Annotated in this window: 95 protein-coding genes (1 of these 95 running past the window's edge); 40 read left to right on the top strand and 55 right to left on the bottom strand. The window is 64.0% G+C overall.

Features of this window, described 5'->3' with window-relative positions:
- The 7 genes from AC0L2F_RS22645 to AC0L2F_RS22615 form a co-directional block, all read left to right on the top strand.
- Nucleotides 1-300, top strand: the end of a protein-coding gene (locus AC0L2F_RS22645; protein WP_473249904.1) for an iron-containing alcohol dehydrogenase. The gene continues 855 nt to the left of window position 1, outside the view; the window shows 300 of its 1,155 coding nt (coding positions 856-1,155); its start codon lies beyond the left edge, outside the window; its stop codon occupies nucleotides 298-300.
- An 18-nt stretch (nucleotides 301-318) separates the two neighbouring features.
- The gene (locus AC0L2F_RS22640) at nucleotides 319-1,866 is read left to right on the top strand and encodes an AMP-binding protein (RefSeq protein ID WP_473249903.1); all 1,548 of its coding nucleotides are present in this window, start codon (nucleotides 319-321) and stop codon (nucleotides 1,864-1,866) included.
- 294 nt (nucleotides 1,867-2,160) lie between these two features.
- Complete coding sequence (locus AC0L2F_RS22635; RefSeq protein WP_473249902.1) at nucleotides 2,161-3,759, top strand: ABC transporter substrate-binding protein; 1,599 nt, start codon at nucleotides 2,161-2,163, stop codon at nucleotides 3,757-3,759.
- 42 nt (nucleotides 3,760-3,801) lie between these two features.
- On the top strand, nucleotides 3,802-4,749 hold the full coding sequence (locus tag AC0L2F_RS22630; RefSeq protein WP_473249901.1) for an ABC transporter permease: 948 nt from the start codon (nucleotides 3,802-3,804) through the stop codon (nucleotides 4,747-4,749).
- A 9-nt stretch (nucleotides 4,750-4,758) separates the two neighbouring features.
- Entirely contained in the window at nucleotides 4,759-5,652 is an 894-nt protein-coding gene (locus AC0L2F_RS22625) for an ABC transporter permease (RefSeq protein WP_063996437.1), read from the top strand.
- The gene (locus AC0L2F_RS22620; RefSeq protein ID WP_473249900.1) at nucleotides 5,652-6,659 is read left to right on the top strand and encodes an ABC transporter ATP-binding protein; all 1,008 of its coding nucleotides are present in this window, start codon (nucleotides 5,652-5,654) and stop codon (nucleotides 6,657-6,659) included. Before AC0L2F_RS22625 ends, AC0L2F_RS22620 begins: the two co-directional genes overlap by 1 nt.
- Entirely contained in the window at nucleotides 6,656-7,642 is a 987-nt protein-coding gene (locus tag AC0L2F_RS22615; RefSeq protein WP_473249899.1) for an ABC transporter ATP-binding protein, read from the top strand. Before AC0L2F_RS22620 ends, AC0L2F_RS22615 begins: the two co-directional genes overlap by 4 nt.
- Before the next feature lie 155 nt (nucleotides 7,643-7,797).
- Here the strand turns inward: AC0L2F_RS22615 and AC0L2F_RS22610 are convergent, their stop codons facing one another.
- From AC0L2F_RS22610 to AC0L2F_RS22580, 7 genes are all read right to left on the bottom strand, one after another.
- Nucleotides 7,798-9,771, bottom strand: a complete 1,974-nt coding sequence (locus AC0L2F_RS22610) for an acetyl/propionyl/methylcrotonyl-CoA carboxylase subunit alpha (RefSeq protein ID WP_473249898.1) — start codon at nucleotides 9,769-9,771, stop codon at nucleotides 7,798-7,800.
- Nucleotides 9,768-11,384, bottom strand: coding sequence for an acyl-CoA carboxylase subunit beta (locus AC0L2F_RS22605; protein WP_473249897.1), 1,617 nt, complete (start codon nucleotides 11,382-11,384; stop codon nucleotides 9,768-9,770). Before AC0L2F_RS22605 ends, AC0L2F_RS22610 begins: the two co-directional genes overlap by 4 nt.
- A 114-nt stretch (nucleotides 11,385-11,498) precedes the next feature.
- On the bottom strand, nucleotides 11,499-12,365 hold the full coding sequence (locus AC0L2F_RS22600) for a beta-keto acid cleavage family enzyme (RefSeq protein ID WP_473249896.1): 867 nt from the start codon (nucleotides 12,363-12,365) through the stop codon (nucleotides 11,499-11,501).
- 215 nt (nucleotides 12,366-12,580) lie between these two features.
- Nucleotides 12,581-13,381, bottom strand: coding sequence for a helix-turn-helix domain-containing protein (locus tag AC0L2F_RS22595; protein ID WP_063996442.1), 801 nt, complete (start codon nucleotides 13,379-13,381; stop codon nucleotides 12,581-12,583).
- A 182-nt stretch (nucleotides 13,382-13,563) separates the two neighbouring features.
- Nucleotides 13,564-14,220, bottom strand: a complete 657-nt coding sequence (locus AC0L2F_RS22590; RefSeq protein WP_473249895.1) for a glutathione S-transferase family protein — start codon at nucleotides 14,218-14,220, stop codon at nucleotides 13,564-13,566.
- Nucleotides 14,220-15,383 carry an acyl-CoA dehydrogenase family protein gene (locus AC0L2F_RS22585; RefSeq protein WP_007615900.1) on the bottom strand — a complete coding sequence of 388 codons (1,164 nt, stop codon included), beginning with the start codon at nucleotides 15,381-15,383 and terminating at the stop codon, nucleotides 14,220-14,222. The genes AC0L2F_RS22590 and AC0L2F_RS22585 overlap by 1 nt, the downstream gene beginning before the upstream one ends.
- Before the next feature lie 123 nt (nucleotides 15,384-15,506).
- Nucleotides 15,507-16,643, bottom strand: a complete 1,137-nt coding sequence (locus AC0L2F_RS22580) for an acyl-CoA dehydrogenase family protein (RefSeq protein WP_473249894.1) — start codon at nucleotides 16,641-16,643, stop codon at nucleotides 15,507-15,509.
- A 262-nt stretch (nucleotides 16,644-16,905) separates the two neighbouring features.
- Between AC0L2F_RS22580 and AC0L2F_RS22575 the strand changes: the two genes are divergently transcribed.
- On the top strand, nucleotides 16,906-18,456 hold the full coding sequence (locus AC0L2F_RS22575) for an acyl-CoA synthetase (RefSeq protein ID WP_473249893.1): 1,551 nt from the start codon (nucleotides 16,906-16,908) through the stop codon (nucleotides 18,454-18,456).
- 95 nt (nucleotides 18,457-18,551) lie between these two features.
- On the opposite strand, the gene AC0L2F_RS22570 is transcribed toward AC0L2F_RS22575, so the two are convergent.
- Nucleotides 18,552-20,075: a glycosyltransferase family 2 protein gene (locus AC0L2F_RS22570; RefSeq protein WP_473249892.1), complete on the bottom strand. Its 1,524-nt coding sequence runs from the start codon at nucleotides 20,073-20,075 to the stop codon at nucleotides 18,552-18,554.
- 48 nt (nucleotides 20,076-20,123) lie between these two features.
- A complete protein-coding gene (locus tag AC0L2F_RS22565) occupies nucleotides 20,124-20,894 on the bottom strand; it encodes a helix-turn-helix transcriptional regulator (protein WP_473249891.1) in 771 nt (256 codons plus the stop codon).
- 183 nt (nucleotides 20,895-21,077) lie between these two features.
- On the opposite strand from AC0L2F_RS22565, the gene AC0L2F_RS22560 reads away from it, so the two are divergent.
- From AC0L2F_RS22560 to AC0L2F_RS22540, 5 genes are all read left to right on the top strand, one after another.
- Nucleotides 21,078-23,339 (top strand): marine proteobacterial sortase target protein, encoded by a 2,262-nt coding sequence (locus AC0L2F_RS22560; protein ID WP_473249890.1) that lies wholly within the window; start codon nucleotides 21,078-21,080, stop codon nucleotides 23,337-23,339.
- 193 nt (nucleotides 23,340-23,532) lie between these two features.
- Nucleotides 23,533-24,102, top strand: a complete 570-nt coding sequence (locus AC0L2F_RS22555) for a class GN sortase (protein WP_473249889.1) — start codon at nucleotides 23,533-23,535, stop codon at nucleotides 24,100-24,102.
- 152 nt (nucleotides 24,103-24,254) lie between these two features.
- Nucleotides 24,255-25,235 (top strand): glycosyltransferase family 2 protein, encoded by a 981-nt coding sequence (locus AC0L2F_RS22550; protein WP_473249888.1) that lies wholly within the window; start codon nucleotides 24,255-24,257, stop codon nucleotides 25,233-25,235.
- Between the two features lie 155 nt (nucleotides 25,236-25,390).
- The gene (locus AC0L2F_RS22545) at nucleotides 25,391-27,610 is read left to right on the top strand and encodes an acetate--CoA ligase family protein (RefSeq protein WP_473249887.1); all 2,220 of its coding nucleotides are present in this window, start codon (nucleotides 25,391-25,393) and stop codon (nucleotides 27,608-27,610) included.
- Nucleotides 27,611-27,757: 147 nt separating this feature from the next.
- Nucleotides 27,758-28,588 carry an MlaD family protein gene (locus AC0L2F_RS22540; protein ID WP_007615910.1) on the top strand — a complete coding sequence of 277 codons (831 nt, stop codon included), beginning with the start codon at nucleotides 27,758-27,760 and terminating at the stop codon, nucleotides 28,586-28,588.
- A gap of 67 nt (nucleotides 28,589-28,655) precedes the next feature.
- Here the strand turns inward: AC0L2F_RS22540 and AC0L2F_RS22535 are convergent, their stop codons facing one another.
- From AC0L2F_RS22535 to urtA, 8 genes are all read right to left on the bottom strand, one after another.
- Nucleotides 28,656-29,696 (bottom strand): aliphatic amidase, encoded by a 1,041-nt coding sequence (locus AC0L2F_RS22535; RefSeq protein WP_473249886.1) that lies wholly within the window; start codon nucleotides 29,694-29,696, stop codon nucleotides 28,656-28,658.
- A gap of 46 nt (nucleotides 29,697-29,742) precedes the next feature.
- Nucleotides 29,743-30,105, bottom strand: coding sequence for an FmdB family zinc ribbon protein (locus AC0L2F_RS22530; protein WP_007615914.1), 363 nt, complete (start codon nucleotides 30,103-30,105; stop codon nucleotides 29,743-29,745).
- A 90-nt stretch (nucleotides 30,106-30,195) separates the two neighbouring features.
- Entirely contained in the window at nucleotides 30,196-31,425 is a 1,230-nt protein-coding gene (gene fmdA / locus AC0L2F_RS22525) for a formamidase (protein ID WP_007615916.1), read from the bottom strand.
- Between the two features lie 27 nt (nucleotides 31,426-31,452).
- Complete coding sequence (urtE, locus tag AC0L2F_RS22520) at nucleotides 31,453-32,142, bottom strand: urea ABC transporter ATP-binding subunit UrtE (RefSeq protein ID WP_007615918.1); 690 nt, start codon at nucleotides 32,140-32,142, stop codon at nucleotides 31,453-31,455.
- An 11-nt stretch (nucleotides 32,143-32,153) separates the two neighbouring features.
- Nucleotides 32,154-32,909, bottom strand: a complete 756-nt coding sequence (gene urtD / locus AC0L2F_RS22515) for an urea ABC transporter ATP-binding protein UrtD (protein ID WP_007615920.1) — start codon at nucleotides 32,907-32,909, stop codon at nucleotides 32,154-32,156.
- 64 nt (nucleotides 32,910-32,973) lie between these two features.
- Nucleotides 32,974-34,116, bottom strand: a complete 1,143-nt coding sequence (gene urtC, locus AC0L2F_RS22510; protein WP_473249885.1) for an urea ABC transporter permease subunit UrtC — start codon at nucleotides 34,114-34,116, stop codon at nucleotides 32,974-32,976.
- A gap of 18 nt (nucleotides 34,117-34,134) precedes the next feature.
- Nucleotides 34,135-35,061 carry an urea ABC transporter permease subunit UrtB gene (gene urtB, locus AC0L2F_RS22505; protein ID WP_063996453.1) on the bottom strand — a complete coding sequence of 309 codons (927 nt, stop codon included), beginning with the start codon at nucleotides 35,059-35,061 and terminating at the stop codon, nucleotides 34,135-34,137.
- A gap of 147 nt (nucleotides 35,062-35,208) precedes the next feature.
- Nucleotides 35,209-36,468, bottom strand: a complete 1,260-nt coding sequence (gene urtA / locus AC0L2F_RS22500; RefSeq protein ID WP_007615926.1) for an urea ABC transporter substrate-binding protein — start codon at nucleotides 36,466-36,468, stop codon at nucleotides 35,209-35,211.
- A gap of 166 nt (nucleotides 36,469-36,634) precedes the next feature.
- On the opposite strand from urtA, the gene AC0L2F_RS22495 reads away from it, so the two are divergent.
- Together AC0L2F_RS22495 and AC0L2F_RS22490 are read left to right on the top strand one after the other, a co-directional pair.
- Nucleotides 36,635-40,006, top strand: a complete 3,372-nt coding sequence (locus AC0L2F_RS22495) for a hybrid sensor histidine kinase/response regulator (protein ID WP_063996454.1) — start codon at nucleotides 36,635-36,637, stop codon at nucleotides 40,004-40,006.
- Nucleotides 39,990-40,919, top strand: a complete 930-nt coding sequence (locus tag AC0L2F_RS22490) for a response regulator (RefSeq protein WP_473249884.1) — start codon at nucleotides 39,990-39,992, stop codon at nucleotides 40,917-40,919. The genes AC0L2F_RS22495 and AC0L2F_RS22490 overlap by 17 nt, the downstream gene beginning before the upstream one ends.
- A gap of 225 nt (nucleotides 40,920-41,144) precedes the next feature.
- Here the strand turns inward: AC0L2F_RS22490 and AC0L2F_RS22485 are convergent, their stop codons facing one another.
- Both AC0L2F_RS22485 and AC0L2F_RS22480 read right to left on the bottom strand, forming a co-directional pair.
- Nucleotides 41,145-42,647 (bottom strand): flavin-containing monooxygenase, encoded by a 1,503-nt coding sequence (locus AC0L2F_RS22485; RefSeq protein ID WP_473249883.1) that lies wholly within the window; start codon nucleotides 42,645-42,647, stop codon nucleotides 41,145-41,147.
- Nucleotides 42,648-42,772: 125 nt separating this feature from the next.
- Nucleotides 42,773-43,531, bottom strand: a complete 759-nt coding sequence (locus AC0L2F_RS22480; protein ID WP_473249882.1) for a S1 family peptidase — start codon at nucleotides 43,529-43,531, stop codon at nucleotides 42,773-42,775.
- A 110-nt stretch (nucleotides 43,532-43,641) separates the two neighbouring features.
- On the opposite strand from AC0L2F_RS22480, the gene AC0L2F_RS22475 reads away from it, so the two are divergent.
- The gene (locus AC0L2F_RS22475) at nucleotides 43,642-44,277 is read left to right on the top strand and encodes an HAD-IA family hydrolase (protein ID WP_473249881.1); all 636 of its coding nucleotides are present in this window, start codon (nucleotides 43,642-43,644) and stop codon (nucleotides 44,275-44,277) included.
- Between the two features lie 131 nt (nucleotides 44,278-44,408).
- Here the strand turns inward: AC0L2F_RS22475 and mtnA are convergent, their stop codons facing one another.
- The 3 genes from mtnA to AC0L2F_RS22460 form a co-directional block, all read right to left on the bottom strand.
- Nucleotides 44,409-45,518 carry an S-methyl-5-thioribose-1-phosphate isomerase gene (gene mtnA / locus AC0L2F_RS22470; RefSeq protein WP_473249880.1) on the bottom strand — a complete coding sequence of 370 codons (1,110 nt, stop codon included), beginning with the start codon at nucleotides 45,516-45,518 and terminating at the stop codon, nucleotides 44,409-44,411.
- A gap of 18 nt (nucleotides 45,519-45,536) precedes the next feature.
- Entirely contained in the window at nucleotides 45,537-46,412 is an 876-nt protein-coding gene (locus AC0L2F_RS22465; RefSeq protein ID WP_007615935.1) for an S-methyl-5'-thioadenosine phosphorylase, read from the bottom strand.
- Between the two features lie 184 nt (nucleotides 46,413-46,596).
- The gene (locus tag AC0L2F_RS22460) at nucleotides 46,597-46,869 is read right to left on the bottom strand and encodes a phosphopantetheine-binding protein (RefSeq protein WP_007615936.1); all 273 of its coding nucleotides are present in this window, start codon (nucleotides 46,867-46,869) and stop codon (nucleotides 46,597-46,599) included.
- A gap of 357 nt (nucleotides 46,870-47,226) precedes the next feature.
- Between AC0L2F_RS22460 and AC0L2F_RS22455 the strand changes: the two genes are divergently transcribed.
- The 4 genes from AC0L2F_RS22455 to AC0L2F_RS22440 all read left to right on the top strand — a co-directional run bounded on the left by AC0L2F_RS22455 (nucleotide 47,227) and on the right by AC0L2F_RS22440 (nucleotide 53,424).
- The gene (locus AC0L2F_RS22455) at nucleotides 47,227-48,444 is read left to right on the top strand and encodes an acyl-CoA dehydrogenase family protein (protein ID WP_473249879.1); all 1,218 of its coding nucleotides are present in this window, start codon (nucleotides 47,227-47,229) and stop codon (nucleotides 48,442-48,444) included.
- A 64-nt stretch (nucleotides 48,445-48,508) separates the two neighbouring features.
- Nucleotides 48,509-49,489 (top strand): amino acid--[acyl-carrier-protein] ligase, encoded by a 981-nt coding sequence (locus AC0L2F_RS22450; RefSeq protein ID WP_007615940.1) that lies wholly within the window; start codon nucleotides 48,509-48,511, stop codon nucleotides 49,487-49,489.
- Nucleotides 49,490-49,524: 35 nt separating this feature from the next.
- Nucleotides 49,525-50,400 carry a hypothetical protein gene (locus tag AC0L2F_RS22445; protein ID WP_007615942.1) on the top strand — a complete coding sequence of 292 codons (876 nt, stop codon included), beginning with the start codon at nucleotides 49,525-49,527 and terminating at the stop codon, nucleotides 50,398-50,400.
- Nucleotides 50,401-50,556: 156 nt separating this feature from the next.
- On the top strand, nucleotides 50,557-53,424 hold the full coding sequence (locus tag AC0L2F_RS22440; RefSeq protein ID WP_473249878.1) for a PAS-domain containing protein: 2,868 nt from the start codon (nucleotides 50,557-50,559) through the stop codon (nucleotides 53,422-53,424).
- Between the two features lie 21 nt (nucleotides 53,425-53,445).
- On the opposite strand, the gene AC0L2F_RS22435 is transcribed toward AC0L2F_RS22440, so the two are convergent.
- Entirely contained in the window at nucleotides 53,446-55,143 is a 1,698-nt protein-coding gene (locus AC0L2F_RS22435) for a bifunctional diguanylate cyclase/phosphodiesterase (protein ID WP_063996462.1), read from the bottom strand.
- Nucleotides 55,144-55,364: 221 nt separating this feature from the next.
- On the opposite strand from AC0L2F_RS22435, the gene AC0L2F_RS22430 reads away from it, so the two are divergent.
- Complete coding sequence (locus AC0L2F_RS22430) at nucleotides 55,365-55,625, top strand: hypothetical protein (protein ID WP_007615945.1); 261 nt, start codon at nucleotides 55,365-55,367, stop codon at nucleotides 55,623-55,625.
- Here AC0L2F_RS22430 and AC0L2F_RS22425 read toward each other — a convergent pair whose 3' ends face one another.
- The 3 genes from AC0L2F_RS22425 to mtgA all read right to left on the bottom strand — a co-directional run bounded on the left by AC0L2F_RS22425 (nucleotide 55,626) and on the right by mtgA (nucleotide 57,443).
- A complete protein-coding gene (locus AC0L2F_RS22425) occupies nucleotides 55,626-56,273 on the bottom strand; it encodes a hypothetical protein (RefSeq protein WP_063996463.1) in 648 nt (215 codons plus the stop codon).
- Nucleotides 56,274-56,416: 143 nt separating this feature from the next.
- Nucleotides 56,417-56,599 (bottom strand): 50S ribosomal protein L32, encoded by a 183-nt coding sequence (gene rpmF, locus AC0L2F_RS22420; protein WP_007598106.1) that lies wholly within the window; start codon nucleotides 56,597-56,599, stop codon nucleotides 56,417-56,419.
- Between the two features lie 169 nt (nucleotides 56,600-56,768).
- Nucleotides 56,769-57,443 (bottom strand): monofunctional biosynthetic peptidoglycan transglycosylase, encoded by a 675-nt coding sequence (gene mtgA / locus AC0L2F_RS22415; RefSeq protein WP_063996464.1) that lies wholly within the window; start codon nucleotides 57,441-57,443, stop codon nucleotides 56,769-56,771.
- Nucleotides 57,444-57,603: 160 nt separating this feature from the next.
- Here mtgA and AC0L2F_RS22410 point away from each other — a divergent pair, with 160 nt between their 5' ends.
- Together AC0L2F_RS22410 and AC0L2F_RS22405 are read left to right on the top strand one after the other, a co-directional pair.
- Nucleotides 57,604-58,527 carry a polyprenyl synthetase family protein gene (locus AC0L2F_RS22410; protein ID WP_007615948.1) on the top strand — a complete coding sequence of 308 codons (924 nt, stop codon included), beginning with the start codon at nucleotides 57,604-57,606 and terminating at the stop codon, nucleotides 58,525-58,527.
- A 7-nt stretch (nucleotides 58,528-58,534) separates the two neighbouring features.
- Entirely contained in the window at nucleotides 58,535-59,227 is a 693-nt protein-coding gene (locus tag AC0L2F_RS22405) for a DUF1345 domain-containing protein (RefSeq protein WP_473249877.1), read from the top strand.
- 53 nt (nucleotides 59,228-59,280) lie between these two features.
- Here AC0L2F_RS22405 and AC0L2F_RS22400 read toward each other — a convergent pair whose 3' ends face one another.
- Nucleotides 59,281-61,071, bottom strand: a complete 1,791-nt coding sequence (locus AC0L2F_RS22400; RefSeq protein ID WP_473249876.1) for a caspase family protein — start codon at nucleotides 61,069-61,071, stop codon at nucleotides 59,281-59,283.
- A 180-nt stretch (nucleotides 61,072-61,251) separates the two neighbouring features.
- On the bottom strand, nucleotides 61,252-61,680 hold the full coding sequence (locus AC0L2F_RS22395; RefSeq protein ID WP_473249875.1) for a GFA family protein: 429 nt from the start codon (nucleotides 61,678-61,680) through the stop codon (nucleotides 61,252-61,254).
- Nucleotides 61,681-61,770: 90 nt separating this feature from the next.
- Between AC0L2F_RS22395 and AC0L2F_RS22390 the strand changes: the two genes are divergently transcribed.
- From AC0L2F_RS22390 to AC0L2F_RS22380, 3 genes are all read left to right on the top strand, one after another.
- Complete coding sequence (locus AC0L2F_RS22390) at nucleotides 61,771-62,145, top strand: nuclear transport factor 2 family protein (protein ID WP_473249874.1); 375 nt, start codon at nucleotides 61,771-61,773, stop codon at nucleotides 62,143-62,145.
- A 192-nt stretch (nucleotides 62,146-62,337) separates the two neighbouring features.
- Nucleotides 62,338-63,207 carry a class A beta-lactamase gene (gene bla / locus AC0L2F_RS22385; protein ID WP_473249873.1) on the top strand — a complete coding sequence of 290 codons (870 nt, stop codon included), beginning with the start codon at nucleotides 62,338-62,340 and terminating at the stop codon, nucleotides 63,205-63,207.
- Nucleotides 63,208-63,255: 48 nt separating this feature from the next.
- Nucleotides 63,256-64,863: a Na+/H+ antiporter gene (locus AC0L2F_RS22380; RefSeq protein ID WP_063996467.1), complete on the top strand. Its 1,608-nt coding sequence runs from the start codon at nucleotides 63,256-63,258 to the stop codon at nucleotides 64,861-64,863.
- A gap of 26 nt (nucleotides 64,864-64,889) precedes the next feature.
- Here AC0L2F_RS22380 and AC0L2F_RS22375 read toward each other — a convergent pair whose 3' ends face one another.
- The 6 genes from AC0L2F_RS22375 to AC0L2F_RS22350 all read right to left on the bottom strand — a co-directional run bounded on the left by AC0L2F_RS22375 (nucleotide 64,890) and on the right by AC0L2F_RS22350 (nucleotide 70,958).
- Nucleotides 64,890-65,711 (bottom strand): N-acetylmuramoyl-L-alanine amidase, encoded by an 822-nt coding sequence (locus AC0L2F_RS22375; RefSeq protein ID WP_473249872.1) that lies wholly within the window; start codon nucleotides 65,709-65,711, stop codon nucleotides 64,890-64,892.
- Nucleotides 65,712-65,714: 3 nt separating this feature from the next.
- Nucleotides 65,715-67,052, bottom strand: a complete 1,338-nt coding sequence (locus AC0L2F_RS22370; protein ID WP_473249871.1) for a Rieske 2Fe-2S domain-containing protein — start codon at nucleotides 67,050-67,052, stop codon at nucleotides 65,715-65,717.
- Between the two features lie 86 nt (nucleotides 67,053-67,138).
- The gene (locus AC0L2F_RS22365) at nucleotides 67,139-68,035 is read right to left on the bottom strand and encodes a TauD/TfdA dioxygenase family protein (protein ID WP_473249870.1); all 897 of its coding nucleotides are present in this window, start codon (nucleotides 68,033-68,035) and stop codon (nucleotides 67,139-67,141) included.
- 142 nt (nucleotides 68,036-68,177) lie between these two features.
- Nucleotides 68,178-69,461, bottom strand: coding sequence for a flavodoxin-dependent (E)-4-hydroxy-3-methylbut-2-enyl-diphosphate synthase (gene ispG / locus AC0L2F_RS22360; RefSeq protein WP_007615960.1), 1,284 nt, complete (start codon nucleotides 69,459-69,461; stop codon nucleotides 68,178-68,180).
- A 12-nt stretch (nucleotides 69,462-69,473) separates the two neighbouring features.
- Nucleotides 69,474-70,427: a DMT family transporter gene (locus AC0L2F_RS22355; RefSeq protein ID WP_007615962.1), complete on the bottom strand. Its 954-nt coding sequence runs from the start codon at nucleotides 70,425-70,427 to the stop codon at nucleotides 69,474-69,476.
- Between the two features lie 36 nt (nucleotides 70,428-70,463).
- Nucleotides 70,464-70,958: a Fur family transcriptional regulator gene (locus AC0L2F_RS22350; protein ID WP_007615963.1), complete on the bottom strand. Its 495-nt coding sequence runs from the start codon at nucleotides 70,956-70,958 to the stop codon at nucleotides 70,464-70,466.
- 156 nt (nucleotides 70,959-71,114) lie between these two features.
- Between AC0L2F_RS22350 and AC0L2F_RS22345 the strand changes: the two genes are divergently transcribed.
- From AC0L2F_RS22345 to AC0L2F_RS22335, 3 genes are read left to right on the top strand one after another with little or no spacing between them, the layout of a single operon-like run.
- Nucleotides 71,115-71,597 (top strand): MarR family winged helix-turn-helix transcriptional regulator, encoded by a 483-nt coding sequence (locus AC0L2F_RS22345; protein WP_007615964.1) that lies wholly within the window; start codon nucleotides 71,115-71,117, stop codon nucleotides 71,595-71,597.
- Nucleotides 71,590-72,765: an HlyD family secretion protein gene (locus tag AC0L2F_RS22340; protein WP_473249869.1), complete on the top strand. Its 1,176-nt coding sequence runs from the start codon at nucleotides 71,590-71,592 to the stop codon at nucleotides 72,763-72,765. Before AC0L2F_RS22345 ends, AC0L2F_RS22340 begins: the two co-directional genes overlap by 8 nt.
- A gap of 4 nt (nucleotides 72,766-72,769) precedes the next feature.
- Entirely contained in the window at nucleotides 72,770-74,326 is a 1,557-nt protein-coding gene (locus AC0L2F_RS22335; protein WP_007615966.1) for an MDR family MFS transporter, read from the top strand.
- 172 nt (nucleotides 74,327-74,498) lie between these two features.
- On the opposite strand, the gene AC0L2F_RS22330 is transcribed toward AC0L2F_RS22335, so the two are convergent.
- From AC0L2F_RS22330 to pcaF, 6 genes are all read right to left on the bottom strand, one after another.
- Nucleotides 74,499-75,563, bottom strand: a complete 1,065-nt coding sequence (locus AC0L2F_RS22330; protein ID WP_473249868.1) for a phosphotransferase — start codon at nucleotides 75,561-75,563, stop codon at nucleotides 74,499-74,501.
- Between the two features lie 75 nt (nucleotides 75,564-75,638).
- Entirely contained in the window at nucleotides 75,639-77,330 is a 1,692-nt protein-coding gene (locus tag AC0L2F_RS22325) for a methyl-accepting chemotaxis protein (protein WP_473249867.1), read from the bottom strand.
- 208 nt (nucleotides 77,331-77,538) lie between these two features.
- Entirely contained in the window at nucleotides 77,539-78,129 is a 591-nt protein-coding gene (gene pcaG / locus AC0L2F_RS22320; protein WP_007598143.1) for a protocatechuate 3,4-dioxygenase subunit alpha, read from the bottom strand.
- A complete protein-coding gene (pcaH, locus tag AC0L2F_RS22315; protein WP_473249866.1) occupies nucleotides 78,130-78,831 on the bottom strand; it encodes a protocatechuate 3,4-dioxygenase subunit beta in 702 nt (233 codons plus the stop codon).
- Nucleotides 78,832-78,922: 91 nt separating this feature from the next.
- Nucleotides 78,923-79,816: a dioxygenase family protein gene (locus tag AC0L2F_RS22310; protein WP_473249865.1), complete on the bottom strand. Its 894-nt coding sequence runs from the start codon at nucleotides 79,814-79,816 to the stop codon at nucleotides 78,923-78,925.
- A gap of 138 nt (nucleotides 79,817-79,954) precedes the next feature.
- Nucleotides 79,955-81,163 carry a 3-oxoadipyl-CoA thiolase gene (gene pcaF, locus AC0L2F_RS22305; protein ID WP_473249864.1) on the bottom strand — a complete coding sequence of 403 codons (1,209 nt, stop codon included), beginning with the start codon at nucleotides 81,161-81,163 and terminating at the stop codon, nucleotides 79,955-79,957.
- A 216-nt stretch (nucleotides 81,164-81,379) separates the two neighbouring features.
- Here pcaF and mutS point away from each other — a divergent pair, with 216 nt between their 5' ends.
- Nucleotides 81,380-84,118, top strand: coding sequence for a DNA mismatch repair protein MutS (gene mutS, locus AC0L2F_RS22300; protein WP_473249863.1), 2,739 nt, complete (start codon nucleotides 81,380-81,382; stop codon nucleotides 84,116-84,118).
- A 52-nt stretch (nucleotides 84,119-84,170) separates the two neighbouring features.
- Here the strand turns inward: mutS and AC0L2F_RS22295 are convergent, their stop codons facing one another.
- From AC0L2F_RS22295 to AC0L2F_RS22270, 6 genes are all read right to left on the bottom strand, one after another.
- Nucleotides 84,171-85,847, bottom strand: a complete 1,677-nt coding sequence (locus tag AC0L2F_RS22295) for a methyl-accepting chemotaxis protein (protein WP_473249862.1) — start codon at nucleotides 85,845-85,847, stop codon at nucleotides 84,171-84,173.
- A 359-nt stretch (nucleotides 85,848-86,206) separates the two neighbouring features.
- Nucleotides 86,207-87,016, bottom strand: coding sequence for a hypothetical protein (locus AC0L2F_RS22290; RefSeq protein ID WP_473249861.1), 810 nt, complete (start codon nucleotides 87,014-87,016; stop codon nucleotides 86,207-86,209).
- Between the two features lie 195 nt (nucleotides 87,017-87,211).
- Nucleotides 87,212-87,721, bottom strand: a complete 510-nt coding sequence (locus tag AC0L2F_RS22285) for an OsmC family protein (protein ID WP_007615985.1) — start codon at nucleotides 87,719-87,721, stop codon at nucleotides 87,212-87,214.
- Nucleotides 87,722-87,790: 69 nt separating this feature from the next.
- Entirely contained in the window at nucleotides 87,791-88,576 is a 786-nt protein-coding gene (locus AC0L2F_RS22280) for an ABC transporter ATP-binding protein (RefSeq protein ID WP_007615986.1), read from the bottom strand.
- Between the two features lie 4 nt (nucleotides 88,577-88,580).
- Complete coding sequence (locus AC0L2F_RS22275; protein ID WP_473249965.1) at nucleotides 88,581-89,426, bottom strand: ABC transporter permease; 846 nt, start codon at nucleotides 89,424-89,426, stop codon at nucleotides 88,581-88,583.
- A gap of 224 nt (nucleotides 89,427-89,650) precedes the next feature.
- On the bottom strand, nucleotides 89,651-90,622 hold the full coding sequence (locus AC0L2F_RS22270) for an aliphatic sulfonate ABC transporter substrate-binding protein (RefSeq protein WP_473249860.1): 972 nt from the start codon (nucleotides 90,620-90,622) through the stop codon (nucleotides 89,651-89,653).
- A gap of 188 nt (nucleotides 90,623-90,810) precedes the next feature.
- Here AC0L2F_RS22270 and AC0L2F_RS22265 point away from each other — a divergent pair, with 188 nt between their 5' ends.
- The gene (locus AC0L2F_RS22265; protein WP_007615990.1) at nucleotides 90,811-93,600 is read left to right on the top strand and encodes a [protein-PII] uridylyltransferase; all 2,790 of its coding nucleotides are present in this window, start codon (nucleotides 90,811-90,813) and stop codon (nucleotides 93,598-93,600) included.
- A gap of 77 nt (nucleotides 93,601-93,677) precedes the next feature.
- Here AC0L2F_RS22265 and AC0L2F_RS22260 read toward each other — a convergent pair whose 3' ends face one another.
- On the bottom strand, nucleotides 93,678-94,208 hold the full coding sequence (locus tag AC0L2F_RS22260; protein WP_473249859.1) for a methylated-DNA--[protein]-cysteine S-methyltransferase: 531 nt from the start codon (nucleotides 94,206-94,208) through the stop codon (nucleotides 93,678-93,680).
- A gap of 9 nt (nucleotides 94,209-94,217) precedes the next feature.
- Here AC0L2F_RS22260 and AC0L2F_RS22255 point away from each other — a divergent pair, with 9 nt between their 5' ends.
- From AC0L2F_RS22255 to AC0L2F_RS22245, 3 genes are all read left to right on the top strand, one after another.
- Complete coding sequence (locus AC0L2F_RS22255; RefSeq protein ID WP_473249858.1) at nucleotides 94,218-94,661, top strand: DUF1304 domain-containing protein; 444 nt, start codon at nucleotides 94,218-94,220, stop codon at nucleotides 94,659-94,661.
- Between the two features lie 136 nt (nucleotides 94,662-94,797).
- Complete coding sequence (locus AC0L2F_RS22250; protein ID WP_035975290.1) at nucleotides 94,798-96,039, top strand: ABC transporter substrate-binding protein; 1,242 nt, start codon at nucleotides 94,798-94,800, stop codon at nucleotides 96,037-96,039.
- Nucleotides 96,040-96,272: 233 nt separating this feature from the next.
- The gene (locus AC0L2F_RS22245) at nucleotides 96,273-97,499 is read left to right on the top strand and encodes an ABC transporter substrate-binding protein (protein ID WP_007615994.1); all 1,227 of its coding nucleotides are present in this window, start codon (nucleotides 96,273-96,275) and stop codon (nucleotides 97,497-97,499) included.
- A gap of 118 nt (nucleotides 97,500-97,617) precedes the next feature.
- Here the strand turns inward: AC0L2F_RS22245 and AC0L2F_RS22240 are convergent, their stop codons facing one another.
- On the bottom strand, nucleotides 97,618-98,043 hold the full coding sequence (locus AC0L2F_RS22240) for a DUF1330 domain-containing protein (RefSeq protein ID WP_007615995.1): 426 nt from the start codon (nucleotides 98,041-98,043) through the stop codon (nucleotides 97,618-97,620).
- A 167-nt stretch (nucleotides 98,044-98,210) separates the two neighbouring features.
- Between AC0L2F_RS22240 and AC0L2F_RS22235 the strand changes: the two genes are divergently transcribed.
- Nucleotides 98,211-100,424 (top strand): transglycosylase domain-containing protein, encoded by a 2,214-nt coding sequence (locus AC0L2F_RS22235; RefSeq protein ID WP_473249857.1) that lies wholly within the window; start codon nucleotides 98,211-98,213, stop codon nucleotides 100,422-100,424.
- Nucleotides 100,425-100,676: 252 nt separating this feature from the next.
- Here the strand turns inward: AC0L2F_RS22235 and AC0L2F_RS22230 are convergent, their stop codons facing one another.
- The 4 genes from AC0L2F_RS22230 to AC0L2F_RS22215 all read right to left on the bottom strand — a co-directional run bounded on the left by AC0L2F_RS22230 (nucleotide 100,677) and on the right by AC0L2F_RS22215 (nucleotide 104,912).
- Nucleotides 100,677-101,516 (bottom strand): M48 family metallopeptidase, encoded by an 840-nt coding sequence (locus AC0L2F_RS22230; protein WP_007615997.1) that lies wholly within the window; start codon nucleotides 101,514-101,516, stop codon nucleotides 100,677-100,679.
- A 217-nt stretch (nucleotides 101,517-101,733) separates the two neighbouring features.
- A complete protein-coding gene (locus AC0L2F_RS22225) occupies nucleotides 101,734-103,062 on the bottom strand; it encodes a polyhydroxyalkanoate depolymerase (RefSeq protein WP_063996486.1) in 1,329 nt (442 codons plus the stop codon).
- Between the two features lie 121 nt (nucleotides 103,063-103,183).
- Nucleotides 103,184-104,002 (bottom strand): ABC transporter permease, encoded by an 819-nt coding sequence (locus AC0L2F_RS22220; protein WP_007616001.1) that lies wholly within the window; start codon nucleotides 104,000-104,002, stop codon nucleotides 103,184-103,186.
- A gap of 106 nt (nucleotides 104,003-104,108) precedes the next feature.
- Entirely contained in the window at nucleotides 104,109-104,912 is an 804-nt protein-coding gene (locus tag AC0L2F_RS22215) for an ABC transporter ATP-binding protein (RefSeq protein WP_473249856.1), read from the bottom strand.
- A 105-nt stretch (nucleotides 104,913-105,017) separates the two neighbouring features.
- Here AC0L2F_RS22215 and AC0L2F_RS22210 point away from each other — a divergent pair, with 105 nt between their 5' ends.
- Nucleotides 105,018-106,328, top strand: coding sequence for an ActS/PrrB/RegB family redox-sensitive histidine kinase (locus AC0L2F_RS22210; RefSeq protein WP_007616005.1), 1,311 nt, complete (start codon nucleotides 105,018-105,020; stop codon nucleotides 106,326-106,328).
- A gap of 102 nt (nucleotides 106,329-106,430) precedes the next feature.
- Complete coding sequence (locus tag AC0L2F_RS22205; protein ID WP_473249855.1) at nucleotides 106,431-106,985, top strand: ActR/PrrA/RegA family redox response regulator transcription factor; 555 nt, start codon at nucleotides 106,431-106,433, stop codon at nucleotides 106,983-106,985.
- Between the two features lie 109 nt (nucleotides 106,986-107,094).
- Here AC0L2F_RS22205 and AC0L2F_RS22200 read toward each other — a convergent pair whose 3' ends face one another.
- On the bottom strand, nucleotides 107,095-107,583 hold the full coding sequence (locus tag AC0L2F_RS22200) for an MmcB family DNA repair protein (RefSeq protein ID WP_473249854.1): 489 nt from the start codon (nucleotides 107,581-107,583) through the stop codon (nucleotides 107,095-107,097).
- A gap of 242 nt (nucleotides 107,584-107,825) precedes the next feature.
- Between AC0L2F_RS22200 and AC0L2F_RS22195 the strand changes: the two genes are divergently transcribed.
- The gene (locus AC0L2F_RS22195; RefSeq protein ID WP_473249853.1) at nucleotides 107,826-109,523 is read left to right on the top strand and encodes an alpha-amylase family protein; all 1,698 of its coding nucleotides are present in this window, start codon (nucleotides 107,826-107,828) and stop codon (nucleotides 109,521-109,523) included.
- Nucleotides 109,524-109,677: 154 nt separating this feature from the next.
- Here the strand turns inward: AC0L2F_RS22195 and AC0L2F_RS22190 are convergent, their stop codons facing one another.
- Nucleotides 109,678-111,276 carry an alpha-amylase family glycosyl hydrolase gene (locus AC0L2F_RS22190; protein ID WP_473249852.1) on the bottom strand — a complete coding sequence of 533 codons (1,599 nt, stop codon included), beginning with the start codon at nucleotides 111,274-111,276 and terminating at the stop codon, nucleotides 109,678-109,680.
- A gap of 172 nt (nucleotides 111,277-111,448) precedes the next feature.
- On the opposite strand from AC0L2F_RS22190, the gene AC0L2F_RS22185 reads away from it, so the two are divergent.
- A complete protein-coding gene (locus AC0L2F_RS22185; protein WP_473249851.1) occupies nucleotides 111,449-112,129 on the top strand; it encodes an MBL fold metallo-hydrolase in 681 nt (226 codons plus the stop codon).
- 120 nt (nucleotides 112,130-112,249) lie between these two features.
- On the opposite strand, the gene AC0L2F_RS22180 is transcribed toward AC0L2F_RS22185, so the two are convergent.
- The gene (locus AC0L2F_RS22180) at nucleotides 112,250-113,416 is read right to left on the bottom strand and encodes an extracellular catalytic domain type 1 short-chain-length polyhydroxyalkanoate depolymerase (RefSeq protein ID WP_473249850.1); all 1,167 of its coding nucleotides are present in this window, start codon (nucleotides 113,414-113,416) and stop codon (nucleotides 112,250-112,252) included.
- A 554-nt stretch (nucleotides 113,417-113,970) separates the two neighbouring features.
- Between AC0L2F_RS22180 and AC0L2F_RS22175 the strand changes: the two genes are divergently transcribed.
- Entirely contained in the window at nucleotides 113,971-115,206 is a 1,236-nt protein-coding gene (locus AC0L2F_RS22175) for an LLM class flavin-dependent oxidoreductase (RefSeq protein WP_473249849.1), read from the top strand.
- The last annotated feature ends 137 nt before the right edge of the window (nucleotides 115,207-115,343 follow it).

Genomic DNA, 115,343 nt, shown 5'->3' with positions numbered 1-115,343 from the left:
CATGGCTACACCTCCTGCATCATGCTGCCGGCCGTGATGCGCTGGAATGCGCCCGACAATGCCGAGCGCCAGATGATCGTCGCGGCCGCGATGGGCTTTCCCGGCCACGCGGCGGCTGACGTGCTCGATGCCTTCATCCGTTCGCTCGGTATGCCGCGCAGCCTCGCCGAGGTGCGCGTCACGCCGGAGCATTTCGACGCCATCGCCGAGCAGGCGATGCGCACGCCCTGGGTGCCGCGCAACCCGCGCAAGATCGACGGCCCCGCGCAGGTGCGCGAAATCCTGCTTCTTGCCGCATGATCTAAAGCCGGAGGACCGATGTACCCAGGTCAGCATGCCCGCCTGCGCCCGCTCCAGCCCGCCTTCATCATGGCGGCGACCGGCGAGGCCGTCACCTATCGTGAGCTCGATGCGCGCAGCAATCGCCTTGCGCATCTGTTCCGCAAGCACGGCCTGAAGCGGCTCGACCACTTTTCGATCTTCATGGAGAACAACTCCCGCTATCTCGAAGCCTGCGGCGCGGGCGAGCGCTCCGGCCTCTACTACACCTGCATCAACTCGTTGACGCCGGGCGAGCTCGCTTATCTCCTCGTCAACAGCCAGTCGAAAATCCTGATCACGTCGGTGGCGAAGCTCGACATCGCGCGCGAGGCGATCAGGGTCTGCCCCGACATCAGGCTGTGCATCGTCGCCGACGGCCCGGGCGAGAGTGAGCGCATCGTCGGCCTCACCGAGGTGACCGCCGAGTTGCCGACGACGCCGATCCCGGATGAATGGCTCGGCACCGCCATGCTGTATTCATCGGGCACGACGGGACGGCCGAAGGGGATTATTCGCCCGCTGCCGGAGGAGCCGCCGAAGCACAATCTGCCGCTGTTCGAGTTCCTGACAAAGCTCTGGCAATACCGCGAGGGCATGATCTACCTCTCGCCCGCGCCGCTCTATCACTCCGCGCCGCAGGCCGCGGTCAATTTGACGATCCGGATGGGCGGCACCGCGATCATCATGGAGAATTTCGATCCCGAGCGTTACCTCCAGCTCGTCGAGCATTGGGGTATCACCCACACCCAGCTCGTACCGACGATGTTCTCGCGCATGCTCAAGCTGCCGGAGGAGGTGCGCACGCGCTATGACCTGTCGTCGCTCGAAATCGCGATCCATGCCGCCGCGCCGTGCCCCGCCATGGTGAAGGACGACATGATCAAATGGTGGGGACCGATCATCCACGAATATTACGGCGCGACCGAAGGCCTTGGCTTCACCGCCTGCAACAGCGCGGAATGGCTCGCCCATCGCGGCACCGTCGGCAAGGTGCTGCTTGGCGACCTCCATATTCTCGACGAGAGCATGAAGCCATGCCCGACCGGCACGCCAGGACAGGTCTGGTTCAAGACGGCCTCGCCGTTCGAATATTTCAACGACCCGGAGAAGACCAAGGAGGCGCGCTCGGCCGACGGCAGCATGAGCACGGTTGGCGATGTCGGCTATGTCGACGAGGACCGCTTCCTCTATCTAACGGACCGGGCGACCTTCATGATCATCTCCGGCGGCGTGAACATCTATCCGCAGGAGTGCGAGAATCTGCTGATCACCCATCCGAAGGTCGCGGACGCCGCGGTGTTCGGCGTGCCCAATCCCGATCTCGGCGAAGAGGTGAAGGCGGTGGTGCAGCCGATGCCCGGCATCGTGCCGGGCCCGGCGCTCGCCGACGAGCTGATCGCGTTCTGCGGGGCGTCGCTGTCGCGGCAAAAGGTGCCGCGCTCGGTCGATTTCGAAAAGGAGTTGCCGCGGCTGCCGACGGGGAAGCTGTACAAGCGGCTGCTGCGGGACCGGTATTGGGGGAACAAGGCGTCGAGGATTGTGTGAAGACCGCCGTCGTCCTGGCGAACGCCAGGACCCATACCGCGTGATCTCACGAGTGAAGAAGGTAGCAATACCGAACGACCATCTTCGCCAAACACCTCCTTGAGGTGATGGGTCCTGGCGTTCGCCAGGACGACGCGGGAGGGACGTCTCTCAATTTGTGAGAGAACCCCCTGCGGCCTTGCGTCATCCGAATTGCCGAGAGAGTAGCAGACCTTGCCGGTTGCCTCACCGCGCACGCGTCGCTATCGTCCACTCAAACAGGCCGCAAAAGGCCGATGTCCAGGGAGGATGAGCATGTCGAGCGTGTGGTCGCTCGCCGCAATGGCGGCGCTAACTGTGCTGACGACCTCGAACACCACGCTGGCCGGCGAACCAAAGCAGGGCGGGATCCTGCGGATGTATCACCGCGACAGCCCGGCCAATGCGTCCATCCTGGAGGGCGCGACATATTCGATCAACGTGCCCTTCATGGGAGTGTTCAACAATCTCGTCGTTTACGACCAGCACATTGCGCAGAACAGCCCTGATACCCTGAGGCCAGAGCTGGCCGAGAGCTGGTCCTGGAGCGGCGACAACAAGAAGCTGACCTTCAAACTGCACCAAGGCGTCAAGTGGCATGACGGCAAGCCGTTCACGTCGGCCGACGTCAAATGCACCTTCGATCTCCTGATGGGCAAATCGCAACAAAAGCTGCGGCAGAATCCGCGCAAGGCCTGGTACAACGAGGTTAACGACGTCACACCGAATGGTGATTTCGAGGTCTCCTTCGATCTGAAGCGGCCGCAGCCCTCGCTGCTGGCGATGCTCGCATCCGGCTATACGCCGATCTATCCCTGTCACGTCTCGCCGGCGGAGATGCGCACCCATCCGGTCGGAACCGGCCCGTTCAGATTCGTCGAGTTCAAGGCCAATGAATCGATCAAGCTGACGCGAAACCCGGACTATTGGAAGAAGGGCCTGCCCTATCTCGACGGCATCGAGTACACGATCATCACGAACCGCTCCACCGCGATCCTCGCCTTCGTCGCCGGCAAGTTCGACATGACCTTCCCGACGCACATCACGATCCCGCTCCTCAAGGACATCAAGTCGCAGACGCCCAACGCCCTCTGCGTCGTCGAGCCGACCAACGTTTCGACCAACATCATCGTCAATTCGGCGGCCCCGCCGTTCGACAACATCGACATCCGCCGGGCCATGGCGATGGCACTCGACCGCAAGGCCTTCGTCGACATCCTGTTCGAAGGCCAGGCCGATATCGGCGGCACCATGCTGCCGCCGCCGCAGGGCATCTGGGGCATGCCCAAGGACAAGCTGGAGACCATTCCAGGCTATGGCCCGAACGTGACTGCGAGCCGGGATGAGGCCAGAAAGCTGATGCAGAAGGCGGGCTACGGTCCCGACAAGCACTTGGCGGTGAAGGTCTCGACGCGCAATCTCGCGGAATATCGCGATCCCGCGGTGATCCTGATCGACCAGCTCAAGAGCATCTATATCGACGGCGAGCTCGACGTGGTCGAGACCGCAAACTGGTTCCCGAAGGTTGCGCGCAAGGATTACATGCTCGGCCTCAATCTGACCGGCAATTCCGTCGACGATCCCGACCAGTCTTTCTACGAAAACTATTCCTGCGGGTCCGAGCGGAACTACACCAATTATTGCAACAAGGAGATCGAGAAGCTGTTCGACGTGCAATCGCAGGAGATCGACATTGGCAAGCGCAAGCAACTGGTCTGGGACATCGACAAGAAGCTGCAGGAGGATGTCGCCCGCCCGATCATCTTCCATGCGCGAGCCGGCACCTGCTGGCAGCCTTATGTCAAGGGCGTGACGGTCATGTCGAACAGCTCTTATAACGGCTTTCGCTACGAGGACGTCTGGCTCGACAAGTAGCGCGCAAGGCTGACGACTAGCGGCTCGACAGGAGGGCGCGGGATGTTTGCCTATCTGGTACGGCGTCTGTTCCTGATGCTCGTGACCCTGTTCGGGATCTCGATCGTCATCTTCTTCCTGCTGCGCGTCGTGCCCGGCAACATCGTCGACATCCTGTTTGCCGCCGCCGGCTATGTCGATCCCGCCGACAAGGCCAATCTGGAGAAGGAGCTCGGCATCGACCAGCCGCTGGTGGTGCAATATTGGCACTGGATCGGCGGCTTCCTGCGCGGCGATTTCGGCTACTCCTATGTCTCCGAGAAGCCGGCGCTGCAGGAGATCCTGCCGCGGATCCCGATCACCGCACGGCTCGCCGGGCTGGCGTTGTTGTTCTCGGCGTCGATCGGCATTCCCCTGGGCGTCATCAGCGCGGTGAAGCAGGGAACGAGGCTCGATTACGCGTTGCGTGTGGTGAGCCTGAGCGGATTGTCGCTGCCTTCGTTCTGGCTCGGCCTGCTCATCCTCACCGCATCGGTGGCGATGTTCAACCAGATGCCGATCTTCAACCCGAATCCGGCGACCTGGCTGGAAGCCTTCGCGACCTACGCCGTGCCCGCCGCCGCCGTCGGCTTCCGCAGCGCGGCACTGACCATGCGCATCACGCGATCCTCGATGCTGGAGGTGCTGCGGCAGGACTATATCCGCACCGCGCGTGCCAAGGGCGCATCGGACGCCGCCGTGAACTATCAGCATGCGCTCAAGAACGCGATTTTGCCCGTCATCACCGTGATCGGCATCGAGGCGGCGTTCCTGATCGGCGGCCTCATCGTGACGGAGACGGTGTTCAACATCCCCGGTGTCGCGCGCTTCCTGGTCGAGGCGATTCGCTGGCGCGATTATCCGATCGTGCAGAACCTGGTGATGCTGATTGCCATCGTCGTGGTGAGCGCGAATTTCATCGTCGACATGCTGTACGCCGTTTTCGACCCGCGCATCCGGTACACGGATTAGGAGAGCCTGTTGGCTGCGATCGACTATGACGTTGAACTGAGGCGCGCCGGGGCGCACGCGACCGTCGGCTGGCGGCGCGTGCTGTTTTTGGCGCAGCGGCACGTGCTGGGCGCGGCCGGCCTTATGATCATGACCCTGTTCGTTTTCACAGCGATATTCGCCGACTTCATCGCGCGCTACGATCCCCTGACGATCGACTCCGCCCGCGCCCTGGCGCGTCCAAGCCTGGCCCACTGGATGGGCACAGACTCCTTCGGCCGCGATGTCTTCAGCCGCATCATTCATGGCGCGCGGATCTCGCTCGCGGTCGGCATCGGCTCGACCGCACTCGGTGGCAGCATCGGCGTGATCGTGGGCCTCACCTCCGGCTATCTCTCCGGCTGGGTCGATCTCGTGTTCCAGCGCGTCTCCGACGTCCTCCAGGCGCTGCCGCTGCTGGTGTTGGCTCTGATCATGACCGCGGCGCTTGGGCCGTCCCTGCCGAACGTCATCATTGCGATCGCCATTCCGCTGATCCCGACTGTGTCGCGCGTCATCCGCGCCAACACGCTGGCGCTGCGCGAGCTGCCGTTCATCGAGGCCGCCAAGTCGATCGGCATGAGCGAGGTACGCATCGCGCTCCGTCACGTGCTGCCCAACACGCTGGCGCCGCTGATCGTGCTTGCGACCGCCCAGCTCGGCTCCACCATCCTCACCGAAGCCTCGCTCTCCTTCCTCGGCCTCGGCATTCCCGAGCCGTACCCGTCGTGGGGCCGCATGCTCTCTGAATCCGCCGCCGAATATGTCCGCACGGCGCCCTGGCTGGTGATCTTCCCGGGCATTGCCATCAGCCTCGCGGTGTTCGGTGCCAATCTGTTCGGCGACGCCTTGCGCGACATCCTCGATCCCCGGCAGCGCGGCTGATGGCTGACAAACCCGATCTCGTGCTCGAGGTGAAGAACCTGAAGACGGTGTTCTTCACCAACTCCGGTCTCTTCCAGGCCGTCGACGATGTTTCCTTCACGGTGAAGCGCGGCGAGACGCTGGCGATCGTCGGGGAATCCGGCTGTGGCAAGAGCGTCACCGCCCTATCCCTGATGCGGCTGGTGCCGGATCCGCCCGGCCGCATCGTCGGCGGCTCCGTCACGCTTGAAGGAACCGATCTTCTGACGCTGGACGAGGCAGAGATGCGCGCCGTCAGGGGCAACCGCATCTCGATGATCTTCCAGGAGCCGATGACCTCGCTCAATCCGGTGATGCGGATCGGCGACCAGATCGTCGAGGCCGTGCGGCTGCACCGGAACATGTCGAGTAAAGAGGCTCGGGACATTGCGATCGAGATGCTGCGCCTGGTGCGCATCCCCGAACCGGCTCGGCGCGCAAGGGAATATCCGCATCAACTGTCTGGCGGTATGCGCCAGCGCGCCATGATTGCCATGGCGCTGGCGTGCCGGCCGGCGCTGCTGATCGCGGACGAGCCCACGACCGCACTCGACGTCACCATCCAGGCGCAGATCCTGGCGCTGATCCTGGACCTTCAGAAGGAGCTCGGCACCGGGCTCGTGCTGATCACGCATGATCTCGGTGTCGTCGCGCAGACAGCGCAGCGCGTCATCGTGATGTATGCGGGACGGAAGGTCGAGGAAGCGAGCGTCGAGGCACTGTTCGCCGCACCGAAACATCCGTACACGCGCGGATTGATGGCCTCGATCCCGGCGGTGCCGGCACCGGGCGTCGCGGCGCCGGCACGGCTCAACGAAATTCCCGGCACAGTGCCGTCGCTGGTGCGGCTGCCGAAGGGATGCGCGTTCGCGCCGCGCTGCAAGCTCGCGATCAAGCGCTGCGAGGCCGAATATCCGCCGCTCATCGATTGGGGCGGCGGCCATCTCGCCGCCTGCTGGCGCGCGGCCGAGGTTGCGGAGGTGGCATGACCGAGGCGCTGCTCGAAGTCACCGATCTCAAGAAGCACTATCCGGTGCGCGCCGGCGTGTTGCGCCGACAAGTCGGCACAGTGCATGCGGTCGACGGCGTCTCGTTCTCGGTTGGAGTCGGCGAGACGCTGGGCCTCGTCGGCGAATCCGGTTGCGGCAAGTCGACGGTGGCGCGCAGCGTGTTGCGGCTGGTTGAGCCGACCTCGGGTCAGATCCGGCTCGAAGGTGAAGACATCACGCATCTCTCCAAGTCCGCGCTGCGTCCGCACCGACGTTCGATGCAGATCGTGTTCCAGGATCCTTTCGCCTCGCTCAACCCGCGTATGACCGCCGGGGACATCGTCGGCGAGCCGCTGTTCGTGCACGGGCTCGCGACCGGCAAAGCGCTGGAGACGCGTACCGCAAACCTGTTCGAGCAGGTCGGCTTGCGGCCCGACCAGATGCGCAACTTTCCGCATCAATTCTCCGGCGGCCAGCGCCAGCGGATCTGCATCGCCCGCGCGCTGGCGCTCGGGCCGCGGCTGATTGTCTGCGACGAGCCGGTCTCCGCGCTCGACGTCTCGATCCAGGCCCAGGTGATCAACCTCCTGATCGACCTGCAGCGCGAGCACGGCTTCTCCTATCTCTTCATCGCGCACGACCTCGCGGTGGTCGCCCATATCAGTCACCGCGTCGCCGTGATGTATCTCGGCCGCATCGTCGAGATTGCCGACAAGGACGAGCTGTTCCGCAATCCGCGCCATCCCTATACGCAGGCCTTGCTCGCCTCGGTACCGGTCGCCAACCCGCTCGCCAAGAAGCTCGTGCCGCTGGTCGACGGCGACGTGCCAAGCCCGGTCAATCCGCCATCCGGATGCGCGTTTCACACCCGCTGCCGGTTTGCGATGGAGCGATGCAGGACGGAACGGCCGGCGCTGCTGGACGCGGGCGAGGTGCACGAGGTGGCGTGCCTGCTCAATGAGGGGACGGGGCGGAGCCAATAGCTCGCTGTCGTCCCGGCGAAGGCCGGGACCCATAACCACAGGATCGGGTTTGGCGAAGACTCGGAGTTACCTGCTCGCACTGTGACCGCTGCCTGGGAGTATGGGTCCCGGCCTTCGCCTGGCCTTCGCCGGGACGACAAGTTGAGCTTGCCGCCCTACCCCGCCCCGATCTCCGCCACGATCCGGCCCGTCGTTACCTGCTCGCCCTCGGCGACGTCGATCGCGGCGACGACGCCGTCGATGCCGGCCTTGTGGACGTGCTCCATCTTCATCGCTTCCAGTGTCATCACCGGCTGCCCGGCGGTGACGCGGTCGCCCGGCTTGACGAGGACGGCAACGACGCGGCCGTTCATGGCAGCACGAACCTTGCCGTCTCCGTTGCTTGCGGCGGCCTTCGGCGCGGCGAGCGTGAGATCGGTCGCCGCGAGCGGGATGCCGCGGCGCTGGAGGTGGAGCCGGTCGCCGTCGCGCAGGAATTTGGCGCTGTCCATAACGCCGTCATGGCGGAAGCGGATCACGCCGAGATCGAGCTGGTCGATCTCGAACTTATCCTGCCGGCCGTCGCTCGCGACGGTGTAGCTGCCATCGCGCTCCCGCGTGACTTCGAGCTCATACACGTGACCTGCGATCTCGATTTTCGCCGGCAGCGGGAACGTTGCCGCGAGGCTCCGTCCGCGGCGCCACGAAGGTGCCTGCGGGCTCGCGACGTAGAGCAGCAGGCCGGCCAAAGCGATATTGAATGCGGCGTCCGCGCGCGGCGCCAGCAATTCGTCGCGATGCGCACCAATGAACGCCGTGGTCGCCTCGCCTTTGGCGAAGCCGGGATGACGCAGGCATGACAGCAGGAAGGCCTGATTGGTGGTCACGCCGAAAGCGGTCAGTTGCTCCAGGCCGACGATCAACCGCCCCCTCGCCTCCTCGCGTGTCGCGCCATGGCCGATCACCTTCGCGATCATGGAATCGTAGAACGGCGGAATCTCGGAGCCCGATTGCAGCGCGTGCTCGACGCGGATGCCATCCGGCACCTGCCAGCGCGCCATGCGTCCGGACTGCGGCATGAAATCAAGCGCGGCATCCTCCGAGCACAGCCGCACCTCGATGGCGTGGCCCGTGAAGCGAATGTCCTGCTGCTTGACCGGCAGCGGCTCGCCGCGCGCGACCCGCAACTGCAATTCGACGAGATCGAGCCCGGTGATCGCCTCGGTCACGGGATGCTCGACCTGGAGGCGCGTATTCATCTCCATGAAGTAGAACGCGCCGCTTGGATCGAGCAGGAATTCGAGCGTGCCGGCGCCCTCGTAACGCAGCGCCTTCACCGCGGCGACCGCGACCTCGCCCATCTTCGCGCGCAGTTCCGGCGTCACGGCGGGCGAAGGCGCCTCCTCGATCAGCTTCTGGTGCCGGCGCTGCACCGAGCAGTCACGCTCGCCGAGATGGATGGCATTGCCATGGCTATCGCCGAACACCTGGATTTCGATGTGACGGGGATTCTGGATGGCGCGTTCGAGGATCACCGTCGGATCGCCAAACGCCGCCTTGGCCTCGGAGCGCGCGCTACGCAGTGCATCGGGGAACGAATTGCCATCCGCCACGAGCCGCATGCCGCGTCCACCGCCGCCGGCGACCGCCTTGATCATCACGGGGAAGCCGACCTTCTTGGCCTCCGTAAGCATGACTTCATCGCCCTGATCGGCGCCCTGATAGCCGGGCACGCAGGGCACGCCGGCCTTTTTCATGATCTCCTTGGCACCGGCCTTATTGCCCATCGCCGCGATCGCCTGCGCCGACGGGCCGATAAAGACCAGGCCGGCATCCTTGCACGCTTGCGCAAACTCCTCGTTCTCGGCGAGGAAGCCATAGCCGGGATGAACGGCATCCGCGCCGCTGGCCTTTGCGGCCGCCACGATCGCGGGAATGTTGAGGTAGGATTGCGCCGGCAGCGCTTCGCCGATGCGCACGGCCTGGTCGGCCTGTCGCACATGAAGCGCATCGCGATCCGCATCCGAATAGACCGCGACGACGCCGAGGCCGAGCTTCCGCGCGCTGCGCATCACGCGCAGCGCGATCTCGCCGCGATTGGCGATCAGGACCTTGAAGAACGGCCTGTGCTGCGTTGATCCGTTCCTCATGGACGAGCCACCGAAAACTGCATGCGTTGGGGTGTACGCGCATCGCCCTCGCGGCAGATCGCGAGCACTTCCGAGAGCACCGCGCGGGTGTCACGCGGATCGATCACGCCGTCGTCGAGCACGCGGGCGCTGGTCGAGAACACGTCCATCTGGCCGTCGAACACGCCGATGATCTGCGCCTTCATGGCATCGAGCTTTTCTTTCTCCAGCGGCTTGCCGCGGCGAGCTGCCGCGGCTTCGGTGACGATCGCCATGGTCTCGGCGGCCTGCTCACCGCCCATCACGGCAGTCTTGGCATTGGGCCAGGAGAAGCAGAAGCGCGGATGGAAGCCGCGCCCGCACATGCCGTAATTGCCTGCCCCGAACGAAGCGCCGCAATAGATGGTGATCTGCGGCACCGTCGCCGACGTCACCGCCTGGATCATCTTGGAGCCGTGCTTGATCATGCCGGCTTCTTCGTAAGCTTTGCCGACCATGTAGCCGGTGGTGTTGTTCAGATAGAGCAACGGCGTGCGGGTCTGGCAGCACGCCTGCATGAAATGCGTCGCCTTGTTGGCACCCGCCGGATCGAGCGGGCCGTTGTTGGTGACGATGCCGATCGCTTGGCCCTCGATACGGGCATGGCCGCAAACGGTCGCCGGACCGTAGTTCGGCGCCATCTCGGTGAAATCGGAATCGTCCACGACGCGCGCGATGACCTGCTTCATGTCCACGGAGCGCTTGTGGTCCATCGGCATGATGCCGAGCAACTCGTCCTGGTCGTAGCGCGGCGGCTTGTATTGCGCAGCTCCCTGGTCCGGCCGCGCCCATTCCAGCGCCGCCATGATCTCGCGCGCGATGCGCAGGGCGTCGCGGTCGTCTTCGGCGAGGTAATCGCCGAGGCCGGAAACCTGCGTGTGCATCTCGGCGCCGCCTAGCTCCTCCTCAGTCGCGATCTCGCCCGTTGCAGCCTTTAGCAGCGGCGGCCCGGCGAGGAAGGCGCGGGTGCGGCCGCGCACCATGACGATGTAGTCGGACAGGCCGGTCTGATAGGCCCCGCCCGCGGTCGACGAGCCATGCGTCACGGTGACGACCGGTAGCCCGGCTGCCGAGAGCCGCGCGAGATTGCGAAAAATGTTGCCGCCCCGGACAAAGTCTTCGACGCGGTAACGCAGGAGATTGGCACCGGCGCTCTCCACCAGCTGGACGTAAGGCAGCTTGTTCTCCAGCGCGAGCTCCTGCACCCGCAGCGTCTTGTCGAGGCCGTAGGGTTGAAGCGCGCCGGCATCGATGCCGGAATCGTTGGCGCTGATCATGCAGCGGATGCCCGAGACGAAGCCGATGCCGGCGATGACGCCGCCGCCGGGCACGCTCTTGTCCGGATCCGATACGTCGAACATGTAGCCGGCGAGCGTGGACAGCTCGATGAAGGGCGCGCCGGGATCGAGCACGAGCGCGACGCGCTCGCGCGGCAACAGCTGGCCGCGCTTGTGGAAGCGATCTTTCGCTGCGGCCGACGCCGCACGCGTGCGCTCTTCCAGCGCGCGCATGCGGTCGATCAGGCCGAGCATGCCGTCGCGGTTGGCGCGATAGGCGGCACTGCCTGGGGAGACGGTGTTTTCGAGAATGGACATGACTCAATCCTGCTCGTCATTGCGAGGAGCGAAGCGATGAAGCAATCCAGACTGCATCTATGGAGAGATTCTGGATTGGTTCGCTTCGCTCGCAATGACGGTTGAGGCGATAATTTACCGATTCGTCCCAAAAATCGTCCGCGCTTCCGCGGGGCTCGCAATCTCGCGGCCCGCACGGCGGGCGCAGGCGGCGATGGCCTCGATCAGCTGGCCGTTCGACGTCACCTTCTTGCCGTCGGCGAGATAGAAGGCATCTTCGAGGCCGGTGCGCAGATGGCCACCGAGCTCGGCGCAGCGCTGGTGCAGCGGCCAGATCTCTTCGCGACCGATCGCGGTGACCTGAAATTGCGCCTCGGGACGCTTCAGCTTGATCAGGATCGGCAGCAGATCGGGATCCGACGGCATGCCGGAGGCGACGCCCATCACGAAGTTATATTCGAGCGGGCCCTTGTACATGCCGACCTGGCGGTACATGCCGACGCAGCGCACGATGCCGACGTCGAAACATTCGAATTCGGGGATGGTCCCGACCGCGTTCATGACGTCGAGATAGTCCTTCACTTTCTCGACCGCATTGTCGAACATCATCGGCGGCCAGGCCCAACTGTTGTCGGCCTTCACCTTCAGATAGTTCAGCGAGCCGGCATTGCAGGCGGCGATCTCCGGCCTGGTCTCGCGGATGCAATCCAGCGCTCCGCTGTAGTTCGGCCCGGAGACGCCCGAGGTGTGATTGATGATCACGCCGGGGCAAGCTTCGCGAATCGCCTGCTGGATCTGCTTGCTGACGCTGACCTCCCACGACGGCAGATGCCCCTTGTCCGGCGCCTGCTGGCGCAGATGGATGTGCATGATGGACGCGCCGGCGTCGAACGCAGCCTTGGCCTCGCGCGCCATCTGCTCAGGCGTCACAGGCACGTTGTGCTGCTTCGGGTCGGTGAGCACGCCGTTCAGCGCGCAGGTGATGACGGCCTTGTCGCTCATGCCACTGATGTCTCGCACGTTGAGAATTCAACGCTTGCGATCATGTGATGGGCGGCATACGGCTTCTTGCGCGGAGAAGCTGGAAACAATGCGATCGTAGGGTGGGTTAGCCGAAGGCGTAACCCACCAAGGTCTCCCCGGAGAGAAAGGTGGTGGGTTACGCTAGCGGACTGCGCTTCGCGCAGCCGCGAGCTAACCCACCCTACGAGACGACCCTAGCTCGCCTCCGCAAGCCTCACCGTCTCGCTGCTGCGATAGATCGCGAGATCCCGCGAGCCGACGAAGATCGCGCGCGGTTTCAAACCGTAGAAGCGGCGGATCGAATGGCTGAAATGGGTGCTGTCGGGATAGCCGATGTCCTGCGCGAGATGGGCGAGGTTGAGGTCCTGGTTGGCGAAGTGCAGCAGGTGACGCGCCCGCTTCCAGGCGCGGAAGGAGCGGAACGAGATGCCGGTCTCCTCCTTGAACAGATGCAGGAAACGCGAAGCGGAAAGTCCGGCGTCCGCCGCACAAGTGTCCGCCGTCACGGGCTCGCCCGTGAAGCGGCCGATACGGGCGACCGCACGCGTCACGCGGGGATCGAGCACGCGGCGCGGCAGCGCTTCGCCAAAACACATCTCGTCGAATTCGGCGGTGGTGATGTCGCCGTAGCGGCGCTGGCGCAGCAGCGTGTAGGCGGCGAGGATCTTGCGGGCATAGACGGCCCTGTCGGGTCCGGTGAGCCGCTCGGCCAAGACCTCGATCACGCCATCAGGCATGCTCTCCGGCTCCAGCGTGACGCTGATCGCGGTGCGGTAATCGCTGGCAATGGAATGCCGCTGGTTCGGCAGGGTGACGAACAGCTCGCCGGTGGCGAGGACATCCTCGATCGTCAGATGCAGGCTGCCCTTGACCGCGACATAGACGTGGCAGCAGCCGGGGGTCCGCTTGCGGGGGCGGCCGAGCAGGCCGGCATAGAATACCCGCTCCGGCGTGATCAGCATCAAATGGTCGGATTCGCGACCGTTATCTTCCATGGGGATCCTCCTCGCGCGGCTCTTTGGCCGCTGCGGACGGAGGTCACCTTAGCGGAAATCTGGGCGCTGTCACGGCGGGATAGCGCTATCATGAAGCGCAAAAGGTCGGCACTCCCGGATGGATGGCGGACGACCCGGAACTCCTGGCAACATCGTCGTCCTCGCTTTCGCCAGGACGACAATTAAGCCCTCACCCTTGGCGCCACGTTTTGCTCGACGCCGGCCTGTTGCTCCGCAGCAACCGCGCGCTTGAAACCATCGCGCTGCTGCAAGCGCGCCCAATAGGCTGCGACATTTGGCCCAAAGTCCTTGGCGAGCCCGATATTTTCCGCGAGGCGGAGCGCGTAGCCGATCACGATGTCGGCGGCAGTGAAGCGGCCGGCGCACAAGGTTTCAGTATTCGCAGTGGCTGCCTCGACGGCGCGCAGCCTCCCCAAGAACCATTTGGCATAGTCGCCGGCCACCTGCGGATTGCGGCGCCCTTCCGGCTCGAGTTGGGCATATCGGAGCACCAGCGTCTGCGGGAAGGTTAACGTGGCGTCGCTGAAATACATCCAGTTCAGGAACGCGCCATAGGCGGGATCTTCAGGTCCGACCATCAATGGCGTCGGTCCATGCTTGGTGCCGAGATAGTGGCAGATGCCGGACGATTCCGTCATCCTGGTCTCGCCGTCGATCAAGAAGGGGATCGTGCCCAGCGGATTGAGCGCGAGGTATTCCTTGGCGAACACCCGCGGCGGGAATGGCAGCATCTTCAATTCGTAGGGAAGCCCCATCTCCTCCAGCATCCAGAGCGGACGGAAGGAACGCGCAGCGTCGCAGTGATAAAGCGTGACCATCAGGAACTTCCTTTGCTGCCGGGCAGCGTGCCCATCATCTTGCACAGGACCATCAGCATGACCTCGTCGGCACCGCCACCAATCGATGTCAGGCGACTGTCCCGATAGGCTCGGCTGACCGGCGTCTCGTTGGTAAAGCCCATTCCGCCCCAATATTGCAAGCAGGCGTCGGTAAGCTCGCGGCCGAGTCTCCCGGCCTTCAGCTTGGCCATGGTCGCAAGTTTCGTGACATCCTCGCCCGCCACCAGCGCCTCGCCAGCACGATAGATCAGCGCGCGCAGCAGCTCGACCTCGGTCTGCATCTCGGCCAGCTTGAAGTGAACGACCTGGTTGTCGAGGATCGACTTCCCAAAGGCCTTGCGATTGCGGGTGTAGTCGATGGTCTCGTTGATGATGTATTCATGCGCCTTCAGGCAGGCGGCCGCGCCCCAGAGCCGCTCCTCCTGGAACTGGATCATCTGGTAGGTAAAGCCCTTGCCCTCCTCGCCGATCCGGTTGCGCCTGGGCACGCGGACATTATCGAAGAAGATCTGCGCGGTGTCGGAGGAGCGCATGCCCATCTTGTCGAGCTTGCGCGCGACGGTGACGCCCTTGGTCTTCATCGGCACGCAGATCAGCGACTTGTTGCGGTGAACGGGTCCGTCGCCGGTATTGGCGAGCAGGCAGATCCAGTCGGCCTGAGTGCCGTTGGTGATCCACATCTTGCCGCCATCTATGACGTAATCGTCGCCGTCCGCGCGCGCATTGGTCTTGATCGAGGCGACGTCAGAACCAGCGCCGGGCTCGGAGACGCCGATGCAGGCGACGTAGTCGCCTGAGATCGAGGGGCTGAGAAACTCACGCCGCACCTCGTCCGAGCCGAACCGCGCCAGCGCCGGCGTCGCCATGTCGGTCTGCACCCCGATGGCCATCGGCACGCCGCCGCAGGTGATGGCGCCAAGCTCCTCCGCCATCATCAGTGCGTAGGAGTAATCGAGCCCGGAGCCGCCGAATTCGACCGGCTTGTTCAGCCCGAGAAAGCCGAGGCTGCCCATCTTCCTGAACAACTCGTGCGCCGGGAAGATGTCGGCTTTTTCCCATTCATCGACATAGGGATTGATTTCGTTGGCAATGAATTTTTGCAAGCTTCGGCGGATCTCGTCGTGATCGGCGGTAAACAGCATTTCTTTCCCTTTGTCATTCCGGGGCGCGCGAAGCGCGAACCCGGAATCCATTCTTCTGCGACATCTGCGGCTCGATGGATTCCGGGTTCGACGCTACGCGCCGCTCCGGAATGACGGCGTCCTTCACAACCCCATCTGCCGCGACGCCAGATCCTTCATGATCTCCTCGGTGCCGCCGCCGATGGCGTTGACCTTGACCTCGCGATAGATGCGCTCGGCCTTGATGCCGCGCATGAAGCCTGCGCCGCCAAAAATCTGCACGGCTTCCGAGGCGCAGAATGCCATGGTCTGCGTCGCCTGGTTCTTCATCATGCAGATTTCGGCGACCGGGCTTTCGCCCTGTTCCAATCGCCAGGCCAGCATCTCCAGCATCGCCTGCGATGCGGCGACCTTCTGCGCCATGTCGACGATCTTGTGGCGGATCACCTGGTGCTGCGCGAGCGGCTTGCCAAAGGTCTTGCGCTCCTTGGCATAGGCAATCGCCTCGTCGAGGCAGACGCGCGCGAACGCGGTGCAGCCCGCCGCCATGCCCATGCGCTCGCTGTTGAAATTCCGCATGATGATCTTGAAGCCATGGCCTTCCTCGCCGATCAGGTTTTCCGCCGGTACGCGGCACGCGTCGAAATGCAGGGTCGCGGTGTCGGAGGCCCACCAACCCATCTTCTTCAGCTTGGTCCGCGACAGGCCGGGCGTATCCCCCTCGATCAGGAGCAGGCTGACGCCGCCGGCGCCCTCGCCGCCGGTGCGCACCGCAACGGTCAGATAGTCGGCACGCATCCCGGATGTGATGAAGGTCTTCTCGCCGCTCACGACGTAGTAATCGCCGTCGCGCCGCGCCTTGGTCCGGAGGCTCGCAACATCAGAACCGCCGCCCGGCTCGGTGATCGCGAGCGCTGAGATTTTCTCACCCGCGAGCACCTGAGGCAGCACGCGCGCCCGAACCTCGGGGCGCGCGGCCAGCGCGACCGGCGGCGAACCGATCGTATGGCTCATCAAGCTGGCGCTGACGCCGCCGGCGCCAGCCCGCGCCAGCTCCTGGCTGGCGACGATCTTCATGAACTGGTCGGCGGCGATCCCGCCATATTCCTCGGGAAATCCGAGTCCCAAGAGCCCGATCTCGGCCGCCTTGCGATAGAGCGCGCGCGGGAATTCGCCGGCCTCGTCCCACTCGTGGGCAAAGGGTGCAATCTCCTTGTCGACGAAGCGGCGCATCACCTCGCGAAAGGCGTCATGCTCGGCGGTATAGAACGGGTTCATCATCGCACTCTCGCCTTGCTGGCGGATTCGTCTCGTCCACCATGGCCGGAACCTTGGCGGCTCACTTGCGCGGAGTGGCTGGCCGGCGGCCGCTTCCGAGCAGCGCCCGCTCTAGCAACTCAACGCAAGACGATTTTCATCGCTCGCGCGCCAACTCCGGATCAAAAAAGGATGGTGCACAAACTCCGGCTGGCCCCTGGGCCATGCCGGGCATGGTGCATGGCAATAGGGACGCGGGCGGCACCAGACCGCCGAGGAGGAGTTCTTGGCCGTTCGTTACTACGACTGGATCGCCCATTATGGCCGCCGTACGCCGAACAAGATTGCGGTGATCGACCTCGCGAGCGAGCGCCGCTTCAGCTATGCGCAGCTCGACGCGCGCATCTCGCGTCTCGCGTCATTTCTGCGCCATACGCTGGAAGTCTCGCGCGGCGAGCGGATCGCCGTGCTGGCGCTGAACACGACCGATACGCTGGAGGTGCAATTCGCCTGCGGGCGATTAGGTGCGATCTTCGTGCCGCTGAACACCCGCCTCACAGTTCCCGAACTCCAGTTCATCACCGCAGATTGCGCGCCGAAGGTGATGATCCACGACACCGATCTTGCCGAAACGGCGCTTGCCGTCGCAAATCTCTGCGGCATCGAGACGAGCCTGCTGCTTGGCCCCGGCGGGACTTATGAGGCCGGGATCGCCGCCGCAAAGCCGCTTGAGACAATCGAGGAGGTCACCCTCGATGACGTCTCGACCATCATGTACACCTCGGGCACGACGGGTCATCCGAAGGGCGCCACCATCACCCATGGCATGACCTTCTGGAATTGCGTCAATCTCGGCGGCCCCGCCTGCATCGAGCCGTCCTCGGTGCTGCTCACCGTGCTGCCGCTGTTCCACACCGGCGGTCTGAATTGCTACACCAATCCGGTGCTGCATGCCGGCGGCACCGTGATGATCATGCGCGCCTTCGATCCCGGCACGGCGCTTGGTCTCATCAATGATCCCGCGCAGGGCATCAACGTGTTCTTCGGCGTGCCCGCGATCTACCAGTTCATGGCCCAGCATCCGACCTTCGCGACCACCGACCTCGGCCGGCTGATCGTCGGCGGTGTCGGCGGCGCACCAATGCCGGTGCCGCTGCTCAAGGTGTGGGAGGCGCGCGGCGTCGCGCTCCAGCAGGGCTACGGCATGACCGAGACCTCGCCGGCCGTGCTGGTGCTCGATCGCGAAGATGCGGCACGGAAAGCCGGCTCCGCCGGCAAGCCGGTGCTGCACACGGAAGTGCGCATCGTGCGTCCTGACGGCGGCGACGTCAATGTCGGCGAACTCGGCGAGCTCTGGGTCAAGGGACCGAACATCACGCCCGGCTACTGGAACAGGCCGGAGGCGAACAAGACGTCGTTCACCGATGGCTGGCTGCACACGGGCGACGCGACACGCGTCGACGAGGAAGGTTTCTACTACATCGTCGACCGCTGGAAGGACATGTACATCTCCGGAGGCGAGAACGTTTATCCGGCCGAGGTCGAAAACGTCCTGCACCAGCTCAACGCCATCGCGGAAGCCGCCGTAATCGGCATTCCCGATCCTCAATGGGGCGAGGTCGGCCTCGCCATCGTCGCGGCCAAGCCGGGGCAAAGGCTGACCGAGGCCGATGTCTTCGCGCATTGCGCGGCGAATCTCGCGCGCTTCAAATGTCCGCGACAGGTCCGCTTCGTCGAAGCGTTACCCCGCAACGCCACCGGCAAGATCCACAAGCCGACCTTGCGCAAGGAATTCTCGGTTACTTCCGAAGTCGACAACAAAGCCGCCAACGCCTGATCAAAGCACCCCTCTCGCGGGCGCTTTTCTCTTTCAATGCGCCTGCTCCAACCCAGAAGAAACCCCAAGGGGTTTTGAGGGATTTTAAGGGATCTTCATGAAGGGCCGCTGTTCTCTTCGGCGAGCGCGGGGGTTTCCGCGCATTCAATCGCGAGCCTGTCCTGGCCGACATCGATCGCCGCGATCGGCAGGCCGAGACGACGCGAATCGCCGCGGCCCCTGAACACGGGGCATGCCCAGGCGAGGGTGGCGATGCCTGACGGCGGCAGATCGAGGCTCAGTGTGTAGCTGTCATAGCCGGTCGCGACCGCTTCGGGGGCGACGGCCGTGCCGTCGAGATAGAATCGCGTGCCGATCGTATCCAGCGGCGCGCGAAGCGCGGGGCTTCGAACGCGGACGATGGTGCGGCCAGGCATTCCCTTGATCCGAACGGCAGCCTCCGGTTCGCTCCAGCGAAACGTACGACCGACGGAGATCTCCTCGGCATGGAAGCCGATCTGCGCGATAATCTGCTCGCCAAGAAGGCCGCCGGCAGACCGCGTGTATCGCCCGAGACGATGAATGCAATCGAGTCTCTGATGCCGGATCAGCGCGGCGATGTATCGCCGCATCCATCGCGCGATCGCATCGCTCGATCCGACGGTCGTCAGAACGACCAGCACGGCCCGCGCGTACCATGCCCCCAGCCGCGCGAAGCCGCGCGCGCCGAGACTGCCGAGCAGCGCCGGTACGGCCCAACGCCATAACGCCAGCAATTTCTCGCCAGGCCGTCCCCAGCCGCCGCCAGCGAGGCTGTAGCGCAGGAGCGCGTTCAATGCATTGCGGGCGAGCGACGCGCCGGCCTCGCTCCGCGAGCTCCACTCGACCGGAATGTCGAGCAGCTCGCTGCCGGCATCGTTGCGGGCCTCGCTCAGATAGCGAATCTCGCCTTGCACGAAGTCGAGCGTGAATTGCTTCAGCTCGTCGATCTCGCCGACGTAATAGTGATGGAAGCGCGCCTCCTCGAGATAGCCGATGGAATGGCCTCTCGCGTGATAGGCGGCTGCAAGCACCCATTCGGCGAAATGACCGAGCTCCTCGCGCAGGCCGCCGCATTCCCGGTAGACGTCGCGCCGCGTCACGAAACACTGATCCAGGACCTTGCGCCAGGGATGCTGCTTCATACCGAACTCGATGTCGGCCTGGTACATGGCGGCCTCTGCCACGGATAACCGGTTATGGCAGATCGGGATCGAACGGCAGGAAAAGCCGGCCCAGTCGGGATGAGCATCGATCGCGCGAATGCAGAGTTCGATCACGTCGGGTTCGGGCCGGCAGTGCGATTCAGTGAAGAACAGATAGCTGCCGCGCGCCTTCGTCGCGCCGAATGCGCAGAGCCCGATGTCGTGTTCGGAATCGGTGAATTCAAGGCGAGCCCTGTTGCTGGCCAGCGCCTTCAACTGCTCGCGTGCCGTGAAATCCGGCGGCACGACCAAAATGATCTCGTAGAGCGATTTGTCGGCAGTCTGCGACGTCCAGCCGAGCCAGGACATCTCCCACTGCCCGCGGTGAGATTCGAGCGGGATAATGATTGAGAACAGCGGAGATTCGCCGTCGTAGAGTGCGGGCGCGTCCTGCATGTCCCCTTATAGACGCATGCTGCGTCGTTCCGGATAATTTCTTGCGGACTATACCGACAGAAACAGCGCGAACGATTCTTCTACCGTTCGGCGCAGATGCTTTTGGTATAATTCGTGGTTAGCATCGCCGGGCGCGACCCGACCCAGCGAGGGCTTCGCGAAGTTTCGGAACGGCACATAGGCGATCGGCGCTGCGATCGGCGTCAGCTGCGAGCCGGGACCGGCGCGGAGCGTCGAGATGATCCCGTACATCTCGCCGGCGACCGTCGGCCGCGACACAGTGATCACGCGATGCTGGCCGTGCTTGATGATGACGAGATAGATGAAGCCGGACTGATGCGGCACGGCGACTTCGCCGGTGTGTTCATAGGCGGCATCGGTCCGCTCCCCCTCGCGGAACACCAGTGAAGAGACTTTAGGCTCCCAGACGATCTCGGTTCGGTAGGCGAAGATCGCGTCCTTGTCGCCGAACGACGGTCGCAACGTGATGTAGACGTCCTCGAGCCAGGTCACCGCGCGATGCGCATAGGAGCCGAGGCTGTCGGGCGCGACATCGTTTGCGGCCGGAGGCGTCACCACGGCGGCGCTTCTGCGCAGCGAGACGCCGAGCGCCTGCTCCAGCCGCACTGTGGTCGCCAGCGTGAACGGCCGTCGGCCGCCGAGCACCTTCTCCAGCGTCGACAGGCTGAGCTTGGCCTGCTCGGCCAGCGCCTGCCGGGAAATCCGGCGCCTGGCGAGCTCCTCACGGATGGTCTCCGCAATCTCGCGGCTCTGCTCGTCCGACAGCTGCTTGTCGGTGAATTTGTCCTGCGTCTGCATCGTGGCCCTGCTCCAGGACGACATCCTAGCAGGGCGGACAAACCAGCACAAAACCACACTTGGCCACCCGGCGGCGGCCCACGCGGGCCGGCCGCGGCGGATCATTGCCGATCATTCTGCTCGCGAAATCGGGCCGTCCCGGCCGATGCTCGAGGCCAGCGAACAACCTCGGGAGCAGGCCAAATGGATACCTACGACACGATGGACAGTAACGAACACCCTTGGCTGGGCAGACTTATCGTGGTCGGACTGTTCCTTCTGGCGCAGGGCATCGCGGTGATGCTGGTCGCCTTCGTGGCCCTGCTGGTGAGCTTGGAGCCGGGCTGGTCGGCGACGACGGAGCAGGCCAGCCTGCTCCAGCCCGGCGATGCCAAATCCGGGTCTCTCCTCCTCAAGGAGGACGGCGCCTACACGGAAGCGATCCGCCTCGGCATCGACGTCGACATCACGGTGTCGGGCCCGACACTGCGAGCACGAGTCACCCAGATCTTTCGCAACCCAACGAAGGACTGGGTCGAGGCGACCTATGTCTATCCGCTCCCCGCCGGCGGTGCGGTCGATTCGCTGAAGATGGTGGTCGGTAACCGCGTCATCGTCGGCGACGTCAAGGAGCGGCAGCAGGCGCGCGTGATCTACGAAGAGGCGCGTCGGGCCGGCCAGAAGGCCGCGCTCACCGAACAGGAGCGGCCGAACATCTTCACCAACTCGGTCGCCAATATCGGTCCCGGAGAAACCGTGCTGGTGCAGATCGAATATCAGGAGCCGGTGCATCAATCCGGCAACGAATATTCGCTGCGGCTGCCGCTGGTGGTCGGGCCGCGCTACAATCCGGCGCCGATCGTCCAGAGCGTCGATTTCCGCAACGACGGCTCCGGCTGGGGCGCGACGAACTCGGACCCGGTGCCGGACCGCGACCGCATCGCGCCGCCCGTGCTGGATCCCGCCAGGAATGCGCCGGTCAATCCGACCAGCATCACGGTGCGCCTGAACGCCGGCTTTGCGCTCGGTGAGGTCAAGAGCTCCCACCACACCGTCAAGGTCGAGAGCCCGGATAATACGACGCGAATCGTCACGCTTGCCGACGGTGCCGTGCCTGCCGATCGCGATTTCGAACTGACCTGGAAGCCGGCCGCCGTGAAGGCGCCGTCGGTCGGTTTGTTCCGCGAGCGCGTCGGCGACGCCGATTATCTGCTCGCCTTCGTCACCCCGCCCGCCGCCGAGCAGGCGACGCAGAAGCCACGGCCGCGCGAAGTGATATTCGTGATCGACAATTCCGGCTCGATGGGCGGCACGTCGATCGTTCAGGCCAAGGCGAGCCTCACCTACGCGCTCTCCCGTCTCCAGCCCACCGACCGTTTCAACGTCATCCGTTTCGACGACACCATGGACGTGCTGTTTCCGGCCTCCGTGGCGGCGGATGCCGAGCGTGTCGGTGAAGCCACCTCGTTCGTCAGCGCGCTGCAGGCGCGTGGCGGCACCGAGATGGTGCCGGCGATGCGGGCCGCGCTGACCGACAAGCTCGGCGACGCCAGCATGGTTCGCCAGGTCGTATTTCTGACCGATGGTGCGATCGGCAACGAGCAGCAATTGTTCGAAACGATCACGGCGATGCGCGGCCGCTCGCGCGTGTTCATGGTCGGCATCGGGTCGGCGCCCAACACCTATCTGATGACGCGCGCCGCCGAGCTCGGCCGCGGTGCCTTCACCCATATCGGCTCCGTCGAGCAGGTCGAGGAGCGCATGCGCGGCCTGTTTGCCAAGCTCGAGAACCCGGCCGTGACCGGCCTGAGCGCAAAGTTCTCCGAAGCCAAGGCCGACGTCACACCGACGATCATTCCCGACCTCTATCGCGACGAGCCCCTGGTGCTGGCGGCAAAGCTCGACACGCTCGCGGGCTCGGTCGAGATCAAAGGCCGCGTCGGCGACCGCCCATGGTCGGTGACGCTGCCGCTGCAAAATGCGGCGGAAGGCAAAGGGCTGTCGAAGCTTTGGGCCAAGCGCAAGATCGCCGATGCCGAAGTGGCGCGCACCCTGCGCGAGATGACGCCCGAGGATTCCGACAAGGCAATCCTGGCACTGGCGCTCGACCATCAGATCGTCACCCGGCTCACCAGCCTCGTCGCGGTCGACAAGACGCCGAGCCGTCCCGAAGGCGAGCCGCTCAAGCCCAGCGAATTGCCGATCAACCTGCCGGCCGGTTGGGATTTCGCGAAGGTCTTTGGCGAACGACAGCAGGTCCCGGCGCAGCTCCGCGAGCGTCACGCCGATGCACGCAACCAGCCGGCCACGAGACGGCCGACGCCCGCTGCACCGGATGCGATCCGCCTGCCCAAAACCGCGACCTCGGCGGAGCTGAAAATGACCGCAGGCCTGATCCTGGTCGTGCTCGCCCTGATCCTGTTCGTGTTCAACCGGCGTCAGTCCTTGCTCACTGACGCCGCTTGAGAGAGGAGCCCCCCGAACTCCTCTGTTAGCGCGCGCGGCTGCCCGTCCCACACCAACGGCCGCGCGCGCCTTTTTGAACACGCCCTCTCAACTTCGTCATTGCGAGCGAAGCGAAGCAATCCAGAAATTCATCCACGGCAACAGTCCAGATTGCTTCGTCGCTTCGCTCCTCGCAATGACGGGAATTAGTACAATGCCCCGCCTCATCTCTCCCCTGGCTCTCGCCCTGATCGGCATCATCCTGTTCGGCGACGGCGCCTACATCCATGCCAAAGCGTGGCTCGCGCAGGTGCTGCTGGAGCGGGCGTTCGACCGGAGCGTTGCGACCGGCGAGGTGGTCAGGCCATGGTCCTGGGCCGATACCTGGCCGGTCGCACGGATCGAGGTGAGGCGGATCGGCGCCAGCGCGATCGTGCTGGAAGGCGCGAGCGGCCAGGCGCTCGCTTTCGGTCCCGGCCATATCCGCCAAACGGCTGACGCAGGCGAGCGGGGTGTTGCCGTATATGCAGCGCACCGCGACACTCATTTCCGCTTCCTGCGGAATGTCGCCATTGGTGACTTGATCGATGTCACACGCAGTGATGGCAAGCACTTTCGCTTTCGCGCGGATTCCTCCGCTGTGGTTCGCTTCGATGCCTCCGGCATCGATCGTGCGGCACGGACAGCCGAACTCGTGCTCGCGACCTGCTGGCCGTTCGACGCCGTCGCGTCCGGCCCCGAGCGCTACATCCTGCATGCCACCCTGATCGGAACCGATGAATAGCGGTTCGCAATCGATCCGCGCCCCCCTCTTGAATCCGCCCGGCCTGTAGGGACAATCCCGCTTGATGGAACCGCTGAACCGGCGCCGTCGACGGGAGACTTATCAGAACGGCCCATTGAGCATTTTCGCTGCAATTTGCGAGAAGAACGGTGATGGATGAGGAGTTCAGGCCGCGTCTCGAACAGCTCGAAAACCGCGTCGCGCTCCTGGAGAGGAACCAGGATCTTATCGCCGCCGGACAAAGACGCTCGTCGCTTCGGAGCCTCTGGCGCCGCCCGCCGATGTGGACTTTCGAGCAATATCCGCCGCGCCTGCTCAACCTGACGGCTTTCCCGCCAGCACCTGCGATCCATTCGGGCGCGCCCAGAATCGCGATGGTCACTCCGAGCTACAACCATGCGCAATATCTCGGCGCCACGATCGACAGCATCGTCAGCCAGAACTATCCGGACCTGTATTATCACGTGCAGGACGGCGCCTCGATCGACGGTACGCTCGATCTCCTGAAGAGGCGCGGCGATAGCCTGAGCTGGAGCAGCGAACCGGACAAGGGGCAATCCAGCGCCATCAATCTCGGCTTCGCCGGCATCAAGAGCGAGATCATGGCCTATCTCAACAGCGACGACATGCTGCTGCCCGGGACGCTTGCCTATGTCGCAAATTACTTCATCGCACATCCGCGTGTCGACGTCGTCTACGGCCATCGCGTCTTCATCGATCGCGAGGGACTCGAGGTGGGCCGCGCCGTCCTGCCGCCCCATGACGGCAGGGCGCTGCGATATGCCGACTACATTCCGCAAGAGACGATGTTCTGGCGCAAGCGCGTCTGGGACAGGATCGGGCCGATCGACGAGAGCTTACACTACGCGATGGACTGGGACTTCATCCTTCGAGCGCAAGCCGCAGGATTCAAATTCGCACGCTTGCCGCGATTTCTCGCCTGTTTCCGAATCCATGACGCACAAAAGACGGCATTTACCTATGCGATCGGCGTCAGGGAGATGGGCGTCCTGCGGCGACGCATTCTCGGCTTCGAACCGACACAGATGCAGATCCGGCGCGCCATCGCTCCTTATCTGGCGAAGCAGTTGGCCTATCACTACGCCTACAAGCTCGGCATCCTGAGATACTGAACGACGGCGCGAGCAGTGATCCCAAGATGTCGATCACCACCGATGCGCGCTCATTCCACCGCACGGCATACCTGCCCACGTGGTTGCCAGTCCGAAGAACTCGCCATAGAACAGAGTGACACACCGCCAACAAGAACAACAGGTGAGGTCACACCATGGAAGCTCGCGTATCTGCCGCCTCCGCTTCGTCGCGCCCATGGTCTCCGTCGCCCGATGCCAGCGACATCGTCAGGGGCATCCACGCCATGCTGCATCCGCGCAACATCGTGCTGGTGGGCGCGACCGACAAGCCCGGCAACTATGCCGAGCGCATCTGGAACAATTTGGTCAAATACGGCTACGAGGGCGGGCTCTATCCGGTCAATGCCAAGCGCGACACCATCTGGGGTGTCCCCTGCTACAAGGACTTTACAAGCCTCCCGGAGAAGCCCGACCACGTGCTGGTGCTGGTGCCGGCGCGCTTTGCCGTGCGGGTGATCCGCGATGCCGCCGCGGCCGGCGCGCGCTCGGCCACCATCGTCACCTCGGGCTTCAGCGAGTTGCAGGACGAGGAAAGCCAGAAGCTCGCCGCCGAACTGCAAGCGGCCGTGCGCGAGACGGGATTGGCGGTCACCGGCCCGAACTGCCTCGGCAATTTGAGCGCGGGCGAGAAGCTCTTCACCAATATCGACGACCGTATCGTCACCATGGAACAGGGCGCGGTGGCGATTGCCGGACAATCCGGCGCCATCGTCATGGCGATCCGCCAGGCCCTGGAAGATCGCGGCGTCGGGGTCGGCTACATGGTGACGACTGGCAACGAGGCCGGGCTCGAGACGCCGGACCTGATGCGCTATTTCGCCGAGGATCCGAGCATCAAGGTGATCGTGGTCTACCTCGAAGGCGTGCGCAACACCAAGGCATTCCGGGACGCCTGCAAGGCGGCGCGCGCCGCGAGCAAACCGGTGATCGCGCTCAAGCTCGGAGCGTCCGAGGGTGGCCGCGCGGCGGCGATGGCACACACCGGCGCGCTTGCGGGCTCGATCGAGACATTCGACGCCATTGCAACGCGCGAAGGGGTCATCAGGGTCGGCGGGCTCGACGAACTGATCGAGACCACCGAATGCTTCGTCCATGCCGCTGTGCCCAGGGGCGACCAGCTCGCCGCAGTGACACTATCCGGCGGCAAGCGCGGCATGCTGATCGATGCCTTCGATGCAGAAGGCCTGAATTTCGCACCACTCAGCTCGCATGTCGGCTCGGAGCTGGCAAAGATGCTCGGGCCGGGTTCGATCGTCGGCAATCCGCTCGACGCTGGCTTTGCCGCGGTGGTCGATCCCTCCGTCTACATGAAATCGATCGGGCTGATGATCGACGATCCCGATATCGACATCGTCATCATCGATGCCGAGCTGCCGAAGGCGCCGCACGAGCTGCGCGAGCGCAATCTGCGCATCGTCGACGAGATGGCGGGCCGGGCAGGCAAGCCGGTGATCTATATCAGCGCGATGTCGATCGGCTTCACCGAGTTCACCAAGACCTTGCGCAAGTCGCTGCCACATCTCGCGGTCATGCAAGGCATGGATCGCGCGGTGACCGCGATCAAGTCGCTGCTCGACTACGCCAAGCTACGCAAGGAAGTGCCTGATGTCGTCTCGAGCTCGAAGCCTGCCGCTCGTGCCGTGCTGGAGAAGGCGCTGAAATCGGCAACCGGCGCCGCACTCGACGAGGTCGCCTCGAAGAAGCTCCTGAAGGCCTATGGCATCCCGATCTCGAAGGAGGCAATCGCACAGACGGCAGCCGAGGCCGTGAAGATCGCCAAGCAGATCGGCTTCCCTGTCGTGGCCAAAGTCGTCAGCGCCGAGATCCTGCACAAATCAGACATCGGCGGCGTGGTGCTGAATCTCACCAGTGTGGCCGAGGTGAAAAAGGCGTTCGCCGACATCACCGCGCGCGTGAACAAGCTGAAGGGCAAGCCGAAGCTCGACGGCATCCTGATCGCGCAACAGGTCAAGGCCGATCTGGAGCTCGTGGTCGGTGCCTCCCTCGATGCCGAGATGGGCCCGGTCGTGCTGTTCGGCACCGGCGGCATCGATATCGAGCTGATGAAGGACGTCGCGCTCGCCGGTGCACCGCTGGACGAGGCTGAGGCCCGGCTTCTGATCGGCCGCACCAAGGCCGGTATCAAGATGCGCGGCTATCGCGGCAAGCCGGCTTTGCACGAGGCCTCCGCGGTGAAGGCGCTGGTGGGTCTGTCCAACCTGATCGCGGATGCCGGTGACCGGATCGCCTCGATCGACGTCAATCCTTTCCTGATCAATGCCAGGACCGGCGTCGCCGTCGATGCCCTGATCGTGCTGAACAATGCTGCGGCAAAAGGCGCGGCCGGGCATTGATGTCGCGCAGGGCGGATTAGCGCAGCGTAATCCGCCAAATCGGTCCATGGCCGCAGGAGGCGTTGGCGGGTTACGCTTCGCTAACCCGCCCTACGTACCATTGCAGCTCCTTCCAACTTCCTTCGTTTGGCCGTAAAATCACCCTGCATGGCACGCGCGAGCAATCTGGTGATCGGAACGGCGACGCTGGCGGTGATCGCCGTGGCGTTCGGCGGCGTGCTCGGCGTGCAGAAATGGCGCACCCTCCAGAGCCGCAGCCAGTTACGCGTGGTATTCGAGGGCGGCTCGGCCAGCGGATTGCGGCGCGGCGGGCCGGTCAATTTCGACGGTGTTCCCGCTGGCCAGATCCTGTCGATCAAGCTGGACAATCCGCGCAAGGTCGTGGCCCTGGTGATGCTCGACAATACCGCGCCGATCCGCAAGGACACCGTCGCGGGCATCGAGTTCCAGGGTCTCACCGGCGTCGCCGCGGTCTCGCTGATCGGTGGCGCGCCCTCCGCGCCGCCGGTGCCGCTGGATTCGGACGGCGTCCCCGTGCTGACCGCCGATCTCAGCGACGCCGAATCGATCGTCGACACCCTGCATAGTGTCGACCGCACAATCGTCAGCAACGCACCGGCGATCAAGGAGGGCCTGCGCACGTTCGAGAACTACACCGCCGATCTCAGGAGCAAGGGCGGCGAAATCGATTCCGTCATGGCCAAGGTCGACAGCGCCTTCGCAGGCTTCGACAAGGCGGTCACAAAGATCGAAGGCGTCGTGCCCGGCTTTGCCGACGGCAAGGCGGATGAGCTGTTCGAAAAGATCCAGGGATTGCACGAGCTCGCCGACACCATGAGAAAGAAGTCGGCAAACTTCCTCGATGACATCCGTCGCTCACTGCTCGACGTCAGCGAGGCCGCCAACAAGATGAGCGGGACACCCACACCGGCTGCCGCTCCGCGACCGCCGCGCAAGCCGGCGCGGCAGAAACGGTAGACCCTCAGCACGCGTTGTGCACGACGCCCGTGCCGGCGCAGGACCGGGTGGTCGATGCAGCCATGGCTCAGTAGTTGCTCGGCGCCGCTTCATTGGGGATGCCGTCGATCGGGCATTCGGCGGTCCCGGGCGTCGCACGCGTCATCGCCTCGACCATGTCCCTTGTGCCCTCGGGATCGGCGATCCAGTTCTTGTAGAAATCATAGGGGCAGGCGGCGACACCGCGCGGGCTTTCGCCGGAATTGATCATGCCGGTGTAGCCGCGATGGACCAGCTTGTAGAGATGGTTCTGCGACTGGCCGTTGCGGCGCGCATCGCGGATCAGATGCTTCGACAGCTGGGCATATTGGATGCCGTAGTCCTCTTCGCCGCACTCACCGAGGGTGCGGCCATCGAAACCGATGATCGCGGAGTGGCCGAAATAGGAATAAACCCCGTCGAAGCCGGCAGCGTTGGCGACCGCGACATAGACGTTGTTGGCCCACGCCATCGCCTTGGAGATCATGACCTGCTGCTCCTTGGCCGGATACATGTAGCCCTGGCAGCGCACGATCAACTCGGCCCCCTTCATGGCGCAGTCGCGCCAGATCTCCGGGAAGTTGCCGTCGTCGCAGATGATCAGGCTGACCTTCATCCCTTTCGGGCCGTCGGAGACATAGGTGCAATTGCCGGGATACCAGCCCTCGATCGGCACCCACGGCATGATCTTGCGGTACTTCTGCACGATCTCACCCTGGTCGTTCATCAGGATCAGGGTGTTGTAGGGCGCCTTGTTCGGATGCTCCTCGTGGCGCTCGCCGGTCAGCGAGAATACGCCCCACACCTTGGCCTTGCGGCAGGCTTCCGCAAAAATCGCGGTCTCTTCACCGGGCACCGCGCAAGCGGTCTCATACATCTCCTTGGAATCGTACATGATGCCCTGGGTCGAGTATTCCGGGAAAATCACCAGATCCATGCCGGGAAGGCCGGTCTTCATGCCCATCACCATGTCGGCGATCTTGCGGGCGTTGTCGAGCACCTCGGCCTTGGTGTGCAGGCGGGGCATCTTGTAGTTGACCACCGCGACGCCGACGGTGTCGTTGCTGCTGGAGATGTCACCGTGAAGCATTTGAATTGCTCCTCTACTCTGTTTCTGTTTGGGAGAGCCGGGTAAATCAGTGACTGATCATCCAGGGCCGCGCGGTAGGGAAGCCCTTGGCGCCGCTTCTGGTCTTGGTCACCAGCCGCGCCGGCTTTTTCTTGTCCGATGAGTTTTTTCCCGTGGAGCAGCAGCCGCAACCGGGACCGTGCGAGGCCTTGTATTGCGCCAGCGTCTGCGGCGCGTGCGTGCTGCGCTCGTTGACGGCGTGAGCCTTGCGGGTCTCCGACGGCATGCAGAAGAAGTTCGGGGCGGTCAGGATAACGCGCGGCGCCATGATTTCACATTGTGGGCAGACCTGCGGATCGTCGCATTCGGCCATCGGGCGCATATCCTTGAACGGACCGCAATCGTCACAGAGATATTCATAGACCGGCATCGCATCATCCCTACGCTGTTGTCTGTGAGAGAACTGCCGCGGCGGATGCGGGGCGGCAGATACACCGTCCCGCACCCCGTCACGCAGGGATTATTTGTCGGGTGAGATCGGCATCTGGATATCGCCCTTGATGTGCTTGATAGGTCCTGCCGAGGACGGCATCACGTCGAAGTCGAAGATCTCCGTCGGTAGCCATAGCGTGGCGCAGGCATTGGGCACGTCGACCACGCCGGAGATGTGGCCCTGAACCGGTGCCGTGCCGAGGATCGAATAGGCCTGGGCACCGGAGTAGCCGAACTTCTTCAGATATTCGATCGCATTCAGGCAGGCCTGGCGATAGGCGATGGTGACGTCGAGATAGTGCTGCTTGCCGGCCTCGTCGACCGAAATGCCCTCGAAGATCAGATAGTCCTTGTAATTCGGCGTGATCGGCGACGGCTTGAAGATCGGATTCTTGACACCGTACTTCGCCATGCCGTCCTTGATCACCTCGACCTTCAAATGCAGCCAGCCCGCCATCTCGATCGCGCCGCAGAAGGTGATCTCGCCGTCGCCCTGGCTGAAGTGCAGATCGCCCATCGAGAGACCAGCACCGGGTACGTAGACCGGGAAGTAGATCTTCGAGCCACGCGAAAGGTCCTTGATGTCGCAATTGCCGCCATGCTCCCGCGGCGGCACGGTCCGCGCGCCTTCGGCGCCGATCTTGTCCTTGACGTCGCCCTTGGCGCGGCCGCCATGGGCGGTCGGCGCGAACGGCGGATTGGCGAGGCCGGGCACGCGGGTCGGATTGGTCGCGATCAGCTCGGCCTCGCGCTTGTTCCAGGTATCCAGCATCTTCGGATCGGGCAGACAGCCGATCAGGCCAGGATGGATCAGGCCGGCGAAATTGACGCCCGGAATATGCCGCGACGAGGTGTAGAGGCCCTTGATGTCCCAGATCGACTTCTGCGCCAGCGGGAAATGATCGGTGAGGAAGCCGCCGCCGTTCTGCTTGGAGAAGAAGCCGTTGAAGCCCCACATGCTCTCCTTCATCGGACCGACGTCGAGCAGATCGACGACGAGGAGGTCGCCGGGCTCGGCGCCCTTGACGCCGATCGGGCCCGAGAGGAAGTGCACGATCGATAGATCGATGTCGCGCACGTCGTCGGCGGAATCGTTGTTCTTGATAAAACCGCCGGTCCAGTCATAAGTCTCGATGATGAAGTCGTCGCCTGGATTGACCCAGGCCACGATCGGAATGTCGGGGTGCCAGCGGTTATGCACCATGTCATTTTCATAGGCCGATTTGGTGAGATCGACCTTGATCAGTGTCTCTGGCATCGAGATGCTCCCCTTTTACACGGTTGGTTAGACGGACAGATATTTCGAGACCTGCGCGGCATCGACGGCGTCGCGCGGATCGTCGCGGACGATCTCGCCGTTCTCGATCACCAGCACGCGGTCCGCGATATCGAGAGCGAAGCTCAGGACCTGCTCGGACACGACGATCGAAAGCCCCTTCTCGTCGCGGATGCGCTTGAGCGTGCGCGCCATCTCCTTGATGATCGACGGCTGGATGCCTTCGGTCGGCTCGTCCAGCAGCAGCACTTTTGGCTTGGTCGCCAGCGCGCGGGCGATCGCGAGCTGTTGCTGCTGGCCGCCGGAGAGATTGCCGCCGCGGCGGTCCTTCATCTCCAGCAGCACCGGAAACAGTTCGTAAATGTCACCGGGCACCTCGGTCCCGCCGGAGACCACGAGGCCGGTCTCGATGTTTTCCTTCACCGTCATGGTGGAGAAGATCATGCGGCCCTGCGGCACATAGGCGAGACCCTTGGCGACGCGCTCGTAGCTCGGCAAGGCACCGAGCTCGGCGCCGTCCATGGTCACCGAGCCGCTCTTGGCCGGCAGGATGCCCATCAGCGATTTCATCAGCGTGGTCTTGCCCATGCCGTTTCGGCCCATGATCGCCACGATCTCATTGGGCGCGACCTTGACGTTGAGCCCGTGCAGCACCTCGCTCTGGCCGTAGGCGACGTGAAGATCAGAAATAGCCAGCATCGTCGCGCTCCTTAGTGACCGAGATAAACTTCGACGACCTTGGGGTCGTTCTTCACCTTCTCCATGGTCCCTTCTGACAGGATCTGGCCCTGGTGAAGCACGGTGACCTTGTGCGCGATGTCCTCGACGAACTTCATGTCGTGCTCGATGACGAGCACCGAGCGGTTTTTGATGATGCGGTTGAGCAGCTCGGCGGTCTTGGCGCGCTCGGACACGCTCATGCCGGCGACCGGCTCGTCGAGCATTAGCAGGTCCGGGTCCTGGATCAGCAGCATGCCGATCTCGAGCCATTGCTTCTGGCCGTGGCTGAGCAGATCGGCATTCACGTTCAGCCGATCCTTCAGGAAGATCATCTCGGCGACCTCATGCACCCGGTCGCGTACGGCGGCGTCGCGCGTGAAGGTCAGCGCCCCGAACACCGAGCGTCCGCGCGGATAGGAGATTTCCAGATTCTCGAACACCGTGAGATCGTCGTAAATCGACGGGTTCTGGAATTTGCGACCGACCCCGGTCTTGACGATCTCGTTCTCTCTCATCCGCGTCAGCTCCTTGCCGCGGAACTGGATCGAACCCGAGGTCGCTTTGGTCTTGCCGCAGATCAGGTCGAGCACGGTGGTCTTGCCGGCGCCGTTCGGACCGATGATGACGCGGATCTCGTTCTCGTCGACGTAGAATGAGAGATCGTTGACCGCCTTGAACCCGTCGAACGACACGGTCAGCGCTTCGACGGCGAGCAGAAATTCCTTGGGCTGATGACCGACGAGCATGATCTACCTCCTCACTGCCAGCATGGCATCGGCATCGTGATGACCGACGAGCATGATGATCTCCTCACTCCGCAGGGGCGCCGTCGGCGACCGAGCTGTCGGTCCAGCCTTCGGGTTTCGGTTTGCGCGACGAGATCAGGCTGTCGATGCGCGGCTGCACATAATCGCCCCAGATCCCGGCAAGGCCGTTGGGAAAGGCCAGCACGACGGCGATGAACAGCCCGCCCAGTCCGAACAGCCACAATTCGGGAAAGGTTTCCGACAGGCTGGTCTTGGCGAAATTGACCAGCAGCGTGCCGTAGACCGCGCCGAGGATCGACAAGCGGCCGCCGACCGCGGTGTAGATCACCATTTCGATTGACGGCACGATGCCGACGAAGGACGGCGACATGAAGCCGACATTGAGGGCGAACATGGCGCCGCCGATTGCGGCGAACACGGCGGCGACGCAGAAGGCGAAGATCTTGAAGTTGGCGACGCTGTAGCCGGAGAAGCGGACGCGGTCCTCCTTCTCCCGCATCGCGACCAGGATGCGCCCGAGCTTGGAGTGCCGGACGAATTGCGCGATCATGATGCAGACGAACAGGCACCCGACCTCGAAGAAATACAGCACGATCTTGGCGTGGTCGGGCCGGATGTCCCATCCCTTCAGCGTCCGCAGATCGGTCATGCCGTTGATGCCGCCGGTGTAGCCCTGCTGGCCCACGATCAGGATGGTCAGGATGGCCGCGACCGCCTGGGTGATGATGGCGAAATACGTGCCGCCGACACGGCGCTTGAACATCGCAGTGCCGATGATGAGAGCAAATATGCCGGGCACGAGAATGATGGCGGCGACCGTGAAGGTCAGGCTGCTAAAGGGCTTCCAGAACAGCGGGAGCGCGGTGATCTGATTCCAGTCCATGAAATCGGGAATGCCGGGGGTCGACTGGATCTTGGTGTTCTCCACGCTCGAGGCCTCGAGCTTGAGGAACATCGCCATGCAGTAGCCGCCGAGCCCGAAGAACACGCCCTGGCCGAGACTGAGAATGCCGCCATAGCCCCAGCAGACCACCAGCCCCAGCGCGACGAAAGCGTAAGTCAGGTATTTTGCGACCAGGTTGAGCCTGAAGACATCGAGCGTGAGCGGCAGCACCACCACCAGGAAGACCGCGAGCACCAGAATTCCGATGAGCTCCGATCGATTGAAGAAGCGATTGTCGGTCATTGCATCAGCCCCAGTTTCTCACTTGCGAACCTTGAGGGCGAACAGCCCCTGCGGCCGCAGCATCAGGATTCCGACAACGGCTAGCAGCGTCAGCACCTTGGCCATCGAGCCCGACATGAAGAACTCGAGGGTGGATTGGGTCTGCGAGATCGAGAAGGCCGATGCGATGGTGCCGAGCAGGCTTGCCGCGCCGCCGAACACGACCACCAGAAACGTATCGACGATGTAGAGCTGTCCGGAGGTCGGCCCGGTCGAGCCGATCATCGTAAAGGCGCTCCCGGCGACACCGGCAATGCCGCAGCCGAGGCCGAAAGTGTAGCGATCCACCTTTTCGGTGTTGATGCCGACGGCACCGGCCATGATGCGGTTCTGCACGACGGCGCGCACCTGCCGACCCCAGCGCGATTTGTACATCACGTAGGCGACGCCGACGGTGATCAGGAGGGTGAGGCACATCACGAAGACGCCGTTGATCGGCACTTCGATGCTGTCGGTCACGTGCAGCGAGCCAAGCATCCATTGCGGCAGCTCGACGCCGACCTCGCGCGCGCCGAACACGGAGCGATAGGCCTGTTGCAGGATCAGGCTGAGGCCCCAAGTCGCAAGCAGCGTGTCGAGCGGGCGCTTGTAGAGATGCCGTATCAGCACCCATTCCACCAGCATCCCCAACGCACCGGATGCGACAAAGGCCAGGATCATCGCGAGGAAGAAGTAGCCGCTGAACAGGCTCGGCAAATAGGATTGGAAGAAACTCGAGGTCATCCAGGTGACGTAGGCCCCAAGGATCATGAACTCGCCATGGGCCATGTTGATGACGCCCATCTGGCCGAAGATGATCGCAAGACCCAGCGCCATCAGGACGTAGACGGAGAACAGGATCAGTCCTGCAAAGCCCTGCATGACGAAGATGGAGCCAAGGTCACCAAGCGAGTAGTCGCCGAACATCGATGTCCTCCGTCGGGAAAGGGTCCCGCGTCGCGAGCAGGTTCGCGACGCGGGGGTCTTGGGCGTGGACTTGCGATCCGCGCCAGGGAGACGCTTGATCTCAGGGGAAGCCGCGGCAGGCGCCGCGTCTTACTGGTGATCCCAGTCTTACTGGTAGCCCTTGGGGAACGGATCCGGCTCGACCAGATCGGCGGTCTCGTAGATCAGTTCGAACTGGCCATCGAGCTTGGCGCGTCCCACCCGGGTCTTCGACCAGAGGTGATGATTTTCGTGGATGCGCACATAGCCTTCCGGAGCGCCCTTGAACTCGATGCCCGGCGACGCCGCCGCGATCTTGTCGATGTCGAAGGAGCCCGCCTTCTCCACCGTCAACTTCCACAGCCACGGGCCGAGATAGGCAGCCTGGGTGACGTCTCCGATCACGGTCTTCTCGCCCCACATCTTCTTGAACGCCGGGACGAAGCTCTTGTTGTTCGGATTGTCCAGCGACTGGAAGTACTTCATGCAGGCATAGGCGCCCGCGATGTTCTCGCCGCCGATGCCGTCGATTTCGTCTTCGGTCACCGAGATCGTGAGCAGCGCCTGCTTGGAGAGGTCGATGCCGGCGGCCTTGAGCTGCTTGTAGAACGCAACGTTCGAACCGCCGACGACGTCAGTGAAGATCACGTCGGGCTTGGTCAGCTTGATCTTGTTGATGACCGAATTGAACTGGGTGTTGCCGAGCGGATAATACTCTTCGCCGACGACCTTGCCCTTCAGCACGTTCTCGACGTGCTTGCGCGCGATCTTGTTCGAGGTGCGCGGCCAGATGTAGTCGGAGCCGATGAAGAAGAACGACTTCGCGCCCTTCTCCTTGGCGATCCAGTTCAGGCCGGCGAGGATCTGCTGAGTGGCTTCCTGGCCGGTGTAGATCACGTTCTTCGACTGCTCGAGACCTTCATAGAAGGTCGGGTAATAGAGCATGCCGTTGTACTGTTCCATGACGGGCAGCACGGCCTTGCGGGACGCCGAGGTCCAGCAGCCCATGATCGCCGCGACCTTGTCGTTGACCAGCAATTTCTTGGCCTTTTCGGCAAAGGTCGGCCAGTCGCTCGCGCCGTCTTCCTGGATGAACTTGATCTTGCGCCCGAGCACGCCGCCCATGGCATTGATCTGTTCGATGGCGAGCTTTTCGGCTTCGATCGAGCCGGTCTCGGAGATTGCCATGGTGCCGGTCGCCGAATGCAGGATGCCGACCGTCACCTCGGTGTCGGTGACCGCGAGGCCCGTGGTATTGACCGCCGAGGTCGCCGGGGCCTGCGCAAAAGATGCTCGCGGTAGCATGGTGATGGCCGGCACGGCCGCCATTCCCATCAATAATTTGCGCCGGAGCGGCGATAACAGGCCCTTGTTCGCTTCGTCTGACATGAGCACCCCACTGTTGTTCGAGGACACGCGATTGGTGCCGTGAGGATGGCTCGAATTTGTGCACTGCAAGCATACGCAAGATCGCGTATACTGCACCGCAAAATGACGACGTAGGGTTTTGGTACAGGTTTTGCGAGGGATCCGGGAGTTCGGGAGTGGGGGTTAAGTGGCAGGGCGGCAGCGGATAGATCGCGTCAGGCGCCAGTACAACCAATGGGTCGCCAACCAGACGCTGGAAGACTACGCGCTGCGCTTCACCGCCAAGAGCGCGCGCCGGTGGTCCGCCGCCCGCGTCGCCAACACCGCACTGGGCGCCATCTCCTTTCTCGCGCTGGAGGCGATCGGCGGCACAATCACCCTGAACTACGGCGTGACCAACGCCACCGCGGCGATCCTCGTCGTCTCCACCATCATCTTCTGCTGCGGCGTTCCGATTGCCTATTATGCCGCCAAATGCGGCATCGACATTGACCTGCTCACCCGCGGCGCCGGCTTCGGTTATATCGGCTCGACCGTCACCTCGCTGATCTACGCCTCCTTCACCTTCATCTTCTTCGCGATCGAGGCCGTGATCCTGGCGACGGCGCTCGAGATGTGCTTCGGCATTCCGCGCCCGATCGGCTATCTCATCAGCGCGGTCGCGATCATCCCGCTTGTCACCTATGGCATCACGCTGATCAGCCGCTTCCAGCTCTGGACGCAGCCGATCTGGATCATTCTGCACATCCTGCCCTTCGCGGCGATCGCCTGGGCCAATCCTTACTCTTTCACGGAGTGGCGCAAATTCGCCGGCGAGCACGGCGACCCCAGCGGACATTTCGATCTGCTGCTGTTCGGTGTCGCATCCTCCGTGGTGTTTTCACTGGTGGCCCAGATCGGCGAGCAGGTCGACTTCCTGAGGTTCCTGCCGCGCGACCGCCGCACGTCGCGAACGTCGTGGTGGGCCGCCCTGCTGATCGCGGGCCCCGGCTGGATCATCTTCGGCGCGCTGAAACTGCTGCTGGGCTCGTTTCTCGCTTTCTTCGCGCTGAGCCACGGTCTCTCCAGCGAGTTGGCGGCCGAGCCTGCGCACATGTATCTCCAAGCGTTTCGCTACGTGCTGTCGCAGCCGGACATGGCCTTGGCGCTCACCGGCGCGTTCGTGATCCTGTCGCAGCTCAAGATCAACGTCACCAACGCCTATGCAGGCTCGATCGCCTGGTCGAACTTCTTCTCGCGTCTGACGCATAGCCATCCGGGCCGGGTCGTCTGGCTGGTGTTCAACGTGATGGTGGCGCTGCTGCTGATGGAGATCGGCGTCTACAAGGCCTTGGAGCAGACGCTAGCGCTCTACTCCAATGTCGCGATCGCCTGGGTCGGTGCGCTGGTGGCCGATCTCGTGGTCAACAAGCCGCTCGGCCTACGCCCACCGCAGATGGAGTTCAAGCGCGCCCATCTCTACGACGTCAACCCGGTCGGCGTCGGCGCGATGACGATCGCGACCATCGTCTCGATCGCGGCATTCTACGGCCTGTTCGGCTCGACCATGAAAGCGCTCGCGGCCTTTGTCGCGCTGACGGTCGCCTTCGTCACCGCGCCCGTCATCGCCTGGCTCACCGACGGCAAATACTACATCGCGCGCAAGCCGAAGAGGAGCTGGGCCAATATCGAATCGATCCAGTGCTGCATCTGCGAGCACCATTTCGAGCCGGAGGACATGACCTCCTGTCCGGCCTATGCCGGCCCGATCTGCTCGCTGTGCTGCTCGCTCGACGCGCGCTGCCATGATTTGTGCAAACCGCATGCGCGGGCGCAGGTGCAGTTCGCCGACGCGCTCGCCAGGATCTTGCCGCAGTCGATCTATCAGCGGATCAACTCGCAGTTCGGCCACTACATCGGTGTGTTCGTGGTCTCCGCGGGCCTCGTTGCGCTGGTGCTGGGGCTGATCTACCTCCAGACCTCGGTCAGCGTGCCTGGCGAGAACATGCTCGTCTCCAACGTGCTCTGGAAGGTGTTCTTCTCGCTCAGTATCATCATCGGCGTGGTGGCCTGGCTGTTCGTGCTGGCGCAGCAGAGCCGACGGGCCGCCGAGGCCGAGACCCGGCGCCAGACCACGCTGCTGATCCAGGAGATCGATGCGCACAAGCGCACCGACGCCGAGCTCCAGCGCGCCAAGGAAATCGCCGAATCCGCCAACCTCGCCAAGAGCCGCTACGTGGTCGGCCTGAGCCACGAGCTGCGCTCGCCGCTGAATGCGATCAGCGGCTATGCCCAACTCCTGGAGCAGGACACCACGCTCAACACCAAGCCGCGCGACCAGGTCCGCGTCGTCCGCCGCAGCGCCGATCACCTCTCCGGCCTGATCGACGGCATTCTGGACATCTCCAAGATCGAGGCGGGGCGGCTGTACCTGTCGCGCGACGAGGTGCGCTTGAGCGAATTCCTCGACCAGCTCGTCGGCATGTTCCGCCTTCAAGCCGCAGCCAAGAGCATCGACTTCGTGTTCCGGCGGCCGGCGCATTTGCCGGTCGTGGTCTATGCCGACGAGAAGCGGCTCCGCCAGGTGCTGATCAATTTGCTGTCCAACGCGATCAAATTCACCCAGGCCGGCAGCGTGCAGTTCGTGGTGCACTATCGCAGCCCGGTCGCCGAGTTCGAGGTGATCGACACCGGTCCCGGCATCCAAGGGGACGATCTCGAACGCATCTTCGCACCCTTCGAGCGCGGCGCGCTCGGTGTCTCGCAGCCGCAGACCGGCACCGGGCTGGGCCTGACCATCAGCCGGCTGCTCGCCGGCGTCATGGGCGGCGACATCAAGGTCTTGAGCACGGTCGGCAGCGGCAGCACGTTCAAGGTCAAGATGTTGCTCTCGGAAGTCACCAATCCGCAGCGCATCGCGCCGGTGGAGGCCCCGATCTCCGGCTATCACGGCGCGCGCAAGACCATCCTCATCACCGACGACGATCCCGTGCATCGCGACCTCCTGCGCGAGGTGTTGACACCACTCGGCTTCATCCTGCTCAGCGCGCCCGACGGACCTGGTTGCCTGGCGCTGGCCCAGCACTGCCGGCCCGATCTGTTTCTGCTCGATATCTCCATGCCGGGCATGGACGGCTGGACGGTCGCGGAAACGCTGCGCGCGAACGGCCATCATCAGGCGCGCATCCTGATGGTGTCGGCCAGCGCGCTCGAGGCCCACGGCACACCGCTGGCGCAGCCCTTCCACGACGGCTATCTGATGAAACCGATCGACATCCCCAGGCTTTTGGAAGGCATCCGCCAGCTTCTGAAGATCGAATGGCAATACGGCACGGACGAGATCGCCGTGCCGCTATGGCGGCCGGAGAGCGGCTCGCGGCCGCCTGTACGACACATCGAGGCGCTGATCGGGCTTGGTCAGATCGGCTACGTCAAGGCTATCCAGTTGAAGCTGGACGAGATCGGCGGTGAGCATCCTGAACATGCCGACTTCGTCGCGGAAATGCGGTCGCTGATCGACCGCTTCGATCTCGACCAGTATATGGCCACATTGAAGACGTTGCATGCGTATGAGCACTGAGTCGAAAAAGCGCGACGTCGCGCTCGTTGTCGACGACTCCCCGGAGACGCTGCGGCTGCTCACCGACGCGCTCGACAACGCCGGGATGACGGTGATGGTGGCGCTCGACGGCGCGGCCGCGATGCGCATCGTCGACCAGATCACGCCTGACATCGTGCTGCTCGACGCGGTGATGCCTGGCATGGACGGATTCGAGACCTGCCGCCGCCTCAAGCGCGATGCGGGCCTTGCCAATGTCCCGGTGATCTTCATGACGGGGCTCGCCGAGACGGAGCACATCGTGCGCGGGCTGGAGGCCGGCGGCGTCGACTACGTGACCAAGCCGATCGTGATCGAGGAGATGCTGGCGCGCATCCGCGTTCATCTCGGCAATGCGCGTCTGACGCAAAGCGCACGCGCCGCGCTCGACGTGTCCGGCCGATTCCTGTTCGCGGTCAACCGCCAGGGCAAATTGTTGTGGGCGACCCCGCAGGCGCAGAAGCTGCTGGCGGACCACCACGGCGCGCAGCCCGACGACGACTTCGTCCTGCCGATATCATTGCTGCAATGGCTGGAGCAGGCGAAGGGCAAGGGCAGCTCGAAGTCCCAGGCGGCTTCCCTGCCCGAGAATCCTCAGCTCCGGCTGTACTACATGGGCGAGACCGCGCCGCACGAGTTCCTGCTGCGGCTCTCCAAGGAGTCCGGCACCGCGCCGCCACCCGAATTCACCAGCGAGCTTGGCCTCACTACACGCGAAGGCGAGGTGCTGGCCTGGCTCAGCAAGGGTAAGACCAACCGCGACATCGCGCAGATTCTGGGCTTGAGCCCGCGCACGGTCGACAAGCATCTCGAGCAGATCTATTCCAAGCTTGGGGTCGAGAACCGGACTGCGGCTGCGGCGATTGCAACGAATGCGACAAGAAGGAATTCGTAGTCTTGCTGCGAGTGAGTTGAAACGCGCCCCGTCCAACCAACAGTGTCGTCCCGGACAAGCGAAGCGCAGATCCGGGACCCATAACCACAGGGAGACGATTGGCGAAGACTCGGAGTGACCGGCTCGCCCCACGACCACTGCCTGGGAGTATGGGTCCCGGGCTCGCTTCGCGCCCCGGGACGACAGTGGAAAGTGTCGCGATCGCTTGCGTCCCTACGGGCCCCCTCACCCGTACACAAACTCCCCGCCATCCAGATCCGTCTTCGGGATCTCGTCCTTTTCGGTCCAGTAATCCTGGCTGTGCTGCCATTCCGGCTTGTCGCCGCGCTTGGGAAGCAGGTCCATGTTGCGCATCATGTAGCCGGGATTGAAGTTTTCCGGATCGATCCAGGGCAGGATCGGCATGTTGTGGTCTTCGGCGCGTAACTTGACCTCGACCTTCTTCTTGCCTTTGGCCTTCATGTGACCGAGCAGGCGGCAGACGAAGTCGGCGACGAGATCAACGCGCAGCGTCCAGCTGGCGCGGAAATAGCCGAACACCCAGACCATGTTCGGCACGCCCGTAAACATCATGCCGCGATAGGTGACGGTGTCGCCGAAGGCGAGCGGCTTGCCATCGACCTCGAAGTCGATGTCGCCGAGCGCCGCGAGATTGAAGCCGGTTGCGGTGACGATGACGTCGGCTTCGAGCAGCTTGCCGGATTTGAGTTGGATTCCGTTCTCGACGAAGCACTCGATCTCGTCGGTGACGACGGACGCCTTGCCGCTGGCGATGCCCTTGAACAGATCGGCATCGGGCACGAAGGCGATGCGCTGCCGCCACGGCCGGTAGCTCGGCGTGAAATGTGTGTCAACATCGTACTCCGCACCGAGCACCGCGCTGATCTGGCCGATCAGCTCTTGCTTCACCTGCTCGGGTTTTGACAAGCAAAGCTTGGTGAACGCGTCCTGTTCGAACAGGATCTTGCGCCGGACGATCTCGTGGATCCAGGCTTCGTCAACCTGAAGCCTGCGCAGCTCCTCCGCGATCTCAATGGCGTTGCGCCCCAAACGGAAATAGGTCGGCGAACGCTGCAGCATGGTGACACGCGCGCATTTGTCGGCGATGTTCGGCACCAGCGTCGCCGCCGTCGCGCCGGAGCCGATCACGACGACCTTCTTGTTCGCGAGGTCAATATCATCAGGCCAGGTCTGTGGATGAACGATGCGGCCCTTGAAGCGATCCGTGCCCTTCCATTCCGGCGTATAGCCTTCCGAATGGCGGTAATAGCCCTGGCACATCCAGAGGAAATTCGCCGTCAAAGTTTTTGGCTCGCCAGTGTCGGTCGTCACCGCTTCGATGGTCCAGAGGTTCTGCTCGCTAGACCAGTTCGCCGAATTGATCTTGTGCTTGTAGCGGATATGCCGCGCGATATCGTTTTCGTCGATCACTTCGTTCATGTAGGCGAGGATTTCCTCTGCGGTCGCGATCGGCGGCCCGACCCAGGGCTTGAAGCTATAACCGAAGGTGTGGAGATCGCTGTCGGAGCGGATGCCGGGATAGCGATGCGTGGTCCACGTGCCGCCGAACGTCGCCTGCGTTTCCAGGATGACGAAGCTCGCATCCGGAAGCTGCTTGGTCATGTGATAGGCGCTACCGATGCCCGAGATGCCCGCGCCGACGATCAGCACGTCGAAATGTTCAGAAGCCTGTTTGGCCGTGGCGTGACTGCGAACAGCGACATTCATTGTTGCTTCTATGCCTTGCTTGTTTTTGTGGCCGCCCTTGATTGGGCGACGCGTTTCCTCCGCGACGGACGTGGTTGCCCATCGCGCTTCCGCTTCAAGATGACATAGATCAGGGCGCGGTCAAATCACAGCGCCGCACCCCAGCTCCGCGCGGTCTGCAAGATCCACTCGCGATAGAGCGTGAGCGGCGTGACACCGGTCAGCCCGCCGCAGCCGGCGGCTCCGTTCGGCCCCGTGGACCAGCTGATGACGCCGACGAGCACGGCTCCGGTCGGCTTGTCCTCGAACACGGGACCGCCGGAATCACCGGTGCAGGCGCCAATTCCGTCGCGAACACCGTTGGTTACGGGGTCGACCAGCCGGATCTGGAGCGTGCCGGGCTGCCCCGTCGCAACGAGGCCGGCAACGCGCGTCGCGCCGCCACTCTTGCCGTCGCCACGCACGGTGACGCCGATACCGGCGATGACGAAGCGGCTGCCGACCTGGATCGGAATAGTCGGCGCACCGACGGGCACCGTCGATTTTCCCTTGAGTGGAATTTCCAGTTGCAGCAGCGCCAGGTCGGCGGTAGCGCGATGCGCTTGCATCGCCTGCATGTTGAAATTCGGATGGATTGCGACGGTGCGGACATCCAGCAGTTGCGGCTGCCCGTCGGTGCCGCGATCGACGATCTTGTAGTCCGCGCCGGGCTGCACGCAGTGGGCAACGGTGAGCACCAGCTTTGGCGCAACCAGGGTGCCGGTACAGAAATTGCCGCGGGAGCCGACGATCGTGACGACGGCGCGCGCGACGCCATCGGCCTGCGGCGTGCCGCCACCAACGATGGCATAAGCGGGCGTGGCGAGCAGCAGCGCGGCCGTAGTGAGGGTTACGAGCTTCTTCATGGGAACACGCTTTGGTATCGGGTCGGTGACGGCGGTGGGATGGCTTCGGACTGGTCCTTGCCGATAGCGCATGCTAGCGCTCTTGGAAAGGAATTGACGAGGGCGGGATCTTGACGATCGAGGCTGTGATCTTTGATTTTGGCGGCGTGCTGACGAGTTCGCCGTTCGAGGCGTTCACGCGGTTCGAGACAGAGCGTGGCCTGCCCATCGACATCATCCGGCGCACCAATGCCGCCAATCATCTGGAAAATGCCTGGGCCAAGTTCGAGCGCGCCGAGGTCGACATCGACACGTTCGATCATTTGTTCGCGACGGAGTCACTCGCGCTCGGCGCGGAGGTGCGTGGCCGCGATGTGTTGCCGCTGCTTCAGGGCGATCTGCGCCCCGAGATGGTGGAAGCGCTGAAGCGCATCAACGCGCAATTCAAGACCGGCTGCATTACCAACAATCTGCCGGCCAATGCGATCGGCAGCATGACCGGGCGTTCACTCTATGTCGCCGAGGTGATGGTGCTGTTCGACCATGTCATCGAGTCCGCCAAGATCGGCCTGCGCAAGCCCGACCCGCGCATCTATCAGCTGATGGTCGAAACGCTGAAGGTTGATCCAAAGAATTGCGTCTATCTCGACGATCTCGGCGTCAATCTGAAGCCGGCACGCGAGATGGGCATGACGACGATCAAGGTGACCAGCGGCGCCCAGGCGATCGCCGAGCTCGAGGCCGCAACAGGATTGAAGCTGAGCTAGCCGCGCTGCCTGTGCCTCATCCTGAGGAGCGCGCCCTTGCGCGCGTCTCGAAGGATGAAGGCCTCACTGGGGCTCCTCGCCCTTCGAGACGCCGCGCAAGCGCGGCTCCTCAGGGTGAGGGATTACACATCCTACTCCGCCGCGGCGGCGATCCGCTCCGGAAACGCCGCGGCAAGTGAAGCACGATCAGGCTTCAGCACGCCGCGCTCGGTGATGAGACCGGTGACGAGCCTCGCCGGGGTGACGTCGAAAGCATAATTCGCGACCGGCGAGCCCTCCGGCACGATGCGCACCGTCTCAAGTCTTCCGTCTGCGGTGCGGCCGGTCATGTCGGTGACTTCCGTGCCGCTGCGCTGCTCGATCGGGATGTCGCGGATGCCATCATCAACGGCGAAATCGATCGTCGGCGACGGCAGCGCGACATAGAACGGCACGTTATTGTCGTGCGCGGCGAGCGCCTTCAAATACGTGCCGATCTTGTTGCAGACGTCGCCATTGGCGGCAACGCGATCGGTGCCGACGATGGCGAGATCGACCATGCCGTGCTGCATCAGATGACCGCCGGTGTTGTCGGGAATCACCGTATGCGCCACGCCGTGATGGCCGAGCTCCCAGGCCGTGAGCGAGGCGCCCTGGTTGCGGGGACGCGTCTCGTCGACCCAGACATGAATCTTGATGCCGCGCTCATGCGCGAGATAGATCGGCGCCGTCGCCGTGCCCCAGTCGACGGTCGCAAGCCAGCCGGCATTGCAATGGGTCAGCAAATTGACGGTCTCGCCCGGCTTCTTCTTTGCGACGATCGCCTCGATGAGTTTCAGGCCGTTGCCGGCGATGCCGCGGTTGATCTCGACGTCCTGCTCGACGATCTCGTCGGCGCGCGCATAGGCAGCTTCGGCGCGCTCCAGCGGATCGATCGGCGCGAGGCTCGCGCGCATCTCGTCCAGCGCCCATTTCAGATTGATCGCCGTCGGCCGCGCCACCACGAGCGTGTCGTAGGCACGCCTCAGGCCGGCGTCGGAGGCGTCCTCGCGCATCGCCAGCGCCATGCCGTAAGCCGCGGTCGCGCCGATCAGCGGCGCACCGCGCACCAGCATGTCGCGGATGGCGAGGGCCGCGTCCTCGCATGAGGTCAGCTTCGCAACGATGAACTCATGCGGCAGCCGGCGCTGGTCGATCGCGCCGACCGACCAGCCGTCGCGCTCACGCCAGATGCTGCGGAAATGTTTGCCGTCGACCTTCATGGCATTCTGCCTTTCGTATCACGTCCGCAGGATGCGCCCTGCCACCGCATCGAGCTTCTTCAAGAGCTCGGGATCGCGCGCCTCGGGCGCGGTGATCAGCGCGGTATCGAGCGCGCGGTCCGAGCCGATCGGGCACGGCTCATGCTCGCGCGGGAAGTCTTTCGCCAGCCGCGCCACCAGCGCTTTTGCCTTGTCGGCATTCGAGCTCAGAACGCGGATGATGTCCTGCACGGTGACGGCGTCGTGATCGGGATGCCAGCAATCGAAATCCGTTACCATCGCGACGGTGGCGTAGCAAAGCTCGGCCTCGCGCGCGAGTTTCGCCTCGGGCATGTTGGTCATGCCGATCACGGAATAGCCCAGCGTCTTGTAGGTCATGCTTTCCGCATAGGTCGAGAACTGCGGTCCCTCCATGCAGACATAGGTGCCGCCGCGCGCAAACGCGATGCCCTCGGCTTCGGCCGCCGTGGCAAGATGGATGCGCAGCCGCGGCGAGACCGGGTGCGCCATCGACACATGCGCGACGCATCCCCTCCCGAAGAACGAGCTCTCGCGTTTGTGGGTACGATCGACGAACTGGTCGACAAGAACGAAGGTTCCCGGCGGCAGTTCCTCCCTGAACGAGCCGCAGGCCGACAGCGAGATCAGATCGGTGACCCCGGCACGCTTGAGGACGTCGATATTGGCGCGATAGTTGATGTCGGAGGGCGACAGCCGGTGGCCCTTGTCATGGCGCGGCAGGAACACGATCGGGAGGCCGGCAATGGAGCCGCGCCGCAGCGGCGCCGACGGCTCACCCCAGGGGCTCTTGATCACCTCTTCGCGAGCGTCCTCCAGCCCCGGCAAATCGTAGATGCCGGAGCCGCCGATGATGCCCAATACCGCCTGCGTCATGCCTGCTCCACCCCGTTCGCGCCTTCGCAATCCCGTGGAGAAGCTATGCCAGTTTTACGTCGGTTTTGGAACGGGGTGTGGGTACCGATGCCGAGACGAGCGGAAAGCGCTCGCCACACATTCGGTGTCGTCCCGGCCTAGTGCGCAATTGCGCACTAGGCCGGGACGACGCCGGAAATCTCGATTATGCCGCGACCGCCGACTGCAGCTGGGTCGCGACCATGCGCTCCAGCGTCTCGACGGACTGGAAGTTCTCCGGTGTGATCTCGGACTGGGGAATCGTGAAGTCGAACTCGGCTTCGACGCCGAGCATCAGATTGACCATGTCCATCGAGGTCAGGCCGACGTCGACGAGCTTGGCCTGCGGCGTGACCTCGGTGGAGAGCGAGTTCTGGGCGAGGATGCCCTTCACCAGCTTGATGATGCGATTGCGCAATTCGGTATCGAAAGCCTGCATCGGTAAATTCCCATCTGTCGACATAGGTCGGACCGGTTGCCCGCTACGATGGGCACGGCGGGCCGATCCTGCAATGGACGCCACCATTACTTCGCGTTTCTTAGTAAACGATGACTCAGATTGTCTGGATTTCCGGCTTCTTACAGATCCCTAACGCGATCGCGGGAATCCGGACGATGCAAACAACCCGAACTTAACTGTTCGTTCGGAATTGGGCTTTGTTTACCCTCTATTTCATCGACGAATTTGAATTAAATCCGTAGCCTCATCTCATAAGCAAAGATGGTCGAAGGATCGCTCAAGCGGCATCGCGAATGATGCCGGCGATCCTGAACGGCAAACCGGAGGCGGACGAGTATGAACGTGCGTGAAGCAGTCCTCACTGTCGACGAGGCGCAGACGAGCTTTCTCGAGCAGGGTCCGTCCCTCGTCGAGCGCGCCGCCCGGACCGCCACCGTGGCGGCAGCCGACGCAGACGGGGTCGATCGCGATGCCCGCTTCCCGCACAAGGCTTTCGAGGTCGCGCGTGAGCAAAAGCTGCTCGGCGTCATGATCCCGGCCGAGTTCGGCGGCTTCGGTGCCTCGATCCATGACGTCACCGACGTCTGCTACACGCTCGGACGCGCCTGCGCCTCCACCGCGATGATCTACGCCATGCACACGACAAAAGTCGCCTGCATCGTCAGGCACGGCCACGGCATCCCCTGGATGGAAACCATGATGCGCCGGGTCGCGCGCGACCAGTGGCTGCTCGCCTCCTCCACCACCGAAGGCCAGAACGGCGGCAACATCCGCGCCAGCGCCGCCGCCGTCGACGTCGCCGGCGATACCGTCTCGCTGCTGCGCGACGCCACCGTGATCTCCTACGGTGCCGAGGCCGACGGCCTCGTCACCATCGCCCGCCGCGCCACCAACGCGTCTGCGTCCGACCAGGTGCTGCTGGCGCTCGCCAGGGACGATTATTCGCTGAAGCGGACGCTGGGCTGGGAAACGCTCGGCATGCGCGGCACCTGCTCGACCGGTTTCGAGCTGAAGGTCGACTGCCCGACCGACCGCGTCTTCCCGGAATCCTACGACAAGATCCACGCCCAGACCATGACGCCGTTCGCGCATCTGTGCTGGTCCTCGGCCTGGGCTGGTATCGCTGCAGCCGCAGTCACCCGCGCGCAGGCTTTCGTCCGCAAGGCGGCCCGCACCTCAGGCGGTCAGATGCCCCCGGCAGCCGCGCATTTCACCGCCGCCAAGATGTCGCTGGCCAAGCTGCGGGCGCTGATATCGGCCAATATCGACGCCTTTGCTCGCGCCGAGCACGACGAACGCGCGCTCGGCTCGCTCGACTTCCAGTCTTCGATCACGCTTCTGAAGGTGCAGGCCTCGGAGCTCGCGGTCGAGACCGTGATGCATGCGATGCGCACCGCTGGCCTTTCCGGCTACCGCAACGACGGTGAGTTTACCATGGGCCGCCACCTGCGCGACGTGCTGTCGTCGCCGATCATGATCAACAACGACCGCATTCTGGCCAATGCCGCAACATCGACCCTGATGAGCGGCGTGCCGACAAGCCTTCGGGACTGACGAGCTTTCGAGACCGACGTGCCTTCGTTCAATAAGAATAATTTCAGATAGCAGGAAGCCGAACATGAACATTGTTGTTCTCCCCAACTCGCCTGAGACCGCGCCGCAGATCGTGGATCCGCTGGATCATCTCGCCGAGAAGCTGTTCCATCCCATGGGCTCGGACGGCGTCTATGCCCGCACCGCGCTTTACGAGGGCATCGTCGAAAAGCTCGCCGCGCTGATCACGAGCCATCGCGAGGCCGGCACTGAAGTGATGCGCTTCCCGCCGGTGATGAGCCGGTCTCAGCTGGAAAAATCCGGCTACCTCAAGAGCTTTCCGAACCTACTCGGTTGCGTCTGCGGCCTGCACGGCACCGAGCGCGAGATCAACGCCGCGGTCAGCCGCTTCGATGCCGGCGGCGACTGGACCAGCTCGCTCTCGCCGGCAGACCTCGTGCTGTCGCCGGCGGCCTGCTATCCCGTCTATCCGATCGCGGCGAGCCGCGGCCAGTTGCCGAAGGGCGGCCTGCGCTTCGACGTCGCCGCCGACTGCTTCCGCCGTGAACCGTCAAAACATCTCGACCGGCTGCAATCGTTCCGGATGCGGGAATATGTCTGCATCGGCAGCCCCGATGACGTCGCCGATTTCCGCGAGCGCTGGATGGTGCGGGCGCAGGCGATTGCTACCGATCTCGGTCTCACCTTCCGCGTCGATTACGCGAGCGATCCGTTCTTCGGCCGCGTCGGTCAGATGAAGGCGGTCAGCCAGAAGCAGCAGCAGCTCAAGTTCGAACTGCTGATCCCGCTGCGCTCGGAAGAGCAGCCGACCGCTTGCATGAGCTTCAATTATCACCGCGAGCATTTCGGCACGACCTGGGACATCAAGGACGCCAATGGCGAGCCGGCCCACACCGGCTGCGTCGCTTTCGGCATGGACCGCCTGGCCGTCGCCATGTTCCACACCCACGGCACCGACCCTTCCGCCTGGCCCGCCAAGGTGCGGGAGATCATGGGCCTGCAGCCGCAAATCGCGGCCGATGCCCACGGCGAAGGCTGGCGCTAACGGAACGAGGCTTCATTTCCACGGGAAAGACGAGCGTGATCCATACCAAGGTCCGATGCCGCGAGATCACCGAGTCCGACGTCGATGCGGTCGCCGACTTGCTGACGCGCGGCTTCGTCGGCCGCTCGCGCAGCTACTGGATCCAGGGCCTGCGCCGGCAAGCCTTCCGGCCGGTACCGGATGGCTACCCGCGCTTCGGCTACATGCTCGACAATGGCGGTACGCCGGTCGGCGTGCTGCTGCTGATCTACACGGCGCGGAGGGACGACGATGAGACCGCCATCCAGTGCAATTTGTCGAGCTGGTACGTCGATCCGGCCTACCGCAACTACGCCCCGCTCCTGACCAAGATCGCGCAGCGGCACAAGGACGTCACCTATCTCAACATCAGCCCGGCGCCGTGGACCTGGCCGATCATCGAGACGCAGGGCTTTCGCGCCTATTGCAGGGGTATATTCTTCTCTGTGCCTGCGCTGGCACGCGTCCCACGCTGGAGCACGATCGAAGTCATCTCGCAGCACGCCAAGACGATCGACGGGCTTTCCGATGCCGAGACCGAACTCTTGACGCGGCACGCGCGCTACAATTGCCTCAGCCTCGTCTGCCGCACGCCGAAGGGAGCGTTCCCCTTCATCCTGCAACCGGTGCGCATCCGCCGTGGCATCATTGCGCCGCCCGCGATGAAGCTGATCTACTGCCGCAACGCGGCCGAATACACCGAATGCGCGGGCCGCATCGGCCGGCTGCTGCTGCGGCTCGGCAAGATCGCGGTCGCCGTCGATTCCAACGGCCCGGTTCCCGGCCTCGTCGGCATCTACACCGAGCGTCGCGGCCGCAAATATTTCAAGGGCCCGCACCGGCCGCAACTCGCCGATCTCACCGATACGGAACTCGTGCTGTACGGGCCGTAGGCCGCCTCGCATGCCCTCTACATTGGCAGCATCCCTGCATCGCCGGTCACCCTCCGTAAACTACGGCGCTTAAGGGAATTTTCCTGCCTCTTCGCTAGCCTCGGCGGCTGAATTACCTTGCGTTAGGTCTATTGCGCGCCGAGACCCCGCCGCCCCATGACGTCGATCCGAAACAACGAGATTGATGCACGCCGCGAGCAGGGTCCGAAGGCCCTGGTCGGGCTGAGCCAGCTTGCGCTCGACCACATGGAGCAAGGCGTCTGCGTCTACGATGCCGCCAACCGGATCGTGCTGGTCAATCAGCGCTATCTCAGCCTGTTCAACATGTCGGCCGAGAAGGTGCGGGTCGGCACGAGCTACCGTGACGTGCTCGCCCACAGCGTGGCCCTCGGCAACATCCCCGCGGGGGAAGTCGACGCACTCTATGCCGCGCGCATGGCGCGGATCGCAGCCGGCCAGCCGTTCCGGACTCAACAGACGCTCGCGAGCGGCCTCGTCATGGCGCTCGAGCTGAAGCCCCTCCCCGGCGGCGGCTGGATGACGATCTGCGACGACATCAGCCGCCTCGCCCGGGTCGAGGCGGAGCTGCGCGTGCAGACCGAGCGCAGCCGGCACGCGCTCGCCAACATGTCGCACGGGTTGATCATGTACGACGCCGACAGCCGCGTCGTCGTCTGCAACGATCGCTTCCTGAAGCTCTACAATCTCGACCCGGACATCGTGAAGCCGGGCGTCTCGCATGGTACGGTCATCGAGCATTGGATGTCGCGCGGCAACCTGCCGGGCATGCCGGGTGAGGAATTCCACGACACCAGGCTGGAGGACGTGCGCACCAGGAAGACGAAAACCTTGCTGGTGATGCGCTATGACGGACGGATGGTGCAGGTGGTTTCCCGTTTTCTGCCCGACGGCGGCTGGGTGACGGTGCACGAAGACGTCACCGAGCGGCTGCAATACGAGGAGATGCTGAGGCAGCAGAATTTCATGCTCGATGCGGCGCTGGAAAACATGGCGCACGGGCTCGCCTTCTACGACAGCGACATGCGCCTGCGCGTCTGCAACACCACCTACCGGAAGATCTATCGGCTCTCGCCGGAGGAAGCCAAGCCAGGCACGCATCTCGGCGAACTGATCGAACGCTCGATGGCAAACGGCGCGTTCTCGTCCGAGTATAGTCCGCAACAACTCCTGGAAGCCGCCAGCGCAAGAATTGCGGACCGCAACTCCTCGCCGATGCGCCGGCGGATGTCGAACGACACTACGATCTCGGTGCGCTATTGCGCCCTGGCCGAGGGTGGTTTTGTGGCCACCTACGAGGACATCACCGAACGCGAGCACGCAGTCGAAGAGCTGAGCGAGCAGTATCGGCGCTTCGACGCGGCCCTGAACAACATGAGCCAGGGCCTGTGCATGCTCGATTCGGACTTGCGTGTCATCGTCTGCAATCGGCGCTATATCGAGATGTACGGACTGTCACCCGAATTGGTGAAGCCGGGTGTGTCGATGCGTGAGATCATGGAGCACAGCTGCGAGCTCGGCATCCATCCAAACACCACCGCCGCGTGGCTCTATGCCGACTATGTCGAGAGGCTGCGCGAGGGCGAGCACACGCTGCACCGCTATTTGAGCGACGGCCGCATCATCAAGCTCAATCACAAGCGGATGGAGCATGGCGGCTGGGTCGTCACCTATGAGGACGTCACCGAACGCCACAAGGCCCAGGCCCGCGTGGCGCACATGGCGCGGCACGATTCGCTCACCGACCTGCCCAATCGCACGCTATTCCGCGAAAAAATGGGCGAGGCGCTTAACCAGGTCGCGGTCGCCGGCGGCGCGATGGCCGTGCTGTGCTTCGACCTCGACAATTTCAAGACCGTCAACGACCGCCTCGGCCACGCGGCCGGCGACCGGCTGTTGCGCTGGGTCGCGGCGCGGCTGCAGGAGAATATCGGCGAGCACGACACCGTCGCGCGGCTCGGTGGCGACGACTTCGCGGTTCTCCAGCGCGGACCGCAGCCGCAATCGGCAGAAAGGCTCGCACGCCGCCTGGTCGGGATCATCGGTCACCCGCCGCCGCTGGAGAACCAGTCGATCCATGTCGGCGTCTCCGTCGGCATCGCAATCGCGCCCGATCACGGGCTCGATGCCGACGAGTTGATGAAATGCGCCGACCTCGCGCTTTACCAGGCCAAGGCCAAAGGGCGCGGCGCCTATCGGATGTTCGAGCCCGAAATGGAGGAAGAGGCTCGCAGCCGGCACGCGCTGGAGCGCGATCTGCGCGGCGCGCTGGAGGCCCGTGAATTCCACCTGGCGTTCCAGCCGCAGGTGCGGCTCGATACCACCGAACTTACCGGCTTCGAGGCGCTGCTGCGCTGGAAACATCCCTCGCGTGGACTCGTCTCGCCGGCCGAATTCATTCCGATTGCGGAAGAGAACGGGCTGATCGTTCCGATCGGAGAATGGGTGCTGCGCACGGCCTGCGCGACCGCCGCGACCTGGCCCGATCTCACCGTCGCCGTGAACCTGTCGCCGGTGCAATTCCGCTCGCGCGGGCTGGTGACGATGGTGACGAGCGCGCTTGCGGAGGCCGGATTGCCGCCGCATCGGCTCGAGCTCGAGCTCACCGAGACGGCACTGCTCGACGACAGCGAAGCGACGATCGAGATCCTGCACCAGCTCCGTGCGTTGGGGGTGCGCGTCAGCCTCGACGATTTCGGCGTCGGCTATTCTTCGCTGAGCTATTTGCGCAAGTTTCCGTTCGACCGCATCAAGATCGACCGCTCCTTCGTCGGCACGCTCGGCGAAAGCCCTGAGAGTATGGCGATCGTCCGCACCATCGCCAGCCTCGGCTCGGTGCTCAACGTCGAGACCACGGCAGAAGGCGTGGAGACGATTGAACAACTCGACTTCGTCCGCGAATGCGGCTGCACCGCCGTACAGGGATATTATTTCGGCAAGCCCTCCCCGGCCGCGGAGGTCGTGCGAGTTATCGAGGGCCTTAACGCAGTACTGCGGGTGGCGTAGGGATCCGGCTCAGATTGACCCCTAACCTGCTGCGGGCAACGCGCTGTCCGGCGGCGGCGCGCCCCAGGGGCGGTCGGCTGAGGCGAGCCCGATCAGGCGGCCCTGAATGTAGTCGCAGCCCCAGTCGCGCAGCATGTTCGCAGCTTCTTCGTCCTGCACCCATTCGGCCACCGTCTTGATGTCGAGGCGGCGGGCGAGGTCGATCAGGGTCTGCACGAAGGCCCGGTCGTCGGCGGAACGAGTGATGTTCTGCACGAACGCGCCGTCGATCTTGACGATGTCGACGCCGAGCTTGCGCAGATTGCGGAACGAGGTGTAGCCGGCACCGAAATCGTCGATGGCGATGCGGCTGCCGAAATTCTTCAGCCGCGTGACGAAGCCGCGCACGTCGTCGATGTCCTGGATCGCGACGGTTTCGGTGATCTCGACGATCAGCCGCTCGGCGACGCCGGGATGGGCCCGCATCAGCGATTCGATTCCGGCCCACCAATCCGGATCCATGGTGGTGTCCGGCGAGATGTTGAGGCTGAGGCAGATGTCGGGCGCGGCCGCGAGCTCGGCGACCACGAGCTCGAGCACGCGGTGATCGACCAGGCGGATCAGGCCGAGCCTTTCCGCGACCGGCACGATGTCGGGCGCGAGCAGCACCTGGCCGTCGCCCTGGTCCATCCGCACCAGGCATTCGTGAAAAGCGCACTCGCGCGAGAGAGCAGCAACCACCGGCTCATAGGCCAGCTTGATGCGGCGCTCGTTCAGCGCGGTGACGATCTCGTCGGTGACGCGGATGTTGACGCGGCGCTGGGCGTCGCGCGCGGCATCCGGGCGCCAGGCGGCGAACGAGCCGACGCGACGTTGTTTCGCGGTGTCCAGGGTCTCATGGGCGCGATTGACGGCTTCATCGGTGTTGCGGGCATAGCGCGGCACGCTGACCGCGCCGATCGAGGCGGTGACCGACACCGGGCCGGATTTGGTCGGCACCACCTCATCGCGGATGCCGACGAGGAAGCGCTCGGCGGCGACGTTCATGTCGTCGACGGTGCAGTTCTTCAGGATCAGCCCGAACTTGTTGCCGGAGAAGCGGCCGAGCACGTCGCCACCGCGCAAGCGCGCGCGAATGCGCGTGGCGACGTCGAGGATCACGGCGTCGGCAACGTCGAAGCCGAAGGCCTCGTTGACACGCGCGAGATGATCGATGCCGACCAGCATGAAGGCCGCGGTCGAGCGGAAACGGGTCGTCTCCTCGATGGCCTCGGCCAGCGCGGCTATCAGATGCGAGCGATTGAGCTCGCCGGTCAGCGGATCGAGCCGGGCCAGCTTCGTCAGTTCCTCGTCGCGGGCGTGGCGTTCATTGTTGATGCGGACGGAGCCGATCGCACGCACCGGGCGGCCGTCGGGGCCGGCGAACCAGCGGCCGTTCTCCTCGATCCAGACCATGGGATCGGCGGCGCTCATGCGCACGCCGTACTCGACCCGGTAGGGCGTGCCGTCGGCGCCATGCACGGCTGAGGTCTGCGCCAGCGCGGCGGTTCGCTGTGATTGCGCGGGCTCGATCAGCCTGGCGAATTCGGCGCCGGTGGCCAGCCGTTCGGCGGGAATCCCGGGAAAGATGGCGCTGACCTGCTCACCCCAGACGATGACATCGCTGGCGATGTCCCAGGCGAACACGGCCTGGCCGAGGGCGGCCAGGATGTCGGAGGCTTGCGGCAATGCGGGGGTCAAAATCGCCTCGTTTCGGGACAGCGGGGAGTCCTGAGCTGGCACAGGATAAAGCCAGATTCGCCATTGACCCTAGGCAAAGTTGATAAACAATTTGGAAACCACGTTTCTTCGCGTGCAGGAACCAAACCGGCCCGCCCGGCATAGGCCTTGCGAGTACATGACACGCACCGGCGCCAGCGTCTCGAAACGCGACAATCGTGGCCGGGTCAACGGTGATTGCGATGTTGAGTACCGATCGATCGAACGCCTCGGACAACGGCACGGGCTCGGCCCTGGTGCCGCTGATGCCGATTCTGCAGTGGGTCCACAAGGCACCGCTGCCGCGCCCCGACCCCAGCTTCGTCGCCCAGCTCATTGCCAATGCCGAGCACCTGCCCCAGGCGAGCCGGCTGCGCCGCGCGTCTTCCGAGGATGCGCAGGTCGCCTATGGCAGCAAGCGCCCGCTTCCGAGCGTCACCGCACGCACGCGGCAGATGGCTTGATCAGCGCGGTGCGTCGGGAGACGGCTGGGTGCCGTTGCCCGGCTGCAAATGCGGCGACGGGATTTCCGGCGAGGGCGTACTCACAGGCTTCGGCGCCGGGTGATCCATCAGCACGGATTCGGCGACCGATTGTGCCGTAGGCGCCGGCGGCTCCGCCGGAGCTGGTTGCGGAGCGGACACTGGCTCGAACTTGGGCTCGAACGTCCCTTCATCCGCCGGCGTCTCGGCCTGGCGCTTGGCCTTGCGGCGCGCGGGCACCGTCGTTTCGGTGACATAAGCGACGCGGCGGCGGGTGCGCTGGGCGATGCCGCCGAGGAAATCGGCCATCGCGAGCAGCACCAGAAGGAAATAGGTGGAGTTGCCGAATTTCGGCCACATCACGAATTCGGCCGCTGCCGCGCCGAACACGATCAGCGACAGCAGATGATCCATCAGGAATTTCGCGCCGGGCCGCGCGCCTTTGACCACTTCGAGCAGCAGCAGCACGATACCTAGCGCGAGCATCACGTCGGCGAGCGTGACCGGCCAGGCCTCGCCCGTGATCATCGGCACCCTGAACAGCACGTCCGTAAAGGACACGCTCGGCATCAGGAAGGCGATGATGTTGTAGACCGCGAGCGGGATCAGGAGCAGCGGGAAACCGACCATCGGCGAAATGCCTTCTCGATCAAGATATCCAGACAGGACAATGCGGCGGCGAAGCATTGGCTCCGCCGCCGTCACTGTCATATCTCATGGATTGGCCGAAATCAGGCAGGCGAAATCATCCTACCTGGGGAAAGGTCCCGAACTCAGGACTCTTTCTTCTTCAGGACCTGACGGCCCTTGTACATGCCGGTCTTGAGGTCGAGATGGTGCGGACGACGGAGTTCGCCGGAATCCTTGTCTTCCACATAGGTCGGCTTCTTGATGGCGTCAGCCGAGCGGCGCATGCCACGGCGCGACGGCGAGGTTTTTCTTCTCGGAACGGCCATTTCAGTATCCTCTAGGGATTGGTGTCATCAGGGCATCGTCCGCGGAGGGACGGCTCAGCACCCGCAAACCGAGGCGAGCTGAATGCCGGTCAAGGCCGGGCTTATAGAGGAAGGCCTGCCTTAAATCTAGGGCTCCGGGGCCGGAAAATGCGCCCGAAAAGGACCGAAATCAGCGATTCTCCCGCCAGCAGGTCGAAAGTGAACTCGCCTGTGCTCGCGCCACATAGGTCCCCGCCAGCCGCCGGACACCTGGTCCCGGCGTCCTGGCGCTGCGTTTGACCGGATTCGGCAGAATCGAGGCCAGAAGCGCTGCCTCGCGGGGGGAGAGGTTCGCCGCCGATTTGCCGAAAGCATAGGCGCTGGCGGCCTCGGCCCCAAACTGGCCCTGTGGTCCCAGTTCGGCGATGTTGAGGTAAATCTCCAGGATCCGTGCCTTGGGCAGGACGAGATCGATCCACAGCGCCAACGGGAATTCCAGCGCCTTGCGGACGAAGTCCCGCCCCTGCCAGAGGAACAGGTTTTTCGCCACCTGCTGGGTGATGGTGGAAGCGCCCCGGAACGGGGTGCCGTCCTCCTTCGCATCGTCTATCGCCTCACGCAGCGCACCCCAGTCGATGCCGTGATGCTTGCAGAAATGGGCGTCCTCGGCCGCCACAACCGAGCGTGGCAGCGAGGGCGACATCGCCGCCAGATCGATCCATTCCCGCTGCATCGGCGCACCCCGAAGTGAGCGCCAGATCATCAGCGTCGAAACGGGATGGCCGGCACGGTAGAACGGCGCGACCACATAGGGCGCGAGAGCCGCGACCGCGAGCGCCAGGAGAAGGGTTTTGACGACGCGCAAATCAACCTTTCCGGCGCAGAACGAAACGCGGCCACGGGCCCGGCATTAAGTCTGTGATAATTCGGGCCTTTTCCAGCACTTTTTAGGCCTTCCAAACGATTGACTGAGGCGGGCGCATAAAGGATTGTCCCGCCGAATTTTAGTTCTGGAGTCCTTCTTGATGACCGGCACGTCCCCGTCCGATTTCGCCAAACGTCTGGACAAGACCGCTGATGACACCGAGGCCCTGCTCGGGCGCCTGCTGTCGGACGACATCCTGCCTGATGAGATCGCCCGGCCCAAGCGACTGATGGACGCAATGCGCTATTCGAGCCTCAACGGCGGCAAGCGCCTGCGGCCCTTCCTGGTGGTCGAGAGCGCGGCCGTGTTCGGCGTGCCGCGCGAAGCCGCGCTGCTCGCAGGTGCGGCGCTCGAATGCATCCACTGCTATTCGCTGATCCATGACGATCTGCCGGCGATGGACAATTCGGACCTGCGCCGCGGCCGCCCGACCCTGCACAAGAAGACCGACGACGCGACCGCGATCCTCGCCGGCGACGGCCTCCTGACACTCGCCTTCGACATCATCACCCGCGACGAGATCCATCGCGACGCCAATGTGAGGCTTTTGCTGACCCGCGCACTGGCGCGCTGCGCCGGCATCGGCGGCATGGTCGGCGGCCAGATTCTCGACCTCGCCGGCGAAGGCCGCTTTGGCGGCAACGAGCCGATCGACGTCGCCCGCATTCAGCAGATGAAGACCGGCGCGCTGCTGCGCTACGGCTGCATCGCCGGCGCGATCCTCGGCCAGGCCTCGCAAAAGGAATATCAGGCGCTGGACGATTACGGCCGCGCGCTCGGCGAAGCCTTCCAGATCGCCGACGACCTGCTCGACGTCGAAGGCGATGCCGCCGCGCTCGGCAAGCCTGCCGGCGCCGATGCAGCGCTCGGCAAGACCACCTTCGTCACCCAGCTCGGCATCGAAGGCGCCAAGCAGCGCGTGCGCGACCTGCTCGCGCGCGCCGACAGCGCGGTCTCGATTTTCGGCGATCGCGCCGCCGTGCTGCAAGCGGCTGCGCGGTTCGTGGCCGAACGGAAGAGCTGATAGCTCGATGGCGGGCGGCAGCAAGGAAGACCCCGCCCTCGCCCGCTTTCGCAAGATGTCGCGGCCGATGCGGCTGATTTATGCGCGTCCGCGGACGTTCATATCGCTTGCCGTTGGTATTCTCGTCTGCCTGCTCATCCCGGGTTCGCACCGGCTGGTCACGCGGTTTCTGTTCGGCTGGGATGCGTTGATCGCCGTTTATCTGGTGCTGGTCTACGCGATGATGCTGTGCAACGATCACCAGCACATCCGCCGCGCCGCAGCGATGCAGGACGACGGTCGCTTCGTGATCCTGCTGGTGACGGCGATCGGCGCCTTCGCCAGCATCGCCGCGATCGTCTCCGAGCTTGGAACGCCGCATCGCGGCGTCCTGGAGCTGAGCATCGCAATCACCACCATCGTATTGTCATGGGCCGCCGTGCACACGATCTTCGCGCTGCATTACGCGCATGATTATTACCGGCACGCCACGCCGGGCGGCCTTCAGTTTCCCAGCGGCGACAAGGAAGACCACGCGGATTATTGGGACTTCGTCTATTTCTCGTTCGTGATCGGCATGACCGCGCAGGTCTCCGACGTCGGCATCTCAGACAAGACGATCCGCCGCACGGCCACGGCGCACGGGATCGTGTCGTTCATCTACAACACGGCCTTGCTGGCCCTGACGGTGAACATCGCGGCGAGCGCGATTTCAACGTGATTCCCGACATTGTGGCGGCTCCGCCATGACGATGTCGGAAACCAGTGCCCTTGTCAGTTGCAGACCTCGGCATTGGCATCGACGTGAGGGCCGCCGCCGCCGCGATACACAAGGTGACAGCCGCGCCTGACCGGCCGGCAGAGGAGATCATTGCAAAAAATCTGACCGCTGCCGCCCGCGGCACCGTAGCCGCCCGCCCCGCCAGCAGCAGCGCCACTGGCCTGACGACGCTGCCGTGCGGGACGCTCATCGCTGTCGTCGCGCTTGGCGGTCGCAGGTTTGGCCGGCTTGGCCGCACGCTGCTTTTCGCACTCATTGTCAGCGTTGACCGCATATCCTTCGCGGCAGACGATCTTGCTGCACTTGTCGCCGTCGGCTTTGAAACCATGCTCGCAAACCAGCGGGCAGACGCGTGAAGGCTTCGCCTTGACTGTATCGAGCGCGTCAGTGCTCGCCACCTTCACGTCGAGCTTGGTGCCGGCATAGCGGTTGAACTGCGACAGCGAGCGCTGCGAGGACGTATTCCAGTTGCCATCGGCGGCGCCGGAGAAGCAGCCGACCCGGCCGAGCTCGGTCTGCACCGATCGGCTGAGATCGGCCGGCGCGGTGGCCGGCGTCAGCGACGCGACGTTGGTGCCGGCTGGGCTTGCCGTGCTGGCTGGCGCTGCACCCGGCGCCGCGGCGGCGAGATTGACCCGCTGCTGCTCGGCGGCGGCCGCCTGCTGCTGCGCCTGCTCCTTGGCCTTTTGCGCGGCAAGCTGTACCTGCTCGGCAGCCTTCGCATCGGCAGCTGCCTTGGCCTGCGTATCCTTCTGCGCGCCAAGTGCGGCAAGACGATCGCGCTCGGCCTCGGCCTGTTTCGCCTTCTCGGTGGCCGCCGCATGAGCCTGCTCGGCGCCGATCTTTTCGAGTTGAAGCTTGGCGAGGCTCGCATAGAAGCCGTCGGAATGCTGGGCGAGGAACGCCTCCCATGCCGGCCTGTTGCCGACCTGGAGCGCGAGTTCGTAGTCGCGGCGGATGTCGGCTTGCGGGTTCGGCGCGGGCGCAGCGGCAGCCGCAGCGGTCACCTTGACCGGCACCAGCGGCACGTCTTCGCCGCCGAGCGAGCCATAGACGAACGGCTCCTGCTTGTTACCCGTCGACTTGAGCACGTCGTCGCGCACGAAGCCGAAGGCGCGACGGACGTCGAGGCCCGGCGTCGTCAGATGCTTGGACAGCGCCACGGTAAAGGGGCTGTTCGCACCGTCGCCATCCTGCGCCGTGAAGCCGGCCTTGGCCGAATAGGCGATCAGCGTGTTGGGGCTGGTCGGCTCAACCTGGGCGAGACCACGGCCGATGCCGCGCGAGGCGACCGTGCGCTTCATGGTCTTGGCGAACGGATTGTCACGGCAGGCATCCAGGATCACCAGGCGAAGCTGCTTGGCCGGTTCGACCGCGACCAGGACGCGGTCGAGGGAGAGCGCCTCGTCAAAGACGTCGGTGTCACGCTCCAGCTTGGCGTCGACAGGGATCAGGTAGTTCGAGCCTTCGACCTCGATGCCGTGACCGGCATAATAGACCACGGCGATATCGGCATCGCGGGTCCCGTCGGCGAATTCGCGCAGCACGCGCCGGGTTTCCTGCGCCGTCAGGTCGTGCCGGGAATCGACGATATCGAACCCGGCCTCCTTCAGCGTCCTGGCCATCACCGAACCGTCATTGACCGGGTTCGTCAGCGACGGCGCATGCTGATAGGCGGAATTGGCGATCACCAACGCGGCGCGCTTTCCGGCGAAAGCGGGCCCGGTGCCGAATAGGAGCGCGACGGCGAGGAGAAGGGGGCAAAGTCTGAGCAATTTGCGCATGACACGACTTCCGGGTTCAGGGCCATTCGAGCCCCTTTGGGACGGCTTTAGCAGGGTCCGTCGCGGACGCTTGTGACGGAGGTCACGAAGGTGGCGCTGGCGGCAGGCCGAAAGGCCCCTTTTGTTTGTCGCGCCAGTGCGGTCGCGGTTCGCCGACAAACAGGCGCGCAGCAGGTTCCCTCAGGCATCCCCGATGTGGCCCCGATATTGAGGCAGATTGTCCGTAATCTCGTGCCAGGGCGCCTTCGAGCCCACGAAAATGTGGGCGTTCGGTCGGATCGAGGGGGCATCGACCAGGGTTCCCATGGCGACATGGACCCATTTTCCCTCGCGCACCCGGGAATAAAGCAGCGAGCCGCAGCGGGCGCAGTGGGCGTCATGGGTGGTGTCGTCACCGTAGATGGTGCGCTGGTTCTCGCCGCTGACGATGCGGAACTTGCTCTGCTCGATGCCGGCGAACGGCTTGAAGGCGGCGCCGGTGGTGCGGCGGCAATTCGAGCAGTGGCAGTTCATCGCATAGGAGAACGCGTCCGCCACTTCGTAGCGCATGGCGCGGCAGTAGCATTCGCCAATCAGGAAGGAAGCGTTCGAATTCTCTGATCCGGTCATCACCGCGTCCTAGCAAATGGTACGGACACCATAGCGCATTTTGATGTGTACGACTAAGTTCGCCCTGAGCCATCATTCAAAGGGATGACCATGAGCCAGAGCCGTTCGAGCGTCGAAGCCGTCGTGCAATCTTACTTCGACGGACTTTACGAGGGCGATGCCGAAAAGCTCGGCGCCATTTTCCATCCCTCCGCCGATTTGCGCTGGGTCGAGAAGGGCGAGCTGCAGGTGCTGACCGTGCCGGACTGGCTCGACCGCGTGCGCAAGCGCCCCTCCGGCAAGGCCGAAGGCAAGCCGCGCGAGGATGTCATCGTCACGATTGACCGTTCGGACGACAAGACCGCCTTCATCAAGGTCCGGTGCCAACTGCCGCCGCGTTTTTTCACCGACTATCTGGTGGCGATGAAGCTCGCCGATGGCTGGCAGATCGTGTCGAAGTCTTATCGGTATGACCTGCGGGAGTGAGGGGGGCCTAATCTTCCGCTGCCCGAAATCGGGCACACTTGTTCCACATCCTCCGTCATTGCGAGCGAAGCGAAGCAATCCAGAGTCTTTCCGCGGAGGCAGACTGGATTTCTTCGCTGCGCTCGCAATGACGATGCGGATGGAGTGCATGCCGCATCTCCACCCCGCCCCCGTCTCGCCCAAGAGTCCCCCATGCTTCTCGACCGCCGTTCGCTGCTCGCCTCGCTGTGCTGGATTGCCGCTTCCCCTGCGCTCGCCGCGGACGCGCAGCCTGAGCTTGAAACCTATGAGCGCGAGAGTGGCGGCCGGATTGGGGTCTATGCCGAGAACCTCGCGACCGGCGCAAAGCTCGCCTGGCGCGCTGACGAACGGTTCGTCATGTGCTCGACATTCAAGGCTTCGCTCGCGGCTTGCGTGCTGGCGCGGGTCGATCGTGGCGAGGATGAGCTTGCGGCCATGATCCCGTACGGCAACGTCGACCTGCTGGAGTACGCACCGGTCGCCAGGCAAAACATTGCGGCCGGCGCAATGTCGGTCACCGAGATGTGCAAGGCGATCGTCGAGCTCAGCGACAACACCTGCGCCAATTTGTTGTTGGCACGGATCGGCGGTCCCGCCGCACTCACCGCGTTCTGGCGGTCGCTCGGCGACGCCACCTCGCGGCTCGACCACAACGAGCCCGAGCTGAACCGCTCACCGCCCGGCGATCCCCGGGACACCACGACGCCCGCGGCGATGGCAGGCAATCTGCGCCGGCTGGTGACGGGCGAGGCGCTGTCGACCACCTCGCGCGCGCAGCTCACGGAGTGGCTGGTGGGCTGCAAGACCGGCGCGAACCGGCTGCGTGGCGGGCTCCCCGCAAGCTGGAAGATTGGCGACAAGACCGGCAACAACGGTAAGGACGCCTCGGGCGATATCGCGGTGGCCTGGCCCAAGCCCGATACGAAGCCCGATGCACCGATCCTGATCGCGGCCTATACGCAGGGCGGCACGCCGAGTGCGGCGCAGATCGAAACCGTGTTCGCACGCATCGGCCGCATGGTGGCCGAGCGGCTGGCGTAAGCCGCACACATTGACCTTACGACCGCTTCCGGGTGAAGACAGATCATCATGGAAGCAAAATTTCAGACCTTTCTCATCCTGCTCGCCGTGCTGGCAGGCACCGCGCTTGTCGCCCGCCGCTTCAACATCGCGCCTGCCATTCTGCTGATGCTCTCCGGCGTCGGCCTCGCCTTCGTGCCGGGCATGCCGCCGGTCGAGCTGCCGCCGGAACTGGTGCTGCTGATGGTGCTGCCGCCGCTGATCTACTCGGCGAGCGTCGCGATGAGCTGGCGCGAATTCAAAAAGAATCTTCGCCCGATCGTGCTGCTCGCGGTCGGCGCGGTGATCTTCACCACAGCACTCGTCGCAACCGCCACGCATTATTTCATCGGCCTGCCCTGGACCATCGGCTTCCTGCTCGGCGCCATCGTCGCGCCGCCCGATGTGGTGGCGCCGCTCGCGATCGCGCGCCGGCTGCATTTGCCGCGCAGGCTCATGGTCATCCTCGAAGGCGAAGGGCTCGCGAATGACGCCACCGCTCTGATCCTCTACCGCTTCGCGCTTGCCGCAATCATGGTCGGGCATTTCTCGCTGCCTCTGGCGGGCGGCGAATTCTTGCTCATCGTCGCCGGCGAGATCGCCTTCGGCATCGGTGTCGGCTGGCTCTCCCTGCGGTTCCGCAAATGGTCGGGGGACCCGCAGGTCGAGCTGACACTGTCGCTGATCACGCCCTACGTCTCCTACTGGCTGCCCGAGCATCTCGGCGGCTCCGGCGTGATCGCCACCGTCGCCTGTGGCCTCTATGTGAGCTGGAACGGCCCGCTGCTGATCTCGGCATCGACGCGGCTGCAGGGAATCTTCTTCTGGGACCTCGTGATCTATCTGATCGAGGGCTTGCTGTTCCTGCTCACGGGGTTCCAGATGCGCGCGCTCTACGAGAAGTCGAAGGCGTTCCCGCTCGACGACATCATGATCGCGACCGCCGTGGTGCTGGCGGTCGTCGTGATCGCACGCTTCGCCTGGCTCTATCCTGCGACCTATCTGCCACGAATGCTCAGCAAGTCGCTGCGTGCGCGCGATCCGTCCCCACCGTGGCAATGGCCTTTCGTGCTTGCGTTCACCGGCGTGCGCGGCGCGGTGTCGCTGGCGGCGGCACTGGCGCTGCCTTTCACGCTGCCGGGCGGCGAGGCCTTTCCGTTTCGCGACCTGATCCTGTTCGTCGCGTTCGGCGTCATCTTCATCACACTGATCGGCGTCGGTCTCACGCTGCCCCCGGTCGTGCGTTGGCTCGGTGTCGCGGAAGCCGGTCGCAACGAGCATGCCGCCGAGCACGAGGCCGAGATCGCGGCACGGCGCCAGGCGCTCGATGCCGCCCTGAAGTCGCTCGATGCGCTGACCGAGGAGAAGGACGTGTCCGACGAGGTGATGCGGCTCCTGCGCGCCCGCCACGAGATCCGGGTCAACCAGCTGCCCGATTCGCTCGATCCCACCCACCACGACGTCTCCGCCGCCGGCACCGCCTTGACCCGCGATCTGATCGCCGCCGAGCGTAAATTCATCCACGAGCTGCTGCGCGACGGCCAGATCACCGACGAGACGCGCCGGAGGATCGAGCGGGATCTGGATTTGGAGGAGGCGAGCTTGGCGAACCGGGAGTACCGGGGAGCGCCGCTGTAGATTCCCGTCATTGCCAGCGGCGCCACCTACCGTCTCGCGCAAAACTCCCTCATCGCCACCGCCACGGCGCCCGCAATGATCTCCTGCCGCTCCGGCGAGTTCATCGTCATCTCCTCATCGCGGTTGATGATCGAGCCCGCCTCGAGCAACACGGCCGCGCTCCGCGTCTGCGACAGCACGACGAGCCCGTCATAGCGGTAGACGCCGACATCCTTGTCGAGCAATTGGCGCCGATAGCGGCCCATCACCGGCAGGGCATATTGGCCGGCATAATGCAGGTCCTGATCCTTCAGCTGTCGGCCGATCATCCGGGCCAGCATCAGGCTTGCGGCGAATTGCGGATTTCGCTGCGACACGAACAGGGAGTGGCCCGAAAATCGGTCGCTGAAATAACTGTTCGCCCCGTCGAACTCCCACCTCTCGATCAGTTTGTCCGGCACCGAATCGTGATGGATCGACAGGAAGAGATCGGCCCGGGCATTGTTCGCAGTGCTGACGCGCTTGAACAGGCTCGGTCGCGCCTTGCCGTCGGTGACGAGCAGCCGGGTCGCGGCAAAGCCTTCGGCCTTGAGCTTCGCCGTGATCAGACTCGCAAGCCGGAAGTTGAAGCCGAACTCGGTGTCGTTGCGCGCGCTCAACGCGCCGTAGGAGTCCGGGGTGTGCCCGACATCCACGACGATCCGGAATTTCGACATCTCACACTTGACCGGCGCGTGCTGCGGCTTGGGTTTCGCGATTTTCCGCGCGATAGCAGCATGGCCCTCACCTGCAGGCGCCAGCGACCATAGCAAGATCGACGCGACCAGCGTCGAGATGAGACTTGCGATGATGCTGCGCGGCTGCCCCAAGTGCTACTCCGCTGCCGCTGTTCGCGGCCGGCCGACAAATCCCATGACGTCGCCGAAACGCTCCAGCATCACCGCGGAAAGGTCCTTGGCCTTGCTGGTGACGCAGGCGCCCGAGCGCACGGCGTAGCGATCCTGATGCGCCGCCTGCGGCGGCGGCTCGCCCTGCTGAAGCGCCCGCGCCAGCTCCATCACGACTTTCCGGAAATGCATGATACCGAGATCGGTCGGACCAAGATGCTCGCGGGTGCGGTCGGCGATCGGGCCCTGGCTGTCCTGCACGGCCGCATCCTGTTCGGAGACGCCGTTGATGCCGGTGTAGCTCCTGGTCTTCTGCAGCTTGCGGTCGATCAGGTAGTCGTTGCCCTTGTGGCGCAGCGGCACGTAATTATCGTCGACCTCCGCGATCACGCCGTTGCCCCGGTCGAGGGCGTCACGCTCGGCTTGCGTCAGCGGCCGCTCCGGATTCCAGGCATAGGTGTAGATCCAGCAATTGGTGTCGGTGACCGGCACGAAAGTCTGTCCAAAGATGTTCTCGCCCGGCATCGCGCTCGGGGCATAGGCGTGGAACGGCATCAGGAACTGGGCTATGCGCCAGTAGATGTTGTCGCCGCCGGTGAGCCGCCCGCCGGCGATGGTGAGGCCCGCCGCGTGCGGGGCGATCTTGATCACGGGGCGCGGATCCTCCGCGATCCAGCGCATGTGATCGCTCGACATCCGCGCGATCGGATTCACGAAATGCTTCTTGATGTCCAAAATTTCGTTCTCCTCCTTGTCGAAGGAGAGATGGGCGAAGGTGAAATGCGCGGTGTCGATCGAGCCTTCCAGCGCCTGCACCCAGTTGCAGTCCTGCCATTTCTTGCCGACGTAGCGATGCGAAGCCGGCAGCAGCGCCATTTCGAGATCGGGCAGCTCGGGCATCGCATCCGCGGGACCCATATAGGCCCAGATCATCTCGCCCCATTCGCGCGCCGGATAGGATTTGATACGAACGAGATCCTTGGCGTTGAGGTCGGGATAGGAGGTCGGCATGTCGACGCAGCGGCCGTCGGTGTCGAATTTCCAGCCGTGGTAGACGCAGCGGATGCCGCATTCCTCATTGCGCCCAAGCCAGAGATTGGCGCCGCGATGCGGGCAGTGTTGATCGATTAATCCGACAACGCCGCGGGTATCGCGGAAGGCGAGCAGTTCCTCGCCGAGAACGATGATCTTCTTCGGCTCGCCGTCGAGCTCGGGGAGTTCTTCCGACAGAAGCACGGGAATCCAGAACCGGCGCAACAATTCGCCCATACCCGTTCCGGGGCCCGACTCGGTCAGGAACTTGTTGTCCTCGGCGCGGAGCATGGCGGATCCTCCCGACGGTCTTTGTTTTCGGCGAGATTGGCCCGCACGCGGGAAGACGTCAACGCGGAACGCGGTGCGCAGACCGGTTAAACCGGCCGCTCCCCCTTCACCGTCACCCGCGTGCCGGAGCGCGTGTGCGGCCAGTAGTCCCACATCGCGCGGTGCTGGGTGCAGCGGTTGTCCCAGAAGGCGATGGCGTTCTCGGTCCAGCGGAAGCGGCACTGGAACAGCGGGTTTTCCGTGTGCTGGTAGAGATAGGCCAGCATCGCGTCGCTCTCGTCGCGTGGGATTCCGTTGATGTGACGGGTAAATCCGCGGTTGACGTAAAGCGCCTTCCTGCCCGTGACCGGATGCGTGCGCACCACGGGATGCTCGGCACTCGGATAGGACGGACGGTCGGCGACACCGTAATTTGCGTAGAGCCCGCGATAGATGTGCTCGCCGTCGTGCAGCGCGGTCAGCCCGTCGAGATAGGCCCTCATCCGGTCCGACAGCGCCTCGTAGGCCGCGTACATGTTGGCGAACAGCGTATCGCCGCCGCGCGGCGGGCACTGCTTGATGTAGAGGATCGAGCCCATCGGCGGCTCGAGATCGCAGGAGACGTCGGAATGCCAGCCCTCGCCGTTGGCGCGCGGCGAATTCGCATCCGCATAGATCTTCATCAGTGCCGGGTCTTCATCCTCATGCGGCGCGGCTGGATGAAAATGCAGCTCGCCGAACTTGCGGCCGAAGGCGAGATGCTGTTGTGGCGTAATGTGCTGGTCGCGGAAGAAGATGACGAGGTTTTCGGCGAGCGCGCGATGGACCTCGTCCATCTGCCGGTTGGACCGGGCATCGTCCGAAACCAGCTTGCCGATATCGACGCCGGAGATTTCCGCGCCGATGATGGGGGTGAGCTTTTCGACCGCGATGGTCTCGTAAGGCGCGCCGTCGTCCCTCGTGTGGCGATAGCGCGGGCCCTGCTTGCCGGCGAGTGAGCTCATGACGTGTCTCCCGATCGTTCTTGATTGGGAGCATCGTAGCCCGGATGGAGCGAAGCGCAATCCGGGTTGAGTTCGTCAGCTTGCGAGAACCCGGATTTCGCTTCGCTCCATCCGGGCTACACGCCGCAAAAGCGGAGCAATACTACTCCGCCGCGGTCACCGGCACCTTGGCGCCCTGGCCGTAGCGCTGCTCGATGTAGTCGATCACGAGCGCCTTGAAGTCGGCGGAGATGGTCGGGCCGCGCAAGGTGCGGAACTTCTTGCCGTCGACGAACACCGGAGCAGCCGGCGCCTCGCCCGTGCCCGGCAGCGAGATGCCGATATTGGCGTGCTTGGATTCGCCGGGGCCGTTGACGATGCACCCCATCACCGCGACGTTGAGCTCTTCCACGCCGGGATATTTCGTCTTCCAGGTCGGCATCTCGTCGCGGATGAAACCCTGGATCGAACTGGCCAGTTCCTGGAAGGTGGTCGAGGTCGTGCGGCCGCAGCCGGGGCATGCCGCAACCAGCGGCACGAAGGTGCGGAAGCCCATGGTCTGCAAGAGCTCCTGGCCGACCTGCACCTCACGGGTGCGGTCGCCGCCGGGCTCCGGCGTCAGCGAGATCCGGATGGTGTCGCCGATGCCCTGCTGCAACAGGATGCCGAGCGCCGCCGAGGACGCCACGATGCCCTTGGTGCCCATGCCGGCCTCGGTCAGGCCGAGATGAATCGCGTAATCGGAACGGCTGGCGAGATCCTGATAGACCGCGATCAGATCCTGCACGGCCGAGACCTTGGCCGAGAGGATGATGCGATTCTTGGGCATGCCGAGCTCTTCGGCGCGCGCGGCCGAGAGCAGCGCGGACTGCACCATCGCCTCGCGCGTCACCGCGCGCACGTCGCGCGGATCGGCGGACGCGGCGTTCTCGTCCATCAGCTTGGTCAGCAGCTCCTGGTCGAGCGAGCCCCAATTGGCGCCGATGCGCACCGGCTTGTTGTTCTTGTTGGCGATCTCGATGATGTCGGCGAACTGGGTGTCGCGCTTGTCCTTGAAGCCGACATTGCCGGGATTGATGCGATATTTGGCGAGCGCCTCGGCACAGGCCGGATAGGCCGCGAGCAGCTTGTGGCCGATATAGTGAAAGTCGCCGATCAGCGGCGTGGTGATGCCGCGTTTAAGCAGCCCGTCGCGGATGTGCGGGACGGCGGCGGCGGCCTCCTCACGGTCCACGGTGATGCGGACCATTTCGGAGCCGGCGCGGGCGAGCGCTGCGACCTGGGCGATAGTGCCGTCGATATCGGCGGTGTCGGTGTTGGTCATCGACTGCACGACGATCGGGGCACCGCCGCCGACGGCGACGTCGCCGACCTTGACCTGGGTGGTCCTGTGCCGGGGCGCGGGGCCCGCAACGTCGGAATCGATGGTGTTTTCGAGCTTGTTCATGGCGTCCAAATATCAGGTTTTGGTGACGTTCAGCAATGCATCGCGCGGCGCCGCAGCGGATTGGCTGGGACGGTTAACCAGAAAAAGCCCAGCAATGACAAGGACGGCGGCAGCCCCGAATGTCAGGTTCAGCGTGTCGTGCATGATGAAATAGCTACCCACCACGCCAAACAAAGGGGTGATGAAGGTAAAAGCCGACAATTTGCTGGCCGAATAGGTCTTCACCAGCGCGAACCAAAGCGTGAACGTGGTTCCCACGACCCAGATCGCCTGGAAGGCCATCAGGCCCAGCGACAGCGGCGACGGGGTGTGGGGGATGGTCTCCCCGAACAGCCAGGCGGCCAGCCCAAGGATCGGGATCGAGGTCGCGACCTGATAGCCCAACGCCTTCTCGGGCGCGGCGAAGCGCAGCCGCGTTCCCTTGGCAACCAGCGTGGTCGCCGCCCACAGCGCGGCGCCGCCGACGATCATGAGGTCGCCGAGCAGGACATGCGAATCGACATTGGGCTGCGGCACGCCGATCGCGAGTGCGACACCGGCAAAGCTGATGGCGAGCCCCAGCCATTGCGTCCCGCCAAGCCGCTCGCCAAGAACCTGGTAGGAGCCGAGCGCGACAAAGAACGGCGCGGTGTAGAGGAACACGACCGCCCGCGATGCCGGCGTGAAGCGCAGGCCCTGGAAGATCAGAACGAACTCGATGCCGAACATCAGTCCCGCGATCACGCCGGGCTTCCAGGTGCCGTCGCGCTCAAAGAATTTAACGCCGCGCAAGCTGCCGATGATGAACAGCACCGGCAGCGCGCCCATCGAGCGGAACGTAGCCTGAAGCATCGGCGGAATGTCCGGCAGCACCAGCTTCACCGCGATCTGGTTGAATCCCCAGGTCAGGCACAGCATGAGCATCAGGGCGATAGCGCCGGCACTGAGGGGACGACCGGCGGACGGTATGGCTTGAGGTGAGGACATTTCTTCCCGAAAAACCGGCTTTGCGCCGTTGTTGCTCTATGCAGCTTTCTGACAATGCGCACAAACGCCCGTGATTTCCACCACGGACAATTTGGGAGCGAAGCCTGAACTGCGCGCGGCGGCGTTGAGGTCCCTGGCGAAAGAAGCCGACGGAATCTCACCGACCAGGCCACAGCGCTCGCAGATCAGGAACGTCACCGCCGAGGTCGCGTCGTGGTCGTGAGCGGCGCAGGCGAGATAGGCGTTGCGGCTTTCGATGCGGTGCACGAGGCCGTTGGCCATCAGGAAATCGAGAGCACGATAGACCGTGATCGGCGCCGGCCGCGGCATCGATTTCGCCAGTTCGTCAATCACCTCATAGGCGCCGAGCGGCCGGTGGCTCGAGAGCAGCGCCCCCAGCACATGGCGGCGTATCGGCGTGAATTTCTGCGCGCGCTCTCCGCAAACGGCCTCGGCATGCGCCAGCGCATCCGCGGTGCAGCGGCCGTGATCGTGGTCGGGCGCGGGAAATGCCGGTTTTGCGAGGGTCATGCGACGGCCTTCTAGCATTTCGAAGGGGGAACCCAAAGCAGGACCGGTGATGTGGCCATCAGCCATGCTCGCCCTGCGGGACAGTGTCCCGCAAACCCACCATGAAATAATCATAAGCTTGCTTATAATATCCTAAGCTTATTGGAGACAAAGCTCATGAGCCCAGGGCCCGTGGACCAGAATTTCCTGTTTACACTCGCCGAGGTCTATCGCCTGCTCCGGGTTTATGCCGACAAGGAAGCCTCGCGCTTCGGCATCACTCGCGCGCAATGGGCGGTGCTGGCCAAGGTCGAGCGCAGCGAAGGCATGAAGCAGTCGGAGCTCGCCGAGCTTCTCGAGGTGCAGCCGATCACGCTGACGCGCCTGATCGACAAACTCTGCGGAAGCGACTGGATCGAGCGACGCAACGATCCTTCGGATCGCCGCGTCAAGCGGTTGTACCTGAAGAAGGCCGGGCGGCAGTTGCTGGGGCGGATGAGCGGGCTGAAGTCCGAGCTCACGGCGAACGCGCTCGACGGCATCACGCCGGCGGACGCCCATCGTCTCCTCACCCAACTCGAAACAATCAAGGAAAACGTGCGGTCCGCGATCCAGACCAGCGGAGCGGAACAAGCGCGTAAGGAGCAACGCTATGGCTGATCAGGTTCTCAAGTTCCAGCCCGAGCAGAAAATCGACGGCGGCAAGCCCACCAAGAAAGCCGGCACCAATCCGCGCCGCCGCCTGTTGGCGGGCCTGCGCCGCTATCGCCGCGTGCTGCTCCTGGTCGTGCTTCCGGTCGCCGTCGCCGTTGCCGGCTTCACCTTCTATCTCAATGGCGGCCGCTATGTCGGCACCGACGACGCCTATGTCGGCGCGCAGAAAGTGCTGGTGACTCCCGATATCTCCGGCAAAATCCAGAAGGTCGTCGTCAAGGAGGGCCAGATCGTCAAGCACGGCGACGAGCTGTTCGAGATCGACCCCGCCCCGTTCCGTCACGCGTTGGAAGAAGCCAAAGCGCAACTCGCCCAAGCCCGCGTCACCTATGACAATCTCGTTGCCAACATCAAGATCTACGGCGACATGCTCAATCTCGCCCAGCAGGGCATGGACCTGAAGCAGCGCGACGTCGAGCGCAAGCAGGCGCTGGTGAAGAACAATTACGGCTCGCAGCTCGATCTCGACAACGCGTCGAACGCACTGGTGACCGCCGGCGCGCAGGCGCAATATATCAAGCAGCAACTCTCGAATGCCAAGACGCAATTGCTCGGCAATCCCGAGTTGCCGCTGGAGCAATTCCCCGCCTACGCGCAAGCCAAAGCCAAGCTGGACGATGCCCAGCGCAACCTCGACCACACCGTGCTGCGCGCGCCCATGGATGGCGTGGCAACCCAGGTCGAGCAGATCCAGCTCGGCCGCTACGTCGCCGCCGGCACGCCGGTGTTCTCCATCATCGATGTCGCCCATCCTTGGGTCGACGCCAATCCGAAGGAGAGCGACCTCACCTATGTCACCGAAGGACAGCCGGTCACGCTCGAGGTCGACGCGTTCCCGAACCATACCTTCAAGGGCAAGATCGGCTCGCTCTCGCCCGGCACCGGCGCGCAATTCGCGATCCTGCCGCCGCAGAACGCCAGCGGCAATTTCGTCAAGGTGGTGCAGCGCGTGCCGATCCGCATCTATTTCGACGAGACCGACAAATCCGTGCGCAAGCTGAAGGCCGGCATGAGCGTCTACGCCACCATCGACACCGGCCATCAACGCTCGCTCGCCGGCCTGCTCGGCCTGTCGGCGACCGCGAGCCAAGACAAAGACCAAGACAAGGACTGATCCGGTGTCCGGCCCGAATGCCCATTTGATGGTTCCCGGCCTGCGCCGGAACATGGTGACGATCTGCGCCATGACGGCAACCATCATGCAGGCGCTGGACACCACCATCGCCAACGTCGCCCTGCCCTACATGCAGGGCACGCTGTCGGCTTCGCAGGACCAGATCAACTGGGTGCTGACCTCCTACATCGTCGCCGCCGCGATCATGACGGCACCGGTGGGCTGGATCGCCAACCGCTTCGGCCGCAAGCGCATCTTCATCATCTGCTCGGCCGGCTTCACCATGGCATCGGTGCTGTGCGGGCTTGCGCAGGACATCAACCAGATGGTGCTGTTCCGCCTGCTGCAGGGCGTGTTCGGCGCCGCCCTGGTGCCGTTGTCGCAATCGGTGATGCTCGACTATTACACGCTCCAGGAACGCGCCAAGGCGATGTCGATCTGGGGCATGGGCGTGATGATGGGGCCGATCATGGGCCCATCGCTCGGCGCCTGGCTGACCGAGACTTATTCCTGGCACTGGGTGTTCTTCGTCAATCTGCCGTTCGGCGCCATCACCGTGATCGGGCTGATCGTCTTCATGGACGAGACCAGGAAGGATCTCAGCCTGAAATTCGACTGGTTCGGTTTCGCCGCGCTGGCGGTCGCGATCGGCTCGCTTCAGCTCGCGCTCGACCGCGGCGAGCAATTGGGCTGGCTCGAATCGGGCGAGATCCTTGCGGAGTTCATCGTCTCGGCCGTCGCCTTCTACTTCTTCATCGCGCATTCCTTCACGACCTCAACACCGTTCATCCGTTTCGCGCTGTTCAAGGACCGCAATTTCGTCACCGGCTGCATGTTCATGGTCGTGATGGGCCTCGTGCTGTTCTCGACCATGGCGCTGGCCTCGCCCTACATGCAGAACGTGATCGGCTATCCCATCATCACCGCGGGCCTGCTGCTGGCGAGCCGCGGCTTCGGCACTTTCTTCGCCATGATGCTGGTCGGCCGCATGATGCGTTATGTCGAGGCCCGCACGCTGATCATCACGGGCCTGACGCTGACCGCGGGCTCGCTGTTCCAGATGACCGGCTGGACCGATCTGACCCAGGTGCCGGAGATCGTGACCGTCAGCGTCATCCAGGGCTTCGGCTTCGGCCTGGTCTTCGTGCCGCTATCGACGGTGGCGTTCCTGACCTTGTCGAACGAGCTGCGCACCGACGGCACCGCGATGCTGACCCTGATGCGCAACGTCGCGAGCTCGGTGGGCATTTCCGTCGTCATCGCCCAACTGACGCAGGGCACGCGGCGGACCTACGCGATCCTGTCCGAGCATATCAATCCGTTCAACCATGCGCTCCAGATGCCCAGCGTCAGCGGCATGATCAATCTCTCCACCGACGCCGGCCGCGCCATGGCCGATCGCATGGTCAGCGTGCAGGCGCAGATCATCGCCTTCGCGCACGACTACCAGCTGGTGATGTTCTTCATCCTCTGCACCATCCCGCTCGCCCTGCTGATCGGCTCGACCAAGGCCACCCTGCGCAAGCAGGCGGCCGGGCCGGAACATGCGGTGATGGAGTAGCGTGGGTCACAACTTCCGCCGTCGTCCTGGACAAGCGCAGCGCAGATCCAGGACCCATTAGCCCGGCGAGGAGTTTGGTGGTAACTCGTAGTTTCGAGCATCGCACCACAACCTTTCCCTGGGGTAATGGGTCCTGGCTTTCGCCAGGACGACGGCGAGCATGCGGCACCAACTACCCCAACAACTCCTCGCAACCCAGATCCTCGACCGCCATCATCACCCGTTCCAGATTATTCCACCAGATCACCGGCGGGATGTTGATGCTCCATTGCCGGACCGGCTTGGTGATGTGCCAGAGCACCGACCAGCGATAGTCCTGATCGAGCGCGCCACGCGTATAGCCGCTGACGCCGTGCGCGATCAGCGTGTCGTGGTAATGGTTGAGCAGAAGGCGTTCGAACGCCTGCCGGCGCTCCGGATACCAGTGCAGCGCCACCATGTAGGCGAGGTCGTGGGTCGGCACGTTGATATCCCACAGGTCGAAGTCGAAGATGCGGACAGTGTCGGACACGCCGGCACGCGGCAGCAGAAAATTCCAGATATGGGCATCGCCATGGGTGACAGTGAGGTGCCGGTGCGAATGGTAGCGCAGTGACATCCTGTCGGACTGATCGATGAAGCGGCGGCAGAGCGTGCGGCGCTCTTCACTGAGACGATCGCCGAGCTGATCAGCGAACCGGTCGTAATGGGATGCGAACGTTTCCATGTGCCCGGCTGTATCGTCGGTGCTCGCCCAGATCCCGACGGTCTCGCCGAGACCAGCATGGTCCCACCACGCCGCATGCCAGCGCGCGAGCGCGGCGACGATGGCCATCGCCTGACCGCGCGATGGCGGCAGCGGCCATTGGGTCGCGATCTCGTGGCTATCGGTGAGATCCTCCAGCAGGAGATGCCAGGAGAGGCTCTCCTCGTCGAAATTCCCGTCAAAGCAGCGCGGCACCAACTGCGCGGGCGTTCTGGGTGCGAGCTGTTTGTAGTAGGCCACCTCGTGGCGACCGGCATTCGCCAGCGGCTTGGCGAACGCGGCATGGGGCGTCTTGAGAATCAGAGACTGCGGCGAGCCGGCGGATTCCCCGACATAGCGAAGGCCGAGCCGGGTGATATGCGACACGACCGTGTCGCGCTCATGCAGGACCTTGACCTCGCGCACGGCACCGGCGTCCAGTGCGCCGGCCTTGCGCAGCGCCGCGGTGAGATTTGCCGCGTCCGCCACCTCCGGCAATCGTATTTCTGTCATGAGCGCCCGACCCCCGTCGCGTTGCTCCATTCTGCACAACCGCGCTGCCGGCCGCCAGCGGCCTCAGCAGCCGGCTCAAGCCGCGGCAGTCGAGTCGCGCACGGTCCTGACCACGACCGACCGGAGCTGTTCGAAATTCGCTGCCATGCCGGCGATCGCCTGCCTGACCTCCGCGGCGCGCTCGTTCACGGAGGCGGCGTCGCGGCTGACATCACCGATCTTGGCCGAGACCTCCTTGGCCGCGGAAGCCGATTCGGAGATCGACCGCGTGATCTCGCGGGTCGCGGCATCCTGCTCTTCCATCGCCGCGGCAACCGTGGTGGCAACGCCGTCGATCTCGACGATGTGGCCTCCCATGGTTTCGACGGCGTCGACTGCGGCCTGGGTCGAGGCCTGGATCTCGGCAATCAGCCGCGCGATCTCCTCGGTGGATTTGGCGGTCTGGTCGGAGAGGGACTTCACTTCGGCGGCGACCACCGCAAAGCCACGGCCGGCCTCCCCGGCGCGCGCCGCCTCGATCGTGGCGTTGAGCGCCAGCAGATTGGTCTGGCCGGCGATGCCGCCGATGAGGTCGGAAACCTCGGCGATCTTCTTCACCGATCCGGCCAGCGTCTGGATGGTCGAGCGCGCCTGTTCCCGACCGGCGACCGCCGATTTTGTAACCGTGCTGGTCCGCGCGACCTGGGTTGCGATCTCGCGGATCGAAGCACTGAGTTCTTCGGCCGCGGCCGAGACGGTCTGCGAGCTGCCGAGGGCCTGGTTGGAGGCAGCTGCGACCGCCTGCGATTGTGTCGAGAGCGACCTTGCGATCTCGGACAGACTGGAGGCGGCACGCTCCACGCCTTGCGTCGCGGCGCTCGCGGTGTCGACCGAGCGGCCGGTCTCGCGCTCGACGATTTCGGCCATCTGGTGCAGCGCCCCGCGCTTGGCGAGCGTTGCCTCCTGCTCCTTCTCCAACTGCTCCTCGCGCAGGCGGGAATTCTCGACCGCGGACTGCTTGAACACCAGGAGCGCGCCCGCCATCGAGCCGACCTCGTCCTGCCGGTGCGCGAAAGGAATGTCGGCGGCGAGATCGCCGGTCGCGAGCTTTTGCATCGCGCTCGTCATGCGCACGATCGGGCGCACCACGCCGAGGGCGACGCCGAGCAGGCCCGCCGCAATGAAGGCGAGGACGGCGGCGGAGACGCCGAGGAGGATATAAAGCATGGAGCGGTCGCGGTCGGCGGCCAGCTTTTCCATGTCGGCATTCTGCTTGTTGGCGCTCTCGACGATGCTGTCGATGACGGTGCGATGCGCGGTGTAGGCCTCCTTGAGCTGCGCGTAGGCGCGCTCGGAGGCGACCGCGTCCTTGGCCTTGAGAGCGGGGAGGAGCTGGTCCGACAACAGCTTCCAGAACTTCTGCACCTCGGCGTCGGATTTCGACACCAGGGCCGTCTTCAGGTCGGGCGAGAGGCTGGAGGTGACCCAGAATGCCTTGCGCTCGTCGTAATCCTTGCGGAGCTGGACCAGGCGCTCGCCATGAGCCGCCAGCTGGTCGGGCTCGCGCATGGCAAGCGTGGCCTCGAGATAAGCCTCGATCACATATTCCGGCGGCGGCAGGATGTCGGCGATGAGATCGTTGCCGAGCTTGATGTCGGAATAGAGCGGACCGCCGACCTTGAGCTCTTTCAAGGCGTAAAGGCTGGTGGAGACCACCGCGGTGAAGCCGATGGCCAGAACGACGCCGAAAGCAATGATTGCGGAGGAAAGCGAAAGGCGAATTTTCATGAAACAATCCAATGGGGCCGCGCCGAATCCCACGGATCCTAAAGCATTACGGTAAACACGGGATTGCATCGCGCGGAAATTGCGCCCGCGCGAACTCCGAACAAATACGGGAAACGGCGTCAGGTGAACGGTTTCGGGCAGCGAAGCTTGAGCCCGTCCTCCGCTGTCGTCCCGGATCGGCGCTCGCCTGTCCGGGACGACGCTGGGGTCACACGTCGAAAAACACCGTTTCGTTGTCGCCCTGAAGCCGCAGGTCGAGCCGGTACACCGGCTTGCCGGCCTCGCGCACGGCCGTCAGCGTGGCACGACGGTCGGCGGGCACCACCGCCAGCACGGGATCGGCGGCATTGCCGGCCTCGTCGCTGAAATAGATGCGGGTATAAAGATGCCGCAGCATGCCGCGACCAAACACCGCAAGCAGGATATGCGGTGCCTGCGGCTTGCCGTCGGGATCGGGCACGGCGCCCGGCTTGATGGTTTCAAAGGAATAATTGCCGTCCTTGTCAGTGCCGCAGCGGGCAAAGCCACGGAAGCTCGCATTTGGCAGCGCGCGCTTGTCCTGCGGATCGGCGAAGCGCCCCTGCGCATCTGCCTGCCAGATCTCCAGCATGGCATCGGGCACGGCGACGCCATCGCCGTCGAACACGCGGCCCTCGATCCGGACACGCTCACCGGTGACGTCGGGCGTCAGGGTCGAATTGGTGAACGCATCGTTCCAGGCATACTCGCCGGTCGGCGTCAGGCCGTATTTGAAGAACGGGCCGACGGTCTGCGACGGCGTGATCCCATTGTCCTGCACTTAATGGTTCTCCACGGGGGTGGCGTTCTTGCCGCGCAGCACGATGTCAAAGCGGTAGCACAGCGCCCATTCGGGCTGGGTGTTGTCGAGATCGAACGACGACACCATCCGCGCGCGCGCCTTCTCGTCCGGCACCGAATTGAAGATCGGATCGAACGGGAATAGCGGATCGGCCGGGAAGTACATCTGCGTCACGAGACGCGTGACGAAGGAATGGCCGAACACCGAGAGATGGATGTGTGCGGGACGCCAGGCGTTGTGATGGTTGCCCCAGGGATAGGCGCCAGGCTTGATCGTGACAAAGCGATAGTAACCGGAGGCGTCGCTCACGGTGCGGCCGGCGCCCGTAAAGTTCGGATCGAGCGGCGCCGGATGCTGGTCGCGGACGTGAACATAACGGCCGCAGGAATTGGCCTGCCAGATCTCGACCAGCGAACTCGGCACGCCGCGGCCGTCCTCGTCGCGCACATGGCCGTGCACAATGATGCGTTCGCCGAGCGGCTCGCCGGTGTGTTGGGTGGTGAGGTCGTTGTCGCCCTCGCGCACGGTCTCGTGGCCGTAGACCGGGCCGGTCAGCTCCGACAGCGTATGGCGCATCGGGATCAAGGGCTTGTTCGGCGCGCGCTTGATCGAGCTCTTGTACTCGGGCGACAGCGGCAGCGGATGCGCCGTGTTGCTCTCGACGGGATAGATGAATGTCATTGGCGAACTCCTCCCCGGCCCTTTTCCGACCGGTCAACGTTTCCGCCAATCATTATAGGATATAACTAATTGGGGGAAGCGGCTTTGAGCCCTATTTGATCGGCGGACGCGGCAGGACGGCCTCGCCGGCTTCGAGCCGGTAGACATGGTCGAGCGAATACCAGGGCGTCGCGACGTCGCGCCCGGTTGGGTGTGGTGTGTCATGGCGCAGGAACTTGCCGAGCAGCGCCTTGGTCACGCCGAACTGCACGTCGCTATCGATATGCGGATCGGCGGGGTCGTAGACCTGCGAGATCAGCACCTTGAATCCGGGTTTGAAAACCAACGCATGCAGGTGCGCGGGACGATAGGGATGCCGGCTCTGCGCCTCCAGGAGACGGCCAACCACGCCGTCGGTCGGAATGGGATAGCCGACCATCATCACGGAGCGGAACGAGAAGGCTCCGTCCTGGTCGGTCGTAAACTTGCCGCGCAGGTTCATGTCGGCCTGCTCGGGGTCCTGGTTTTCATAGAGACCAACCGGCGACGCGTGCCAGACGTCGACCTCGGCGCCGGCGACAGCACGGCCGTCCTTGTCCACGACGCGGCCGTTGACGAACAGCGGCGCGCCAGGGGTCTCGGAGCGAACGATCGATCCGCCATTTTCCACCCGCGGCGAGTTCAGCCGCCAGAATGGTCCGAGCAGCGACTGGTCGGTTTCCGTGTTACCCTGATCACCATTGTTCAGCAGGCACACCAGCGGCGAGACGCCGAGCGAGCCTGCCATCAGCACGACCTCGTTGTGCGTGTCGGTCGAGAGCTTGCCGAGTTCGGCGATAACAGCCGTGGCGTCGCGGAATTCCTTCTCGGTCAGGCGAACGTCGCGAACGAAACCGTGCAGATGCTTGACCAGGGAGACCATGATCTGACGCAGCCGGGGATCGGATGTCCGCTGCATCACCGCCAATGCCGCGGCCGTGACGTCCTGCTCGCCCGCGATGATCATGGCGCTACTTTCTCCCTGTCATTCCGGGATGGTCCGAAGGACCAGACCTCAGGTGCGCCATTGCGCACTGGGGAATCTCGAGATCCCGGGTTCGGTGCAAGTGCACCGCCCCGGGATGCCCGAACGCTGCGCATCCGGTCAGTTCAGCTTCTCGATCGCGACAGCCACGCCCTGACCGACGCCGACGCACATGGTGGCGAGCGCCAGCTTGCCGCCGCGCTTTTCCATGCCGTGCACCGCGGTGAGCGCGAGGCGCGCGCCGCTCATGCCGAGGGGATGACCGAGCGCGATCGCACCGCCATGCGGATTGACGAAATCGGCATCGTCGGCAACGCCGAGCTGGCGCATGCAGGCGATACCCTGCGAGGCGAACGCTTCGTTGAGCTCGATCAGGTCGAAATCGCTGATCTTCTTGCCGAGACGCGCCATCAGCTTGCGGGTGGCCGGCACCGGGCCGATGCCCATGATGCGCGGCGGCACGCCGGCCGAGGCGAGGCCGAGGATGCGCGCGCGGGGCGTCAGGCCGTGCTTCTTCACGGCGGCCTCGGACGCCAGGATCATTGCGGCGGCGCCGTCGTTGACGCCGGAGGCGTTGCCGGCGGTCACCGTGCCGGGATTGCGCACGATCGGCCTGAGCTTGGTCAGCGCTTCCAGCGTGGTCTCGGGGCGCGGATGCTCGTCCTTGTCGACGATGACAGGGCCGGCCTTGCCGCCCGGAATGGTGATCGGGGTGATTTCTTCGGCGAAATAGCCGGCCGCGATCGCGGCGCCCGCGCGCTGCTGCGAGCGGATCGCGAACGCGTCCTGATCGGCGCGGGAGACCTGGAATTCCTCGGCGACATTCTCGCCGGTCTCGGGCATCGCGTCGACGCCATACTGCGCCTTCAGCAGCGGATTGATGAAGCGCCAGCCGATCGTGGTGTCGAAGATCTCAGCCGAACGCGAGAACGCTTCCTGCGCCTTGCCCATCACGAAGGGCGCGCGCGTCATGGATTCGACGCCGCCGGCAATCGCAAGCTCGATCTCGCCGGAGCGGATGGCGCGGCCGGCCGCACCGACCGCATCGAGGCCGGAGGCACAGAGCCGGTTCAGGGTCTGGCCCGGAACCGAATCCGGCAGGCCCGCAAGCAGGAGCGCCATGCGTGCCACGTTGCGGTTGTCCTCGCCGGCCTGGTTGGCACAGCCGAAGAAGACCTCGTCGACCTCAGCCCAATCAAGATTGGGGTGCTTGGCCATCAGAGCCTTGATCGGGGCCGCCGCCAGGTCGTCGGCACGCACCTTGGCGAGCGAGCCGCCAAAGCGGCCGATGGGGGTCCGCACGGCATCGCAGATAAAGACGTCACGCATCGTTGTTCTCCCTGAATGCCGCGATCCGGCCTAAATTCTTCAATGTCGACGGAGTTTTAGGAGGGCGCCCGCGGCAGGTCAATTGACCGATGCGCGCGTGTTCCGAGGGGTGCGCACGCGAGTTGCGCATGCCGCGCTGCGGACAACGTGGAAAACCTCCCCTCCGCGGCCAAAGCGATAGGAGCGCGGAGTGAAATTTTGTAGGTTGCGCCGCCCATGACAATGCAACAACCGATCCCTGTACCGCCCCCCGACGATACGCCCGCGCCGCAGGCGGAAGCTGCCGCGCGCGTGACCCCGATGATGGAACAGTACCTTGAAATCAAGGCGGCGCATCAGGGTCTCTTGCTGTTCTACCGGATGGGCGACTTTTACGAACTGTTCTTCGAGGACGCAGAGATCGCCTCCAGGACACTCGGCATCGTCCTGACCAAGCGCGGCAAACATCAGGGCGCCGATATCCCGATGTGCGGCGTGCCGGTCGAGCGCTCCGAGGATTATCTGCACCGGCTGATCACCGCCGGCCACCGGGTCGCGGTGTGCGAGCAGACCGAGGATCCCGCCGCCGCCAGGGCGCGCGGCAACAAGAGCGTCGTGCGCCGCGGCGTGGTGCGCCTGGTCACGCCGGGCACGCTGACCGAGGACACGCTGCTCGACGCGCGCGCCAACAATTACCTGCTGGCGCTCGCGCGCGCGCGCTCATCGGCGGGCGGTGACCGCTTCGGCCTCGCCTGGATCGACATCTCGACCGCCGAGTTCACGGTGACGGAATGTTCGGGCGGCGAACTCGCCGCGACGCTGGCGCGCATCAATCCGAACGAGGTGATCGTCACCGACGCGCTCTATAACGATAGCGAGCTCGGACAAACCCTGCGCGAGCTGCCGGCGGTGACGCCGCTAACCCGTGACGTCTTCGACGGCGCCACCGCCGAGAAGCGGCTGTGCGACTATTTTGCCGTCGCGACCATGGACGGACTGTCGCAGCTCACGCGGCTGGAAGCCACTGCTGCCGCCGCCGCCGTCACCTATGTTGACCGCACCCAAGTCGGCAAGCATCCGCCGCTGTCGCCGCCAGCGCGCGAAGCCTCGGGTGCGACCATGGCGATCGATCCGGCGACGCGCGCCAATCTCGAACTGACGCGGACGCTGGCCGGCGAACGCCGCGGCTCGCTACTCGATGCGATCGACAGCACGGTGACCTCCGCCGGCTCGCGCCTGCTGGCGCAGCGGCTTGCCGCGCCGCTGACCGATGCGGCGGCGATTGCGCGGCGGCTCGATGCCATCGGCAGCTTCGTTGCCGACTCCGCCGCGCGCGAGGACATCCGCAGCATCCTGCGCGGCGCCCCGGACATGTCGCGGGCGCTGGCCCGTATCTCCGTCGGCCGTGGCGGGCCACGCGACCTCGCCGGCCTGCGCGACGGCATCATCGCCGCCGACCAGGTGCTGACGCGGCTTGATGAACTCGACCAGCCGCCGCAGGAGATCGCCGTGGTGATGGCGGCGCTGCAAAGGCCATCGCGCGGGCTCGCGGCGGAATTCGCCAAGGCGCTCGACGATCAACTGCCCCTGATCAAGCGTGACGGCGGGTTCGTTCGCCAGGGCTATGAGCCTGCGCTGGACGAAACGCGAAACCTGCGCGACGCCTCGCGCCTGGTGGTCGCCTCGATGCAGGCACGCTACGCCGACAACACGGGTGTGAAGGGTCTCAAAATCCGGCACAACAACGTGCTCGGCTATTTCGTCGAGGTCACCGCGCAGCACGGCGACAAGCTGATGTCGGCGCCGCTGAACGCAACCTTCATCCACCGTCAGACGCTGGCCGGCCAAGTCCGCTTCACCACCTCGGAACTCGGGGAGATCGAAGCCAAGATCGCCAATGCCGGCGACCGCGCACTCGGGCTCGAGCTCGAAATTTTCGAGCGGCTCTGCGCCAAGGCGTTGGCAATCAGCGAGGAGCTGCGCGCCGCCGCCCACGCCTTTGCGCTGCTCGACGTCGCGACGTCGCTTGCCAAGCTGGCGATCGACGAGAACTATGTGCGGCCCGAGGTGGACTCGTCTCTCGGCTTTGCCATCGAGGCCGGCCGCCATCCCGTCGTCGAGCAGGCCTTGAAGCGCAATGGCGAGCCGTTCATCGCCAATGCCTGCGATCTCTCGCCAGGCCCTGCGCAAAACTCCGGCCAGCTCTGGTTGCTGACCGGTCCGAACATGGCCGGTAAATCGACCTTCCTGCGCCAGAACGCGCTGATTGCTCTTCTTGCTCAAATCGGAAGTTTCGTGCCGGCGACACGCGCGCGGATCGGCATCATCGACCGCCTGTTCTCGCGTGTCGGCGCCGCCGACGATCTCGCCCGCGGCCGTTCCACCTTCATGGTCGAGATGGTCGAGACCGCCGCGATCCTGAACCAGGCCGGCGAGCGCGCGCTCGTGATCCTCGATGAAATCGGCCGCGGCACCGCGACCTTCGACGGTCTCTCGATCGCCTGGGCCGCAATCGAGCACCTGCACGAGAGCAACCGCTGCCGTACGCTGTTCGCGACGCATTATCACGAGCTGACGGCGCTCTCTGCCAAACTGCCGCGGATGTTCAACGCGACCGTGCGAGTGAAGGAATGGCAGGGCAACGTCGTGTTCCTGCACGAGGTGTTGCCGGGTTCGGCCGATCGCTCTTACGGCATTCAGGTCGCCAAGCTCGCGGGCCTGCCGCCGGCCGTGATCACGCGCGCCAAATCGGTACTGGCGAAGCTGGAAGCCCAGGACCGCGGTCAGACCGCGCGCGCGCTCGCCGACGATCTGCCGCTGTTCGCAGTGCCCTCGCGCGCCGCCGCAGAAGCCGCTCCGCCGAGCGAGGCCGAACTGCTGATGGCCGCGGTGAAGGCGCTGCATCCGGACGAGATGTCGCCACGCGAAGCGCTCGATGCGCTGTATGCCTTGAAGGCCAAGCTGCCGAAGCAGTGAAGGTGCCGTAGGGTGGCTTACGCTGCGCTAATCCACCCTACGCCTCTGACCGTTACGCCCTCGCCGCGATCGCCGCCGCTTCTGCGGCGGCGCGCTGCATGCTGGTCGACATCTCGTTGGTCACCGTGCTCTGCTCTTCGATTGCCGCGGCCGTCGACGTCACATATTCGCTGACGTTGCTGATGGCCGTCTTGATCGAGCCGAGCGCGCTCACGACGTCGCCGGAGATGCCGTTGAGACTGCCGATCTCGGCACCAATCTTGTCGGTGGCCTGCTTGGCCTGATTGGCGAGGCTCTTCACTTCGGAAGCGACCACCGCGAAGCCGCGGCCGGCTTCGCCGGCGCGGGCGGATTCGATCGTGGCGTTGAGTGCCAGCAGATTGATCTGCCCGGTGATGTTGTTGATGAGCTCGACGATCCCGCTCATCGCCAGCGCCGCTTCAGTGAGGCGCTGGGCCTGGGCATCAGCGGACGCGACCTGCTCCACCGCACTCATCGCCGTCTCGCGCGATTTGGTCATGGCCTCGGAAATCTCCCGCACCGAGGCGTTCAGTTCCTCCGAACCCGCGGCGACCGATTCCATCATGCCGCGGACACGCTCGTTGCCCATGCGGACCAGCACCTGCTTCGTGACATCGGTCGCATATTTCACGACCTTGAACGGCTTGCCGTTGAGATCCATGATCGGGTTGTAGGAGGCCTGGATATAGACCTCCCTGCCGCCCTTGCCGAGACGCTTGTATTCGGCCGCCTGGTACTGACCGCGGTTGAGCGCCGCCCAGAACTCGCGATAGCCATTGCCATCGCGCTCCGACGGCTCGACGAACATGCTGTGGTGCTTGCCCTTGATCTCGGCCAGCGAATAGCCGAGCGCGCCGAGGAAATTGGGGTTGGCGGTGATGATCGTACCGTCCATGTTGAACTCGATCACCGCCTGCGCCTTGTCGATCGCCGCGATCTGGCCCGCAAGGTCGGCATTCTTCAGCTTCTCCGTCGTGACGTCGGTCGCGAACTTGGCGACGCCGAAGGGCTTGCCGTTCTCATCGAGTAGCGGATTGTAGGAGGCGAGAATCCAGACCTCGCGGCCGCCCTTGCCGATGCGCTTGAACTCGCCAGCCTGGTATTCGCCGCGGTTGAGCTTGGCCCAGAACTCGCGATAGGCCGCGCCGTCGCGCTCGGCCTGGGGCACGAAGAGGCTGTGATGCTTGCCCTGGATCTCGGCCAGCGAATAGCCAAGCGCGTTGCAGAAATTCTCGTTGGCCGTGACGATGGTGCCATCGAGCTTGAACTCGATCACGGCCTGGGCGCGACCGATAGCGGCGATCTTCGAAGCGTCCGTCATGCTCCGGATCTTCTTCTCGGTGATTTCGGTCGCAATCTTGGCGACCATCACCGTCTTGCCGTCGCCGTCGAGCACCGGATTGTAGGATGCTTCGATCCAGATCTCACGGCCGCCCTTTGCGATCCGCTTGAACTCGCTTGCCTGATACTCGCCGCGGTTCAATGCAGCCCAGAACGCCTTGTACTCGGCGCTGTCGCGCTGATCGGCCGGCATGAACATCGCATGCTTCTTTCCCTTGATTTCGTCGAGGGAATAGCCGAGGGCATTCAAGAAATTTTCGTTGGCGTTCAGGATCGTGCCGTCCATGGCAAACTCGATCATGGCCTGCGAGCGCCCGATGGCTGCGAGCTGAGCGTCCGCGTCGTTGCGGGACTTGCGACCAAACATGGGAATCTCCAAATCATGAAATTGCGTAACGGGGATCAGGGGCGTGACGGCGGCAACACGTGCCGAATTCCACTCGAAAATTCCGCCGGTAAAACTCGCATTGCGAAGACCGAGGCGGGTACGCAAATCCATTCGTACGGGAAAAAGTCGAATAAAGTTCTAACGGATTTTTGGAGATCGACAGGCAAAAGGAGCAACTTAGCACTGCACGAACGTGCGCTCGCACGCGGCAGCTGCCATCGCGTCGCTTGAAATGAGACTTGTTGTTCAACACGTTGCGGAAGACGGACGCGCTGTTGGTGCAAACAGGTTTCACCGGAGGAGGCCGTTCGCGACTCGATATCGCACTATCCGTAGTGTCACGGTGCTTGTCGCGCCTTGTGCAACGTACGCCGCCCGATCCCCCACAGCGTAAGGTTCCAAACGATGCACGTGGCGAGTGCAAGGCCAAGACCGATGGCGGAGCCGAACCACGTCACCGCGACGTGCAACACGGCGATCGCCATTCCGAATCCGAGCAGGCCCCAGGCCGAATTGGCCAGCACCGCGGCGGTCGGCGGACCGCCGATGCGCGGATGCAGGATCACCATGATGCTGGTGAACACCACCGGATACAGCGCGATGATGCCGCTGATCCGGGGACCGACCCAGCTCGAGGTCGAGACGACGATCGCGACGAGGGTCGCGACCAGTGCAGCCCGCATCGGCACGTCATACCAGCGCCGCGTCACCAGTGGCATCTTCACGTGGCGATAGCCCGCGAGCAGCGGAATGCAGATGCCGAACGCGATCAGATTGGCGGCGAGCCCGGCGGTGAGCGGCCAGTCGAACTGCTTGATGATCGATGCGAACACGATCCAGACCGCGACCGCGCTTCCGCAACTCACCAGAAGGCTGCGCCGCTGTGCCAGCACCACATAGGTGACGCACATGAAGATCGTCGCTGCATTGACCGGCAAGCTCGACAGCGCGCCCTGTGCGATGAAGGCGGCATCGTGGTCGAGCGCGAGGAAGACGTAGGATGGTCCGGCCGAAACCGGCAAGGTCGCGACCAGCGCGCCGATCACCGGCCCTGAGCGCTCGGTGATGATCGACGCCGTCACGACGAACGCCGCCGCAACCATCATGCGCAGAACGAGGATGAGAAAGAAGTGGAGCTCGGGGGGCATTTTTTCTTCGTCGTTCTGGACAAGCGAACGGAGTGAGCGCCGATCCAGGACCCATAACCACAGGCTTCGCTGTGTTAGACGGTCTTAGTCGCCAGTATCGCGACACAATCGGCGTCGGGGATAATGGATCCTGGCTCCAGTGCGCAGTTGCGCACAAGGCCAGGACGACACCGATTGTTGGACTGCGGTCGCGCCTTACATCCGCTGCATCGAGACCGAGACCTTCGGGCCGTTCTTGATGGTCTGATAGACCACGCAATAGCGCTCGGTGAGCTTGAGCAGCAGGTCGAGCTTGTCTTGCGGCGCGTCAGTGTCGACGTCGAAGCGCAGACGGATCTCGGCGAAACCGACGGGGGTCTCCTTGTCGACGCCGAGCGTGCCGCGGAAATCGAGATCGCCCTCGGCGTAAACGTTGCCGGTCTTCAGGGGCACCTCGATCGCGGTCGCGACCGATTTCAGCGTGACGCCGGCGCAGGCGACCAGCGCCTCGAGCAGCATGTCGCCGGAGCAGAGCTCGAGGCCGGAGCCGCCGGTCCCGGGATGCAGGCCGGCCATTGCGATGGCGCGGCCGGTCTCGACCTTGCAGGCGATGCCTTCGCTGTCGGTCGAGCCCTTGGCCTTCAACGTGATCATCGCGGTCTTGGGATCGGTCTTGTAGCGCTCCTTGATCGGGGCCTGCATCTGGCGCAGTGCTGCGGCGTCCATTTTGTCTCTCCCGGGAAAATCGTTTCTACGAAGTACCGGCTTGCGATGTACCGGCTCAGAGAGAAATTGTCACCACCACATGGCCTGACCGGGACCCTGGGTTGCGTCACGGTCGGGCACGCTGCGGTCGAGCGAACGGTCGAGTGACGTCAGCACACTTCGCTTGAAATTCTCGAACAGCGGCGAATTGCGGTCGCGTGGCCGGCCCAGATTGATCTCGATCTGGTCGAACAGCCGGCCCGGCCGCGGCCGCATCACCAGCACGCGGTCAGCCAGCACCACGGCCTCGTCGACGTCATGGGTGACGAGGATGAGCGTCGGCCGCGTGTCGGCCCAGAGATCGAGCAGATGATCCTGGAGGTCCCTGCGGGTGAAGGCGTCGAGCGCCGAGAACGGCTCGTCGAGCAAGAGCACCTCGGGCTGCGGCACCAGTGCGCGGGCGATCGCGACGCGCTGTGCCTGCCCGCCGGAGAGCTCGCGCGGCCAGGCCTGCGCTTTCTCGGCGAGCCCGACACGCTCGAGCGCACGCGCCACCTTCTCACGCCGCTCGGTCGCGGGCCCATCGGCAAGACCAAAGCCGATATTATCGGCGACGCTGAGCCAGGGCAGCAGGCGCGGCTCCTGGAAGATGATGCCGATCTTGGCATGCGGCGAGGCGATCGCCTCGTTGTCCAGCGTCACCGTGCCCGAGCTTGCGCGGTCGAGGCCCGCAATGGCGCGCAGCAGCGTGGACTTGCCGCAGCCCGAGCCGCCAATGATGGCGACGATCTCGCCTTGCCTGATCTCGGCGGAAAAGCGCGCCAGCGCCTGCACGCCGTTGGGATAGGTCTTGCTGACCCGGTCGAGCGCCAGCATCGCCTTATGCTCCCGTCGTACGCCCGAAGGCGTCCTGCCAGCGCAGGAAGGGCGCGGCCGCAATCTCGATCAACCAATCCGTAAGCTTGCCAAGGATCGCGAAGATCACGATGGCGGCGAGGATCTGCGCGGGCTTGCCGAGCTGTTGGCCATCGAGCAGGAGATAGCCGAGGCCTTCGGACGCGCCGATCAGCTCGGCCGCCACCACGAACATCCAGCCCAGACCAAGTCCGACGCGCAAGGACACGACATAGGCCGGCAGCACCGCGGGCAGCAGGATACGGCGGATCATGGCAGGTCCGGAGAGACGGAAGGTGCGACCAACTTCGACGATCTTGCGATCGACGATGAGGATCGCGCCCATCACGCCGAGATAGACCGGGAAGAACACGCCGACCGCGATCAGCGCGATCTTCGAGGTCTCGAAGATGCCGAGCCAGAGGATGAACAGCGGCACCCAGGCCAGCGATGGAATTGCGCGCAGCGCCTGCACGGTCGGATCGAGCAGCCGCCGCGCCAGCGACCAATAGCCGGATATGGCGCCGAGCAACGTGCCCGCGACCACGCCGAACGCGAAGCCGAGGCCGACACGCCACAGCGTTGCGGCGATGTGACGGAACAGTTCGCCGGAGCGGGCAAGGTCAGCGATGGTGGCGAACACGCGCGAGGGCGGCGGCACCAGCCGGCCGTTGGACCAGCCGAACCAGACCAGGAACTCCCAACCGAGCGCGAGGGTGAGCGGCAGCAACACACCCAGCAATGGACGCGCATAACGCGACAACCACGAAGGCGCAGCGGCGCTTTCGGCCGGTTCCGTGGTCTGTTGCAGGACTGGCGCGTCGGAGATCATGGCGGGTAGGAAGCGCGTCTGGTTAGGGATTGCAAGAGCGCGCGGCATTCTCAGCCGTCGTCCCGGACAGCGCAGCGGAGCGCAGATCCGGGACCCATAACCACAGGGAGAAGTGGTTACGGGGACTCGGAGTTAGCCTTGGCCCCAAACTGCTTCCTGTGGTTATGGGTCCCGGGCTCGCTTCGCGCCCCGGGACGACACCGGAGTTTGCCGCGCGCCCGCCTTTAATTCGTCGGCAGCGGGACCTGATCGTCGATCAACGCATCCAGCGTCGCCTTCACATCGACCTTGGCGTCGACGACGCCGGCCTGTTGCAGGGCGAGGCCCGCGGCGAGGATCGATTCGCGCTGCGGTGCGCCGATGCGGCTGTGGGTAAGCTCGGTGCGCTCCTTGAGCTGCTTGTCGACGACAGGCTCAGGCAGCTTGGTCACGGCGATGAAGGTCTTCTTGAGCTCGTCGTAATTCGCCAGCGAATACTTTCGCGCTTCCTCGTAAACGGCGAGCACGCGGCGGGCGGCGTCCGGATGGTCTTTCAAAAACTGCTCGCGCACATTGAGGATGCCCCAAGTGTTGGCGTCGGCCTTGCGGTAGAACAGTTTCGCGCCGTCCTCGACCTCGACCTGCGCCATCATCGGATCGAGCCCGGCCCACGCATCGACGTCGCCGCGGATCAGCGCGGTCTTGCCGTCGGCGTGCTGGAGCAGCACCGGCGTGATGTCCTTTTCGGTGAGACCTGCGCCAAGTAGCGCGCGCACCAGGAAGATGTGCGGATCGGTGCCGCGCGTCACCGCGACGCGCTTGCCCTTGAGGGCGGCCACATCAGCGATCTTGGAATCCTTTGATGTCACCAACGCCGTCCATTCGGGACGCGAATAGACGTAGATCGACTTGATCGGGTTGCCGTTGATACGTGCAACCAGCGCCGCCGAGCCCGCGGTCGAGCCGAAGTCGATCGAGCCCGCATTGAGGAATTCGAGCGCCTTGTTGGAGCCGGCGGACTGCACCCAGGTGACGGTGACGCCGTCCTTGGCGAACTCCTTTTCCAGGAGCCCTTTCTGCTTCAGGACCATCGACACCGGATTATAGGTCGCCCAGTCGATACGGATTTCCTTGAGCGGATCCGCCGCCCGTGCCGCCGGGGACACGGCAAGAGCGACCGCTCCCGCCAAAAGTATCCGTCGTGTAATTCTGGTCATGCCCGGCCTCCTCCAAAACTTCATTGTTTTTCAATGAGTTATATCTAGAGGTCAACGAGAAAATCCACCCCTCGAAAGCGCGCCGGCTGAGAACAGCTTTGCCCAAAGCCGCACGTTTCCAGCATGGAACGACTATTGCGAGAGAATGGCGGGTGACAGCGCCTGCCGCCTCTTATATCCGGTGAGACATGGACAGCGTCGCAACTGAGCACAAGGCCGAGGTGGACGATCGCTTCGACACCGCGCGGATCACCGCCGCGGTCGATGCGCTTGCCGAGAAGCACCAGGGACGCGAGGACGCGTTCCGCACCGCCATGGCGCAACTGCTCAAGGCCGAGCTGATTGCGTCGCGCGCCGCGGCACAGACGATCCTGCTGAAGGACCGCCACGGCCGACGCTGCGCCGAGCGGCTGTGCCACGTGCAGGACGAGATCATCCGCATCCTGTATTCGGCCGCGACCCGCCATCTCTACCGCTCGCCGATCCCGAGCGGTGCCGAGCGCATGGCAGTGGTGGCGACCGGCGGCTATGGCCGCGGCCTGATGGCTCCCGAGTCCGACATCGACCTGCTCTTCATCCTGCCCTACAAGCAGACCGCCTGGGGCGAGCAGGTCGCGGAGGCCATTCTCTATTGTCTGTGGGACATGGGGCTGAAGGTCGGTCACGCCACGCGCTCGGTCGACGAGTCGATCCGGCAGGCACGAGGCGACATGACCATCCGCACCGCGATCCTGGAGACGCGCTTCCTCACCGGCGACCGGCCGCTCTATGACGAGCTGGTCGCCCGCTTCGACAAGGAGGTCGTGCAAGGCACTGCGTCCGAATTCGTCACCGCGAAACTCGCCGAGCGTGAGGAGCGGCATCGCCGCGGCGGCCAATCGCGTTATCTGGTCGAACCCAACGTCAAGGACGGCAAGGGTGCCCTGCGCGACCTGCACACGCTGTTCTGGATCGCGAAGTACGTCTACCGCGTGAGCGACACCGACGAGCTGGTCGACCGCGGCGTCTTCGACGCGCAGGAATACCGTACCTTCCGCCGCTGCGCCGACTTCCTCTGGTCGGTGCGCTGCAACCTGCACTTCCACTCCGGCCGCGCCGAAGAGCGGCTCTCCTTCGACCTTCAGCGCGAGATCGCGGTCCGGCTCGGCTACACCTCGCATCCCGGCATGCAGGACGTCGAGCGCTTCATGAAGCACTACTTCCTGGTCGCCAAGGAAGTCGGCAACCTCACCGCCATTCTCTGCGCCAAGCTCGAGGACCAGCAGGCCAAGCCCGCGCCGGTGCTGAGCCGGATGATGGCGCGGCTGCGCCCCACCGCGGTGAAGCGGCGGGTTCCCGACAGCGACGACTTCATCGTCGACAACAACCGCATCAACGTCGCCGCACCCGACGTCTTCAAGCACGATCCGGTCAATTTGATCCGCATCTTCCGCCTGGCGCAGAAGAACAATCTCGCCTTCCACCCGGACGCGATGCGCGACGTGACGCGCTCGCTTGGCCTGATCAACGCGCAGATGCGCGAGAATCCCGAAGCCAACCGGCTGTTCATGGAGATCCTGACGTCCGACAACGCGGAAATCGTGCTGCGGCGGATGAACGAGACCGGCGTGCTCGGCCATTTCATCCGCGCCTTCGGCAAGATCGTCTCGATGATGCAGTTCAACATGTATCATCACTACACCGTCGACGAGCATTTGATCCGCTGCGTCGGCTTCCTCCAGGACATCGAGCGCGGCGGCATCGAGGAATTCGCGGTGGCGAGCGACCTGATGCGCAAGATCCGGCCGGAGCATCGCTCCGTGATCTACATTGCGACGCTGCTGCACGACGTCGCCAAGGGCCGGCCCGAGGATCACTCGATCGCCGGCGCCAAGGTGGCGCGACGGCTCTGCCCGCGGCTCGGCTTCAGTCCGGCCGATACCGAGCTCGTGGCCTGGCTGATCGAGGAGCATCTGACTATGTCCACGGTCGCACAGTCGCGCGATCTCTCCGACCGCAAGACCATCGAAAATTTCGCCGCCGTGGTGCAGTCGGTCGAGCAGATGAAGCTCTTGACGATCCTGACCACCGCGGACATCCGCGGCGTCGGCCCGGGCGTGTGGAACGGCTGGAAGGCGCAGCTCTTGCGCTCCCTCTACTACGAGACCGAACCGGTGCTGACCGGCGGCTTCTCGGAGGTCGACCGCGGCAAGCGCCTCACGGCCGCATACGCCGAATTCCGTAACGCCTTCGCGGAATGGCCGGCGGAAGAGCTCGACGCCTATATCGGCCGGCACTATCCGGCCTATTGGCTCAAGGTCGAGCTGCCGCGCAAGATCCGCCACGCGCGCTTCGTCCGTGCCAGCGAGCAGGCCGGCCACAAGCTTGCGATCAATGTCGGCTTCGACGAGGTGCGTGGCGTCACCGAGCTGACCATCTTCGCCGCCGACCATCCCTGGCTGCTGTCGATCATCGCGGGCGCCTGTGCCTCGGCCGGCGCCAACATCGTCGATGCCCAGATCTACACCACGACCGACGGCCGCGCGCTCGACACGATCTCGATCTCCAGGGAATACGACCGCGACGAGGACGAGGGACGGCGCGCCACGCGGATCGGCGAGATGATCGAGGACGTGCTGGAAGGCAAGCTGCGTCTGCCCGAAGTGGTGGCGCGGCGCACCGTGCGCGGCAAGGCGCGGCCGTTCGTGATCGAGCCGGAAGTGACCATCAACAACCAATGGTCAGACCGCTACACGGTGATCGAAATGTCCGGCCTCGACCGGCCCGGGCTGCTCTACGAGCTGACCACCGCGATCTCGAAGCTCAACCTCAACATCGCCTCGGCCCATGTCGCGACCTTCGGCGAGCGCGCCCGCGACGTGTTCTACGTCACCGACCTCCTGGGCGCACAGATCAGCGCGCCGACGCGGCAATCCGCGATCAAGAGCGCGCTGACCCACGTGATGGCGGGCGACAAGGCGGTTCAGCCAGCGGCGTGAGGACGGCTGCGCGCCTCTCCTCTCGTCATTCCGGGGCGCCGCGCAGCGGCGAACCCGGAATGACGACAGGCGGATATCTAGACCGCCACGCCTTCATGCCGCAGCAGCCAGCGCTTGCGCTCGAGGCCGCCGCCATACTTCACCAGAGAACCATCGGCGCCGATCAGGCGGTGGCACGGCAGCACCACGCTGATCGGGTTAGAGCCGTTGGCATGGCCGACGGCACGGATGGCCTTGGGCATGTCGATCCTGGCGGCAAGCGCGCCGTAACTCATCGTGGTGCCGGCAGGGATTTGCGCCAACGCATTCCAGACCTTCTGCTGGAATGGCGTGCCGGCGATGCGCCAGGCGATGCCTGAGAGCTGGCCGAGATCGCCGTCGAAATAGTCCGACAGCGCAGTCCGCATGGCTGCTGGCGCGGGCTGGTCATTCAGCTCCACCACACCGTAGTGCAGCCGCAAGAGCTCGCGCATGCGGTGCTCGTAATCCTCCCAGTCGAGCGCGCGCAAGGCGCCCGCGGCGTCGGTGACCAGCAGCGCAATCCCGATCGGCGTCTCCAGCCGATCGAGGCCAAAGCTTACAGGTGGTTTGGTCAGTCGCGCGGGCATTGCGGCACCATGGCATCGAAACACGCCATCGCACTTGCCACGCCCGCCGTGCTAGCGTCCACCCGAAAGCTGACGCTGGGGGAGCTCAACTTGATCTGGATCGCGAATATCCTGGTGGCGCTGGTCGCCGCACTGCACGCTTACTTCCTGATCCTGGAGATGTTTCTCTGGGAAAAGCCGCAGGGCCTGAAGGTTTTCCGCAACACGCAGGAGAAGGCAGCGATCACAAAGGTGCTGGCCGCCAACCAGGGGCTCTATAATGGCTTCCTGGCCGCAGGCCTGGTCTGGGGGCTGGTGCACGGCAATCCGGCCTTCGCGTTCCAGATCAAGGCGTTCTTCCTGCTCTGCGTGATCGTGGCCGGCGCTTATGGCGCAGCGACCGTCAGCACGCGCATCCTGATGGTGCAGGCGCTGCCGGCTGCGCTCGCGCTGTTAACGTTGTTCCTGACCTGAGACGCCATAGCGCGGCGCCGCGCTCCTTGCGCGTCGCCTGCCGTTCCTCCACAATCTCCGACAGCGATGGCGACCGTTGGCAATCAACGGGACAAGACCGTCGGTCGGAAAATTCCGTCAGGAGGAACAACCCCACATGAGCAATCGCAGAGCCTTCATCACTGCCACGGCGGCGCTCGCCTTCGCGTTCTCCGCCAACCAAGCCTTCGTCAGTGAAGCCCTCGCCCAGAAGAAATACGACACCGGCGCGAGCGACACCGAGATCAAGATCGGCCAGACCGTGCCGTTCTCCGGGCCCTATTCCGTCTACGCCAATATCGGAAAGACCCAGGCCGCCTACTTCAAGATGATCAACGATCAGGGCGGCATCAACGGCCGCAAGATCAATCTGATCCAGTATGACGATGCCTATTCGCCACCGAAGACGGTCGAGCAGGTGCGCAAGCTCGTCGAAGGCGACGAGGTGCTGTTCACCTTCCAGATCATCGGCACGGCCGCGAACGCCGCCGTACAAAAATATCTCAACGGCAAGAAGATCCCGCAGCTGCTGGCCTCGACGGGCGCCGCGCGCTTCAACGATCCGCAGAACTATCCCTGGACCATCGCCTATAATCCCAACTACGTGTCCGAGGGACGCATCTACGCCAAGTACATTCTCAAGGAGCATCCGAACGCCAAGATCGGCGTGCTCTACCAGAACGACGACATGGGCCGCGACTATCTCGCGGGCCTCAAGAGCGGTCTCGGCGACAAGGCCGCCGGCATGATCGTCGGCGAGGTGTCCTACGAGGTCACGGATCCGACGGTGGACTCGCAGGTGGTCAAACTGAAATCGTTGGGCGCCGATCTTTTCTATGATGCCTCGACACCCAAGTTCGCGGCGCAGGCGATCAAGAAAGTCGCCGAGCTCGGCTGGACGCCGGTGCACATTCTCGACATCAACGCGAGCCCGATCTCGGCGACGCTGAAGCCGGCCGGCCTCGACATCTCCAAGGGCATTATCTCGACCCAATACGGCAAGGAGCCCGGCGATCCCCAGTGGAAGGACGATCCGGGCGTGAAAGCCTTCTTCGCCTTCATGGACAAGTATTTCCCCGAAGGCGACAAGCTAAATACCGTCAACACCTACGCTTATTCAGTTGCCGAATTGCTGACGCAAGTGCTGAAACAGTGCGGTGACGACCTGTCGCGTGAGAACGTGATGAAGCAGGTCGCCAACATCAAGGACTTCACCCCGAGCTTCGCGCTGCCCGGCATCAAGATCAACACCGGGCCGAACGACTACCGCGTCAACAAGCAGATGCAGATGATGAAGTTCAACGGCGAACGCTGGGAGCTGTTCGGCCCGATCATGGAGGATGCGGGTCCAGCGGGTTAGTCTCTGGGTAGGGTGGGTTAGCGCAGCGTAACCCACCTCTTTGATTTCCGCGGAAACAGAAGTGGTGGGTTACGCCCGGCGGACTGCGCTTTGCGCAGCCGCAGGGCTAACCCACCCTACGAACGCGCACCTTGCCCTGCGGCAATCGTTCCTCCACACTCGCCCGCAGCGATGGCATCGGACGCACAGTGCGCCCGGCAGACCGTCGGAAACAACAAACCGAGGAAATGCGAATGAGGAATGGAATTCTGCATCTGGCCACGGCAACGGCGCTGACCCTGGCGCTGTCGGTCTCGGCGGCCAATGCCCAGAAGAAATATGATCCGGGCGCCAGCGATACCGAGATCAAGGTCGGCCAGACGATGCCGTTTTCTGGACCGGCGTCGGCCTATTCGTCGATCGGCAAGACCCAGGCCGCCTATTTCAAGATGATCAACGACCAGGGCGGCGTCAACGGCCGCAAGATCAATCTGATCCAGTATGACGACGCCTACTCGCCGCCGAAAGCCGTGGAGCAGATTCGCAAGCTCGTCGAGAGCGACGAGGTCCTGCTGACCTTCCAGATCATCGGCACGCCGGTGAACGCAGCCGTGCAGAAATATCTCAATTCGAAGAAGGTGCCGCAACTGTTCGCGGCGACCGGAGCCTCGAGGTTCACGGATCCGAAGAACTTTCCGTGGACGATGGGCTTCAACCCCAACTACTTCGTCGAAGGCCGCATCTACGGACAGTACATCCTGAAAGAGCATCCGAACGCCAAGATCGGCGTGCTCTATCAGAACGACGACCTCGGCAAGGACTATCTGAACGGCATCAAGGCCGGCCTCGGCGACAAGGCTGCCAAGATGATCGTGACTGAAGCTTCCTACGAAGTCTCCGATCCGACTGTCGACTCGCAGATCCTCAAGATCAAGGATGCCGGCGCTGATTTGTTCTTCAGCGCCACCACGCCGAAGCAGGCGGCCCAGGCGATCAAGAAGATCGCCGAGATGGGCTGGCATCCCGTTCAGATCGTCGACATCAACGCCACCTCGGTCGGCGCGGTGCTGAAGCCGGCCGGCCTCGACGCCGCCAAGGGCCTGATCAGCGTCAATTACGGCAAGGAACCGCTCGACCCGACCTGGAAGGACGATGCCGGCCTCAAGAGGTATTTCGACTTCATGGCCAAGTATTATCCGGATGGGGACAAGGACTCGAACTTCAACACCTACGGCTACAGCACGGCGCAGCTGCTGGTCCATGTGCTGAAGCAGTGCGGTGACGACCTGACGCGCGAGAACGTGATGAAGCAGGCCGCGTCGCTGAAGGACGTGACCAGCGACACCGCGCTGCCCGGCATCAAGGCCAACACCTCACCGACCGACTACCGCGTCAACAAGCAGCTTCAGATGATGAAGTTCAACGGCGAACGCTGGGAGCTGTTCGGCCCGATCATCGAGGATGCGAGTCCGGCGGGTTAGTTCTGCACGGTCATTCCGGGCTGGCGCGCGAGCGCCAGACCCGGAATCTCGAGATTCTCAGGTGCGCAATTGCGCACCTGAGTTCGATGCTTTCGCATCGCCCCGGAATGACGTGGCTCTACTCCGGTATCTCGCCAAAGTTCTTCCCCACCGGCAGCACCGCATGCCGAATAAGCCGTGAATCCTCCACCGCGGCCTGCCTGTGCTTCACCGCTTCGCGATAGACGGGATCGCGGATCATCTCGACGAAGGCGGCGACGCTTGGGTATTCGGCGATGAAGCAATGGTCCCAGCGCTCAGTCTCGGGGCCGATCAGCATCAGCTCGAATTTGCCCTGCCAGACGATGCGGCCGCCGAGGCGTTCGAACACCGGCCCGCTCTCGCGGCCATAGGCCGCATAGGCTTCCGCGCCGCTTGCCTTGCGGCCGTCGGGATAGGCCGCCTCCTTGCGCAAGCGCACCAGGTTGAGCATGTGGATCGGACCGGGGCGGTCGTTGTCCCGGAACTGCGCGAAAATCTCCTTGGTCGGATCGATGTGGCCCATCTGAGTTCCCTGTTGTTTTATGCGGGCGATCCTAGCTCTGCCGACTGCCTAGCGGAACTGCGGCCAGCGAATGCCGCACCTCCTAATCGCGCGTTAAGCTCTGGGTAACCGGGCCTTAAACAGCGACCGCTAGCGTGCGGCGGGGCGAGCTGACCGGGCGTTTGCGTATGGGGTTGGGAAAGAAAAAGAGTGGGCGCAAGGAGCCGCTGTTCGGCTTGCCTGCAGCACTCGCCGATCTGCGCCTGACCGCGGCCGACCGGATTCCCGGCGGTGACGACAAGCCGAAGAAATCAACGAAATCATCCGCCAAGCGCAAGCGCGAGGATGCCGGCGACGAGCCGCCGCGCGAGCGGAAGGCGCCAGCCGGCCGCGGCAGTGCCAAGCGGCGATCGAAGTCGCGCATCGGCGCTGGTCTCGGTCGCCTGGTCTATTGGGGCGCGGTGCTGGGCCTGTGGGGCGCGATCGCCGTGATCGGCGTCGTGATCTGGGTCGGCGCTCATCTGCCGCCGATCCAGTCGCTGGAAATCCCCAAGCGGCCACCGACGATCCAGATCGTCGGCATCGACGGCAGCATGCTGGCGCAGCGCGGCGAGATGGCCGGCGCCAACGTCTCGCTGAAAGATTTGCCGCAATATCTGCCCAAGGCGTTCATCGCCATTGAGGACCGCCGCTTCTATTCGCATTTCGGCATCGATCCCGTCGGCATCCTGCGCGCGCTCGTCACCAACGTGCTCCATCGCGGCGTGTCGCAGGGCGGCTCGACACTGACGCAGCAATTGGCGAAAAACCTGTTCCTGACCCAGGAGCGCACCATGGCGCGCAAGCTGCAGGAAGCGGAGCTCGCGATCTGGCTGGAGCGCAAGCATTCCAAGAACGAGATCTTGGAGCTCTATCTCAACCGCGTCTATTTCGGCTCCGGCGCCTACGGCGTCGAAGCTGCCGCGCAAAGGTATTTCGGCAAGTCGGCCAAGAACGTCACTGTCGCGGAGGCCGCGATGCTGGCGGGCCTCGTCAAATCGCCGTCAAGGCTCGCGCCGAACCGAAATCCCGAGGGCGCAGAAGCGCGCGCGAAAATCGTGCTCACGGCGATGGCGGATGCCAAATTCATCACCGAGGCGCAGGCGCAGGCCTCGATCGGCCAACCCTCCTACAATGTGAAGCCGGTCGGCGCCGGCACGATCAATTACGTCGCCGACTGGATCGGCGAGGTGCTGGACGATCTGGTCGGCCAGATCGACGAGAGCATCAAAGTCGAGACCACGATCGATCCGAAGCTCCAGAGCGTGGCGGAAGCCGCCATCATCGACGAGCTCGCGGCCAAGAGCGTGAAGTTCAATGTCAGCCAGGGCGCGCTGGTGGCGATGACGCCTGACGGCGCAGTGCGCGCCATGGTCGGCGGCCGGAACTATTCCGAGAGCCAGTACAACCGCGCGGTCACCGCCAGGCGCCAGCCGGGCTCCTCGTTCAAGCCATTCGTGTACCTGACCGCGCTCGAGCAGGGACTGACGCCGGACACGCTCCGCCAGGACGCGCCGATCGAGGTCAAGGGCTGGAAGCCTGAGAACTACACCCACGAATATTTCGGCGCGGTGACGCTGACCCAGGCGCTCGCGATGTCGCTCAACACGGTCGCCATCCGCCTCGGCCTCGAGGTCGGGCCGAAGAATGTGGTGCGCACCGCGCACCGGCTCGGCATCACCTCGAAGCTCGAGCCCAACGCCTCGATCGCGCTCGGCACCTCCGAAGTCTCGATGGTCGAGCTGGTCGGCGCCTATGCACCTTTCGCCAATGGCGGCTTCGCGGCGACGCCGCATGTCGTCACCCGGATCAGGACGCTCAGTGGCAAGCTGCTCTACATGCGCCAGGCGGACGAGCACAACCAGGTGGTCGACCCGCGCTATGTCGGCATGATGAACGCGATGATGCGGGAAACGCTGATCAGCGGCACCGCCAAGAAGGCGGAGATCCCGGGCTGGCCGGCGGCCGGCAAGACCGGCACCAGCCAGGACTACCGCGACGCCTGGTTCATCGGCTACACCGCCAACCTCGTCACCGGCGTGTGGCTCGGCAATGACGACAACTCGCCGACCAAGAAGGCGACCGGCGGCGGCTTGCCGGTCGAAGTCTGGTCGCGCTTCATGAAGACGGCGCACGAGGGCGTGCCGGTGGCAGCCTTGCCGAGCTTGCAAGGCAGCTGGGGCCTGTCGAATCTCGCGCAGGCGGCATCGCAGGTGTCGCCGCCGACAGCGGCAGCGCCCGCACCGGCACCTGTCAACAACGGCGGCTATCGCCCGCCCCCCACGCGCGCCAATGCGCGACCGGAAGCAGCGGCAGGACTCGATGGCTGGCTGATGGACCGGCTGTTCGGCGGAAATCGCTAGGTTCTGCTTGAGGTCGCGATGACCTCAAAACAAAAACTGCGAAAACAACCCCATGCACAGTAGCCGAGGATAACGAAATCAACGGCTTGCGCGGGCAGCAAAGACGCTTGAAGTGCGCGCTGGGCTTTCATTCCCCGCGAAAGCGGGAAATCCAGTACGCCGCGGCTTCTCGATCAATCACTAAGGCCTCTGGAATACTGGATCGCCCGCTTTCGCGGGCGATGACAGCGTCACATGAGGCACCAACGAGCCCTAATCCTCGACCCCGTAGCGGTGCAAATCGTTGCCGTACGTATCGAGCCACTTCTTGGCGCGCTCCATCGATGGGCAGACCTTGCCGCAGACGCGCCAGAATCGCGCCGAGTGGTTCATCTCGACGAGATGGGCGACCTCGTGGGCGGCGAGATAGTCGAGCACGTAAGGCGGCGCGAGGATCAGGCGCCAGGAGAACGACAGCGAGCCGGCCGAGGTGCAGGAGCCCCAGCGGCTGGATTGATCGCGGATCGAGAGCCGCTTGACCTTGACGCCGAGCTCGACGGCGTAGGATTCCGCCGCACGCTGAAGATCGCGACGCGCCTCGCGCTTGAGGAAGTCGCTGACGCGACGGTCGGCATGCTCGACGCCGCCGGCGACGCAGAGAATGCGTTCACCGCTATCGCGCACTTCCGTCCACACCGTACCGCGAGTGCCGGCGCGATGAACGATGCGATGGGAAACGCCGCGAAGCGGTATCACTGTGCCAGGCTGGAACGGCGCGGCCTTCGGCAAACGGCCGAGACGTGCCGCGATCCATGCGCCGTGGCGCTGCGCGAAGTCTTTTGCTTCGGCGAGCGTGCCGCGCGGCGGCATGGTGAGGATGGCTTCGCGATCGCTCGGATGAATTCTGAGCGTGTAACGACGCGCGCGGCGATGCCGGCGCAGCCGAATCGCAAAATATTGCGATCCATGGGTGATCAGGAGGGTCTTCGGCTCGTGGGGCCGCCGATAGAGGAGTGCGCGAGTGGCCATGTCTGTCAGTCCGGGGGGCAGGAGAGCGCCCGGATTCTGCCATAACCGCCGCCAGGGAAAGCGCTCGGCGCAAAAACAAATCATTTGCCCAATATACAGGGGTCTGGGGCCCGGGAGACCCTACAGACTGGGGTCGGAACCGGCTTTTTTCGCCCCCGTCAGGCGCATGCGGCACCCCCAAGGGGTGAGGATAGACTCACTCCTACAAAGCTACCTAAATACCGCGAATCTGGCGGGAACTGACCCCTGTCGGAGCCTCCGACAGGGCGTCGATTTTCAGCGGGAAAGCCGAAAAACGCGATTATTCGGCCGCGAGCGCCTGCAATGAGCTCGGATTCGCCGCCGAGACCATGAAGTCGTGGATGCGCGGCACGATTTCCGATTTGAAGCGCGAGCCATTGAACACGCCGTAATGTCCGACGCCCTTCTGGACGTAATGAACGCGGCGATGATCGGGAATCGAGCTGCACAATGTGTGCGTTGCTTCGGTCTGACCGATGCCGGAGATGTCGTCGTTCTCGCCTTCGACCGTCATCAACGCGACGCGCGTGACCTTGGAGGGATCGACGCGTGTTCCACGATGGGTCATCTCGCCCTTTGGCAGCGAATGCTTCACGAACACGGTGTCGACGGTCTGCAGGTAATACTCGGCGGAGAGATCCATCACCGCGAGATATTCGTCGTAGAAGTCACGATGCTTGTCGACGAGATCGCCGTCGCCCTTCACCAGATTGGCGAACAGCTGCTTGTGGGCATCCATATGCCGGTCGAGATTCATGCTGATGAAGCCGTTGAGCTGCAAGAAGCCCGGATAGACGTCGCGCATCATGCCCGGATGCGGGAACGGCACCTTGGTGATGACGTGGTTGCGGAACCAGTCGATGCCGCGCTCCTGGGCGAGGTTGTTCACCCCGGTCGGATTGCGACGGGTGTCGATCGGACCGCCCATCAGCGTCATTGAGGTCGGCACGAAGGGATCACGCCGCGCTTCCATGATCGAAACGGCGGCGACGACGGGAACCGAGGGCTGGCACACCGCCAGCACATGCGTGTTGCCGCCGAGAACGTGCAGCATCTCGATGACGTAGTCGATGTAGTCGTCGAGATCGAAACGGCCGTCGCTAAGCGGCACCATGCGGGCATCGGCCCAATCGGTGATGTAGACCTCATGCGCCGGCAGGAAAGCCTCGACCGTGCCGCGGAGCAGCGTCGCGTAATGGCCGGACATCGGCGCTACGATCAGCACGCGCGGCTGCGGGCTGCGCAGCGGACGGGTGAACTTGCGATCGAAATAGAGCAGGCGGCAGAACGGCTTTTCCCAGACCGAGCGGACCTCGACGGGGACACGGATGCCGTTGACCTCGGTGTCGTTGAGGCCCCATTCCGGCTTGCCGTAACGGCGCGTGGTGCGTTCGAACAATTCGCAGGCCGCGGCAACCGACTTGCCGACCTCGGTGCGTGCCCATGGATTGAGGGGATTTTGAAACAGCAGCTTGGTCGCGTCCGTGATCGCACGCGCCGGATTGAGAGAGGCTTGCCCCATCTCGTACATCCAGTACATCGGCGTCGTCAGGACCGGACTGCCTTCGGCCACCAGGGGCGGCGCGCCGCCAAACTCACCAATCGGCATCGCTATATTCCTCTTCGCATCGCAGCATACTGCCGAATGCGTAATATTGCGTCAATGCATGGTTCCGTACATCTACGTGGCCCAGGTGCCAAAACCGGGCTGAATCCACGAGAAAGTGACGTTATTCGCCGCCTGACAGCAGCGAGCCCTGCATCCGGGCGCTGCGCAAAAGGGCAAGGAATGCCCCAAAAGATGCAACCAACAGCACCGCGTTGATGGCCAACGCGCTCAGCATCAGATCGGTCCTGAAGGTGTTTTCGATCAGCAGCGCGCGCATCCCTTCGAACACATAGGTCGGCGGCAGCGTCCAGGCGATATATTGCAACCAGACCGGCAGCACGCTGACGGGATAGTAGACGCAGGCGAGCGGCATGATTCCGAACATCAGGGTCCAGACGATGCTCTCGGCACCGAGGCCGTTTCGCAGCACCAGGCCGGAGACGAAGATGCCGACCGACCAGCTCGTGAAGATCAGATTGCAGAAGAACGCGATCAGCGGCACGCCGAGCGCATAAACATTGAAGTGAAACAGGAACAGCGCGAGCAGCGTCATCGGGATGACGCCGATCGCGAGCCTGATCAGGCTCATGATCATCAGCGACAGCAGGAATTCGATCGGCTTCAACGGGCTCATCATGAGATTGCCGAGGTTGCGCGCCCACATCTCTTCCAGGAACGAGATCGAAAAGCCGAGCTGCCCGCGAAACAGGATGTCCCAGAGGATGACGGCGCCGATCAGCGTGCCGCCGGCACGCGCGAAGAAGTTCGCATTCTGCGCGATATAAAGCTGAAGAAAGCCCCAGGTGATGACCTGCAGCGCCGGCCAATACAGCAGCTCGAGCAGCCGCGGCCAGGACGAAAGCAAGAGGTACCAATAGCGCAGGATCATCGCGCCGATGCGATGGAGGGAGATGCCGCGGTGGAGGGAGGCCTCACTCATTCCGCTCTCCCGTAGCCCGGATGGAGCGAAGCGTAATCCGGGAATCGTGCCACAAGCGAAGGCCCCGGATTGCGCTGCGCTCCATCCGGGCTACGAATACAGTTTCTCATCGCACCGCCTCCTGCGCGCCGTTCACCCGGCCGCGCGCGACGTCCAGAAACACCTCTTCCAGCGTGGTGCGGTTGTAGCGCGCCATGATGGCCTCGGGCGTATCGTCGTCCTCGATGCGGCCGCGCTTCATGATGATGACGCGGTCGCAGAGCCGCTCGACCTCGAGCATGTTGTGCGAGGCCAGGAGGATGGTGGCGTTGTTCGCCTTGCGATAACGCTCCAGATGGCCTCGGACCCAGTCGGCGGTGTCGGGATCGAGCGAGGCGGTCGGCTCGTCCAGCAACAGCAGTTCGGGCTGGTTGATAAGCGCCTTGGCAAGCGCAACGCGCGTTTTTTGTCCTGCGGAGAGCTTGCCGTTGGCGCGGTCGATGAACTCGGTGAGATCGAGATCGCAGGCGAGCTCAGCGATGCGGTCGGAGAGGTTCTTCACCGCATAGAGCTTGCCGAACACGGTGAGGTTCTGACGCACTGTGAGCCGCATCGGCATGTCAACATAGGGGCTCTCGAAGTTCATCCGGCCCAGCACGGAAGCACTGTCCTCCGGCATCTGATGCCCGAGCACCTGGACGCGGCCGGAGGTCGGCAGCACCAGGCCCATGATCGTCGCGATGGTTGTGGTCTTGCCGGCGCCGTTGCCGCCCAGCAGCCCGGTGATGCTGCCGCGCGGAAGCGAAAAGGAGATGTCGTCGACGGCGCGGGTCTGCTTGTACACCTTGACGAGGTGATCGACCGCGATGGCCGCGGAGAGGCTGCGATCCGCGACAGTCGGCCAGCTTGAAGCCTTGTCATTCTCGGTCATGCTGGGCGTTCTTCTGCTATTGCAGCGGAGAGCGCAAGGCTTGTAATCCGGTGGTTCCGTGAGCCGCGCGCTTGTGATCGAGAAGGCACCGCCCCCTTGGCCGAAATGACCGAACTTGCCGCTTCCGACTTTCGCCCCGCGCAGCGGCATATCCGCCTGGATACGATCCTGCGGCTGCGCTGGCTCGCGGTGCTGGGCCAGCTCGCCGCGATCTTCATCGTGGCGCAGGGGCTGGAATTCAATGTCGAGATCGTCCCCTGCGTCAGCATCATCGCTCTGTCGGCGGCGCTCAATCTGGCGCTCCAGACCGTATCCAATCCGCTGCAGCGGCTGGAGCCGATGCAGGCGGCCGGACTGCTCGCGCTCAATATCGTGGAGCTGGCGGGTCTCCTGTTCCTCACCGGTGGACTCCAGAACCCGTTCTCGTTCCTGTTCCTCGCGCCCGTGCTGATCTCGGCGACCGCGCTGCCGGCCCGCTTCACCTTCGGCCTCGGCGTGCTGGCTGTCGCCTGCGCCTCGATCCTGTTCTTCTTCCATCTGCCGCTGCCGTGGGATTCCGACGATCCGCTGGTGCTGCCGCCAATCTATCTCGTCGGCGTCTGGCTCTCGATCGCGCTCGCGATCGGCGTCACCAGCCTCTACTCGTTCCAGGTCACCGAGGAGGCGCGCAAGCTCGCCGACGCGCTGGCCGCGACCGAGCTGGTGCTGACGCGCGAGCAGCATCTGACCCAGCTCGACGGCCTCGCGGCGGCCGCGGCGCACGAGCTCGGCACGCCGCTCGCGACGATCTTCCTGATCTCGCGCGAGCTGGAGAAGACGGTGAAGGAGCCGAACTTTGCCGCCGACCTGAAGACCCTGCGCGAGCAGACGCAGCGTTGCCGCGACATATTGAGCAAGATCACCCAGCTCTCCTCCACCGGCGCACCGTTCGACCGCATGAAGCTGTCGGAGCTGATCGAGGAGGTGGTGGCGCCCCACCGCGATTTCGGCGTCGATATCAAGGTGCGCATCGCCGTTGTCATCGTGGCCGAGCCGGTGGGCTCGCGCAATCCGGCGATCCTCTACGGCGTCGGCAACATCGTCGAGAACGCGGTCGATTTCGCCCGCACCACCGTCGAGGTGAATGCGTGGTGGAACAAGGACACGATCGAGCTCGTGATCTCCGACGATGGTCCCGGCATTCCGCCTGACATCCTGAACCGGATCGGCGAGCCCTATTTGTCGCGGCGGCGCAGCAAGGACGAAGGCGGCGGCCTCGGGCTCGGCGTGTTCATCGCGCGCACTTTGCTGGAGCGCACCGGCGCCAAGGTCTCGTTTACCAACCGGACTTTTCCGGACCATGGCGCCGTGGTCCAGATCACATGGCCGAGGGAGCGTTTTGAGGCTATCGAGACCTTTGAAGAAACAATAGGATAGGCCGCGACCTTGCGTCGCACAACGGGGCCGATCGACCATTGGCGGCCTTGGCACCGCCCGATTGCGAGGCCATATGTAGATGCGTTGGAGAGAGGACAAACCTTGAACGCCATCGCCGAACTGAATGAACAGACCGACCGCTCGCTTCTGATCGTAGAGGACGACAAGCCGTTCCTGGAGCGGCTGTCGCGTGCCATGGAAACGCGCGGCTTTGCGGTGACGTCATGCGACACCGTCTCGGACGGCCTGGCGCAGATCGGCAGGGCGGCGCCGGCATTCGCCGTGGTCGATCTGCGGCTCGGTGATGGCAACGGTCTCGACGTGGTCTCGGCGCTGAAGAAGAAGCGCCCCGACGCCCGCGCGATCGTGCTGACCGGCTATGGCAACATCGCCACCGCCGTCACCGCGGTGAAGATGGGCGCGGTCGATTATCTCTCAAAGCCCGCGGATGCGGACGACGTCGTCGCAGCGCTGCTGTCGACCAGCTCGGACAAGTCCGAGTTGCCGGCGAACCCGATGTCGGCCGACCGCGTGCGCTGGGAACACATCCAGCGCATCTACGAGATGTGCAACCGCAACGTCTCGGAGACGGCGCGCAGACTCAACATGCACCGGCGCACGTTGCAGCGGATTCTGGCGAAGCGCGCGCCGCGATAACGGTGTCGCGGATCTTTGCGTAGCCCGGATGGAGCGAAGCGTAATCCGGGACAGCCGTTCCGTATGCGCGAATCCCGGATTACGCTTGCGCTCCATCCGGGCTACGGACTCACTCCCAAAACTCGGCATGCCCCTGCGGATCGACCAGCCGGTTGATCCGCAACGCCGCCGCCATGGCGAACCGCACCGTCATCTGCTTGCGCGTGGCCGCAGCGAGCTTGTGCTCGGGCGCCTCGCACTGCAGGTGCGCGCCATAGGCATCCGCGATGATGAGGCCGGTATCTTCAGGAAAGATCTCGCAAGGCAGGTCCTGGGTGAAGGCGAAGAACAGCCGGTCGCAATGCGCCCGGTATTCGTGCCATTTCTGATCGGCGCGCAAATCCTCCACCGACGACTTGATCTCGACGATCCAGATCTCGCCACGCTCGTTCAGCGCGACGAGATCGGCGCGCCGCCCGGAGGGCAGCGGCAATTCGCTAATGCAGGTGAATCCGAGTGAGCGCAACAACCGCGCCGTGCCGCGCGCGATCGCCAGCGCTGTCTCGGATTGACGGCGGTCCGGCGGCGGCACGAGGGCAATGCGGGCGGTGTTGTCCATGAGGGGGAGGATAGCCGATTCCTCAGTTGTCGTCCTGGCGAAAGCAAGAACCCATTACCCCAAGGGATCGTTGGTGCGCGAGCTGATAACCACCAGTCCTCGTCAAATTTTGGCCTGTGGCAATGGGTCCTGGATCTGCGCTTCGCTTGTCCAGGACGACGGCGGAGTACGGAACCGCTCTCGCTCTTAACACTTATCACGCAGCCGCCGCACCTCGGCGGAACCACCGAGGCTGCGCGCGCATGATCGACGATCTCTGGTACAAGAACGCCATCATCTATTGCCTCTCCGTCGGCACCTATATGGACGCCAACGGCGATGGCATCGGCGATTTCAAGGGCCTGCTGCGCCGGCTCGATTATCTGCACGGCCTCGGCATCACCACGATCTGGCTGATGCCGTTCCAGACCTCGCCCGGCCGCGACGATGGCTACGATGTCGCGGATTATTACAGTGTCGATGCCCGCTACGGCACGCTCGGCGATTTCGTCGAGTTCACCCATGGCTGCAAGCAGCGCGGCATTCGCGTCATCATCGATCTCGTCGTCAACCACACCTCCGACCAGCATCCCTGGTTCAAGGCGGCGCGGAGCGACAGGAATTCGCCCTACCGCGACTGGTATGTCTGGTCCGACAAGAAGCCGGCCAACGCTAATCAGGGCATGGTGTTTCCCGGCGTTCAGAAATCGACCTGGACGCGCGACAAGGAGGCCGGCGCCTGGTACTTCCACCGCTTCTACAATTTCCAGCCCGACCTCAACACCTCAAACCCGCATGTGCAGGCCGAGATCCTCAAGATCATGGGCTTCTGGATCCAGCTCGGCGTCTCCGGCTTCCGCATGGATGCCGTGCCTTTCGTGATCGCGACCAAGGGCGCCAAGGTGAAAAAGCCGGTCGAGCAATACGACATGCTGCGCGCATTCCGCGAATTCCTGCAGTGGCGGCAGGGCGACGCCATCATCCTCGCCGAAGCCAATGTGCTGCCGAAAACCGACATGGAATATTTCGGCCGCGATGCCGACCGCATGCATATGATGTTCAATTTCCAGGTCAACCAGCATCTGTTCTATGCGCTGGCCTCGTCCGATTCCCGCCCGCTGGCCAAAGCGCTGAAGGCGACCAAGCCGCGGCCCGCCTCGGCGCAATGGGGCCTGTTCCTGCGCAATCATGACGAGCTCGATCTCGGGCGATTGACCCCGGCGCAGCGCGACACCGTGTTCAAAAGCTTCGGTCCTGACAAGGACATGCAGCTCTACGACCGCGGAATTCGCCGCCGCCTGGCACCGATGCTGGGCGGCGACCGCCGGCGGCTCGAGCTCGCCTACAGCCTGATGTGCACGCTGCCGGGAACGCCGGTGATCCGCTATGGCGACGAGATCGCGATGGGCGATGATCTTTCGCTGCCGGAACGCAATTGCGCGCGCACGCCGATGCAATGGTCGACGGAGCCGCATGGCGGCTTCACCACCAGCGACAAGCCGGCCCTGCCCGTCATCGACGAAGGACCGTACGGCTATCCGCATGTCAACGTCGCCAAGCAGCGACGCGATCCCAACTCGATGCTGAACTGGACCGAGCGCATCGTCCGCATGCGCAAGGAGGTGCCGGAGATCGGCTGGGGCGATTTTTCGATCATCGCGACGCGCGATCCCGCCGTGTTCATCATGCGCTACGACTGGCGCAACAATTCCGTGCTGTTCGTGCACAATCTCGACGAGAAGCCGCGCGAGATCGCATTCTCGACAGGGCTGCCCGGCGAGGCCGGCGCGCACCTGATCAATCTGCTCGCGGAAGACCACAGCCATGCCGACAAGCGCGGCCAGCACCGCGTCGTGCTGGAGCCCTACGGCTATCGCTGGTACCGTGTCGGCGGATTGGATTATCTGTTGAAGCGGAGCGATATCGACAAGACGGTGCGGGGTAACAAGCATCCGGGGTAGGTGCGACTACACACTCCGTTGTCGTCCTGGCGAAAGCCAGGACCCATTACCCCAATCGCTCGTTGTCGTTCGAAGTGAAAACTACGAATTTTCGCGAAACCACTCCCTGGGGTAATGGGTCATGGATCTGCGCTTCGCTTGTCCAGGACGACGGTCATGGCGGCATCACCACTACCCCCTCATTGCCGCGCAAATCCAGCACGCCTTCGAGCCGCTCCTCTTCGCGATCCAGAAACGTCGACAGCAGAATCTCGCTGCCGAACTTGATCGCGCTGGTGGTGACCGCGATCGGCTCAGGGCCGAGATTGAGCACCACGATCACCGCCCTGCCCTCGGCCTCACGGCGATAGACCAGCAGATCGCCTTGCGCCGCGATCGGATGATAATCACCCGCGACCAGCGGCGGGCAGCGCTGCCGCAACGCGATCAGGCGTTTGTAGAGCGTCAGGATCGAAATTGGATCGGCGTCGAGATCGACGACATTGTTGCGGATGTGATCCTCCGGCAGCGGCAGCCATGGCCTGACCTCCGAGAAGCCGGCGAAGTTGGAGGAATCCCACTGCATCGGCGTGCGGCAGCCGTCGCGGCCGACACCGATGCCGGGCACGTTCTTCTCGAAGGGGTCGCGCACGTCCTCGGGCGCGATCGCGAGCTGATGCATGCCGATCTCATCGCCGTAATACAGCGTCGGCGTTCCGCGCAGCGTCAGCAGCAGCATGGCGGCGATTCGAGCCTGCTCTGGGCCGACGCGGCTTGCGACGCGCGGGCGATCGTGGTTGCCGAGCACCCAGTTCGGCCAGGCTCCCTTCGGCAGCGCCTTCTCGTAATCCTCGACGATCTTCTCGATCGAGCGCGCGCTCCAGAAGGTCGAGAGCAGCGCGAAATTGAACGGCATCTGCGCGCCAGTGAGATCGTTGCCGTAATAGGCCATCAGGCGATGCAGCGGCAGATAGATCTCGCCGATCAGGACGCGGGCATCATAGGCATCCGTGACGCGGCGCATCTCGGCGATGACGTCGTGCACCTCCGGCTGATCGGTGGAATATTGCGTGAGGATCCTTTCGTTCGGCGGCCGGCCCTCGGCATAATGCGGATTGGGCGGGTTGTCGCGGAATTCGGCGTCCTTGATCAGATGCCAGATCACGTCGACGCGAAAGCCGTCGACGCCCTTCTCCAGCCAGAACCGCATCACGTCGTAGATCGCCGCGCGAACATCGGGATTGCGCCAGTTGAGATCCGGCTGCTGGGCGAGGAAGGCGTGATAGTAATATTGTCCGGTGGTCTCGTCGAACTGCCACGCGCTGCCGCCGAACTCGGACAGCCAATTGTTCGGCACGCCGCCACCCTCGCCCGGGTCGCGCCAGATGTACCAGTCGCGTTTGGGATTGTCGCGCGAGGAGCGGCTCTCGACGAACCAGGGATGCTGGTCCGAGGTATGGTTCGGCACGAGGTCGAGGATCAGCTTGAGGCCATTGTCGTGCGCGGCGGCGAGAAGCGCATCGAAATCCGCCATCGTGCCGAACAGCGGCTCGATGCCGGTGTAGTCGGAGATGTCGTAGCCGAAATCGGCCATTGGCGAGGGGAAGATCGGCGACAGCCAGATCGCGTCGACGCCGAGCGATTTCACATAAGGCAGCCGCTGCAAAATGCCGGCGAGATCGCCCACACCGTCGCCGTTTGAATCCTGAAAGGAGCGCGGATAGACCTGATAGAAGATGCCGTCGCGCCACCAATTGCTGCCGCCCTGAGTCATGCGGGAAATCCATCCAAAAACTGCTTCTCGCGCGGAAGAACGCGGAAGGAGCGCCCCGGTTCAAACCAGCAGGCGAATTGGGACGGCCGTGTGACGATGTCCGCGGCTGTTCCCGAGCCCCGTGGACAAATCTTTTGCTTGGCGACATGGCAAAAATCGGCATTGTGGCGCCATGACCGAGCAAAATGAGACACAAGCCGAGGCAGGCGCGAAGGCGGGCGCGATCATCGTCCCCGTGACGCTGTTCGAGCAGAATTGCACCATCATCTGGGACGAGCCTTCCAAGAAGGCCGTGGTGATCGATCCCGGCGGCGACGTGCCGAAGATCCTGGACGCCATCAAACAGACCGGCGTCACCGTGGAGAAGATCTGGCTGACTCACGGCCATATCGACCATGTCGGCGGCGCGGCCGAACTGCGCGACGCGCTGAAGGTGCCGATCGAGGGCCCGCACGTCGCGGACAAATTCCTGCTCGATAACGTGGTCGAGAGCGGCGCGCGCTTCGGCATGACGGGGGTGCGCAATTTCGAGCCGGACCGCTGGCTCGACGAAGGCGACAGCGTGGCGATCGGCGATCTCAAGTTCGACATCTATCATTGCCCCGGCCATTCGCCCGGCAGCGTGGTGTTCTTCAACAAGGACTTGCGCTTCGCCCATGTCGGCGACGTCTTGTTCGCAGGCTCGGTCGGACGCACCGATCTGCCCGGCGGCAGCCACGCGACGCTGATCGACTCCATCAAGACCAAGCTGCTGCCGCTTGGCGACGACGTCGGCTTCATCTGCGGCCACGGCGCCGGCTCGAGCATCGGCCAGGAGCGGATGACCAATCCGTTCATCACCGGCGAGATGTGAGCGCCTATTCCGCGGCGTCTGCGAACGCTGCGGGCTGGCTCAGGTTGCGGTCACACCCCAGTCGCGGATCGCAGCGACGACGGGCACAAAACTCCTGCCTTATCGGCGCGACGGCCTGAATTACTTCATCAATCCCGCGGCCGTGAGGGCGCGCGTGATGATCTGGCCGAGATCGAAGCCGCGGGCCTCCTCGCGCTTCGGCTCGGCCGGCTCTTCGGCGACCGCCGCGCGGATCGAGCGGGCCAGATGCGGCGCGGGCGAGCGGGCCGGCGTCGGCTTTGGCTCGGCCTTCTTCGCCGCGTCGGGAATCCAGCCGGTGAGGCCGAAGAATTTGGCGATGTGATAGGACGAGGAGATGCCGGCCTCGATCAGGAACGCGCCTTCCACGCCATAGCGCTGGTCGTTGTCGGCAAGGCCGAGCGGCGTGCCGTGTGCCATGTCGGTGATGGCGTAGGACTCGACGAGCGTCTCGCCGTCCTTGTTCCACCAGGCCTGGCGCGGATATCCGTCGATGTCGGTTTCCGCCATCGGCGCCTCGGGCAGATCGTGCAGGTCGAGCCATTGCTTGACGATCTCGTTGGCATTGCCGGGATTGACGGTGCGATCGGCGCTGCCGTGCCACACCGAGATCTTCGGCCACGGCCCGCGATGATTCGAGGCCCGCCGCACCAGATCGCCAAGTTCGCGCGCCGGCCGCTCCGGGGAATGAAACATGCCGTCCAGCGCCTCGCGCAGATTGGTCGCGATGCCGTAGGGAAGTCCCGCGATGACCGCACCGGCCGCGAAGACTTCAGGGTAAGTCGCGAGCATCACCGACGTCATGCCGCCGCCGGCCGACAGGCCCGTGATGAAGATGCGCTTGGGATCGACGCGATGGGTTTCGATCATGTGCGCGATCATCCCGCGAATCGAACACGCCTCGCCGCTGTCCCGTGCCGTGTCTTCGGGATTGAACCAGTTGAAGCATGTGTTGCTGTTGTTGATGCGCTGCTGCTCGGGCATCGACAGCGCGAAGCCATAGTGCTCGGCGAGCGTCGACCATCCGGCACCGAGGTCGTAGCTTGCCGCCGTCTGGCCGCAGCCGTGCAGCACGACGACGAGCGCTCGCGGCTTCTGCAGTTGCGGCGGCACGAACGCGAACAGGCGCAGATTGCCGGGATTGTCGCCGAAGCCCGTGACCTCCTGCAACGGACTGGACGCATCGGCGCTCCGGCCAAACTCGGCGAAGCGCAATCCGTCCAGCTTTGGCAGACGTCTCAAGAGATCGACATTTCTGGTTAACGACACGGCAACTCCTGGCAGGCGACGTTCAACGTCCACCCAAACCAAATAGTTGCTGCAGCGCAAAATAAAAAGACCGTGTGCTGTCGATGAGGTGCTAAATCTCAGGAAAGCCTGCAGAAATCCGCACGTATTAACCGCAATGCCTCAACTTCGTGCAGATGCACGGCGCATCCACGCCAGGAATACGGGGCAGATCATGATTAACGTCAGGAACAGGGCGGGCGAGACGAGAAATCCTGCGCGCGCTGATTGCAGGGCTTCAATGGCAAAATCAGGGTGAGCCGAGCAGGCGGCCAGAAGGACGTTTTTGTTGCCGTGAAGGTCGCCCACCAGCGGTGCGACGAATCGATCTGCTTTGTGACGGTTTGATGCATTGGCGCGCGAACGCGTGATGGCCTCCGAGGCAGGTATCGCGAGGTCTCACGTCTTCCCCGACAGAGCGCTCCATCGCATGGCTGCATTCCACCGCGCGGGACATCGCGCGATTGCGTTCGCTGTCTTCAACACGTAGCTTCGCGTCACAAACAAACAAAAAATGTAAGTTGGAGAGAACGCCAATGGCGCGCCTGAAGTTCGGAGCCTTCCTTGCCCCGCATCATCCGATCGGGGAGCATCCGATGCTCCAGTTCCGGCGCGATCTCGACCTGGTCGAGCAGCTCGATGCGCTCGGCTATGACGAGTTCTGGTGCGGCGAGCATCATTCCTCCGGCTGGGAGATGATCGCCTCGCCCGAGATGTTCCTGGCTGCGGCCGGTGAGCGCACCAAGCGGATCAAGCTCGGCACCGGCGTGGTGTCGCTGCCCTACCACCATCCCTATAACGTCGCGCAGCGCATGGTGCAGCTCGACCACATGACGGGCGGCCGCGCCATCTTCGGCTCAGGTCCCGGCGCGCTCGCCTCGGACGCGCATACGCTCGGGATCGATCCGATGACGCAGCGCGACCGCCAGGACGAAGCGATCGGCGTGATCCGCCGCCTCTTCGACGGCGAGCGCGTCACCGCGAAGAGCGACTGGTTCACCATGAACGACGCCGCGCTGCAGCTTCTGCCCTTGCAGGAGGAAATGCCGTTCGTCGTGGCCTCGCAGATCTCGCCCTCCGGCATGACGCTCGCCGGCAAATACGGCATCGGCATCATCTCGCTGGGTTCGATGACGACGCAGGGGCTGATGTCGCTGCAGCAGCAATGGCAGTTCGCCGAGGACGCGGCGAAGAAGCACGGCACCAAGGTCGATCGCGCGAACTGGCGCGTGCTGCTGACCTGGCACGTCGCCGAAACCCGCGAGCAGGCCCGCCGCGAGGCCGGCCCGGGCCTGATGCGCTGGCACAACGAATATAATGTCGGCACGCTGCAGCGGCCGGGCTTGACCGCGTTCGCCTCACCCGACGAGGCCGTGGACAAGACCGCTTTCGTCGACGGCGCGGCCTCCGTCATCGGCACGCCCGACGATCTCGTCAAGATGATCAAGAACGTGATGCAGGTGTCCGGCGGCGTCGGCGCCGTCATCGGCTTCGTGCACGACTGGGCCAATCCGGAGAACACGCGCCGGAGCTGGGACATGGTCGCGCGCTATGTCGTGCCGGAGATCAACGGCTACATCGACGGCTTGCGCAAGTCGCAAAAATTCGTGATCGAGAACCGCGCGATCTTCGAACGCGCAGGACAGGCCGTGATGGCCAAGATCATGGAAAACGAGAAGGCCGCCGAGGCGTTGAAGGTGACCGGCGCCGGCCGCGTTGCGATTCCGGCCGTCAACGCGCCGGATTTGCAGAAGGAAGCGGCGAAACGATAGGTTCAGAGCCCGCCCGGACCTCGGCGAACGCCTCGTCCTTCGAGACGACCGCTGCGCGGTCTCCTCAGAGCTTGAGAATGTTTTGCTCCCGCCGGGAGAGTTTTGCATTGCCTGGAGAGCGGTGACCCCAAGGTTTT

This window comes from Bradyrhizobium sp. Ken64 (assembly GCF_055807555.1).
This window is presented reverse-complemented; position numbering and strand designations above follow the sequence as displayed.

Coding starts and splice junctions, on each gene's coding strand:
- AC0L2F_RS22615 (WP_473249899.1), top strand. CDS start 6,656: ATGACCGAGGCGCTGCTCGAAGTCACCGATCTCAAGAAGCACTATCCG.
- urtD (WP_007615920.1), bottom strand. CDS start 32,909: ATGCTCGTCGGTCATCAGCCCAAGGAATTTCTGCTCGCCGTCGAAGCG.
- AC0L2F_RS22195 (WP_473249853.1), top strand. CDS start 107,826: ATGATCGACGATCTCTGGTACAAGAACGCCATCATCTATTGCCTCTCC.
- rpmF (WP_007598106.1), bottom strand. CDS start 56,599: ATGGCCGTTCCGAGAAGAAAAACCTCGCCGTCGCGCCGTGGCATGCGC.
- urtA (WP_007615926.1), bottom strand. CDS start 36,468: ATGTCAGACGAAGCGAACAAGGGCCTGTTATCGCCGCTCCGGCGCAAA.
- AC0L2F_RS22345 (WP_007615964.1), top strand. CDS start 71,115: ATGAGCCCAGGGCCCGTGGACCAGAATTTCCTGTTTACACTCGCCGAG.
- AC0L2F_RS22190 (WP_473249852.1), bottom strand. CDS start 111,276: ATGACTCAGGGCGGCAGCAATTGGTGGCGCGACGGCATCTTCTATCAG.
- AC0L2F_RS22465 (WP_007615935.1), bottom strand. CDS start 46,412: ATGACGCAGGCGGTATTGGGCATCATCGGCGGCTCCGGCATCTACGAT.
- AC0L2F_RS22640 (WP_473249903.1), top strand. CDS start 319: ATGTACCCAGGTCAGCATGCCCGCCTGCGCCCGCTCCAGCCCGCCTTC.
- AC0L2F_RS22270 (WP_473249860.1), bottom strand. CDS start 90,622: ATGACCAGAATTACACGACGGATACTTTTGGCGGGAGCGGTCGCTCTT.
- AC0L2F_RS22260 (WP_473249859.1), bottom strand. CDS start 94,208: ATGCCCGCGCGACTGACCAAACCACCTGTAAGCTTTGGCCTCGATCGG.
- AC0L2F_RS22245 (WP_007615994.1), top strand. CDS start 96,273: ATGAGGAATGGAATTCTGCATCTGGCCACGGCAACGGCGCTGACCCTG.
- AC0L2F_RS22255 (WP_473249858.1), top strand. CDS start 94,218: ATGGCATCGAAACACGCCATCGCACTTGCCACGCCCGCCGTGCTAGCG.
- AC0L2F_RS22540 (WP_007615910.1), top strand. CDS start 27,758: ATGGCACGCGCGAGCAATCTGGTGATCGGAACGGCGACGCTGGCGGTG.
- AC0L2F_RS22395 (WP_473249875.1), bottom strand. CDS start 61,680: ATGACCGGATCAGAGAATTCGAACGCTTCCTTCCTGATTGGCGAATGC.
- AC0L2F_RS22390 (WP_473249874.1), top strand. CDS start 61,771: ATGAGCCAGAGCCGTTCGAGCGTCGAAGCCGTCGTGCAATCTTACTTC.
- AC0L2F_RS22610 (WP_473249898.1), bottom strand. CDS start 9,771: ATGAGGAACGGATCAACGCAGCACAGGCCGTTCTTCAAGGTCCTGATC.
- AC0L2F_RS22235 (WP_473249857.1), top strand. CDS start 98,211: ATGGGGTTGGGAAAGAAAAAGAGTGGGCGCAAGGAGCCGCTGTTCGGC.
- AC0L2F_RS22485 (WP_473249883.1), bottom strand. CDS start 42,647: ATGAATGTCGCTGTTCGCAGTCACGCCACGGCCAAACAGGCTTCTGAA.
- AC0L2F_RS22350 (WP_007615963.1), bottom strand. CDS start 70,958: ATGACCCTCGCAAAACCGGCATTTCCCGCGCCCGACCACGATCACGGC.
- pcaF (WP_473249864.1), bottom strand. CDS start 81,163: ATGCGTGACGTCTTTATCTGCGATGCCGTGCGGACCCCCATCGGCCGC.
- AC0L2F_RS22210 (WP_007616005.1), top strand. CDS start 105,018: ATGACCGAACTTGCCGCTTCCGACTTTCGCCCCGCGCAGCGGCATATC.
- AC0L2F_RS22405 (WP_473249877.1), top strand. CDS start 58,535: ATGGCGGGCGGCAGCAAGGAAGACCCCGCCCTCGCCCGCTTTCGCAAG.
- AC0L2F_RS22480 (WP_473249882.1), bottom strand. CDS start 43,531: ATGAAGAAGCTCGTAACCCTCACTACGGCCGCGCTGCTGCTCGCCACG.
- AC0L2F_RS22585 (WP_007615900.1), bottom strand. CDS start 15,383: ATGCTGTTTACCGCCGATCACGACGAGATCCGCCGAAGCTTGCAAAAA.
- AC0L2F_RS22530 (WP_007615914.1), bottom strand. CDS start 30,105: ATGCCGGTCTATGAATATCTCTGTGACGATTGCGGTCCGTTCAAGGAT.
- AC0L2F_RS22355 (WP_007615962.1), bottom strand. CDS start 70,427: ATGTCCTCACCTCAAGCCATACCGTCCGCCGGTCGTCCCCTCAGTGCC.
- AC0L2F_RS22275 (WP_473249965.1), bottom strand. CDS start 89,426: ATGATCTCCGACGCGCCAGTCCTGCAACAGACCACGGAACCGGCCGAA.
- AC0L2F_RS22550 (WP_473249888.1), top strand. CDS start 24,255: ATGGATGAGGAGTTCAGGCCGCGTCTCGAACAGCTCGAAAACCGCGTC.
- AC0L2F_RS22290 (WP_473249861.1), bottom strand. CDS start 87,016: ATGCCCCCCGAGCTCCACTTCTTTCTCATCCTCGTTCTGCGCATGATG.
- ispG (WP_007615960.1), bottom strand. CDS start 69,461: ATGAACAAGCTCGAAAACACCATCGATTCCGACGTTGCGGGCCCCGCG.
- AC0L2F_RS22225 (WP_063996486.1), bottom strand. CDS start 103,062: ATGCCGATTGGTGAGTTTGGCGGCGCGCCGCCCCTGGTGGCCGAAGGC.
- AC0L2F_RS22370 (WP_473249871.1), bottom strand. CDS start 67,052: ATGCTCCGCGCCGAGGACAACAAGTTCCTGACCGAGTCGGGCCCCGGA.
- AC0L2F_RS22600 (WP_473249896.1), bottom strand. CDS start 12,365: ATGAGCGACAAGGCCGTCATCACCTGCGCGCTGAACGGCGTGCTCACC.
- AC0L2F_RS22295 (WP_473249862.1), bottom strand. CDS start 85,847: ATGTTTGGTCGCAAGTCCCGCAACGACGCGGACGCTCAGCTCGCAGCC.
- AC0L2F_RS22490 (WP_473249884.1), top strand. CDS start 39,990: ATGCGTATGAGCACTGAGTCGAAAAAGCGCGACGTCGCGCTCGTTGTC.
- AC0L2F_RS22310 (WP_473249865.1), bottom strand. CDS start 79,816: ATGATCATCGCGGGCGAGCAGGACGTCACGGCCGCGGCATTGGCGGTG.
- AC0L2F_RS22250 (WP_035975290.1), top strand. CDS start 94,798: ATGAGCAATCGCAGAGCCTTCATCACTGCCACGGCGGCGCTCGCCTTC.
- AC0L2F_RS22265 (WP_007615990.1), top strand. CDS start 90,811: ATGGACAGCGTCGCAACTGAGCACAAGGCCGAGGTGGACGATCGCTTC.
- urtC (WP_473249885.1), bottom strand. CDS start 34,116: ATGACCGACAATCGCTTCTTCAATCGATCGGAGCTCATCGGAATTCTG.
- AC0L2F_RS22450 (WP_007615940.1), top strand. CDS start 48,509: ATGAACATTGTTGTTCTCCCCAACTCGCCTGAGACCGCGCCGCAGATC.
- AC0L2F_RS22200 (WP_473249854.1), bottom strand. CDS start 107,583: ATGGACAACACCGCCCGCATTGCCCTCGTGCCGCCGCCGGACCGCCGT.
- pcaH (WP_473249866.1), bottom strand. CDS start 78,831: ATGACATTCATCTATCCCGTCGAGAGCAACACGGCGCATCCGCTGCCG.
- AC0L2F_RS22460 (WP_007615936.1), bottom strand. CDS start 46,869: ATGCAGGCTTTCGATACCGAATTGCGCAATCGCATCATCAAGCTGGTG.
- AC0L2F_RS22565 (WP_473249891.1), bottom strand. CDS start 20,894: ATGCAGACGCAGGACAAATTCACCGACAAGCAGCTGTCGGACGAGCAG.
- AC0L2F_RS22635 (WP_473249902.1), top strand. CDS start 2,161: ATGTCGAGCGTGTGGTCGCTCGCCGCAATGGCGGCGCTAACTGTGCTG.
- fmdA (WP_007615916.1), bottom strand. CDS start 31,425: ATGCCAGAGACACTGATCAAGGTCGATCTCACCAAATCGGCCTATGAA.
- AC0L2F_RS22535 (WP_473249886.1), bottom strand. CDS start 29,696: ATGCTTCACGGTGACATCTCCAGCAGCAACGACACCGTCGGCGTCGCG.
- AC0L2F_RS22630 (WP_473249901.1), top strand. CDS start 3,802: ATGTTTGCCTATCTGGTACGGCGTCTGTTCCTGATGCTCGTGACCCTG.
- AC0L2F_RS22620 (WP_473249900.1), top strand. CDS start 5,652: ATGGCTGACAAACCCGATCTCGTGCTCGAGGTGAAGAACCTGAAGACG.
- AC0L2F_RS22280 (WP_007615986.1), bottom strand. CDS start 88,576: ATGCTGGCGCTCGACCGGGTCAGCAAGACCTATCCCAACGGCGTGCAG.
- AC0L2F_RS22175 (WP_473249849.1), top strand. CDS start 113,971: ATGGCGCGCCTGAAGTTCGGAGCCTTCCTTGCCCCGCATCATCCGATC.
- AC0L2F_RS22605 (WP_473249897.1), bottom strand. CDS start 11,384: ATGTCCATTCTCGAAAACACCGTCTCCCCAGGCAGTGCCGCCTATCGC.
- AC0L2F_RS22545 (WP_473249887.1), top strand. CDS start 25,391: ATGGAAGCTCGCGTATCTGCCGCCTCCGCTTCGTCGCGCCCATGGTCT.
- AC0L2F_RS22365 (WP_473249870.1), bottom strand. CDS start 68,035: ATGAGCTCACTCGCCGGCAAGCAGGGCCCGCGCTATCGCCACACGAGG.
- AC0L2F_RS22570 (WP_473249892.1), bottom strand. CDS start 20,075: ATGCAGGACGCGCCCGCACTCTACGACGGCGAATCTCCGCTGTTCTCA.
- AC0L2F_RS22590 (WP_473249895.1), bottom strand. CDS start 14,220: ATGGTCACGCTTTATCACTGCGACGCTGCGCGTTCCTTCCGTCCGCTC.
- AC0L2F_RS22430 (WP_007615945.1), top strand. CDS start 55,365: ATGTTGAGTACCGATCGATCGAACGCCTCGGACAACGGCACGGGCTCG.
- AC0L2F_RS22230 (WP_007615997.1), bottom strand. CDS start 101,516: ATGATTTGTTTTTGCGCCGAGCGCTTTCCCTGGCGGCGGTTATGGCAG.
- AC0L2F_RS22340 (WP_473249869.1), top strand. CDS start 71,590: ATGGCTGATCAGGTTCTCAAGTTCCAGCCCGAGCAGAAAATCGACGGC.
- AC0L2F_RS22380 (WP_063996467.1), top strand. CDS start 63,256: ATGGAAGCAAAATTTCAGACCTTTCTCATCCTGCTCGCCGTGCTGGCA.
- bla (WP_473249873.1), top strand. CDS start 62,338: ATGCTTCTCGACCGCCGTTCGCTGCTCGCCTCGCTGTGCTGGATTGCC.
- AC0L2F_RS22185 (WP_473249851.1), top strand. CDS start 111,449: ATGACCGAGCAAAATGAGACACAAGCCGAGGCAGGCGCGAAGGCGGGC.
- AC0L2F_RS22410 (WP_007615948.1), top strand. CDS start 57,604: ATGACCGGCACGTCCCCGTCCGATTTCGCCAAACGTCTGGACAAGACC.
- AC0L2F_RS22215 (WP_473249856.1), bottom strand. CDS start 104,912: ATGACCGAGAATGACAAGGCTTCAAGCTGGCCGACTGTCGCGGATCGC.
- AC0L2F_RS22220 (WP_007616001.1), bottom strand. CDS start 104,002: ATGAGTGAGGCCTCCCTCCACCGCGGCATCTCCCTCCATCGCATCGGC.
- AC0L2F_RS22330 (WP_473249868.1), bottom strand. CDS start 75,563: ATGACAGAAATACGATTGCCGGAGGTGGCGGACGCGGCAAATCTCACC.
- AC0L2F_RS22560 (WP_473249890.1), top strand. CDS start 21,078: ATGGATACCTACGACACGATGGACAGTAACGAACACCCTTGGCTGGGC.
- mtnA (WP_473249880.1), bottom strand. CDS start 45,518: ATGAAGGTCGACGGCAAACATTTCCGCAGCATCTGGCGTGAGCGCGAC.
- urtE (WP_007615918.1), bottom strand. CDS start 32,142: ATGCTGGCTATTTCTGATCTTCACGTCGCCTACGGCCAGAGCGAGGTG.
- AC0L2F_RS22440 (WP_473249878.1), top strand. CDS start 50,557: ATGACGTCGATCCGAAACAACGAGATTGATGCACGCCGCGAGCAGGGT.
- AC0L2F_RS22240 (WP_007615995.1), bottom strand. CDS start 98,043: ATGGGCCACATCGATCCGACCAAGGAGATTTTCGCGCAGTTCCGGGAC.
- AC0L2F_RS22580 (WP_473249894.1), bottom strand. CDS start 16,643: ATGATGAACCCGTTCTATACCGCCGAGCATGACGCCTTTCGCGAGGTG.
- AC0L2F_RS22400 (WP_473249876.1), bottom strand. CDS start 61,071: ATGCGCAAATTGCTCAGACTTTGCCCCCTTCTCCTCGCCGTCGCGCTC.
- AC0L2F_RS22595 (WP_063996442.1), bottom strand. CDS start 13,381: ATGGAAGATAACGGTCGCGAATCCGACCATTTGATGCTGATCACGCCG.
- AC0L2F_RS22555 (WP_473249889.1), top strand. CDS start 23,533: ATGCCCCGCCTCATCTCTCCCCTGGCTCTCGCCCTGATCGGCATCATC.
- mutS (WP_473249863.1), top strand. CDS start 81,380: ATGACAATGCAACAACCGATCCCTGTACCGCCCCCCGACGATACGCCC.
- AC0L2F_RS22325 (WP_473249867.1), bottom strand. CDS start 77,330: ATGAAAATTCGCCTTTCGCTTTCCTCCGCAATCATTGCTTTCGGCGTC.
- AC0L2F_RS22285 (WP_007615985.1), bottom strand. CDS start 87,721: ATGGACGCCGCAGCACTGCGCCAGATGCAGGCCCCGATCAAGGAGCGC.
- urtB (WP_063996453.1), bottom strand. CDS start 35,061: ATGTTCGGCGACTACTCGCTTGGTGACCTTGGCTCCATCTTCGTCATG.
- AC0L2F_RS22425 (WP_063996463.1), bottom strand. CDS start 56,273: ATGGTCGGTTTCCCGCTGCTCCTGATCCCGCTCGCGGTCTACAACATC.
- AC0L2F_RS22455 (WP_473249879.1), top strand. CDS start 47,227: ATGAACGTGCGTGAAGCAGTCCTCACTGTCGACGAGGCGCAGACGAGC.